At 73.6% G+C, this 111,286-nt stretch carries 115 protein-coding genes, 1 tRNA gene and 1 riboswitch (2 of these 117 running past the window's edge); of the genes, 40 read left to right on the top strand and 76 right to left on the bottom strand.

Translation table 11 applies throughout. The annotated features are described in order from the left end of the window. Window positions 1-293: the 3' portion of a pseudouridine synthase gene (locus ACWHYA_RS13815; protein ID WP_425942634.1), read on the top strand. Its footprint begins 616 nt before the window's first position; the window shows 293 of its 909 coding nt (coding positions 617-909); its start codon lies off the left edge, out of view; the stop codon is at window positions 291-293. Here ACWHYA_RS13815 and ACWHYA_RS13810 read toward each other — a convergent pair. Further along, window positions 272-1,267: a hypothetical protein gene (locus ACWHYA_RS13810; protein WP_425942633.1), complete on the bottom strand. Its 996-nt coding sequence runs from the start codon at window positions 1,265-1,267 to the stop codon at window positions 272-274. The genes ACWHYA_RS13815 and ACWHYA_RS13810 overlap by 22 nt on opposite strands. A gap of 69 nt (window positions 1,268-1,336) precedes the next feature. Between ACWHYA_RS13810 and cmk the strand changes: the two genes are divergently transcribed. From cmk to ACWHYA_RS13725, 17 genes are all read left to right on the top strand, one after another. Beyond that, the gene (gene cmk / locus ACWHYA_RS13805; protein WP_425942632.1) at window positions 1,337-2,059 is read left to right on the top strand and encodes a (d)CMP kinase; all 723 of its coding nucleotides are present in this window, start codon (window positions 1,337-1,339) and stop codon (window positions 2,057-2,059) included. 20 nt (window positions 2,060-2,079) lie between these two features. Continuing rightward, a complete protein-coding gene (locus tag ACWHYA_RS13800; protein WP_425942631.1) occupies window positions 2,080-2,949 on the top strand; it encodes a sulfurtransferase in 870 nt (289 codons plus the stop codon). Beyond that, entirely contained in the window at window positions 2,949-3,428 is a 480-nt protein-coding gene (locus tag ACWHYA_RS13795) for a SufE family protein (protein WP_425942630.1), read from the top strand. Before ACWHYA_RS13800 ends, ACWHYA_RS13795 begins: the two co-directional genes overlap by 1 nt. Next, window positions 3,425-4,975 (top strand): ribosome biogenesis GTPase Der, encoded by a 1,551-nt coding sequence (gene der, locus ACWHYA_RS13790; RefSeq protein WP_425942629.1) that lies wholly within the window; start codon window positions 3,425-3,427, stop codon window positions 4,973-4,975. The genes ACWHYA_RS13795 and der overlap by 4 nt, the downstream gene beginning before the upstream one ends. Before the next feature lie 89 nt (window positions 4,976-5,064). Continuing rightward, a tRNA-Pro gene (locus ACWHYA_RS13785) sits at window positions 5,065-5,138 on the top strand. Between the two features lie 243 nt (window positions 5,139-5,381). Next, the gene (locus tag ACWHYA_RS13780; protein ID WP_425942628.1) at window positions 5,382-6,014 is read left to right on the top strand and encodes a CDP-alcohol phosphatidyltransferase family protein; all 633 of its coding nucleotides are present in this window, start codon (window positions 5,382-5,384) and stop codon (window positions 6,012-6,014) included. After that, window positions 6,011-6,895 (top strand): DUF881 domain-containing protein, encoded by an 885-nt coding sequence (locus tag ACWHYA_RS13775; RefSeq protein ID WP_425942627.1) that lies wholly within the window; start codon window positions 6,011-6,013, stop codon window positions 6,893-6,895. The genes ACWHYA_RS13780 and ACWHYA_RS13775 overlap by 4 nt, the downstream gene beginning before the upstream one ends. Then, window positions 6,892-7,224: a small basic family protein gene (locus ACWHYA_RS13770; protein ID WP_425942626.1), complete on the top strand. Its 333-nt coding sequence runs from the start codon at window positions 6,892-6,894 to the stop codon at window positions 7,222-7,224. The genes ACWHYA_RS13775 and ACWHYA_RS13770 overlap by 4 nt, the downstream gene beginning before the upstream one ends. Then, window positions 7,224-8,030, top strand: a complete 807-nt coding sequence (locus tag ACWHYA_RS13765) for a DUF881 domain-containing protein (protein ID WP_425942625.1) — start codon at window positions 7,224-7,226, stop codon at window positions 8,028-8,030. Before ACWHYA_RS13770 ends, ACWHYA_RS13765 begins: the two co-directional genes overlap by 1 nt. A 63-nt stretch (window positions 8,031-8,093) precedes the next feature. Next, window positions 8,094-8,483, top strand: coding sequence for a glycine cleavage system protein GcvH (gene gcvH, locus ACWHYA_RS13760; RefSeq protein ID WP_425942624.1), 390 nt, complete (start codon window positions 8,094-8,096; stop codon window positions 8,481-8,483). Between the two features lie 116 nt (window positions 8,484-8,599). Further along, window positions 8,600-9,055 (top strand): FHA domain-containing protein, encoded by a 456-nt coding sequence (locus tag ACWHYA_RS13755; protein WP_425942623.1) that lies wholly within the window; start codon window positions 8,600-8,602, stop codon window positions 9,053-9,055. After that, window positions 9,052-9,834, top strand: a complete 783-nt coding sequence (gene ftsR, locus ACWHYA_RS13750; RefSeq protein ID WP_425942622.1) for a transcriptional regulator FtsR — start codon at window positions 9,052-9,054, stop codon at window positions 9,832-9,834. The genes ACWHYA_RS13755 and ftsR overlap by 4 nt, the downstream gene beginning before the upstream one ends. Before the next feature lie 39 nt (window positions 9,835-9,873). Further along, window positions 9,874-10,338 (top strand): bifunctional nuclease family protein, encoded by a 465-nt coding sequence (locus ACWHYA_RS13745; protein ID WP_425942621.1) that lies wholly within the window; start codon window positions 9,874-9,876, stop codon window positions 10,336-10,338. Window positions 10,339-10,474: 136 nt separating this feature from the next. Beyond that, the gene (locus tag ACWHYA_RS13740; RefSeq protein ID WP_425942620.1) at window positions 10,475-11,062 is read left to right on the top strand and encodes a MerR family transcriptional regulator; all 588 of its coding nucleotides are present in this window, start codon (window positions 10,475-10,477) and stop codon (window positions 11,060-11,062) included. Between the two features lie 77 nt (window positions 11,063-11,139). Then, window positions 11,140-11,236, top strand: a riboswitch (glycine riboswitch). Between the two features lie 78 nt (window positions 11,237-11,314). Further along, on the top strand, window positions 11,315-14,266 hold the full coding sequence (gcvP, locus tag ACWHYA_RS13735; protein ID WP_425942619.1) for an aminomethyl-transferring glycine dehydrogenase: 2,952 nt from the start codon (window positions 11,315-11,317) through the stop codon (window positions 14,264-14,266). 89 nt (window positions 14,267-14,355) lie between these two features. Next, entirely contained in the window at window positions 14,356-15,879 is a 1,524-nt protein-coding gene (locus tag ACWHYA_RS13730; protein ID WP_425942618.1) for a glutamate--cysteine ligase, read from the top strand. Then, complete coding sequence (locus ACWHYA_RS13725) at window positions 15,872-16,321, top strand: OsmC family protein (protein ID WP_425942617.1); 450 nt, start codon at window positions 15,872-15,874, stop codon at window positions 16,319-16,321. The genes ACWHYA_RS13730 and ACWHYA_RS13725 overlap by 8 nt, the downstream gene beginning before the upstream one ends. Here ACWHYA_RS13725 and ACWHYA_RS13720 read toward each other — a convergent pair whose 3' ends face one another. Further along, window positions 16,322-16,990: a DUF421 domain-containing protein gene (locus tag ACWHYA_RS13720; protein ID WP_425942616.1), complete on the bottom strand. Its 669-nt coding sequence runs from the start codon at window positions 16,988-16,990 to the stop codon at window positions 16,322-16,324. 91 nt (window positions 16,991-17,081) lie between these two features. Here ACWHYA_RS13720 and ACWHYA_RS13715 point away from each other — a divergent pair, with 91 nt between their 5' ends. From ACWHYA_RS13715 to ACWHYA_RS13705, 3 genes are read left to right on the top strand one after another with little or no spacing between them, the layout of a single operon-like run. Continuing rightward, the gene (locus ACWHYA_RS13715) at window positions 17,082-18,080 is read left to right on the top strand and encodes a GNAT family N-acetyltransferase (RefSeq protein ID WP_425942615.1); all 999 of its coding nucleotides are present in this window, start codon (window positions 17,082-17,084) and stop codon (window positions 18,078-18,080) included. Between the two features lie 23 nt (window positions 18,081-18,103). Then, a complete protein-coding gene (locus tag ACWHYA_RS13710; protein WP_425942614.1) occupies window positions 18,104-18,925 on the top strand; it encodes an alpha/beta fold hydrolase in 822 nt (273 codons plus the stop codon). Window positions 18,926-18,962: 37 nt separating this feature from the next. Then, entirely contained in the window at window positions 18,963-19,583 is a 621-nt protein-coding gene (locus tag ACWHYA_RS13705; RefSeq protein WP_425942613.1) for an L-threonylcarbamoyladenylate synthase, read from the top strand. Between the two features lie 26 nt (window positions 19,584-19,609). On the opposite strand, the gene ACWHYA_RS13700 is transcribed toward ACWHYA_RS13705, so the two are convergent. Then, window positions 19,610-19,867 (bottom strand): metal-sensitive transcriptional regulator, encoded by a 258-nt coding sequence (locus tag ACWHYA_RS13700; protein ID WP_425942612.1) that lies wholly within the window; start codon window positions 19,865-19,867, stop codon window positions 19,610-19,612. A 104-nt stretch (window positions 19,868-19,971) separates the two neighbouring features. Here ACWHYA_RS13700 and ACWHYA_RS13695 point away from each other — a divergent pair, with 104 nt between their 5' ends. Beyond that, entirely contained in the window at window positions 19,972-21,342 is a 1,371-nt protein-coding gene (locus ACWHYA_RS13695; RefSeq protein ID WP_425942611.1) for an MBL fold metallo-hydrolase, read from the top strand. A 73-nt stretch (window positions 21,343-21,415) separates the two neighbouring features. Here the strand turns inward: ACWHYA_RS13695 and ACWHYA_RS13690 are convergent, their stop codons facing one another. The 9 genes from ACWHYA_RS13690 to ACWHYA_RS13650 form a co-directional block, all read right to left on the bottom strand. Continuing rightward, window positions 21,416-21,757: a hypothetical protein gene (locus ACWHYA_RS13690; protein ID WP_425942610.1), complete on the bottom strand. Its 342-nt coding sequence runs from the start codon at window positions 21,755-21,757 to the stop codon at window positions 21,416-21,418. 104 nt (window positions 21,758-21,861) lie between these two features. Further along, entirely contained in the window at window positions 21,862-23,004 is a 1,143-nt protein-coding gene (locus ACWHYA_RS13685) for a methyltransferase domain-containing protein (protein ID WP_425942609.1), read from the bottom strand. Window positions 23,005-23,050: 46 nt separating this feature from the next. After that, entirely contained in the window at window positions 23,051-23,569 is a 519-nt protein-coding gene (locus ACWHYA_RS13680) for a DoxX family membrane protein (RefSeq protein ID WP_425942608.1), read from the bottom strand. 8 nt (window positions 23,570-23,577) lie between these two features. Next, complete coding sequence (locus tag ACWHYA_RS13675) at window positions 23,578-24,006, bottom strand: HIT family protein (protein ID WP_425942607.1); 429 nt, start codon at window positions 24,004-24,006, stop codon at window positions 23,578-23,580. A gap of 11 nt (window positions 24,007-24,017) precedes the next feature. Beyond that, a complete protein-coding gene (locus tag ACWHYA_RS13670) occupies window positions 24,018-24,398 on the bottom strand; it encodes a hypothetical protein (protein ID WP_425942606.1) in 381 nt (126 codons plus the stop codon). Window positions 24,399-24,495: 97 nt separating this feature from the next. Then, window positions 24,496-24,882, bottom strand: coding sequence for a four-helix bundle copper-binding protein (locus ACWHYA_RS13665; RefSeq protein ID WP_425942605.1), 387 nt, complete (start codon window positions 24,880-24,882; stop codon window positions 24,496-24,498). Between the two features lie 68 nt (window positions 24,883-24,950). After that, window positions 24,951-25,658, bottom strand: coding sequence for a thioredoxin (gene trxA / locus ACWHYA_RS13660; RefSeq protein ID WP_425942604.1), 708 nt, complete (start codon window positions 25,656-25,658; stop codon window positions 24,951-24,953). Between the two features lie 73 nt (window positions 25,659-25,731). Continuing rightward, window positions 25,732-26,208: a DUF3817 domain-containing protein gene (locus ACWHYA_RS13655; protein WP_425942603.1), complete on the bottom strand. Its 477-nt coding sequence runs from the start codon at window positions 26,206-26,208 to the stop codon at window positions 25,732-25,734. Window positions 26,209-26,341: 133 nt separating this feature from the next. Further along, entirely contained in the window at window positions 26,342-27,007 is a 666-nt protein-coding gene (locus tag ACWHYA_RS13650) for a DUF4395 domain-containing protein (protein WP_431472873.1), read from the bottom strand. On the opposite strand from ACWHYA_RS13650, the gene ACWHYA_RS13645 reads away from it, so the two are divergent. After that, on the top strand, window positions 26,997-27,389 hold the full coding sequence (locus ACWHYA_RS13645; RefSeq protein ID WP_425942601.1) for a TraR/DksA family transcriptional regulator: 393 nt from the start codon (window positions 26,997-26,999) through the stop codon (window positions 27,387-27,389). The genes ACWHYA_RS13650 and ACWHYA_RS13645 overlap by 11 nt on opposite strands. A gap of 78 nt (window positions 27,390-27,467) precedes the next feature. On the opposite strand, the gene ACWHYA_RS13640 is transcribed toward ACWHYA_RS13645, so the two are convergent. The 4 genes from ACWHYA_RS13640 to ACWHYA_RS13625 form a co-directional block, all read right to left on the bottom strand. Then, complete coding sequence (locus ACWHYA_RS13640) at window positions 27,468-27,983, bottom strand: VOC family protein (RefSeq protein ID WP_425942600.1); 516 nt, start codon at window positions 27,981-27,983, stop codon at window positions 27,468-27,470. A gap of 34 nt (window positions 27,984-28,017) precedes the next feature. Further along, a complete protein-coding gene (locus tag ACWHYA_RS13635; RefSeq protein ID WP_425942599.1) occupies window positions 28,018-28,911 on the bottom strand; it encodes a hypothetical protein in 894 nt (297 codons plus the stop codon). Between the two features lie 273 nt (window positions 28,912-29,184). After that, window positions 29,185-30,003, bottom strand: coding sequence for a class I SAM-dependent methyltransferase (locus ACWHYA_RS13630; RefSeq protein WP_425942598.1), 819 nt, complete (start codon window positions 30,001-30,003; stop codon window positions 29,185-29,187). Between the two features lie 44 nt (window positions 30,004-30,047). Then, a complete protein-coding gene (locus ACWHYA_RS13625) occupies window positions 30,048-30,815 on the bottom strand; it encodes an NUDIX hydrolase (protein ID WP_425942597.1) in 768 nt (255 codons plus the stop codon). Window positions 30,816-30,906: 91 nt separating this feature from the next. Here ACWHYA_RS13625 and ACWHYA_RS13620 point away from each other — a divergent pair, with 91 nt between their 5' ends. The 3 genes from ACWHYA_RS13620 to ACWHYA_RS13610 all read left to right on the top strand — a co-directional run bounded on the left by ACWHYA_RS13620 (window position 30,907) and on the right by ACWHYA_RS13610 (window position 33,749). Then, a complete protein-coding gene (locus ACWHYA_RS13620; protein ID WP_425942596.1) occupies window positions 30,907-31,323 on the top strand; it encodes a single-stranded DNA-binding protein in 417 nt (138 codons plus the stop codon). Beyond that, a complete protein-coding gene (locus tag ACWHYA_RS13615; RefSeq protein ID WP_425942595.1) occupies window positions 31,320-32,177 on the top strand; it encodes a D-hexose-6-phosphate mutarotase in 858 nt (285 codons plus the stop codon). The genes ACWHYA_RS13620 and ACWHYA_RS13615 overlap by 4 nt, the downstream gene beginning before the upstream one ends. Before the next feature lie 93 nt (window positions 32,178-32,270). Next, window positions 32,271-33,749, top strand: a complete 1,479-nt coding sequence (locus tag ACWHYA_RS13610; protein WP_425942594.1) for an AI-2E family transporter — start codon at window positions 32,271-32,273, stop codon at window positions 33,747-33,749. Window positions 33,750-33,854: 105 nt separating this feature from the next. On the opposite strand, the gene ACWHYA_RS13605 is transcribed toward ACWHYA_RS13610, so the two are convergent. Beyond that, window positions 33,855-34,037 (bottom strand): CsbD family protein, encoded by a 183-nt coding sequence (locus ACWHYA_RS13605; protein WP_425942593.1) that lies wholly within the window; start codon window positions 34,035-34,037, stop codon window positions 33,855-33,857. 116 nt (window positions 34,038-34,153) lie between these two features. Here ACWHYA_RS13605 and ACWHYA_RS13600 point away from each other — a divergent pair, with 116 nt between their 5' ends. Next, the gene (locus ACWHYA_RS13600) at window positions 34,154-35,545 is read left to right on the top strand and encodes an MFS transporter (protein WP_425942592.1); all 1,392 of its coding nucleotides are present in this window, start codon (window positions 34,154-34,156) and stop codon (window positions 35,543-35,545) included. 73 nt (window positions 35,546-35,618) lie between these two features. Here the strand turns inward: ACWHYA_RS13600 and ACWHYA_RS13595 are convergent, their stop codons facing one another. The 9 genes from ACWHYA_RS13595 to kdd all read right to left on the bottom strand — a co-directional run bounded on the left by ACWHYA_RS13595 (window position 35,619) and on the right by kdd (window position 45,171). After that, window positions 35,619-35,975, bottom strand: coding sequence for an RNA polymerase-binding protein RbpA (locus ACWHYA_RS13595; RefSeq protein ID WP_425942591.1), 357 nt, complete (start codon window positions 35,973-35,975; stop codon window positions 35,619-35,621). Between the two features lie 242 nt (window positions 35,976-36,217). Beyond that, the gene (locus tag ACWHYA_RS13590; protein ID WP_425942590.1) at window positions 36,218-36,790 is read right to left on the bottom strand and encodes an FxsA family protein; all 573 of its coding nucleotides are present in this window, start codon (window positions 36,788-36,790) and stop codon (window positions 36,218-36,220) included. Continuing rightward, window positions 36,787-37,620, bottom strand: a complete 834-nt coding sequence (locus ACWHYA_RS13585; protein ID WP_425942589.1) for a polyprenol monophosphomannose synthase — start codon at window positions 37,618-37,620, stop codon at window positions 36,787-36,789. Before ACWHYA_RS13585 ends, ACWHYA_RS13590 begins: the two co-directional genes overlap by 4 nt. Continuing rightward, window positions 37,617-39,185, bottom strand: coding sequence for an apolipoprotein N-acyltransferase (gene lnt, locus ACWHYA_RS13580; RefSeq protein WP_425942588.1), 1,569 nt, complete (start codon window positions 39,183-39,185; stop codon window positions 37,617-37,619). Before lnt ends, ACWHYA_RS13585 begins: the two co-directional genes overlap by 4 nt. Before the next feature lie 343 nt (window positions 39,186-39,528). Then, window positions 39,529-39,942 (bottom strand): 3-aminobutyryl-CoA ammonia lyase, encoded by a 414-nt coding sequence (kal, locus tag ACWHYA_RS13575; protein WP_425942587.1) that lies wholly within the window; start codon window positions 39,940-39,942, stop codon window positions 39,529-39,531. Next, a complete protein-coding gene (kamE, locus tag ACWHYA_RS13570; protein WP_425942586.1) occupies window positions 39,939-40,763 on the bottom strand; it encodes a lysine 5,6-aminomutase subunit beta in 825 nt (274 codons plus the stop codon). Before kamE ends, kal begins: the two co-directional genes overlap by 4 nt. Beyond that, on the bottom strand, window positions 40,760-42,409 hold the full coding sequence (gene kamD / locus ACWHYA_RS13565) for a lysine 5,6-aminomutase subunit alpha (protein ID WP_425942585.1): 1,650 nt from the start codon (window positions 42,407-42,409) through the stop codon (window positions 40,760-40,762). Before kamD ends, kamE begins: the two co-directional genes overlap by 4 nt. Continuing rightward, complete coding sequence (locus ACWHYA_RS13560) at window positions 42,410-44,080, bottom strand: amidohydrolase (RefSeq protein WP_425942584.1); 1,671 nt, start codon at window positions 44,078-44,080, stop codon at window positions 42,410-42,412. It lies immediately after the preceding gene. Then, window positions 44,077-45,171, bottom strand: a complete 1,095-nt coding sequence (gene kdd, locus ACWHYA_RS13555) for an L-erythro-3,5-diaminohexanoate dehydrogenase (RefSeq protein WP_425942583.1) — start codon at window positions 45,169-45,171, stop codon at window positions 44,077-44,079. The genes ACWHYA_RS13560 and kdd overlap by 4 nt, the downstream gene beginning before the upstream one ends. Window positions 45,172-45,255: 84 nt before the next feature. On the opposite strand from kdd, the gene ACWHYA_RS13550 reads away from it, so the two are divergent. Next, window positions 45,256-46,716: a KamA family radical SAM protein gene (locus tag ACWHYA_RS13550; RefSeq protein WP_425942582.1), complete on the top strand. Its 1,461-nt coding sequence runs from the start codon at window positions 45,256-45,258 to the stop codon at window positions 46,714-46,716. A gap of 51 nt (window positions 46,717-46,767) precedes the next feature. Here the strand turns inward: ACWHYA_RS13550 and ybaK are convergent, their stop codons facing one another. Genes ybaK through ACWHYA_RS13525 form a run of 5 tightly spaced genes read right to left on the bottom strand, consistent with a single transcriptional unit; the run spans window position 46,768 to window position 49,751 of the window. Further along, a complete protein-coding gene (ybaK, locus tag ACWHYA_RS13545; RefSeq protein WP_425942581.1) occupies window positions 46,768-47,262 on the bottom strand; it encodes a Cys-tRNA(Pro) deacylase in 495 nt (164 codons plus the stop codon). A gap of 40 nt (window positions 47,263-47,302) precedes the next feature. Further along, window positions 47,303-48,208 (bottom strand): 2-oxo acid dehydrogenase subunit E2, encoded by a 906-nt coding sequence (locus ACWHYA_RS13540; RefSeq protein WP_425942580.1) that lies wholly within the window; start codon window positions 48,206-48,208, stop codon window positions 47,303-47,305. An 8-nt stretch (window positions 48,209-48,216) separates the two neighbouring features. Further along, a complete protein-coding gene (locus ACWHYA_RS13535; protein ID WP_425942579.1) occupies window positions 48,217-48,906 on the bottom strand; it encodes a phosphatase PAP2-related protein in 690 nt (229 codons plus the stop codon). An 11-nt stretch (window positions 48,907-48,917) separates the two neighbouring features. Continuing rightward, on the bottom strand, window positions 48,918-49,376 hold the full coding sequence (locus tag ACWHYA_RS13530) for an Lrp/AsnC family transcriptional regulator (protein WP_425942578.1): 459 nt from the start codon (window positions 49,374-49,376) through the stop codon (window positions 48,918-48,920). 9 nt (window positions 49,377-49,385) lie between these two features. Continuing rightward, window positions 49,386-49,751: a hypothetical protein gene (locus tag ACWHYA_RS13525; protein ID WP_425942577.1), complete on the bottom strand. Its 366-nt coding sequence runs from the start codon at window positions 49,749-49,751 to the stop codon at window positions 49,386-49,388. A 33-nt stretch (window positions 49,752-49,784) separates the two neighbouring features. Here ACWHYA_RS13525 and ACWHYA_RS13520 point away from each other — a divergent pair, with 33 nt between their 5' ends. Then, window positions 49,785-50,750 carry a 5'-3' exonuclease gene (locus ACWHYA_RS13520; protein WP_425942576.1) on the top strand — a complete coding sequence of 322 codons (966 nt, stop codon included), beginning with the start codon at window positions 49,785-49,787 and terminating at the stop codon, window positions 50,748-50,750. Between the two features lie 7 nt (window positions 50,751-50,757). Here the strand turns inward: ACWHYA_RS13520 and ACWHYA_RS13515 are convergent, their stop codons facing one another. The 7 genes from ACWHYA_RS13515 to ACWHYA_RS13485 are packed head-to-tail and all read right to left on the bottom strand — an operon-like array spanning window position 50,758 to window position 59,093. Next, window positions 50,758-51,966 carry an acetyl-CoA C-acetyltransferase gene (locus ACWHYA_RS13515; RefSeq protein ID WP_425942575.1) on the bottom strand — a complete coding sequence of 403 codons (1,209 nt, stop codon included), beginning with the start codon at window positions 51,964-51,966 and terminating at the stop codon, window positions 50,758-50,760. A 48-nt stretch (window positions 51,967-52,014) separates the two neighbouring features. Beyond that, on the bottom strand, window positions 52,015-54,936 hold the full coding sequence (locus tag ACWHYA_RS13510; protein WP_425942574.1) for a DEAD/DEAH box helicase: 2,922 nt from the start codon (window positions 54,934-54,936) through the stop codon (window positions 52,015-52,017). A 9-nt stretch (window positions 54,937-54,945) separates the two neighbouring features. After that, window positions 54,946-55,854 carry a diacylglycerol/lipid kinase family protein gene (locus ACWHYA_RS13505; protein ID WP_425942573.1) on the bottom strand — a complete coding sequence of 303 codons (909 nt, stop codon included), beginning with the start codon at window positions 55,852-55,854 and terminating at the stop codon, window positions 54,946-54,948. Further along, the gene (gene tatC / locus ACWHYA_RS13500; RefSeq protein ID WP_425942572.1) at window positions 55,851-56,675 is read right to left on the bottom strand and encodes a twin-arginine translocase subunit TatC; all 825 of its coding nucleotides are present in this window, start codon (window positions 56,673-56,675) and stop codon (window positions 55,851-55,853) included. The genes ACWHYA_RS13505 and tatC overlap by 4 nt, the downstream gene beginning before the upstream one ends. A 30-nt stretch (window positions 56,676-56,705) precedes the next feature. Beyond that, window positions 56,706-57,047, bottom strand: a complete 342-nt coding sequence (locus ACWHYA_RS13495) for a Sec-independent protein translocase subunit TatA (RefSeq protein WP_425942571.1) — start codon at window positions 57,045-57,047, stop codon at window positions 56,706-56,708. 49 nt (window positions 57,048-57,096) lie between these two features. Then, entirely contained in the window at window positions 57,097-58,077 is a 981-nt protein-coding gene (locus ACWHYA_RS13490) for a helix-turn-helix transcriptional regulator (RefSeq protein WP_425942570.1), read from the bottom strand. Then, entirely contained in the window at window positions 58,077-59,093 is a 1,017-nt protein-coding gene (locus ACWHYA_RS13485) for a helix-turn-helix transcriptional regulator (protein ID WP_425942569.1), read from the bottom strand. Before ACWHYA_RS13485 ends, ACWHYA_RS13490 begins: the two co-directional genes overlap by 1 nt. A 125-nt stretch (window positions 59,094-59,218) precedes the next feature. On the opposite strand from ACWHYA_RS13485, the gene ACWHYA_RS13480 reads away from it, so the two are divergent. Together ACWHYA_RS13480 and glsA are read left to right on the top strand one after the other, a co-directional pair. Continuing rightward, window positions 59,219-60,334: a DUF3866 family protein gene (locus tag ACWHYA_RS13480; RefSeq protein WP_425942568.1), complete on the top strand. Its 1,116-nt coding sequence runs from the start codon at window positions 59,219-59,221 to the stop codon at window positions 60,332-60,334. A 50-nt stretch (window positions 60,335-60,384) separates the two neighbouring features. Then, the gene (gene glsA, locus ACWHYA_RS13475; RefSeq protein ID WP_425942567.1) at window positions 60,385-61,320 is read left to right on the top strand and encodes a glutaminase A; all 936 of its coding nucleotides are present in this window, start codon (window positions 60,385-60,387) and stop codon (window positions 61,318-61,320) included. Between the two features lie 279 nt (window positions 61,321-61,599). Here the strand turns inward: glsA and ACWHYA_RS13470 are convergent, their stop codons facing one another. From ACWHYA_RS13470 to ACWHYA_RS13420, 11 genes are all read right to left on the bottom strand, one after another. Next, window positions 61,600-61,998 carry an FKBP-type peptidyl-prolyl cis-trans isomerase gene (locus tag ACWHYA_RS13470; RefSeq protein WP_425942566.1) on the bottom strand — a complete coding sequence of 133 codons (399 nt, stop codon included), beginning with the start codon at window positions 61,996-61,998 and terminating at the stop codon, window positions 61,600-61,602. Window positions 61,999-62,075: 77 nt separating this feature from the next. Further along, window positions 62,076-63,107: an FKBP-type peptidyl-prolyl cis-trans isomerase gene (locus ACWHYA_RS13465; RefSeq protein WP_425942565.1), complete on the bottom strand. Its 1,032-nt coding sequence runs from the start codon at window positions 63,105-63,107 to the stop codon at window positions 62,076-62,078. A gap of 171 nt (window positions 63,108-63,278) precedes the next feature. Next, window positions 63,279-64,685 carry a Pup--protein ligase gene (gene pafA, locus ACWHYA_RS13460; protein WP_425942564.1) on the bottom strand — a complete coding sequence of 469 codons (1,407 nt, stop codon included), beginning with the start codon at window positions 64,683-64,685 and terminating at the stop codon, window positions 63,279-63,281. A 5-nt stretch (window positions 64,686-64,690) separates the two neighbouring features. Then, entirely contained in the window at window positions 64,691-64,894 is a 204-nt protein-coding gene (locus ACWHYA_RS13455) for a ubiquitin-like protein Pup (RefSeq protein WP_425942563.1), read from the bottom strand. Window positions 64,895-64,906: 12 nt separating this feature from the next. Then, on the bottom strand, window positions 64,907-66,475 hold the full coding sequence (gene dop, locus ACWHYA_RS13450; RefSeq protein ID WP_425942562.1) for a depupylase/deamidase Dop: 1,569 nt from the start codon (window positions 66,473-66,475) through the stop codon (window positions 64,907-64,909). Between the two features lie 9 nt (window positions 66,476-66,484). Then, window positions 66,485-67,060, bottom strand: coding sequence for a TetR/AcrR family transcriptional regulator (locus tag ACWHYA_RS13445; protein ID WP_425942561.1), 576 nt, complete (start codon window positions 67,058-67,060; stop codon window positions 66,485-66,487). Beyond that, window positions 67,057-69,192, bottom strand: a complete 2,136-nt coding sequence (locus ACWHYA_RS13440) for an MFS transporter (protein ID WP_425942560.1) — start codon at window positions 69,190-69,192, stop codon at window positions 67,057-67,059. Before ACWHYA_RS13440 ends, ACWHYA_RS13445 begins: the two co-directional genes overlap by 4 nt. A 10-nt stretch (window positions 69,193-69,202) precedes the next feature. Beyond that, window positions 69,203-69,565, bottom strand: coding sequence for a DUF3054 domain-containing protein (locus ACWHYA_RS13435; RefSeq protein WP_425942559.1), 363 nt, complete (start codon window positions 69,563-69,565; stop codon window positions 69,203-69,205). Window positions 69,566-69,576: 11 nt separating this feature from the next. Next, window positions 69,577-71,229, bottom strand: a complete 1,653-nt coding sequence (arc, locus tag ACWHYA_RS13430; protein WP_425942558.1) for a proteasome ATPase — start codon at window positions 71,227-71,229, stop codon at window positions 69,577-69,579. Further along, window positions 71,226-72,254 (bottom strand): tRNA (adenine-N1)-methyltransferase, encoded by a 1,029-nt coding sequence (locus tag ACWHYA_RS13425; RefSeq protein ID WP_425942557.1) that lies wholly within the window; start codon window positions 72,252-72,254, stop codon window positions 71,226-71,228. The genes arc and ACWHYA_RS13425 overlap by 4 nt, the downstream gene beginning before the upstream one ends. Window positions 72,255-72,263: 9 nt before the next feature. Next, complete coding sequence (locus ACWHYA_RS13420) at window positions 72,264-73,379, bottom strand: site-2 protease family protein (protein WP_425942556.1); 1,116 nt, start codon at window positions 73,377-73,379, stop codon at window positions 72,264-72,266. 104 nt (window positions 73,380-73,483) lie between these two features. Between ACWHYA_RS13420 and ACWHYA_RS13415 the strand changes: the two genes are divergently transcribed. Continuing rightward, window positions 73,484-74,359 carry a RecB family exonuclease gene (locus ACWHYA_RS13415; RefSeq protein WP_425942555.1) on the top strand — a complete coding sequence of 292 codons (876 nt, stop codon included), beginning with the start codon at window positions 73,484-73,486 and terminating at the stop codon, window positions 74,357-74,359. Here ACWHYA_RS13415 and ACWHYA_RS13410 read toward each other — a convergent pair. Continuing rightward, window positions 74,288-75,145 (bottom strand): PAC2 family protein, encoded by an 858-nt coding sequence (locus ACWHYA_RS13410; RefSeq protein WP_425942852.1) that lies wholly within the window; start codon window positions 75,143-75,145, stop codon window positions 74,288-74,290. The genes ACWHYA_RS13415 and ACWHYA_RS13410 overlap by 72 nt on opposite strands. A 46-nt stretch (window positions 75,146-75,191) precedes the next feature. After that, window positions 75,192-75,317: a hypothetical protein gene (locus ACWHYA_RS13405; protein WP_425942554.1), complete on the bottom strand. Its 126-nt coding sequence runs from the start codon at window positions 75,315-75,317 to the stop codon at window positions 75,192-75,194. Here ACWHYA_RS13405 and ACWHYA_RS13400 point away from each other — a divergent pair. Continuing rightward, entirely contained in the window at window positions 75,316-75,945 is a 630-nt protein-coding gene (locus ACWHYA_RS13400; protein WP_425942553.1) for an HAD family hydrolase, read from the top strand. The two genes, ACWHYA_RS13405 and ACWHYA_RS13400, sit on opposite strands and share 2 nt — an antisense overlap. Window positions 75,946-75,993: 48 nt before the next feature. Here ACWHYA_RS13400 and ACWHYA_RS13395 read toward each other — a convergent pair whose 3' ends face one another. From ACWHYA_RS13395 to ACWHYA_RS13365, 7 genes are all read right to left on the bottom strand, one after another. Then, window positions 75,994-76,416, bottom strand: coding sequence for an ectoine synthase (locus ACWHYA_RS13395; protein ID WP_425942552.1), 423 nt, complete (start codon window positions 76,414-76,416; stop codon window positions 75,994-75,996). Beyond that, complete coding sequence (mshC, locus tag ACWHYA_RS13390) at window positions 76,413-77,726, bottom strand: cysteine--1-D-myo-inosityl 2-amino-2-deoxy-alpha-D-glucopyranoside ligase (protein WP_425942551.1); 1,314 nt, start codon at window positions 77,724-77,726, stop codon at window positions 76,413-76,415. Before mshC ends, ACWHYA_RS13395 begins: the two co-directional genes overlap by 4 nt. 69 nt (window positions 77,727-77,795) lie before the next feature. Further along, complete coding sequence (locus tag ACWHYA_RS13385; protein WP_425942550.1) at window positions 77,796-78,638, bottom strand: SCO1664 family protein; 843 nt, start codon at window positions 78,636-78,638, stop codon at window positions 77,796-77,798. Between the two features lie 14 nt (window positions 78,639-78,652). Continuing rightward, window positions 78,653-79,204: a DUF3090 family protein gene (locus ACWHYA_RS13380; protein ID WP_425942549.1), complete on the bottom strand. Its 552-nt coding sequence runs from the start codon at window positions 79,202-79,204 to the stop codon at window positions 78,653-78,655. A gap of 10 nt (window positions 79,205-79,214) precedes the next feature. Next, entirely contained in the window at window positions 79,215-79,943 is a 729-nt protein-coding gene (locus ACWHYA_RS13375; protein ID WP_425942548.1) for an MSMEG_4193 family putative phosphomutase, read from the bottom strand. A 1-nt stretch (window position 79,944) separates the two neighbouring features. Beyond that, window positions 79,945-80,994, bottom strand: coding sequence for an LLM class F420-dependent oxidoreductase (locus ACWHYA_RS13370; protein ID WP_425942547.1), 1,050 nt, complete (start codon window positions 80,992-80,994; stop codon window positions 79,945-79,947). 3 nt (window positions 80,995-80,997) lie between these two features. Continuing rightward, window positions 80,998-81,384, bottom strand: a complete 387-nt coding sequence (locus ACWHYA_RS13365; protein ID WP_425942546.1) for a hypothetical protein — start codon at window positions 81,382-81,384, stop codon at window positions 80,998-81,000. Window positions 81,385-81,451: 67 nt separating this feature from the next. On the opposite strand from ACWHYA_RS13365, the gene ACWHYA_RS13360 reads away from it, so the two are divergent. Further along, a complete protein-coding gene (locus ACWHYA_RS13360) occupies window positions 81,452-81,652 on the top strand; it encodes a DUF5703 family protein (protein ID WP_425942545.1) in 201 nt (66 codons plus the stop codon). Between the two features lie 18 nt (window positions 81,653-81,670). On the opposite strand, the gene ACWHYA_RS13355 is transcribed toward ACWHYA_RS13360, so the two are convergent. From ACWHYA_RS13355 to ACWHYA_RS13305, 11 genes are all read right to left on the bottom strand, one after another. Next, complete coding sequence (locus ACWHYA_RS13355) at window positions 81,671-83,011, bottom strand: M20/M25/M40 family metallo-hydrolase (protein ID WP_425942544.1); 1,341 nt, start codon at window positions 83,009-83,011, stop codon at window positions 81,671-81,673. Window positions 83,012-83,113: 102 nt separating this feature from the next. Continuing rightward, window positions 83,114-88,333, bottom strand: coding sequence for a peroxidase family protein (locus ACWHYA_RS13350; RefSeq protein WP_425942543.1), 5,220 nt, complete (start codon window positions 88,331-88,333; stop codon window positions 83,114-83,116). Between the two features lie 266 nt (window positions 88,334-88,599). Then, entirely contained in the window at window positions 88,600-89,040 is a 441-nt protein-coding gene (locus tag ACWHYA_RS13345) for an SRPBCC family protein (RefSeq protein ID WP_425942851.1), read from the bottom strand. A 9-nt stretch (window positions 89,041-89,049) separates the two neighbouring features. Next, window positions 89,050-89,904 carry an FAD binding domain-containing protein gene (locus tag ACWHYA_RS13340; RefSeq protein WP_425942542.1) on the bottom strand — a complete coding sequence of 285 codons (855 nt, stop codon included), beginning with the start codon at window positions 89,902-89,904 and terminating at the stop codon, window positions 89,050-89,052. Continuing rightward, a complete protein-coding gene (locus ACWHYA_RS13335) occupies window positions 89,901-92,444 on the bottom strand; it encodes a xanthine dehydrogenase family protein molybdopterin-binding subunit (RefSeq protein WP_425942850.1) in 2,544 nt (847 codons plus the stop codon). The genes ACWHYA_RS13340 and ACWHYA_RS13335 overlap by 4 nt, the downstream gene beginning before the upstream one ends. Before the next feature lie 47 nt (window positions 92,445-92,491). Then, the gene (locus ACWHYA_RS13330) at window positions 92,492-92,980 is read right to left on the bottom strand and encodes a (2Fe-2S)-binding protein (RefSeq protein ID WP_425942541.1); all 489 of its coding nucleotides are present in this window, start codon (window positions 92,978-92,980) and stop codon (window positions 92,492-92,494) included. Between the two features lie 89 nt (window positions 92,981-93,069). Next, complete coding sequence (locus ACWHYA_RS13325) at window positions 93,070-94,224, bottom strand: XdhC family protein (protein WP_425942540.1); 1,155 nt, start codon at window positions 94,222-94,224, stop codon at window positions 93,070-93,072. Next, on the bottom strand, window positions 94,217-95,332 hold the full coding sequence (locus tag ACWHYA_RS13320) for a vWA domain-containing protein (RefSeq protein WP_425942539.1): 1,116 nt from the start codon (window positions 95,330-95,332) through the stop codon (window positions 94,217-94,219). Before ACWHYA_RS13320 ends, ACWHYA_RS13325 begins: the two co-directional genes overlap by 8 nt. After that, on the bottom strand, window positions 95,332-96,234 hold the full coding sequence (locus ACWHYA_RS13315; protein WP_425942538.1) for an AAA family ATPase: 903 nt from the start codon (window positions 96,232-96,234) through the stop codon (window positions 95,332-95,334). Before ACWHYA_RS13315 ends, ACWHYA_RS13320 begins: the two co-directional genes overlap by 1 nt. A gap of 90 nt (window positions 96,235-96,324) precedes the next feature. Continuing rightward, window positions 96,325-98,106: an HNH endonuclease gene (locus tag ACWHYA_RS13310; protein ID WP_425942537.1), complete on the bottom strand. Its 1,782-nt coding sequence runs from the start codon at window positions 98,104-98,106 to the stop codon at window positions 96,325-96,327. Window positions 98,107-98,229: 123 nt separating this feature from the next. Continuing rightward, window positions 98,230-98,829, bottom strand: coding sequence for a nucleotidyltransferase family protein (locus ACWHYA_RS13305; protein WP_425942536.1), 600 nt, complete (start codon window positions 98,827-98,829; stop codon window positions 98,230-98,232). 73 nt (window positions 98,830-98,902) lie between these two features. On the opposite strand from ACWHYA_RS13305, the gene ACWHYA_RS13300 reads away from it, so the two are divergent. Continuing rightward, a complete protein-coding gene (locus tag ACWHYA_RS13300) occupies window positions 98,903-99,529 on the top strand; it encodes a pentapeptide repeat-containing protein (RefSeq protein ID WP_425942535.1) in 627 nt (208 codons plus the stop codon). An 87-nt stretch (window positions 99,530-99,616) separates the two neighbouring features. On the opposite strand, the gene ACWHYA_RS13295 is transcribed toward ACWHYA_RS13300, so the two are convergent. After that, window positions 99,617-99,877 carry a hypothetical protein gene (locus ACWHYA_RS13295; RefSeq protein WP_425942534.1) on the bottom strand — a complete coding sequence of 87 codons (261 nt, stop codon included), beginning with the start codon at window positions 99,875-99,877 and terminating at the stop codon, window positions 99,617-99,619. 194 nt (window positions 99,878-100,071) lie between these two features. On the opposite strand from ACWHYA_RS13295, the gene ACWHYA_RS13290 reads away from it, so the two are divergent. The 4 genes from ACWHYA_RS13290 to ACWHYA_RS13275 all read left to right on the top strand — a co-directional run bounded on the left by ACWHYA_RS13290 (window position 100,072) and on the right by ACWHYA_RS13275 (window position 102,677). After that, window positions 100,072-100,812, top strand: a complete 741-nt coding sequence (locus ACWHYA_RS13290) for a Crp/Fnr family transcriptional regulator (protein ID WP_425942533.1) — start codon at window positions 100,072-100,074, stop codon at window positions 100,810-100,812. Window positions 100,813-100,921: 109 nt separating this feature from the next. After that, window positions 100,922-101,524 (top strand): CueP family metal-binding protein, encoded by a 603-nt coding sequence (locus ACWHYA_RS13285; protein ID WP_425942532.1) that lies wholly within the window; start codon window positions 100,922-100,924, stop codon window positions 101,522-101,524. Between the two features lie 10 nt (window positions 101,525-101,534). Then, on the top strand, window positions 101,535-101,840 hold the full coding sequence (locus tag ACWHYA_RS13280) for a DUF6767 domain-containing protein (protein WP_425942531.1): 306 nt from the start codon (window positions 101,535-101,537) through the stop codon (window positions 101,838-101,840). A 21-nt stretch (window positions 101,841-101,861) separates the two neighbouring features. Beyond that, window positions 101,862-102,677 (top strand): alpha/beta fold hydrolase, encoded by an 816-nt coding sequence (locus ACWHYA_RS13275; protein WP_425942530.1) that lies wholly within the window; start codon window positions 101,862-101,864, stop codon window positions 102,675-102,677. Between the two features lie 57 nt (window positions 102,678-102,734). Here the strand turns inward: ACWHYA_RS13275 and ACWHYA_RS13270 are convergent, their stop codons facing one another. Continuing rightward, the gene (locus tag ACWHYA_RS13270; RefSeq protein WP_425942529.1) at window positions 102,735-104,417 is read right to left on the bottom strand and encodes an ABC1 kinase family protein; all 1,683 of its coding nucleotides are present in this window, start codon (window positions 104,415-104,417) and stop codon (window positions 102,735-102,737) included. Between the two features lie 43 nt (window positions 104,418-104,460). Further along, window positions 104,461-105,015 carry a PadR family transcriptional regulator gene (locus ACWHYA_RS13265; RefSeq protein ID WP_425942528.1) on the bottom strand — a complete coding sequence of 185 codons (555 nt, stop codon included), beginning with the start codon at window positions 105,013-105,015 and terminating at the stop codon, window positions 104,461-104,463. Between the two features lie 132 nt (window positions 105,016-105,147). Here ACWHYA_RS13265 and ACWHYA_RS13260 point away from each other — a divergent pair, with 132 nt between their 5' ends. Beyond that, complete coding sequence (locus ACWHYA_RS13260; RefSeq protein WP_425942527.1) at window positions 105,148-105,858, top strand: histidine phosphatase family protein; 711 nt, start codon at window positions 105,148-105,150, stop codon at window positions 105,856-105,858. A gap of 20 nt (window positions 105,859-105,878) precedes the next feature. Here ACWHYA_RS13260 and ACWHYA_RS13255 read toward each other — a convergent pair whose 3' ends face one another. The 4 genes in view from ACWHYA_RS13255 to xdhB are tightly spaced (at most 2 nt apart) and all read right to left on the bottom strand, a layout consistent with a single transcriptional unit that may run on beyond the window. Continuing rightward, window positions 105,879-107,195 (bottom strand): nucleotide disphospho-sugar-binding domain-containing protein, encoded by a 1,317-nt coding sequence (locus ACWHYA_RS13255; RefSeq protein ID WP_425942526.1) that lies wholly within the window; start codon window positions 107,193-107,195, stop codon window positions 105,879-105,881. Further along, complete coding sequence (locus ACWHYA_RS13250) at window positions 107,192-109,102, bottom strand: glycosyltransferase (RefSeq protein WP_425942525.1); 1,911 nt, start codon at window positions 109,100-109,102, stop codon at window positions 107,192-107,194. The genes ACWHYA_RS13255 and ACWHYA_RS13250 overlap by 4 nt, the downstream gene beginning before the upstream one ends. Beyond that, window positions 109,099-109,947: a xanthine dehydrogenase accessory protein XdhC gene (gene xdhC / locus ACWHYA_RS13245; RefSeq protein ID WP_425942524.1), complete on the bottom strand. Its 849-nt coding sequence runs from the start codon at window positions 109,945-109,947 to the stop codon at window positions 109,099-109,101. Before xdhC ends, ACWHYA_RS13250 begins: the two co-directional genes overlap by 4 nt. 2 nt (window positions 109,948-109,949) lie before the next feature. Further along, on the bottom strand, window positions 109,950-111,286 hold the 3' portion of the coding sequence (gene xdhB, locus ACWHYA_RS13240; RefSeq protein ID WP_425942523.1) for a xanthine dehydrogenase molybdopterin binding subunit. The gene runs 1,108 nt beyond the window's last position; 1,337 of the gene's 2,445 nt are visible here — the last part of the coding sequence; its start codon lies off the right edge, out of view — the gene reads right to left on this strand; its stop codon occupies window positions 109,950-109,952.

The following is a 111,286-nucleotide window of genomic DNA, read 5'->3' as shown; positions in this document are numbered from 1 at the left end:
CCAAGGACGTCGGCCGCCAGCTGCGGGAGGGCGTCCAGCTCGAGGACGGCCTGGCCCGCGCGGACTCCTTCCGGCTCGTGGACAACGTGCCCGGTCACTCGATCATCGAGATCGTCCTGCACGAGGGGCGCAAGCACATCGTCCGTCGGATGATGGAGTCCGTCGGCTACCCGGTCGAGATGCTCTCCCGGGTCCAGGTGGGGCCCGTGCGCCTGGCCGAGCTGCGGCCCGGTCGCTACCGGGCGCTGTCGGCCGAGGAGGTCGCCCAGCTCTACCGCTCCGCCGGGCTCTGAGACCACCAGCCGTCGTCGGCGACGGCCCGGACGAGGCCGTCCCGCACCTCGGCGTGCGTGGGCCAGCGGTCGCGGAACGCCGAGCCGGCGGCGGTGGGGATGTCCAGCCGCCCGGCCGCCGCCACCAGGTCCCGCTCCTCCGCATCGTGGTCCCGGTCGACCGGCCGACCGGCCTTGACGTCCACCAGCTCGGACACCGCCGAGTCCACGACGGCGGCCAGCCCCTCGGGCAGACCCTGCCCGGGGCGGCTGCGCAGCAGCAGCACCGCGTCGGCCAGCAGCAGCGTGGCCAGGGCCGGCGAGCGGTGCGGGTCGGCGCTGTGGAAGTAGCGCAGCACCGGGAAGGCCCGTTGCTGGGCCGCCACCTCCGAGACGTCGCCGGCCAGCCCCGCCAGGTAGGGGCCGGCCCAGGCACCGGGGTCCTCGGCCAGACGACGGGCCACCGTCGCCGGGTCGTCCCCCAGGGCGAAGACCGCGGAGGCGGTGGTGCGACGCTTCAGGGCCGCCGAGATCACGGAGACGACGTAGGAGACCGCGAGCGTCAGCAGCGTGGTGGCCACGAACGTCAGGGCTCCCGTGACGAAGGTCCAGGGAGGCCCGTCGGGGACGTAGTCGCCGTAGCCCAGGCCGGTGAGGGCGACCGGGACGTAGTACGCCAGGTCCAGCGGGCCGGCGGGCACCCGGCCGGTGGCGAGCACGACCGACCCGGGAGCCGCGCGCAGCAGCAGCCACGTCCCCAGGGCCAGCCCCAGGAACCACACGACGATGGTCGCCAGGGTCATCGCCGGACCCGCGGCGGCCAGCACCCGGTGGATCCGACGCCGGTGGTGGACGACCAGCAGAAGCCGCCACCCGGGCTCGGACCACCCCCGGGTCAGGGGACCGGGACCGTCGATCCGCAGGATCGTCACGAAGGCGTCCCACACCACGAGGAGGACCAGGGACCAGCCGAGCACGCCGAGCAGCACCGTCACGGTGCCAGTGTGCCGCTGCACCCGCCCGGGGCCGGGGAGGAACACCCCGACAGCCGTTAGGCTGGACGGGTGCCCCAGACCCCCATGACGATCGCCGTCGACGGACCCAGCGGGTCCGGCAAGTCCTCGGTCTCCCGGGCCGTGGCTCGCGAGCTCGGCCTGGGCTACCTGGACACCGGCGCCATGTACCGGGCGCTGGCGTGGTGGTGCCTGGAGCAGCAGGTCGACCCGGCCGACGCCCCGTCGGTGGCCCGGGCGGCCACCCAGCTGCCCCTGACGATCTCCACCGACCCCGACGCCGAGCACGTGCGCGTCGGGGAGGTCGACGTCACCCGGGCCGTCCGGGAGGACCGCGTCACCGCCGAGGTCTCGGCGGTGGCCACCAACCTCGACGTGCGCGCCGAGCTGCGGCGCCGCCAGCGGGCGATCATCGACGAGCTGCGCGCGAGCACCGGCGGGGTCGTCGCGGAGGGCCGGGACATCACCACCGTCGTGGCTCCGGACGCCGACCTGCGGGTGCTGCTCACCGCCTCCGAGGAGGCCCGCCTGGCCCGTCGGGCCACCGAGCGCCACGGGGCGGCCGACGAGGTCACGCTGGCCGCGACCCGGGACCTGGTCCTGCGGCGCGACCGGCAGGACTCGACGGTGTCCGCCTTCCTCGAGGCCTCCGACGGCGTGATCACCCTCGACACCTCGACCCTGACCTTCGAGGAGGTCGTGGCCGCCCTGCTGGCCCTGGCCCGTGGCGAGGTGCGCCCGGACGCGCACGCCGGCACACCCCATACCCCCTGAATCCCGGAGGAGAGACCGACATGAGCCTTCCTGCAGACCCCAGCGACAAGCTCGCCGCCTACGCCCACCCCGAGCGGCTGGTGACCACGTCCTGGCTCGCCGAGCACCTCGGCGACGACGGGCTGGTGGTGCTCGAGTCCGACGAGGACGTCCTGCTCTACGACACGGGCCACGTCCCCGGCGCCCTCAAGCTCGACTGGCACACCGACCTCAACGACCCGCTGACCCGCGACTACGTCGACGGCGAGCACTTCGCCCAGGTCATGGGCGAGCGCGGCGTCGGCCGGGACACCACCGTGGTGATCTACGGCGACAAGTCCAACTGGTGGGCCTCCTACGCGCTGTGGGTGATGACCCTGTTCGGCCACGAGGACGTGCGCCTGCTGGACGGGGGCCGCGCGGCCTGGATCGACGAGGGTCGTGAGCTCACCACCGAGGTCCCGCAGGTCGAGCCGGCCGACTACCCGGTGGTCGAGCGCGACGACACCCGCGTGCGCGCCTTCCGGGACGACGTGCTCGCCCACCTGGGCGGTCCGCTCGTCGACGTGCGCAGCCCGGGGGAGTACTCCGGCGAGCTGCTGCACATGCCCGACTACCCGCAGGAGGGCGCGATGCGCGGGGGGCACATCCCCGGTGCCCGGTCGGTGCCGTGGGCCCGGGCGGCCAACGAGGACGGGACGTTCAAGGCCCGTGAGGAGCTGGAGGCGATCTACCTCGCCGAGCAGGGCCTGGACCCCGCCGAGGAGACCGTGGCCTACTGCCGCATCGGCGAGCGCTCCAGCCACACCTGGTTCGTGCTGACCCACCTGCTCGGGTTCGAGAAGGTCCGCAACTACGACGGCAGCTGGACCGAGTGGGGCAACTCCGTCGGTGTGCCGGTGGAGCGCTGATGGCACCGGCGGACGAGCGCGCCGACCTGCCGCGCGCGATGGCCGAGCTGGCCGAGGACTTCCACGCGGTCACCCAGCGGGAACGCCTGCAGCTGCTGCTCGAGCTGAGCCAGGAGCTCCCCGGGCTGCCGGAGCGCTACGCCGGGAAGCTGGACACGATGGAGCGCGTGGACGAGTGCCAGTCGCCGCTCTTCCTGGCCGTGGAGGTCGAGGACGACGCCGACCGCACCGTGCACCTGTTCTTCGACGCCCCGGCCGAGGCGCCGACCACCCGGGGGTTCGCCGGGATCCTGCACGAGGGGCTGGACGGACTGCCCGCCGAGGAGGTCCTCGACGTGCCCGACGACGCGCCCTACCGGTTCGGCCTCGCCGAGGCCGTCTCCCCGCTGCGCATGCGCGGGATGGTCGGGATGCTCAGCCGCATCAAGCGGCAGGTGCGCCTGCGCAGCCAGGCCCTGACCGTCGGGGGTGGCGCATGAGCAGCCCCGGCACCGACGAGGGCGCCGACCAGGTCGAGATCGAGTGGACCGGGGGAGCCGACCCCGACGCCTCCGACGAGGAGCCCGCTGACGACCCCTCCGGCCCGGACGGCACGGGGCGGATGGCGGACGCCCTCCGCGCCGGCCTGGAGGACTTCGAGCTCACCGACGAGGACCTGTCGCTGGTGGAGTCGCAGGGCCCCGGCGAGGACGAGGACGACGAGGCCCTGCGGCCCGTCGTGGCCGTGGTGGGCCGCCCCAACGTGGGCAAGTCCAGCCTGGTCAACCGGATCCTGGGCCGCCGCGAGGCCGTCGTGGAGGACGTCCCCGGGGTGACCCGGGACCGGGTCGCCTACGACGCGGACTGGTCGGGGCGCCGGTTCACCGTCGTCGACACCGGTGGCTGGGAGGTGGACGCCAGCGGCATCCACCTGCGGGTCGCCGAGCAGGCGGAGGTGGCCGTGGAGCTGGCCGACGCGGTCCTGTTCGTCGTGGACGCCACCGTGGGCGCCACCGACACCGACGAGCAGGTCGTCCGCCTGCTCCGCCGGTCGGGCAAGCCGGTCGTCCTGGTGGCCAACAAGGTCGACGACCTGCGCCAGGAGGCGGACGCCGCCACCCTGTGGTCGCTGGGTCTGGGCCAGCCCTGGCCGGTCTCGGCCCTGCACGGACGCGGCTCGGGCGACGTCCTGGACGCGCTCCTGGACGTCCTGCCGGACGAGACCTCGGTCGCCGGGGCCTACCCGCGGGGCGGCCCCCGCCGGGTGGCCCTGCTCGGCCGGCCGAACGTCGGCAAGTCCTCGCTGCTCAACCGGCTCGCCGGCACCGAGCGCGTGGTGGTCGACGCGGTCGCGGGGACCACCCGCGACCCCGTGGACGAGCTCGTCGAGCTCGGCGGCAAGGTCTGGCGCTTCGTGGACACCGCGGGCATCCGCCGGCGGGTGCACCAGACCAGGGGCGCTGACTTCTACGCCTCGCTGCGCACGCAGACGGCCCTGGAGAAGGCCGAGGTGGCCGTCGTCCTGATCGACGTCTCCGAGCCGATCGCCGAGCAGGACATCCGCGTGGTCCAGCAGGTCGTGGACTCCGGCCGCGCCCTCGTCATCGGTTACAACAAGTGGGACATCCTCGACGACGAGCGCCGGCACTACCTGGAGCGGGAGATCGAGCGCGAACTGGTCCAGATCCAGTGGGCGCCGCGGGTGAACCTGTCCGCCTCGACGGGCCGGAACGTGGCCAGGCTGGTGCCCGCGCTGGAGACGGCGCTGGACTCGTGGGACCGCCGGGTGCCCACGGCCCGCCTCAACGCCTTCTTCGGCGAGGTCGTGGCGGCACACCCCCACCCCGTCCGCAGCGGCAAGCAGCCCCGCATCCTGTTCGCCACCCAGGCCTCGACCCGGCCGCCGACCTTCGTGCTCTTCTCCTCCGGGTTCATCGAGCACGGCTACCGGCGTTTCCTGGAGCGGCGCCTGCGGGAGGAGTTCGGCTTCGAGGGCACCCCGATCCAGATCTCGGTGCGCGTCCGGGAGCGGCGCAGCCGCCGCTGAGCCCGTCGCGGAGGCTCCTGACCACCGCCGTCGCGGATTCGTGGGCGGGGCCGGGGATGGGCTAAGGTGATCCTCGCCCGCACGGGCCTCGGGCTGTGGCGCAGCTTGGTAGCGCACTTGACTGGGGGTCAAGGGGTCGCAGGTTCAAATCCTGTCAGCCCGACCGAGAAGCAGCACGTCAGGGGCGGTCCCGGAACCATCCGGGACCGCCCCTGACGCGTGTCCCGGCGGGGTGCTCGGAGCTCTGTCCTGCGAGCGGCGGTCGGTCTCGGCCCGCTCGTCGGAGAGCTGGCAGGTCCCGGGCTGCTCCTCCTCCTCGGGGCGCCCCGTCCCGTGGCGGTGCCGTCCAGGAGGGAGACCGTGGCGGTCCGCCGAACTCACCGCCGCCCCGCCCTAGACTGCTCCCATGAGTGCGCCATCGGGGGACGGGACGCGGCCCCGGGAGGACCAGCGGGTCCTGCCGGTGAGCGACCGGCTGCTCACCGTGCCCAACGTGCTCAGCATCGTGCGGCTCCTGGGGCTGCCGGTCTTCATCTGGCTGCTGGTCACGGGCCACCTCGTCTGGGCCGCCGCCGTCCTCGTGGCCTCGGGGTTCACCGACTACCTCGACGGCAAGATCGCCCGGCACTACGGGGTGGTGACCCGGCTGGGCCAGCTGCTCGACCCGATCGCCGACCGGCTCTACATCGCCACCACGCTGCTCAGCCTCGCGGCGACGGGCGTCGTGGGCTGGTGGCTGGTCGCCGTCCTCGTCGCCCGGGACGTCTTCATCGCGGCCATGTACCCGCTCGTGCGCCGCCACCACCTGCCGATCCCGGCCGTGGACTTCGTCGGCAAGGCGGCGACCTTCAACCTCCTGGGCGCGTTCCCGCTGCTGCTGCTGGGCCACGTGCCCGGGTGGTGGAGCGTGCCGGCCCTGGCCACCGGGTGGGCCCTGGCCTGGTGGGGCGTGGGGCTGTACTGGGTCACCGGCCTCGTGTACGCCGGCCAGGTCCGTGGCATGCTCGCCCAGCGGCGCACGCTGGAGGCGAGGGTATGAGGATCCCGCACCGGGGGCAGGCACGTCCCGACCCCAACCCGGCCGCCTCGATGGCGCTGCTCGACGAGGTCCTGGACCCCCCGCTCGGCCCGGGGTACCATTCCGCCGCCGAGCGGCGCGAGCAGGCCGGTCTGCCACCCTCCTCGGGCTACCGGACCTGGCTGCTCCTGGTGACCTCGCTCCTGCTGGGCCTGCTCGTCACGGTCTCCGCCGGCGCGCTGCGCGCCCCGGACCCGGCGGCCGCCCAGACGCGGACCTCGCTCATCGAGCGCATCGAGGCGACGCAGGAGATCGGCGACGAGCAGCGGGCCCTGGTCGAGCAGCTGCGGGCCGACATCCTGGAGCTGGAGCAGCAGCGGGCCAGCGCGGACGAGGGCCCGGATGCCGGTGCCGAGGTCGCGGCCGCCGGCACGGCGGTGGGGGCCACGGCCGTCCGCGGGCCGGGCGTGGTCGTCCTGCTCGAGGACGCCACCGCCGGGGTCGACGCCGCCCCGGGGGAGGACGTCGATCCCGAACGGGTCAACGCCCGGGACATCCAGCTCGTCGTCAACGGCCTGTGGGCCGCGGGGGCGGAGGCGGTCTCGGTCAACGGGCACCGCCTCACCTCGATGTCGGCGATCCGCTACGCCGGCGAGGCGGTCGTCGTGGACTTCCGCAGCCTGGCACCCCCCTACGAGATCCGGGCCATCGGCGATCCGACCGCTCTGCTGGCCGAGACGAGCACGGGGGTCACCGGCACCTACCTGGGTCAGCTGCGCGCCCAGCTCGGGATCCGCTCGGAGGTCACGGCGCCCCAGGAGGTCGTCGTCGACCCGGCGGAGCGACTGACCACCCGGGTGGGGCGGGTCCCCGCACCACCCACCACCGAGGAGGACGCATGATCCCGCTCATCGGGCTGGCCCTGGGCGTGCTCCTGGGGCTGGTCGTCAGCCCCGAGGTCCCCCTCTGGCTGCAGCCCTACCTGCCCATCGCCGTGATCGCGGCGCTCGACGCCGTCTTCGGCGCCACCCGCGCCGCGCTCGAGGGGATCTTCAACGACCGCGTCTTCGTCATCTCGATCCTGTCCAACGTGGTGGTCGCCGCCCTCATCGTCTTCCTCGGCAACCAGCTCGGTGTGGGGGCCCAGCTCTCCACCGGGGTCGTCGTGGTCCTGGGGCTGCGCATCTTCTCCAACGTCGCCGCGATCCGACGGCACCTCCTGGGGGCCTGATGGGTGCCACACCCCGGCCCCGCGGGCCGCTGGCCCGGATCCGGCGACGACCCGAGTCGGACCCCACCCCGGCGCAGGCCCGGCGCCGCCTGCGCGCGATCACCTCGCTGCGGATGGCCCCCGGCCAGGTGGTGGCCGCCGTCATCACCGCCCTGCTGGGCATCGCCCTGGTCGCCCAGGTGAGGGCCCAGGACGAGGCCGGCCTGAGCCAGCTGCGCGAGAGCGAGCTGGTGGCCCTGCTCGACGACGTCTCCGGACGGGTCGACGCGCTCCAGCGGGAGGTGGTCGAGCTGGAGGCGGACCGTCGCCAGCTCCAGGGCCAGCAGGGGGACGTGGCCGCCGCGGACGCCGCCCGGCAGCGGCTCGAGTCGTACGCCATCCTCGCCGGCACGGTGCCGGTGGAGGGACCGGGGATCACCGTCGTCGTCGACGACCCGGACGGGGTGATGACGCAGACGATGCTCCTCGACGCCGTGCAGGAGCTGCGCGACGCCGGTGCGGAGGCGATCCAGGTCGGGAACGTGCGGGTCGTCGCCTCCAGCCACGTCGGCGTGGCGGGGGGAGCGGCGGCCGGCACGGTCACCCTCGACGGGGCGGTGCTCGTCCCGCCGTTCCGCATCGTGGCCGTCGGGGAGGCGCACACGCTCGCCGGCGGCCTGGCCATCCCCGGAGGCTTCCTGGACAGCCTGCGGGGGGCCGGGGCCTCCGCCCAGGTCGTCGAGGACGAGCAGGTGCTCGTGGACGCCGTCCGACCGGCTCCGGACCCCCGGTGGGCCGAGCCGGTCCCCGCGACCCCCTCCTCGTAGGGTAGAAAAGGACACACACCACCGGCAGGCGCAGCGCCGGGCCGCCCCACACCGAGGAGAGCCATGAGCACCTTGCAGTACCCCGACGACCTTCGGTACACCACCGACCACGAGTGGGTCCGCGAACTGGGTGACGGCGTGGTCCGGATCGGCATCACCGCCTACGCCCAGGACGCGCTCGGAGACGTCGTCTACGTCTCCCTTCCCACGGTCGGCGACACCGTGGCGGTGGGCGACGCCGTGGGAGAGGTGGAGTCGACCAAGTCCGTCAGCGACATCTACGCGCCCGTCGCGGGAGAGATCACGGGCACCAACGACGCCCTCGACGGCACGCCCGAGCTGCTGAACACCGACACGTACGGCGAGGGCTGGATGTACGAGGTGAAGGTGGAGGACCCGGCCGTCCTGGAGAGCCTGCTGGACGCCTCCGCGTACCAGGCCACCCTCGACTGAGCCGCCCCGGGCGCTGTCGGCGCCCTGCACTAGAGTGGGTGACCGGTGGCCGACCATGTCGGGCACCGGTCCCTCTCGTCCCCGGACCACCGCGCACCACCAGGAAGGTCAGCACCGTGAGCGACCGCGACCGTGAGCACCACGACTTCGGCACCGACCCCGCCACGGCGCGCCTGCCCGGGGGGGCGGAGCTGCCCGCGGCGGACTACACCTTCGACGACGAGGCGCCCCGGCTCTCCCCGGAGGACCAGCGCACCGTCGACGCGCTGCGCCCCGGTACCGCCCTGCTGATCGTGCTCCGCGGGCCCAACGCCGGAGCCCGCTTCCTCCTCGACGCCGACGAGGTCAGTTCGGGCCGCCACCCCAACAGCGACATCTTCCTCGACGACGTGACGGTCTCCCGCCGCCACGCGGTCTTCGCCCGGGAGGGGGAGGGCTACCTGGTGCGCGACGTGGGATCGCTCAACGGCACCTACGTCAACCGCGAGCGCATCGACGAGGCGGTCCTGCACCAGGGGGACGAGGTCCAGATCGGCAAGTTCCGGCTGGTCTACTACCGCAGCCGCTCGTGACGTCGGCGGCACGGGCCGAGGGGACTCCCGAGGGCGTCTCGATCGGGGCGGTCCTGCGCGAGCTGCAGCCGGACTTCCCCGACCTGACGATCTCCAAGATCCGCTACCTGGAGACTGAGGGGCTCATCTCCCCGGACCGGCGCGCCTCGGGCTACCGGCTCTTCGCCCCGGCGGACGTGGCCAGGCTGCGGTTCATCCTCACCGCCCAGCGGGACCGGTTCTGGCCGCTGCGGGTCATCAAGGACGCGCTGGACCGTCTGGACCAGGGGATGGACGTCCCCGGACTGACCGACGGGGCGGCGCCCGACGGGCCGGCCCTCGGGAGCCAGGAGGCCGGGGGGAGCCAGGAGGAGGAGCGGTCCGGACCGCCCGTCGCCGACCTCAGCGCCGCCGCCCTGCGTCGCCGCCGGGCCGTGCGCCTCACCCCGCTGGAGCTGCGCGAGCGCACCGGTCTGGACCGGGGGGCCTACGGTCACCTGGTGGCCTTCGGGCTCCTGCGCACCGACGGCTCCGGGCGGCACCACGCCGACGACCTCGACGTGGCGGCCGCGGCCGCGTCGCTGGCGCGCTACGGGCTGGAGGCCAGGCACCTGCGCGCCTTCCGGGTGGGTGCCGACCGGGAGATCGGCCTGGCCGCCCAGATCCTGGAGCCGTTGCGGCGTCGCCGTGCCCGGGGCGCCGAGGGCCCGGACCCGGCCCAGGCGGAGGCCGAGCTGCTCTCCACGATGCTTGCCCTGCACGTCGCGCTCGTGCGTTCCGGCCTCGCCCGCGGGCACTGAGGGCGGCGGGCGGACCTGCACCGGAGTACCGTGGGCAGGGTGAAGGAGCTCGACGTCCTCGGAGTGCGGGTGGAGATGCCCACCAACAGCCCCATCGTGCTGCTGCGGGAGCGCGACGGCCAACGGTACGTGCCGATCTGGATCGGAGCCCCCGAGGCGACCGCCATCGCGTACGCCCAGCAGGGCGTGGAGCCCCCCCGCCCGCTCACCCACGACCTGATGGTGGACGTCGTCGAGGCCCTCGGGCGACGGCTGGAGCAGGTGCACGTCACCGCGGTGGAGAAGGGCACCTTCTACGCCGAGCTGCACTTCGACGGGGGAACGGTCGTCTCCGCCCGCCCCTCCGACGCCATCGCGCTGGCCCTGCGGACGGCGACCTCCATCCTGGCGCCCGAGGAGCTGCTCGACGAGGTGGGGATCATCATGGCGGTCGAGGAGGAGGACGAGGTCGAACGTTTCCGCGAGTTCCTCGACAACGTCTCCGCCGAGGACTTCGAGGAGTGAGGCCGGCCACGCCGTGCACCGGCACAGAGCACGTCCCCGGCGCGTCGGTCGTTGACCGGGCCGTCCGGGCCACCTACGGTCAGGGTGTGCACACGGTGCACATCAGTCACACCATTCACACGTTCGAGGAGGACCGGTGATCGCTGGCGCAGACCCCGGCAGCCAGGCTGGGACCGGTCGGGACGTCCGCCCCGCCCAGGGCGTGCTGTTCACCGAGGACATCCCCGCCCTCGACGAGACCATCGGTTTCCGGGGCCCCACGGCCTGCGGGGCGGCCGGCGTCACCTACCGCCAGCTGGACTACTGGGCCCGGACGGGCCTGCTCGAGCCGTCGGTGCGCAACCCCAGCGGATCGGGCACCCAGCGCCTCTACAGCTTTCGGGACATCCTGGTGCTGAAGATCATCAAGCGGCTGCTGGACACCGGTGTCTCGCTGCAGCAGATCCGCGTGGCCGTCACGGCGCTGCGGGAGCGCGGGGTGGAGGACCTGGCCCGGATCACGCTGATGAGCGACGGCGCCAGCGTCTACGAGTGCACCAGCGACGACGAGGTGATCGACCTGGTGCGCGGCGGCCAGGGCGTCTTCGGCATCGCCGTCGGCAGCGTCTGGCGCGAGGTCGAGGGACAGCTGTCCCAACTCCCCGGCGAGCGTGCGGACGACCCGGTGGTCAGCCACCCCGGCGACGAGCTGTCCGCCCGCCGGCGGGCCCGCCTCACCTCCTGAGCCGCACCTCCTGCGGCGCACCCCCGAACCGCACGGACGTGCGGACCGGCCGGTTGCTGCTAGATTGGCGGTGCCGTCGACGCCGCGCGGGAGAGTCCCCACGCACATGGTCGTGGGGCGCCGAAGGGGCAATCTCCCCGACAAGCTCTCAGGCGCCAGGACCGCGCGGACCAGGCAACTCTGGAACGCGCGCGCCGTCGCGGGCGGACAGAGGGGGAGGGCCCCTGCCCCCCTGCCACGAGGAGCACGACGATGACCACCGACACCACCCCCACCTCGGACGCCCCGACCTCACCGTCCGACACCGTTACGACCGACGACGCCGGCCTGCTGGGGCCGGACACGCTGTCGGACTTCGTGTCCCGGCACGTGGGACCCCGTCCCGGCGAGGTCGACCAGATGCTGGAGGTGCTCGGCTACGACAGCCTCGAGGCGCTGGTCGACGCGGCCGTCCCCCCGGCGATCCGGTCCACCGAGCCGCTGTCCGTGCAGGCCGCGCCCAGCGAGCAGGCCGTCCTCGCCGAGCTGCGGGACATCGCCTCGCGCAACAGCGTGCTCACCTCGATGATCGGCCTGGGCTACTACGGCACCCAGACGCCGCCGGTGGTCAAGCGCAACGTCCTGGAGAACCCGGCCTGGTACACCGCGTACACGCCCTACCAGCCGGAGATCTCCCAGGGGAGGCTCGAGGCCCTGCTCACCTTCCAGACCATGGTCGCCGACCTGACCGGTCTGGACATCGCCGGTGCCTCCCTGCTCGACGAGGGCACGGCGGCAGCGGAGGCGATGGCGCTGATGCGGCGCAACAGCAAGGCGGCCCAGGACGCGGTGCTCGTCGTCGACCAGCACCTGCTGCCGCAGACGCTCGGGGTGCTCACCACCCGGGCCACCCCGCTGGGCATCGACGTCGTCCCGGCCGACCTGGAGGACGTGGCCGACGCGGCCGCCCTGCGGGCGGTCTGCGGGGACCGGGAGGTCTTCGGGGTCGTCGTCCAGTACCCCGGTGCCGACGGTCAGATCCGTGACTGGGGCAGGCTCGCGGACGCCGTGCACGAGGCGGGGGCCCTGCTCACCGTGGCCGCCGACCTGCTGGCCCTGACCCTCATGGTCCCGCCCGGCGCCTGGGGGGCCGACGTCGCCGTCGGCACCACCCAGCGCTTCGGCGTGCCGATGGGGTTCGGCGGTCCGCACGCCGGCTACCTGAGCATCCGAGGGGGCCTGGAGCGCTCCCTGCCCGGTCGGCTCGTCGGCGTGAGCAGGGACGCCGACGGCAACCCGGCCTACCGGCTGGCCCTGCAGACCCGCGAGCAGCACATCCGCCGGGAGAAGGCCACCTCCAACATCACCACCGCCCAGGTCCTCCTGGCCGTCATGGCCGGGATGTATGCCGTGTGGCACGGGCCGGACGGTCTGCGCCGGATCGCGCTGGAGACGCACGCCAAGGCACGGTCCCTGGCCGAGGCCCTGACCGCCGGCGGGCTCGAGCTGGGGGTCGAGCGCTACTTCGACACGCTCACCGTCCGGGCCCCGGGACGGGCCGCCGAGGTGCTGGCCGCCGCCCTGGAGCGCGGGATCAACCTGTGGCAGGTCGACGAGGACACCGTCCTGCTCTCCACCGACGAGCTGACCACGCTGGCGGACCTGCAGGCCGTCGCCGAGGCCTTCGACGTCGAGCCGCCCGCGGAGGTCGCCGCCGTGGACGCGCCCGCGTGGGGGGAGCTGTCGCGGTCGCAGGAGCAGAGCTACCTCACCCACCCGGTGTTCACCTCCTACCGCAGCGAGACCTCGATGCTGCGCTACATCCGCAGCCTCTCCGACAAGGACTTCGCGCTGGACCGCGGCATGATCCCGCTCGGTTCCTGCACGATGAAGCTGAACGCCACCACGGAGATGGAGCCCGTCACCTGGCCCGAGTTCGGCGCGCTGCACCCGTTCGCGCCCGCCGACCAGAGCGAGGGGACCCGTGAGGTGGTCCGCCAGCTCTCGGAGTGGCTGTGCGAGATCACCGGCTACGACGAGATCTCCCTGCAGCCCAACGCCGGGTCCCAGGGCGAGTTCGCCGGTCTGCTGGCGATCCGGCGCTACCACCAGGCCAACGGGGACGACCAGCGCCGGATCTGCCTGATCCCTTCCAGCGCCCACGGCACCAACGCCGCGAGCGCGGTCATGGCGGGGCTGACGGTGGTCGTGGTCCGCAGCACGGCCGAGGGCGAGGTCGACCTGGAGGACCTGCGCAGCAAGATCGACAAGCACGGCGACGAGGTCGCCGCGGTCATGGTGACCTACCCCTCGACGCACGGCGTCTACGAGGACACGATCACCGAGCTGTGCGAGCTGGTGCACGCCGCGGGCGGGCAGGTCTACCTCGACGGGGCCAACCTCAACGCCATGATGGGCATCGCCAGGCCGGGCGAGTTCGGCAGCGACGTGTCGCACCTGAACCTGCACAAGACGTTCACCATCCCCCACGGCGGTGGTGGACCCGGGGTGGGCCCGATCGGCGTCCGCTCCCACCTGGCGCCCTACCTGCCCAACCACCCGGTCGTCGCCGACGCCGGGCCGGAGAGCGGCGTGGGGCCCATCTCGGCCGCCCCGTACGGGTCGGCCAGCATCCTGCCGATCTCCTGGGCCTACATCCGCCTGGTCGGCGGAGCGGGACTGACCCGGTCCTCCCAGGTCGCGGTGCTCAACGCCAACTACGTCGCGGCCCGCCTGCGCGAGCACTACCCGGTCCTCTACACCGGTGCGGAAGGACTGGTCGCGCACGAGTGCATCCTCGACCTGCGGGGCCTGACCAAGGAGACCGGCGTGACGGTCGACGACGTCGCCAAGCGGCTCATCGACTACGGGTTCCACGCCCCGACGATGTCCTTCCCGGTCTCCGGCACGCTCATGGTCGAGCCGACCGAGTCCGAGGACAAGGAGGAGCTGGACCGCTTCGTCGAGGCGATGGTGGCGATCCGCCGGGAGATGGACGAGGCGGCCCGGGACGGCGTCGAGGACAGCGTGCTGCGCCAGGCCCCGCACACCGCGCTCTCCCTGGCGGGGGAGTGGGAGCACCCCTACGACCGCATGGCGGCGGCCTTCCCGGCCGGGGTCGACCCCAGCCGCAAGTACTGGCCGCCGGTGCGTCGCATCGACGGGGTGTACGGGGACCGCAACCTCGTCAGCTCCTGGCCTCGGGCGGAGGAGAGCGCCGACTGAAGCCCCGGTGCCCGTGGCCGCAGGTCACGGGCACCAGGGATGTGCGCCCGCCCCTCGCCAACACCCCTGCGGTGTGCTTGGATCGGCGCATGGGCCAGGAAGTGAGTCAGGCGGAGTTCACCCGCGAGCAGCGCCTGCGGTTCCGCGAGAAGGTGCTCACCGACCTCGTCGCCTTCGAGCGGATGCTCGAGGGCAGCCGGTTCGACTTCACCCGCCCGCTCATGGGGCTGGAGATCGAGCTCAACCTCGTCGACGGCGAGACGCTGGCCCCGGCCCTGCTCAACCGGGAGGTGCTCGCCGACCTGGGCGAGGAGGACTTCCAGACCGAGGTCGGGCGCTACAACATCGAGATGAACGTCCCCCCGCGGCCGATGGCCGGCGACCAGGCCGTGCGCCTGGACCGGTTCCTGGGCCAGTCCCTGCGCCGCGCCGGTGACGCCGCAAGGGGACACGGCGCGCGGGTGGCCGAGGTGGGGATCGTGCCCACCCTGACCGCCGAGCTGTTCGAGGACCCGTGGCTCTCCGACGGGGTGCGCTACCAGGCGCTCAACGACTCGCTCCTGCGCGAGCGCGGCGAGGGCATGGAGCTGGACATCGAGGGCCCAACGGGCGAGCGCGTGTCCAGCTACCACGACACGATCGGGCCGCTGTCGGGGTGCACCTCGGTCCAGCTGCACCAGCAGGTCACCCCGCAGGACTTCCCGGTCTACTGGAACGCCGCCTCGGTCATCTCCAGCCTCCAGGTCGCCATGGGGGCCAACTCGCCCTACCTGTTCGGGCGCCGGCTGTGGGCCGAGACGCGCATCCCGCTGTTCACCCAGATGGTGGACACCCGGTCGGTGGAGCTGAAGTACCAGGGCGTCCGTCCGCGGGCCTACTTCGGCAACAACTGGATCACCTCGATCTTCGACCTCTTCGAGGAGAACGTCCGTTCCTTCCCCGCCCTGCTGCCCGAGAGCTCGGACGAGGACTGCATGGCCGTGCTCGAGGGCGGCGGGGTCCCGGAGCTGAAGGACCTCAAGCTGCACAACGGCACGGTGTGGCGGTGGAACCGGCCGATCTACGACACCAGCCAGGGGGTTCCGCACCTGCGGGTGGAGAACCGGGTGCTCCCGGCCGGGCCGTCGGTCGTGGACACGGTGGCCAACGCCTGCTTCTACTACGGCCTGCTCGAGGCGGCCACCACCAGCGGTCGGCCGATCTGGACCAAGATGGCCTTCCGCACGGCCGAGAAGAACTTCGTCGACGCCGCCAAGCACGGCATCGAGTCGGTGCACACCTGGCCCGGGCTGGGCAGGATGCCCGTCACCGAGCTCGTCGCCGACCACCTGCTCGGCGTCGCCGACGACGGTCTGGCGGCCCTGGGTCTGCGGCGGGAGGTGCGCAGCCACTACCTCTCGGTCATCGAGGGCCGGTGCCGGACCCGGACCAACGGGGCCAGCTGGCAGGTCGCGGTCACCGAGTCCTACGAGGCGGCCGGCTACGAGCGTGCGGACGCGCTGCGCGAGATGTTCCGGCACTACATGGACCACTCGGAGGAGAACGCTCCCGTGCACACGTGGCCCCTGCCCGAGCCGGCCCCGCTGCCGCAGGACGCACGGCCCCGTGGGTGAGGACGCCCTGCGCTCGGTCTCCCTCACCCGGACCGGGCCCACCACCTTCGAGGCCACCAACTCCCGCGGCGGCACCATCCCGGTCGGGGCCGGCAGCAGCGGGAGCACCGACTTCAGCCCCGTCGAGCTCCTCCTCGTCGGGGTGGCCGGATGCTCCGGGATCGACATCGACCTGCTGACCTCGCGCCTGGCCGAGCCGCAGTCCTTCACGGTCTCCGCCGCTGCCGAGAAGGTCCGCGACGAGCAGGGCAACCACCTGGGTCCGGTCACCGTGACCGTGCAGGTGAGCTTCCCGCCGGGGGAGGCGGGCGACGCCGCCCGCGCGCGCCTGCCCGACGCCGTGGCCCGGTCCCGGGACCGTCTGTGCACCGTCTCCCGCACGGTGCAGCTGCCCACCCCGGTCGGGTTCGTCGTTCCCCCGGACCCGGCGACCGGCCCCTAGTCACTCCGTCGTCGCCTCCTGGGCGGTCGAGGCGACCGGCGCGCTGCCGCCGGACGGGCCGGTGTCGTCGGGGTGAAGCGGCGCCGTGTGCAGGTGCCCCGACTCGCGCAGCTGCTCCTGGACCACGTGCGCGCCCTTGATGCCCATGAGCGCCCGCGGGTGGATCGGCTGACCGGCGCGCAGCACCGAGATCCGCCCGTTCGGCTCCAGCACCGCCAGCGCCACCTGGGACGGGTGGCTGATCCCGGCCTGCCGCATGGAGCTCCACAGCATCGGCATCGTCAGGCCGTAGTGCGCCAGGCTGTCGGTGCGCACCCGGCCGTCGACCGCCAGCACGACGGCCCGCCCGCGCTGGCCGCCGGGCAGCTGGGGCAGCGGCGGCAGCGGCAGCCGCCGCAGGCCGCGGAAGACCAGCTCCAGGCCCGCCAGCGTCCCGAGGGCGACCAGCCCGCCGGCCAGCGTCGGGACGTGCCCCATGGTGGCCCGCCCGACGATGGCACCCAGCACGGTGACCACGGCCAGGTCCAGCGAGCGCGGGCTGGACCACAGCCGCTGCCCCCACAGCCGCAGGACGGCGCCGAAGACGAAGTAGACCGTCACCGTGCTGATCAGGACGGCCAGCGCGCCGGCGGGCGTGATGCCCAGGTAGTACCACAGGTCCGTGCTCATGGCAGCCCATCGTGGCACCTCGACGACCTGGGCCGGTGCAGGCGGGCCTAAACCGGTGGCGCCCCGCCGCGGGGCGGCCCAGACTGGCCCCATGCACGAGACGACGAGCACCCGCAGCAGCAGGACCGCGGAGCCGGCCCCCACCTATCGCTGGGGACGTCTGGCCCTGGACGACGTCGGGGCCTGGTCCGGGCTGGTCAACCACCTGGCCGAGGCCGACGGCACCGAGGAGTTCTACCAGCCGGAGGACCTCGCCGAGGAGCTGAGCGGCCACGGCGTCGACCCTGCCCGCGACACCTGGGCCGTCTGGGCGGGGGAGGAGCTGGTCGCCTGGACCGCGGTCGGCTGCCCGCCCACCCCGGACCACGAGGGGTCCGGCCGGGCCCACCTGGAGGGGGGCGTGCACCCCGACCACCGGGGGCGCGGGCTGGGTCGCGCCCTGATGGACGCCGCCGAGGCCAGGGCCGCCGAGCTGGTCGCCGAACGGCACCCCGGCCGTCCGGCCCACCTCTCCGTCGGGGCCGGCCTCGTCGGGTCGTCGGCCCAGGCGATGCTGCACCGGCGCGGGTACGCCGACGTCCGCTGGTTCGACATGCTCGCCCGGCCCCTCGACGACGTACCTCCCGCACCGGCCGGGACCGCGGGTGTGCGGCTGGTCAGCCCGGCGCCCGAGCACGAGGAGGCCGTGCGCGAGGCCCACAACCTGGCGTTCAAGGACCACTGGGGGTCCGGTCCGGCGGCGCCCGAGCCGTGGCACGAGCGCTGGGTGGGTCGTTCGGCCCGACCGGCCCTGTCCACCCTGGCCCTGGACGAGGACGGCCGCGTCCTCAGCTACGTCCTGGTCGGCGAGTGGGTCGAGCGGCACGCCTACGTCAACCTCGTCGGCACCGTGCCGGAGGCGCGCGGACGGGGTCTGGCGGCCGCCTGCCTGGTCCGCACGGTCCGGGAGGCCGCGGGGGCCGGGAGCTACGACGTCATCGAGCTGGACGTGGACTCCGACAGCCCCACCGGCGCGACCCGGCTCTACGAGCGGGTGGGGTTCACCCGCAAGCTCCGGACCGTGGCGATGCGGCGGCCGCTGCCTCTCTGAGCGCGCCCAGTAGGCTCGCCCGGGTGAGCACGCCATACCCTTCCCGGTCCGACGGCCCCGCCGGGCTGCACAGCACGACGGTCGGCGAGCAGGGCCCGGTCGTGGCGTTCTGCCACGGGCTCTTCGGCCGGGGGCGCAACTTCGGCGCCATCGCCCGGGCCCTGGAGCCCGACTACCGCAGCCTGCTCGTGGACATGCCCGACCACGGCTCGTCACGGTGGACCGAGCGCTTCGACTACGCGGTCGCGGCCGACCTGGTGGCCGAGCACCTGCGGGCCACGGTCGCCGCCGAGGGTCCCGTCCACGTCGTGGGCCACAGCATGGGCGGCAAGATCGCGATGACCACGGCGCTGGCCCACCCCGAGCTGGTCGACCACCTCGTCGTTGTCGACGTCAGCCCGGTCGGCTCCGGCGCGGCGGGGGAGTTCGAGCACCTGCTGGACGCCCTGGCCCGCATCGACCTGGAGACGGTGGAGAGCCTGCGCGACGCGGACGAGCAGCTCGCCGCGGACGTGCCGCAGCGCTCGCTGCGGGGGTTCCTGCTGCAGAACCTGCGCCAGGACCCCGGCACCGGGCGGCTCGGCTGGCAGCCGAACCTGGCCATGCTGCGCCGCGACCTGCCCACGATCACCTCCGACGTGCCGCACGAGGGGCGCACCTTCGACGGGCCGGTGCTGTGGGTGGGAGGCTCGGACTCGGACTACATCCGGGAGGAGAACGTGCCCGGGATGCGCGAGCTGTTCCCGCAGACGCGACGGGTGACGATCAAGGACGCCACCCACTGGGTGCACTCGCAGAAGCCGGAGGTCTTCACCGCCACGCTGCGCCGCTTCCTCGCCCCCTGACCTGCGACGGGGCACCGGCTGTCCTACAGTGTGGCCCATGGCCCGCTTCGTGGACATCCACCCGGTGGACCCCCAGCCCAGGCTGGTGGCGCAGGTGGCCGACGTGCTCAGGGGCGGCGGGCTGGCGGCGCTGCCGACGGACGCCTGCTTCACCCTGGCGGCCCGGCTCGGTGATCCCGGTGCCCGGCGACGGATCATCGAGATCCGCCACCTCGACGAGCGCCACCACTTCACGCTCATGTGCGCCGACTTCGCCCAGCTGGGGCACTTCGTCCACCTGGACAACGCCGTCTTCCGCGCCGTCAAGGCCGTGACCCCCGGCTGCTACACCTTCATCCTGCCGGCCACCCCGGAGGTGCCCCGCCGGGTGCTGCACCCCAAGAAGCGGACCGTCGGCGTGCGCATGCCCGACCATCGCATCTGCCAGGCGCTGCTCGCCGAGATGGGCGAACCGCTGCTGACGAGCACGCTGCTGATGCCGGGGGAGGAGGACCCGATGACCCACGGCTGGGAGGTCAAGGAGCGGCTCGACCACGTCCTCGACGTCGTCGTCGACGGGGACATGGGCGGGTGCGAGCCGACGACGGTGGTCGACCTGTCCCAGGGGTATGCCGAGGTCGTGCGGGTGGGTGCCGGAGACCCGGCGCCGTTCACGTGAGCGGCGTCCTGCTCCGGGGGAGGTCCTCAGGCCAGGCTGAGGAAGAGCTTCTCCATCTTCTTGACGTCGACGTCGCCGTCCTCGCTGGCCATGCACTGGCGCAGCCCCTCGGCGATGATCGCGTAGCCGGCCCGGTCGATGGCCTTGCTCACCGCCGCGAGCTGGGTGACCACGTCCTCGCAGTCGCGGCCCTCCTCCAGCATCCGGATGACCGCCGCCAGCTGCCCGTGGGCACGACGCAGACGGGTGGTGGCGGGCTTGACGGACTCCGGGGACAGTTCCACGAACCCAAGGTTACCTACCCGCGCACTCGCTACCGTCATACCCCCTAGGGTATCGTGTCCCGCACCGGACGCCAAGTGGCCACCCACCGACCGCAGGAGGACCCATGACCGCCCCCACCGTGCTGACCATCGAGACCTCCTCGCTCGGTGACCGCAGCTACCTCGTCCACGACGGCGACGTCGCCCTCGTCGTCGATCCCCAGCGGGACCTGGACCGGGTGCTGCAGCTCGCCGAGCGCGAGGGTGTGCGGATCACCCACGTGTTCGAGACGCACATCCACAACGACTACGTGACCGGCGGTTACGCCCTGGCCCGGCGGACCGGGGCCGCCTACCACGTCAACGCCGAGGACGACGTCGCCTTCGAGCGGGACGCGATCCGCGACGGCGACGTGGTCGAGGTCTCCGACACCCTGCGGGTGCGCGCGATCTCCACGCCGGGGCACACCTTCACGCACCTGTCCTACGCCCTGGAGGGCGAGCGCCCCTACGTCTTCACCGGCGGGTCGCTGCTCTTCGGCTCCACCGGCCGGCCGGACCTGCTCGGTCAGGACCACGCCGAGGAGCTCGCCCGGCTGCAGCACGGGTCGGCCCACCGGCTGGTGAGCGAGCTGGACGAGAGCACCGAGGTCATGCCCACCCACGGCTTCGGCTCGTTCTGCTCGGCCACCCAGACCGAGGGTGACGAGTCCACGCTGGCCAAGGAGAAGCAGACCAACCCGGCCCTGCTCAAGGACGTCGAGGAGTTCGTCCGCGAGACGCTGGACGGCCTCGACCTCTACCCGGCCTACTACGCCCACATGGGCCCGGCCAACGCCGCCGGCCCCGGCGCGGCCGACCTGGAGCCGCCGCGGCCGGTCGACAAGGAGGTGCTGCGCGAGCGGCTGACGGCGGGGGAGTGGGTCGTGGACCTGCGCACCCGGCAGGCGTTCGCGGCCGGCCACGTGCCGGGCACCTACAACGTCGGCCTCGACGGTCAGTTCTCCACCTGGCTCGGGTGGATGATCCCGTGGGGGAGCCCGGTGACGCTGCTCGGCGAGAGCGAGGAGCAGGTCGCCGAGGCCCAGCGCGAGCTGGCGCGCATCGGCATCGACGAGCTGACCGGCGCCGCCACCGGCGGACCACGGGACTGGACCGACGGGGAGCTGGGCACCCTGGCGACCGCCACCTTCGCCGACCTGGCCCAGGTCCGCCACCACCGGCAGGTCGCCGTGCTCGACGTGCGCAACCCCAAGGAGCACGCCGACTCCCACGTCGTGGGCTCGGTCAACATCCCGCTGGGCCAGCTGCCCACGCGGCTGGAGGAGGCGCCGGAGGGGGAGGTCTGGGTGCACTGCGCCAGCGGCTACCGCTCCTCGATCGGCGCGTCCTACCTGGCCGCCCACGGCCGGCAGGTGGTCGCGATCGACGACTCCTACGACGAGCAGGCCGGGACGGTCGGGCTCCCGCTGGAGGGAGCCTCCACCAGGTCCTGAGGGCCGAGGACGCGCGAAGGCGCCGGCACCCGCGCGGGTGCCGGCGCCCTCGTCGTCGGCCGGAGGGGCCTGGTCAGCCCATCGGCTCCCAGGTCAGCGCCTCGCTGCGGCCGAGGCTGGCCCCGACCTCCTCGCCGGCGACCTGCTGGATGTGCTCGAGCCGCTCGACCGTGGGACCGTCGGCGGTGAACGCCAGCCCGGTCCGGCCCCGGTCGTCGCCCTCGACCACGCGGATGCGCAGCACGCCGCCCTCGCGGAAGGGGATCGTGTAGCCGTCCTGCTCGCGCAGCGACCCACGGTGCAGCCCGGCCTCGTCCATGACCTGCTCGAGACGTTCCTGCGGCGTGTCGACCGCGAGGAACGCGGTGCTGCGCTCGTGCGCGCCCTCGGGCACGGCGTCGAACGTGTTCGGCATCGGTGGCACCAACTTCCTTGTCGTCCAGGTCCAGGACCGCCATCATCGCACCAGCCCCCGCCCGACGGGCACCGACCCGCCCCGGGCGGGCGCACCGGGGAAGGTCAGCGCCGCACCAGCTCCACCAGGATCTCGGCGTGGGTGGTCTGGGGGAACATGTCGAACAGCCGCGCACGCCGGACCCGGTAGCCGGGCATGCCCGCCAGGTCCCGCGCCAGGCTGTCGGCCGAGCAGGAGGAGTACAGGACGTGCGGGACGCCCGAGGCCTGCAGGGCCGCCGCCAGCGGGCCGATGCCCCGGCGGGGCGGGTTGACGACCACCAGGTCGGGTGGTGCCGCCTCCGTGGACCCGTGACCGGGGGAGAGGTATGCCGTCGCGTCCCCCGCCTCGAAGCGCACCGGGCCCGTGCCGGCGAGGGCGGCGGCGCTGGTCCTCGCGCTGAGCACGGCCTCCTCGGACAGCTCCACCCCCAGCACCGAACGTCCCGGGGCGGCCGCGTTCAGCGCGAACCCCCCGACGCCGCAGAACAGGTCCCAGACCACCGCGGGCGAGAGCTCCTGGATCCAGGCACGGGCCTGCCGGTAGAGCGCCGCGGCCATGGGCGTGCTCGTCTGGAAGAAGCTGCGCGGGCGCAGGTGCAGCACCAGGTCGTCGACGCGCATCGGGAGCGTGGGGTCCGCGGTGAGCACCTCCTCCTCCGGCCCCTCGAGCACGGCCCGGTGCCCGGGCTGGAGGTTGACGCTGACCACCCGGGTGCCCGGCAGCCGGTGCCGGAGCACCGGCAGCAGCTCCTGCACGCGGCGGCGCTGACCCGGGGAGCGCAGGACGAAGCGCACCATGAGCTCGTCGTCGGGGGAGCGGGTCAGGAGGACGTGCTTGAGCTCGCCCTGACGGCCGGGCACGTCGTAGGGGGTCAGCCCGGACCCGGCGAGCAGCTCCGGCAGCAGCCGGACCGCCGCGGAGAGCCCGGGCTCGTACAGACCGCACCCGCGCAGGTCCACGCCGCGCCCCCGGGCGTCGAGGATGCCCACGGTCGGTGCACCGCGACGGCCCCCGACGACGAGCTTGGCCTTGTTGCGGAAGCCGGACTCCTGGTTCTCCTGCGGCGCGTCCCACGCCTGCGGCGCGACCAGCCCGGCCAGGGTCTGCGCGACCCGCGCCTGCTTGTCCGCCAGCTGCACGGCATACTCCGTGCCCATGAGCGTGCACGAGCGGCACGCGCCGGCGTCGAAGTAGTCGCACTGCACCCGCCCAGGGTACGGACGGCAGGCGCCGGGTGCGGCGGTCGGGGCGTCAGGGACGGCCGGTCGAGCGCATCGCGTCCAGCGACCAGCGTCCCGCCCCGGTGAAGACCAGCGGCAGCGTCAGCGCGAGGTAGAGCAGCGTCGGCTCCCCGGTCACCGCCCCGCCCTCGCCGAGGACCGTGTAGTCCAGCCGCGGGTAGACCGTCAGCACCCAGGTGGCGGCCATCAGGGCCGCGAGCAGGAACGCCGCCGGCCGGGTGAACAGGCCGACCACCAGCAGCAGCGGAAGGACCAGCTGGCCCAGCAGCACGAGCCAGGCGACCAGCTCGGGGGCCTGGGCGCCGAGGACGTGGTCGTCGACCGCGCCGATCCAGGTCTGCAGGTCGACGGCCTTGTCCAGGCCGCGGGTCACCAGCAGCAGGGCGCCCAGCCGCAGGAGGAGCAGACCCAGGTCCAGGCTGCGGGAGTGCACCTCCGGGGCGGGGGACCCGTCCAGGTCCTCCCAGTCGTCGTGCACGTCGTGGTGGTAGTCCTCGGGCCCGGGGTCCTCCCGGAGCTCGGACGGCATGGTGGTCCTCAGTCCTCGGCCGGGACCTCGTCGGACCATCCCTGCTCGCGCAGGGTCCGACGCAGGGTCTGCGCATCCTTCGCGAGCTGGTCGGAGGGGCGCGGGCGCTTGCGGGCCAGGTCGAAGTCGTCGGCCGTCCGGGCGGGGAAGACGTGCAGGTGGGCGTGCGGCACCTCGAACCCCTGCACGATCACCCCGACGCGGGGGGCGTCGAAGGCGGCCTGCTGGGCCCGCCCGATCCGGGCGGCGACGTCGGTCAGGTGGGCCAGGACCTCGCCGGGCAGGTCGACCCAGTGGTCGACCTCGACCCGCGGCACCACCAGCGCGTGGCCCGGCGTGAGCGGCTCGATGTCGAGGAAGGCTGCGCAGACCGGGTCCCGCCACACCAGCTGTGCGGGGACCTGCCCGTCGATGATCGCGGTGAAGAGGGTCGCCATGGGCCGCCAGCCTAGTGCGAGGGGCGGGGCGCGGGACGCAGCGACGGGCCGCGGGAGCAGGACCAGGCGGCCAGCGCGTAGCCCCCCGCGAAGAGCACGGTCAGGCCGAGCAGGTCTACGAGCGAGACGCCGGGGGAGCGGTGCAGCCCCAGGGCGAGAACCGCGGCCGTGGCCAGCACGACGGCCCCCGAGGCCGCGGCGAACGCGTACGTCATACCCCTCGGCCGCAGGCGGACGAGCGCCGCACCCACGACCGCGACCACCGGTGCCGCCACGTAGAGCAGGTCGACCGGCCCGCCGGGGCCGACGACGCCGAGGGCGCCCACGCCGAAGAGGAGCAGGAGCGTGGTCGTCGCGGCGACCACGAGGCCGGCGCGGGAGGAGGTGCTCATGCTCCGACGCTAGCCCCGGAACCGTGGGGGCCGGGGGGACGAGGTGTGCAGATCCGGTGAAGACCGGCCGGCAGCAGGGCCGTCCGCGGCCCCAGGGTCAGTCGGCCACGCCGAGGAGGGCCTGGCAGGCGTCGGCGCAGTCGCGGCAGGCCTGCGCGCACTGCTGGCAGTGGTCGTGGTCGTGGCTCGAGCACTCCTCGGCGCACTCGCGGCAGACGGCGATGCAGGCCTGGACCACCGAGCGCCAGGAGTCGCCGTTGGGGCCGGGGCGGGAGAGGATCTCCGCGGTCGTGCGGCACACGGCGGCGCACTGGGTGCACAGGTCGATGCACCGGACCATGCCCTCGACGTGGTCGCCGTGCAGACAGGCGTCGGCGCAGGTTCCGCAGGTGGAGGCGCAGCGGCTCGCGGCGTCGATGGCGGCGCGCAGCTGCGGCAGGTCGAAGGTGTCCTTGGCCGGGTGGGTGCTGAGGATGTCGTCCATGCCCCGACCGTAGGGGCGGCGGGCGGCCCGCGCATGTCGGGGCCGCCCGCCGGCGGTCGTGCCCGGGGTCAGACCTGCGCGGTGGCGCGGGGACCGGCCACCAGCTCGCGACCGGGCCCGCCTGCTGCCCAGGCCTGGGTGCCGCCGGCCACCGAGTAGGCCTCGACCCCGGCACGGCGCAGCACCTCGGTCATCGAGCGGCTGCGGTTGCCGGTGGCGCAGATGACGTAGACCGGCTCGTCGCGGGGCAGCTCGTCGGCCTTGTCGGCGACCGAGCGCATCGGCACGAGCTCGGCACCGGGGAGGTGGCCGGCGCGGTACTCCGCGGGCTCGCGCACGTCGACCAGGGTGACGTCACGCTCGGCGTGGCGACGGGCGAAGTCCTCCGCGGAGATCTCCACCGGCGAGTCCGCCATCGCCTGCTGCGCCTCGACCTGGGCGCGCACGTCGTCCATGTCGAGGTCGCGCACGGCCTGCACGACCTGCTCCAGCGCGGCGGGGGGCAGGGCCCCCGCCTGCGCGAAGACCGCGATCCCGTCGCGGAAGGCCATGAGGGTGGGGATGGAGGTGATGCCCGCGGCCGCGGCCAGCTCGCGCTCCTCCTCGGTGTCGACCTTGCCGAAGGTGATGTCGGGGTGCTGCTCGGACGCGGCCTCGTACACGGGCGCGAACTGCTTGCACGGGCCGCACCAGTCGGCCCAGAAGTCGACGAGGACGATGCCGTCCGCGGTGATGGTGGACTCGAAGGAGGACACGGTCAGGTCAGTGGTCGCCATACCCACACTATACCCCCAGGGGTATGCTGTGCACCAATCCGCGGACCCGGTCGCGGGGGAGCGCCCCGGTCCCTCAGGCGAACCACTGCGTCGGCGGACCGAGGGCGAGCAGCACCGCGAAGGTGGCTCCGACGCCGACCACGCCCAGGAGGCCGGCCAGGGCGGGACGGCCGACGGCCGCCGCGACAAGACCCTCGACCGGACCGGACGGGGAGCGGCCCGCGTCCCGCAGCTGCCACCGCTCTCCGAGCAGGCCGCGCCGCGCGGCGCTGCGCTCGAACGGCACCGTGACGAAGGGGACCACCGCCGAGGCCAGGCCCAGCACGAGGTCCCGCCCCGACCAGCGCTGGTCGACCCCGACGACGAGGGTGACGAGGGCGTAGGCGAGGAAGACGAAGCCGTGCAGGCTGCCGCCGACCCGGACCGGCAGGTGGCCGGCGTCGAGCAGGTAGGTCGCGGTCATTCCGGCCAGCAGGAACGCCCAGGTGACCATCTCGGCGGCAGCCAGGAGGCCGTAGAGGCGGCGGGGGCGGGAGAGCAGGTCGGACATGGCACCTCTCGGACGACGGTCCCGCCATGGTCCCACGCGGGGCGGCCGGCTCCTACGCTGGACGCATGCCTGGCGGCGGTCGGCGAGGTCAGGCGGACCGCGTGAGACGGGTCGTCCTCGTCCGGCGCAGCGATCATGCTCGGACGCGCTGCAGCCGACGAGTCATCAGGTAGATCCTGCAACCGGGACAGACTCCAGTGGCGGCGTTGATGGCGGCCCCGACGAGGGCGACGGCGGTCAAGCCATAGCCGACACCATCGACGCCGAAGAGGAAGCCGAGCAGCGCCGATGCGGTCAGCACGAAGCCGAGGAACTGGGCAAAACGGGCCGGGTGAGCATCCTGCAGCTCGGTCGCCGCTCCGATCCGCGGCCAGATGTACCGGGCGAAGATCTGCGCCCACACGGACCAGTGCACGCTGACGAAGGCGGTGAGTCCGAACACGGCGACCTGCGAGGCCAGCAGCCCGAGAGCGAGCGGCCGAGCGGGACCCACGGTCAGCAGCACGACGACCAGCACGCTCGCCGTTGCGGCGGCGCTGAATCGGAGGGCGCGCGGGTCCACCCGGTCGCGGAGTGGACACGAGGTGATGCCGATGCTGCCCATGCGGCGCTCCTCACGGTGCGGGCGCCAGCGGCGGACGGCAACCCGCACGGCGAGGTGACGGCGCTGCTGCATCACGAATTCTACCGCTTGTGCGGCGGTGTCCGCAGTGGTTCCCTGAGCGCCTCGCACCTCGTCCCTGCGGCGCGGAATGGTCGAGGCCCACCACGAGGTCGATACTCGAACCATGCCGTCCATCTCTCCGGACCAGGACCCTCACCCGGCCTCCGTCGACGTCGGCACCCGGCTGCTGGAGGAGCGTGCCGCGCTCGCCGCCCGGGTCGCACAGCTGACGGAAGACATGGCCTCGTTCTTCGAGGCCTCGCGGGACTCGAATGCCGACGACGAGCACGACCCGGAGGGCCAGACGATCGCCTTCGAGCGCGCTCAACTGTCCGCCGTGACCGACCAGGCCCGCAGGCACCTCGAGGAGATCGACGCGGCGTTGCAGCGGGTGGCGAAGGGGACGTTCGGCATCTGCGACGTCTGCGACCAACCCATGGACCCGAGGCGACTGGACGCCAGGCCGACAGCGCGGGCCTGCGTCCGCCACGTTGCGGCCCACAGCTCTAGGCCCTGACCGGTCCCGCCCCTGGAGTCGCCGCGCGCCCGATCCGCCGCTTCGTGGTGACATCCGGCCTGCTGGGCGAGGGAGGTCTCAGTCGCGCTCTGCGTCGGTGGCGAAGCCCTCGAGATGCGGCAGCTGCTCTTCCGCCATCGTCTCCTGGAACAGCGTGATCTGGAGTTCGCCGGGCGCGTCGAGCCGGGAGTTCAGCGACCGCCACGGCGTCAGCACCGGCTCGGCGACGACGCGTGCGCCCGCGGACTCCAGACGACGGGTCATCCCCTCGGAGTCGGTGACCTCGAAGGCCAGGCGGATGCGCCGGCTCTCCTGGCCGCCTGCCTCGATCTGGTCGATGGCCTTCTTGTGGCCGGGGGAGGCGATCTCCAGCGTCGCCCGGCCTGCCTCGAGGATCGACACCCGGTCGTCGGCGCCCTGGGCGTAGGCGATCCGCTCCGGCAGGCCGAGCACGTCGCGGTAGAACCGCACCGCAGCGTCGAAGTCCTCGGCCTCGACGACGACACGGAGCTGCAGCACGGGCTTGTTCTCGTCCATGTCAGCATCCTCCACCGGCCGCGAGCGGACGGTCGTCGCCTCCTCGGCGGAGGTCACCTGCTGTGACTTTACATAATGTCGCTTATCGGCGTTACGAGACGTCTCGGCCAGCACGCGGCACCGGTGTGCCCTCGACTCCCTGGATCCGGACCATGTCCATCGGTGTGAGCACACCGGCGGACCGGTGCGGGACCATGTCCATGACGCTCATGTAGAGGGCCTGGTCGACGTGCCCCTCGAACTCCACGGGCCGCGGGCTGACCGCCAGGATCGTGGCGGCCACGCACGCGGCCGCGGCGGTCTGGGACGCCGGGTGCCCGGGCGAGACGTCGACCATGTTCGGCACGAGAATGCCGTCGATCACCGCGGTCATCATGGTCGCGGCGACGGCACGACCATCGCCGGCACGCGCGACGAAGCTGGCCTCCCGGTCCAAGGACCCGGCGAACCACGTGCGGAACGCCTCGCGGGTCGCCTCCACGTCCTTCACGGGCAGGAAACCCTGGTGCGCCGGCACGTAGGCGACCATCCACAGGTCGAGCAGCTCCTCCAGCGTGAAGTCGGTGCCGGGGGCCAGGGCCAGGCGCTCCCGCTCGGCCTTCGCGAGACGTTCCTGCGACCAGGCGAGCACGTCGGGGTGGCTGGTGCGGATCGCTCCGGGGGGCAGACTCTGCATCACCTCCACGTGGCCGACCACGGCGACCGCCTCCGCCTTCGGGGTGCCAGGCACGACACGCAGCATCACCGGTCGTTCGTCCTCGGCGACCAGTGCCCTCAGCAGGTCGGCACCTCGCCCCGGCTGGCAGGCCAGCTCGACCAGGTCGACGTCGGCGTCCGGACCGCCGCGACGGCGCAGGCCGGAGGCGACCACCTCGCCGTGGACCTCCTCGACGAGACTGCGGCTCTCACCGAGGTCGGCGTCGGGCTCCAGCCACGGCGCACCGTCGACGGGCAGATCGGACACGAGGCAGGCTCGGACGCTCATGCTTCACCGTGCCAGCGCGGCAGCGGCCCTGGCAAGACCGATCCTGCGCCGGACCGCGACGAGCGGCGGCCGCTACGGTGGTGCCGTGCGGCCCGACACCCAGCGTCGAGACCAGCCCGTGGGCATCGACGGGGTGCTGGCCGCGGGGCTGGTCACCGCGGCCGCGGTGCTCGTGCTGTCTGGCTCAGCGGGCTGATCGCGGTGGTGCTCGCCCTGAAGCACTGGGCCCGACGGCCTCGGGCCGGGGCCACGACGTAGGCGGCCGCCGGCCGGTCAGCGTGGTCGACGGCCGACCGCCAGCAGGTGCGGACTGCGCTCCGCCAGGGCGTCGAGCGAACCCGGGCGTCCGGCCAGCCCCTCCTCCAGGCGCTCGACCAGCTCCACCGCGAGCGCCACGAGCCGCTCGTCCCCGGCCGCCAGCCCCAGCGCACCCACACCGGGTCCCTCGACGCCGTGCACGACGACGTCGGTGAACCCGGCGGTCCTGACCTCCTGACGCAGCTGGGCCACCGAGTGCAGGTGTCCCCCGGGGAACCCGCCGTGCGTGCTGAACCAGACACCTGTCCGAAGGATCTCCAGGTCGGCCCGGCCCAGGTCGGGGAATCCACGGGTGGTCACCGCCTCGGTGAACGCCGCGAGCCGACCGATCCCCTGCGCGAACAGGGTCCCGCCCGGCCGGAGGACCCGGCGGGCCTCGGCGAGGGCGGTGGCCCGGTCGACGACGGTGACGAGGTGGTACAGCGGACCCAGCAGCAGGACCGCGTCGACCGAGCCGTCCGCGGCGGGCAGCGCACGGGCGTCCCCGACCAGCGCGGTGAAGGTCCCCGCCTGCGCGGCGCGAGCCACCTGGGAGGGCACCGGGTCCACGAGGGTCACCTCGTGCCCGGCCCCGGCCAGCCAGCGGCTGTGCACCCCGGTCGCACCACCGACGTCCAGGACCCTGGACCCCGGTGCCAGCAGACCGGTGACGATGCGGCGGGTGCGCTCGAGCTCCACCTGGCCGTCGACCGACGACCCCGTCCGTGCGTCCTCGTCGAACGGCCCGCCGTAGAAGTCCTGGATGGCCTCGTCGAGACGGTGCTGGACGCCCATGGGCCAGCACACTACCGGGGGTCCACCGGGCGCCGGACGGTCGTCTAGCGCCAGGCGAAGACGGGCTGCTCGAAGTGGTGGACCGGGTCGGTGCGCCCCTGCAGCCCCAGCCACCCGAGCTGCAGCACCACCGCTGCCGTCGGCGCGTGCACCACCTCCTCCCCCAGCACGAGCTCCACGACCGGCCGCTCGCTCTGCGGGATGCGCGTGAAGCGGGGCGAGTCCTGACGCAGCAGGTGGTGCAGACCCACGCGGAAGACGGCCTGCACCTCAGCGGGGTCCGGGCGCAGGTCCCCCGCTCCCCCGGCCCACAGCACCACCGGTGTCATGACGAACCCCGACCGCGTCCCGTAGTCGTCCATGAGGCCGAGCACGTCCTCCTCCCCCAGCCGCAGCCCCACCTCCTCCTCGGTCTCCCGCAGGGCCGCGGTCACGGGGTCCTCACCGGGGTCCAGCCGGCCACCGGGCAGGGCGTACTGCCCCCCGTGACGGCGCAGCCCCGGTGGCCGCCGGCACAGCAGGAAGGCCGCTCCCCCGTCGGCACGGTCCAGTCCCTGCCCCAGCAGGGCCGGGTCGTGGACCGGTGTGCCGTCGGCACGGCGCGCCTCCGTGCGGGCACCACCGGCGACGGACTGCACGAGCACGATCGCGACGGCCGCGTGGCGGCGCCCGTCCAGGGCTGCCTCGCGCCGAGCATGACCGGCCAGGTTCACCACCACCCGGTCGCGCAGCTCCCCGTCGTAGCGCACGGGCGCCGGCCACGCACGGGTGCCACAACGGTCCGCCTCCATCCGGGCACCGTAGCCGGTCACGTCCTGCACATCCCCGCCGCCAGGGTCCGCCTCGTCCACATCCACGACGCCGGGCCTGGCACGACGGTCGAGCGGCGGGGACGCTGGCAGCATGACCAGCACGAAGGAACCAGTGGTCCCGGCGGTCGACCACGGACGGGCCAGCACGGGGAGCGGGGAGGAGGCAGCGGTCAACGAGGTCCACCTCGTGGGCCGGGTCAGCGGTGCACCGGTGACCCGGGAGATGCCCAGCGGCGACCAGCTCGTCCAGTTCCGGGTCGTGGTGCCCAGGCCGGGCCGCGGGGAGCCCGGCGGACGCCGGCAGGTGGACACCCTGGAGGTGGCGTGCTGGACCGCGCGGACACGCAGGACCGCCGGTCGGCTCCCGGACGGGCAGGTGGTGGAGGTGCATGGAAGCCTTCGGCGACGCTTCTTCGGCAGCGCCGCCGGACGGTCCTCCCGCTACGAGGTGGAGGCGACGGCGGTGCGCCGGGTCAGACCGGGGGTGACGCCTAGGCTGGCTCCATGACCCTGACCCCACGGATCCATGTCGAGGGGCCCTCGCGCCTCGTCGCCTACGACTTCGGCGCCCACCTCGCCGAGTGGACAGTCGACGGTCTGCCCGTCGTCTGGCTCAGCGAGGCGGCCGTCCTGGACGGGTCCAGGCCGATCAGGGGCGGTGTGCCGGTCTGCTACCCGTGGTTCGCCGACGGTCCCGACGGAGGTCTCAGCCCCAGCCACGGCGTGGTCCGCACGAGCACCTGGTCGCCCGTCGACCCGGAGCCTGACGAGGTGTGGGCCTGGGCGGTCGGGGGCCAGGACGTGCTCGGCTCCCCCGGTGCGGAGCACGTGCCCGGCGACTTCGACCTCCGGTATGCCGTGTCGCTCGCCGACGGCGAGCCCGGTCCGGTCATGGACCTGTCGTTGCGCGTGCACAACCCCACCACCGAGGACCAGGTCGTCGAGGTGGCCCTGCACACCTACCTGCACGTGGGAGACGTCCGGGAGATCGCCGTCCTGGGTCTGGAGGAGGCCCCCTACCTGGACAAGGTCACGGGTCGGCACGAGGTCCAGGACGGTCCCCTGCAGCTCGCCGGCGAGACGGACCGCGTCTACGACCGCAGCGGCCCCGTGGTCGTCGAGGACCGGGCCTCCCTGCGTGCCCTGCACGTCCTCCCCCGCGGCGCTGCGCAGACCGTGGTGTGGAACCCCTGGCAGGACAAGGCCGCCGGACTCGAGGACCTGGGTGACGAGGAGTGGCTGCGGTTCGTGTGCGTCGAGACGGTCGCGCGCGGGGACCGTGCACTCGTGGTCGCCGCCGGGGCGACGGCCCGGATCGGCGTTCGCGTCGTCCCGACCACCCTCGCCGACGACCCCGGGTGATCTCCCGGGCAGGTTCTGGGCACGGTCCACGACGTGGGTGATGCGAGACTAGGGCGTCGGCGACCGCCGACCGACGAGCGACCAGGAGTGGGGATGCCTGAATCCGACCTGCAGAGGGAGACGCGCGAGGTCACCTCGGCCAACGTGCCGGTGGAGGAGGCCGCGGAGGACGTGGGCCACCGCCCGCCGACCGTCCCGGGCAGCCAGCAGCCCCCCCTGGGCCGTCCCGAGGAGACGACCAACGTCGGGGTCGACCGGGGTCGGGTCATCGGGGTGGGGATGAAGGCCGTGGCGGACTGGAGCCTGCGCTTCCTCTTCGTCGCCGCCGCCCTGTGGGTCCTGTGGTGGATCCTGGGCAAGGTCTGGGTCGGTGTCCTGCCCATCATCCTGGCCCTCATCGTCTCCACCGTGCTGTGGCCCGTGGTCAACCTCCTGCGCCGCAAACTCGCCCCGGCGCTGGCCACCGTGCTGACCCTGCTGCTGGCCTTCGGCCTGGTCGGCGGCGTGCTCACCGCGCTGGCGCCCTCGGTGGCCAGCCAGTCCCAGGAGATCTTCGAGCAGGCCTCGGACGGCATCGGGCAGGTCAGCGACTGGCTCAACGGTCCCCCGCTGAACCTGGAGCAGACCCAGGTCGACCAGTACGTCGGCACCGCCGTCGACTGGTTGCAGGACCAGAGCACCCAGGCCGCCAGCTACCTGGCGACCGGGGTGGGTGCCGTGGGGTCGGCACTGGTGACGCTGGCGATGGTGCTGGTCCTGACCTTCTTCTTCCTCAAGGACGGTCCGGAGTTCCTGCCGTGGTTGCGACGGACCATGGGACGCTCCGCGGGACGCCACCTCACCGAGGCCCTGACCCGGGTGTGGAACACGCTCGGCGGGTTCATCCGCACCCAGGCGATCGTCAGCGCCGCCGACGCGGTGCTCATCGGGGCGGGTCTGCTCATCCTGCAGGTGCCGCTGGCCCTGGCCCTGGCCGTCCTGACCTTCGCCGGCGGTTTCATCCCCATCGTCGGGGCCCTCATCGCCGGGGGCCTCGCCGTCCTGGTCGCGCTGGTCACCCAGGGCTTCACCACCGCGGTCTGGGTCCTCGTCCTCGTGCTGGCGGTCCAGCAGATCGAGGGCAACGTCCTTCAGCCGGCCCTGCAGGGCCGCAGCATGCAGATGCACCCCGGCATCATCCTGCTGGCGGTGGCGGGGGGCGGGACGCTCTTCGGCATCATCGGTGCCTTCCTCGCCGTGCCGGTGGCCGCGTCGGTGGTGGTGCTCCTGCGCTACCTCAGCGAGCAGGTCGACCTGCGCACCGGCGACCTGACCGCCGACGACCTGGCGGTGACCACTCCCGAGGGGGCGGTGGCTGCGGCCCGCGCCGAGCACGAGGCACCGCTCTTCCGTGCGCGGGCCGCCGAGGAGCACGAGCAGGAGGAGCGCACGATCCAGCAGGTGGTGCGCGGGGGGCGCAGCCGACCCCGGCTCCCCCGACGGCGCCCGAGAGGGGCGACACGGGCCACCCGGCCTGGGAAGCGGGACGCTCCTGCCCCGCGCGAGGACGGCCCGGACCCCTCGGCGACCTGAGCCGGCCCCCGGACGTCCGTCGCACGCGGAGGACCCACCACCCCGCACGGGGCGGTGGGTCCTCGTCGGCCGACGGCGCGCCGACCTCAGGTCGGCGGCCGGGTGTCAGCGGGTGGCGTCGTTGAAGCCGTCCTTCACGTTCTCGCCTGCCTTCTTGGCGCTGGCGGACAGCTGCTCGCCCTTGCCCTCAGCCTGCATCTGCTCGTTGTCGGTGGCGTCGCCGACGCCCTCCTTGGCCTTGCCCTTGGCATCCTCGGCCGCGTTCGAGATCTTGTCACCCAGTCCCATGACGACTCCTTTCGTTGGACGGAACGTACGCTGCCTACCCTGCCTCATCCCGGGCACGGCGCAACTCGAGCCGTGCCTGCGCTCTTCCCGTCGCGCCCGTGTGGCACGCTCGCCCCATGACCTCAGCCACCGGATTGCTGCGCGCCGATCCCGAGCTCGAGCGGACCCGGGCCCACCAGCGCGCCTGGGGCTGGTACGACTGGGCCAACTCGGCCTACGTCACCACCACCGGCACGGTCCTGATCAGTCCCTACCTGACCGCGCTGGCCCGCGCGGACGCGTGCCCGGACCTCGTGGCGGGGCAGGTCTGCGACGAGCGGCTCTCGATCCTGGGTCTGCCCGTGGCGGTCGGGTCGCTCGCGCCGTACACGATCACGGTCGCCACCCTCGTCTCGGCCGTCGTGCTCCTCTTCGTCGGCGCCGTCGCCGACCGCCACCCCCGGCCGACCCACCTGCTGGGCGGTCTGGCCTGGTCGGGCGCCGCGGCCGCCTCGGCGATGTTCTTCCTGCAGGGCAGCAGCTGGCAGCTCGGCGTGCTGCTCGTCGTGGTGGCCAACCTGTGCCTGGGGGCCTCCACGGTCGTCTACGACGCCCTGCTCAACCGGGTGGCCCATCCGGACGACCGCGACAAGGTGTCCTCCCGGGCCTGGGCCCTGGGCTACCTCGGCGGAGGTCTGCTCCTCGCGCTCAACCTGGGCCTGATGCAGGTGCACGAGAGCCTGGGGCTGAGCTACGAGATGGCGATCCGGATCTCCCTGCTCTCCGCCGGACTGTGGTGGGCGGTCTTCACCCTCATCCCGGTGGTCGGCCTGCGCCGCATCCGCGGGACCACCGCTCCCCCGGTCGACCGCGCCGCCGGCGTGCTGGGCGGCACGTTCACCCAGCTGCGGCACACCTTCGGTGAGCTGCGCTCCTACCCGCACACCCTCACCTTCCTGCTGGCCTACCTGTTCTTCAACGACGGCATCCAGACGGTCATCACGTCGGCCAGCCTCTACGGCACCGAGGCGCTGGGGTTCGACACCAGCCAGATGATCATCACCATCCTCGTCGTGCAGTTCGTCGCCTTCGGCGGGGCCCTGGCCTTCGGGGTCGTCGCCGGCCGGGCAGGGGCGAAACGGACGGTCCTGGGCGGCATCCTCATGTGGACCCTCGTCGTGGCCTTCGCCTACTTCGTCCCGGCCGGCGCCTTCGGGGTGTGGATGGTCTGCGCCGTGCTGATCGGCACGGTGATGGGCGGCACCCAGGCCCTCTCCCGGTCGCTGTACTCCCAGCTGGTCCCGCAGGGGCGGGAGTCGGAGTTCTTCAGCTTCTACCAGGCCATGGAGCGCGGGACGAGCTGGTTCGGGACCCTGGCGTTCGGCCTGACCTACCAGCTCACCGGGTCCTACCGACCGGCGATCCTGGTGACCATCGCCTTCTTCGTCGTCGGAGGCCTGATCCTCACGAGGGTGCGGGTGCGCGAGGGCATCGCGATGGCCGGCAACGAGCAGCCGCGCATCGTCTGAGCCCTCGCCCGCACGCACGACGACCCCGGACCGTGGGGTCCGGGGCCGTCGAGGGGTATGAGGTCGGGGCGCCTCAGGCGCTGCGGCGCCGGGGCTTCTCGCCACGCTGCGTGCGCAGCAGGTCCAGACGCTCCTCCAGCAGCTCCTCCAGCTCGGGGATGGACCGGCGCTCGAGCAGCATGTCCCAGTGGGTGCGCTGGTGCTTGGTCGTCTTGGCCTCCGGCTCGGGGCCGTCGACGAGCTTGGCGTCCAGCCCGCAGCGGCACTCCCACAGCGACGGGATCTCGGCCTCCACCGAGAACGGCAGCTCGCTGATGTGCCCGTCGGGGCAGACGTACCGCGTGATCTGGCGCTCACTGAACGTGACGCCCTCGTCGCTCTCGAACGACAACCAGCTCAGGTTGGTTCCGCGCAGGGACCTCTCAGCCATGTGCACTCCCCTCGTGTCCAGGACACGTGATTAGGATCGGGTCGGTCGTGTGACTCCTGAGGGGACAACGCCCGCCACGGTCACCGTGTTCCCCGCCGCTGCCGCACGGCGGTGCACCCGGAGGCACCGGCACGCTTGCAGGGGGACGTTCCATCGTAGCGGAGGCTGGTGCGCCGGGCCAGTCGTGCTGGTCAGGCCCCGGTTGGCACAGCGCGGTGGCTGGCCCACCGCGGCGGCGAGACCTACTCCTCCAGCCGTGGCCGACCGGGGGCGGTGCTCCCCGGGGGCGGGGTCTCCTCCACGACCTCGCCCTCGATGACCTCTCCCCCGCCCCGCCGGGACCCGGGTCCCGACCCGGGGCGCCACGACGTCTGCGGCCACCCGGGTCCCCCGACCACCCCGGCGGAGGCCCTGACCGCCTGGCGGGCGACGAGCAGCTGGAACAGCCGCCGGGCCCACGGCCGGGTGAACGGCAGCACGGCCACCAGCCCGAGCAGGTCGCTGACGAAGCCCGGGAGCACGAGCAGGAAGGCACCGACCATGACGAGGATGGCGTCGGTGACCTCGTCGGTGGGAGCCCTGCCCGAGCGGACGGCGTCCTGCATGGCGCGGTAGGTGCGGCCCGACTCACGGCGGCCCAGCCAGGCTCCGACCAGGCCGACCCCGACGACGAGGGCCAGGGTCCACCAGAACCCGATCTGCTGGCCCACGAGGACGAGGACGACCAGCTCCAGGAGCGGCAGGGCGACCAGGCCCGCCAGCAGCCAGCGCAGGCCGGAGCGCCGACGGGGCGGCGGGGTGGGGTGTGCGGTCACGGGACGTCCTCCTCGAGGTGGTGCCACCGGGGAGAACGCCCCGCGGCGCCGGCGCGTTCCCGGGCCCCCGTCCCCCGCGCCAGGTGGCCGCGGACCTGACGCCAGCGGCGACGGGCACCCCATACCCCCACGCGGAGGGCGGCCTCGCGCACGATCGCGTCGTCCATCTTGGAGGTGCCGACCTCCCGCTCCACGAACGCGACGGGGACCTCCACCACGCGCAGCCCCTCGTCCAGGGCCCGCAGCGTGAGGTCGACCTGGAAGCAGTAGCCCTGGGAGGCCACGGCCGCGGTGTCCATCGCCCGCAGGGCCGACGCGCGGTAGACCCGGAAGCCGGCCGTCGCGTCGTGCACCGGGATGCCCAGCAGCAGCCGGGCGTAGGTGTTGGCGCCCACCGACAGTGCCCGCCGGTGCGCGGGCCAGTTGTGCACCGTACCGCCGGGGACGTAGCGCGACCCCACGACCACGTCGGCGTCCGCGGCCGCCGCCAGCAGGTCGGGGAGCTGCTCGGGCTGGTGGGACCCGTCGGCGTCGATCTGCACGACGGCGTCGTGGTCCCGCTCCAGGGCCCAGGCGAAACCGGCCAGGTACGCCGGGCCCAGGCCCTGCTTGCCGGGTCGGTGCAGCACGTGCACACGCCCGTCCTCGGCGGCGAGCCGGTCGGCGATCTCCCCGGTCCCGTCGGGGCTGGCGTCGTCGAGCACCAGCACGTCCGCCTGCGGCACCGCCGCCCGGATCCGCCGCACGATCATCTCGACGTTGCCGGCCTCGTCGTAGGTGGGCACGCACACGCAGACGCGCCGGATCACCGGCCGAGGGCTCGTCGTCACCGGGGCAGCCTAACCGCGGGCGTACGGTCACCCCGAGCCGACGCGGACGCGCGGGCGGCCTGCAGCAAGGTCCGGAGCAGGGCGCCGGCGAGCACGACGGCGGCGACGGGGGCCACCCAGGGGCCGACGTGGAGGGCGGGCGTGGTGGCCGAGCGCAGGGGCAGGTCCCCCACGAGGGTCGCGCGGGTGTACAGGTCCGTCGGCTCGTGCACCCGACCGTCGGGGGTGATCAGCCCGGAGACCCCGACGTTGCTGATGTGCACGACCGAGCGGCCGTGCTCGACCGCCCGGACGCGGGAGGCGGCGATGTGCTGCACCGACTGGTGCCCCTCCCCGAACCAGGCGTTGCTGGTCGGGACGACGAGCAGGTCGGCCCCCTCACGCACCACGTCCCGGACGGCCGGGTCCACGACCACCTCAAAGCAGATCCCCAGGCCCAGGTCGACCGTGCGGCCGTCGGGCAGCGGCACCGGCATGGTGCCCGGCTCGGTCCCGGCCGACAGGTCGGAGATCCGGTCGACCCACGGGCTCAGGTGGCGCAGGAGGGGACGCAGCGGCACGAACTCGCCGAAAGGTGCGAGGTAGACCTTGCTGTACACCTGGTCCAGGCCCTCGCCCGGCAGGTAGCTGAACATCGTGTTGTAGGGGTCCTCGCCACCCTGCCGGGAGATGCCCCCGAGCACGACCGGGGCGTCCACGGCGTCCACCGCCTCCATGATCCGCCCGGTCGTCTCCGCGCCCCGCACGGGGTGCAGCGGGTCGAGGTCGCTCGCCCCCTCGGGCCACAGGACCAGGTCCGGCGCCTCCTGTCGCCCCGCGGCCACGTCCTCGGCCAGCCCGGTGGTCTGCTCGGTGTAGCGCTGCAGCATCGTGCCGCGCTCGGCGGTCAGGGTGCGGGTGAAGCCCTCCGGGATGTCTCCCTGGACGGCGGCGACCGTGACGGGGTCCCCGGCCGTGGGCCGGGGCACCAGCAGCGGCACCAGGACGAGGCCGGCGGCGGCCAGGACCGGCACCCAGGCCGTGCTCCGGCGCGGGGCAGGTCGCGCGCGGGCCAGGCGCTGCACCCCCAGCGCCAGCAGCCCGCCGACGAGGGCGACGAGCAGACCCAGGCCCGGGACCCCGACGAGGGCCACCGCACCCAGCAGGGGCGAGTCGGCCTGGCTGAAGCCCAGGCGCGCCCACGGGAAGCCGCCGAACGGCGTGACGGCGCGGGCCTGCTCCATGACGACCCACGCGGCGGCCCCGACGAACGGGCGGACGCGGCCGTCGCGCTGGAGGAGGGCCAGGACAGCTCCCAGCGCGGCGGGGTACAGCGCCGACGCCACGCTCATGGCCGCCCACGGCGCGGTCCCGGCGTAGGTGCTCGCCCAGGTGAACATCGGGGCGAACCAGGTCAGCCCCAGGCCGAGGCCGGCCAGCGCACCGACCCACCACCGCGTGCCGGCGGTGGCCAGCGCGAGGGCACCGGTCCCGAGGAAGGCCAGCGGCCAGACGTCGAACCCGGGGAAGGCCAGCCAGACGGCCACCCCGCCCAGGACGGCGAGCAGGAGGCGGACGGGCAGCACCCCCCCAGGGTAGGTGCCCCTCGCCGCCGTCGGAAAAGCCCCTCAGGACGCGGCCCGGCCCCGGCACCTTTGGGGCCGACCACGGGACGGCTGGTGACCGTCCCGCAACCGTTGTCTACTCGGTGCACGGGGCCGTGGCTCCCCGACGACTTGCGTCGCGTTCGTGGGGACCAGATGAACGTAGGTCGCCTGCCGCACGGCTGTCAACAGGGCGCTGACCTGCGACGATGGCGCATACTCGCAGGTCACGAGCACCCCGGCCGACGGAGTGATCCTGGCCTCCGACCACCTGTCCCCGGCGTGTCGCGCTGGACACGCCGCACGGTGCTCTCCGCGGGCTGCTTCAGGCCTGAGGAGGGACCACGACGGTGCCGCGGGCCCGGGTGGCCACCAGGGCCGGCTCCAGCACCGCGGCGGCCGAGACCCCCCGGGAGGCCTCGCCCCGGGCGACGACGCGGACCTCGAGGTCCATCTCCCGGCTGCGGCTGCCCACCCGCACCAGGGTGGCGCTGACCTCCAGGCAGTCGCCGGCCCGCACCGGGGCCAGGAACTGCACGTCGCTGTAGGAGGCGAAGAGCCCCTCGTCGCCGTCGGTGCGGATGCACAGCTCGGTGGCCACGTCCCCGAACAGGGCGAGGCTGTAGGCACCGTCCACGAGGTTCCCCGCGTAGTGGGCGTGGGAGTAGGGGACGTAGCGGGCATGGGTCACGCCCATCCCGACGGTGGCGGGGCTGGCGGCGGGCTCGTGCGTGGTCATGGGCGTGACCTTCCGTTCTCGACGAGGGCATGGACAAGGTATGACGCGACCTCGCCGGGGGTGGTCCCCCGGCCGAAGATCCGGTCCACGCCCAGCTGGCCGGCTGAGCCCTCCTCGAACCGGGGGCCGCCGACGACGAGCAGCGGCACCTCCCCGGCCGGGTAGGCCTCCCTGAAGGCGGCCGCCATCTGGGTGGTGTTGGAGATGTGCGCGTCGCGCTGGGTGACGACCTGGGAGACCAGGACCGCGTCGGCCCCCGCCTCCCGGGCGCTCTCCACCAGCTCCGGGACGAGCACCTGCGCGCCGAGGTTGACGACGGTGATCTCGGAGTAGTACTCCAGCCCCTTCTCCCCCGCGAACCCCTTGATGTTGAGGATCGCGTCGATGCCCACCGTGTGCGCGTCGGTCCCGATGCAGGCGCCGACGACGACGAGGGGCCGGCGCAGGCGCTCCCGGATGGCGGCGTTGACCTCCTTGGGGGTCAGCAGCGGGTGGTCGCGCTCGACGACCTGCACCTGGGAGAGGTCCACGAGGTGGCTCACGCTGCCGTAGACGATGAAGAAGGTGTGGCGTGGTCCCACGGCCTTGGCGTGCACGAGGAGAGCCGGGGCCAGGCCCATCTTCCCGGCGAGCTGCAAGGCTGCGCCCTCGGCCCGCTTGTCGTGCGGCACGGGCAGGGTGAAGGAGACCTGCACCATGCCGTCGCCGGTGGTGTCGCCGTAGGGGCGGACCACGGTCGGCTGCGTGCTCGCGTCCACCTGCGTCGTCGCGTCCACCTGCGTCTCCGTGGTCGTCCCGGTCGTCCCGGTCGTCGCGGTCACTGCGACCCCTCCTCGAGCATCGTGATGGCCGGGTTGTCGTAGTCGTCGGCCCGCACGACCACTCCGTCCAGGCCCTTGCCGCGGTCCGCCGGCCGCTTCATCAGGCCGAAGGTGCCGTCGCCGATGGCCTCCAGCAGGGGGATCGATGCGGTGCCGCTCGCGCCCTCGTCCCGGGTGATCCGCTCCAGCAGGTCCACGGCCTCGGTGAGGACCTGGCGCGCCCGGGTCTGGATGAACCCCTCCGGCGGCGGTCGGAAGTCCTCGGTCAGTCCGCCGGCCGCCCCCAGCACGTAGCGCACGTTCTGCAGGGCCAGGTCCCGGTCGGACAGCCACGGCGTCACCACGGCCTCGGTCATCATCCCCACGAGCAGGATGGACTGGCCGGTCAGCACCCCCGCGAGGTTGAAGAACCCGTCGAGCAGGTGACCCTTGAAGACGTCGCCGGTCATGTGCTTGGTCGGCGGCATCCACTTCAGCGGCGCGTCCGGGAAGAGCTGGCGGGCCAGCAGGGCGTGCGCCAGCTCCATCCGGAACGACTCCGGCAGGTCGGGGTCGATCTCGAAGGCGTGGCCCAGGCCCAGCTGCCAGTCCTGCAGGCCCGCCTCGGTGCCGAAGTACTCGTTCAGCAGCTGCGACACGGTGACGGTGTGGGCGGCCTCGACGGCGTCGGCGGTGGTGAGGTAGTTGTCCTCGCCGGTGTTGATGATGATGCCGGCCCGGGCGTGGATCTGCCGGGAGAAGCGCTGGTCGACGAAGGTGCGGACCGGGTTGATGTCGCGGAAGAGGATGCCGTACATCGAGTCGTTGAGCATCATGTCCAGCCGCTCCAGGCCGGCCAGGGTGGCGATCTCGGGCATGCACAGCCCGGAGGCGTAGTTGGTCAGGCGCACGTAGCGGCCCAGCTCGGCGCCCACCTCGTCCAGCGCCTCCCGCATGAGCCGGAAGTTCTCCTGGGTGGCGTAGGTGCCGGCGAAGCCCTCGCGGGTGGCACCCTCGGGGACGTAGTCCAGCAGCGACTGGCCGGTGGAGCGGATGACCGCGATGACGTCGGCCCCCGCCCGGGCCGCCGACTGCGCCTGCGGGATGTCCTCGTAGATGTCGCCGGTGGCCACGATGAGGTAGACCCACGGTCGCTGCGGCGGGTCGCCCAGCCGGGAGACCAGGCGTTCCCTGGTGGCCCGCTGCCGGTCGATGCGGCGCAGGCCCGGGCGGACGGCCGCGCGGGCGGCCCGGCGGGCCGCCGTGAGCTCGCGACGCCGGTCGGGCAGCCGGAAGGCCACCGCCCCTGCGGACGCCTTCTGGGCGAGGGTGAGCAGGTCGGGCGCCTCCTCCCGGCGCAGGGCGTCCCAGACCGGGGTGGTCACGCCGTGCTCGAGGCCCACCTGGTCCCGGACCGCGTCGACGAGGTGGTTGACCCACGGCACGCGCTCGTGGTCGGCCCCGGCCAGGCCGGCGAGCCGGAGCGTCGCCCGCTCCACGGACACGGTCGTGCGGGTGCGGGTCATCTCCACGACGGGCTCGCCGAGCCGGCGCGCCAGGGTGCGGGCCCGGCGCACCACCTTCGGGTCCAGGTCGAGGGGGGGCGGCGGCGCGACGGCGCGGACCGGCGTGCGGGGCGGGGTCTTCGTCCCGGTGCGGGGGCTCACTCAGGCTCCTTCACGGTCGTGGGCGACCTGGCCGGACACGACGGTGATCCGCGCGACGGGCAGGGACTGGTCGGGGTCGTCGAGGACGGGCAGGCCCGTGCCCGGGTCGGTGGGGACGGGCGTCCCGGCACCGTCGTCCCAGACGACGTAGGTGGCGGGGGCGCCGGCGCGCAGGTGGCCTCCGGCCCGCCCGGCCAGCTCGTGGCCGGCGACCGTGTGGGCGGTGAAGGCCTCGGCGGGCGTGAGCCGCTGCCCGGGGTTGTGGTGCAGGACGGCCGCACGCACCGCCGCCCACGGTCCCAGCGGGGTGACCGGGCTGTCGGACCCCAGCGCCACGCGGATCCCGGCGTCGACCATGTCCCGCAGCGGCAGCGCCGAGAGGGCGCGCTCCGGACCCAGCCGGGCGGCATACATGCCCTCGGACCCGCCCCAGAGGGCGTCGAAGACGGGTTGCACGCTGGCCCAGACGCCCAGCTCGGCCATGGTGGCCAGCACCTGGGGCGAGGGCAGCTCCACGTGCTCCCAGCGGTGCCGGGCGGCACGCACCGCCTCGACCCCCAGCTCCTCCGCGGCGGCCCGGAAGCCGGTGGCCATCGTGCGCAGGGCGGCGTCGCCGATGACGTGCCCGCCGGCCTGCAGCCCGGCGCGGGTGCACGCCAGGACGTGGTCGCGGACCTCGTCCACGCCGAGGTAGCCGAAACCGACGTGGTGGCCCTCCTCCCCCGCCCCCGACGGGGCACCGAGGTAGGGCTGCTCCACGTGGGCGGTGAAGGACCCGAACGACCCGTCCGCGCACAGGTCGCCCGCCAGGCCGAGCACGCCGAGGAACCCGGCCAGCTCGGCGGCCGCGTCGGCGTCGTCCACGAGCTCGCCCCAGTACGTGACCACGTCCGGCACGCCCGGCGCCTCGCCGTGGGCCAGCACCGCGCGGATGTCGTCGTGACCGGTCAGGTGCGCCGCGCCCATCTCGTGCAGGAGGGTGATCCCCGCCGCGGCCGCCGCCCGCAGCGCCAGGGAGACGTGGTGCTCCCGGTCGGCGGGCGTGAGGGTGGTGGTGAAGGCGTTGGTCGCGGCCGCGAAGGCGTCCCGTCGCACCACGCCGGTGCCGTCCCAGCCGTCGATCTCCCGGACCCGGGCGATCGTGGCCATCGCGGTGGACAGGCTGGCCGAGTGGGCGTCCACGCGGGGCATGTACACCACCCCGCCGTAGGACGCGCGGTCCAGCTCGGCCGAGGTCACTGGCCGTCCCTCCGCCCAGCGGGTCTCGTCCCACGAGTGCGCGTAGACGGGACGGCCCCGGCGGCGGCGGACCGCCTGCTCGACCAGGTCGAGCGCCTCGCGGACAGAGCGGGTCCGCGACAGGTCGACCCCGTCGAGCCCCTGGCCGGTCATGGTCAGGTGGACGTGGGCGTCCGCGAACCCGGGCGTGACCAGGGCGCCGTCCAGGTCCACGACGCGGTCGACACGGTCGTGCCACGCGGAGGCCCCGGCCTCGTCCCCGACCCAGGCGACGGTGGACCCGTCGAGCACGAGCGCGGTGGGGGCGGCGCCGGACACGTCGTCGTCGGACGTCGCGCCCGCGAGGACGCCGCCGTGCAGCAGGACGCGCCCGCCAGGGGCGGAGGAGGACCGGGCCCGTTCGGGCTGGGGCTGGGGCTGAAGGGTGCTCACGTCTGCCCAGTGTGGTGGGTGTGCAGCCTGGACTCGAACAGGCGGCGCACCGTGTCGTCCCCGCGGACCAGGGACAGGGCCAGGTCCGCGTGGCCCGGGCTGTAGCCGTTGCCCACCAGCATGGTCACGTCGGCCGCCAGCCCCTCGGCCCCGAGGGCGGCCGCGGCGAAGCTGGTCGCCATCGAGAAGTACACGACCGTGCCGCCCTGGGCGGTGGCCATGATCGCCGGCTGCTCGCAGCCCGGGACGTCCACGCAGACGACGGTGACGTCGGCCGGTCCGCCCGCCTCGCGCACGGACCACTCCAGGGCGATCGGCGACCGGGCGTCGGCGACGACGACCTCGTCGACGAGGTCGGTGCCGCGCAGCATCGCGGCCTCGGCCTCCACGGGGACCACGGCGATCCGGCGGCCCGCGCCGGCCTCCCGGGCGGCGGCCAGGGACAGGCTGCCCGACTTGCCCGCGCCGCCGAGCACGGCGACGGTGGGGGCCGGCCCGCGGGCGGCATACCCCTGCACCACCTTGGTGACCAGGGCGGGGGCGCCGCAGACGTCCATGACCATCAGGGCGAGGTCGGGGTGGAGGTCCTCGGGCAGCCGCGCCGCGACCGACCGGCCGAAGAGGATGGCGTGGCCGGCCGTCGGCACGCGCTCGGACATCCCGTCCCAGCGCGCCAGCCGGTCGCTGATGTGCAACGGGGTCAGGGACAGGGACACGAGGGTGGCGACCCGGTCGCCGACCACCAGGCCCAGCGGGCTGTGCGGCCCGACCTCGGCCACGGTGCCGATGAGCATGCCTCCGGACCCGGTGACCGGGTTCTGCATCTTGCCGCGGTCCTCGACGATCTCCAGGACGTCGCTGCGGATGCCGTGCCCGTGCACGTGGCCGGTGGGGCCGGTGTGCTTCTCGCGCAGCTGGCGGTAGGAGGCGGCGTCCAGGTTGAGCACCTCGACGTCGATCCGCACCTCGTCCGGCGCGAGCTCCGGGGAGGTGTCCAGCCGGCGGGCGGCCTGCGGCAGGGTCACCGCCTCGCCCGAGGGATCGACGACCCTGTGCAGCCCGAACGGTGAATGCCCGGTCGAGACCGTCATCTGTCCTCCCAAATCGCAATCTGACAAGAAATCTTCCGGTGTGTTCTTCCGCACACAGGACGTTGTCCCGTAGCATGCCACGTCATGAGCACTCAGATCGAGCAGCCCTACTCCTACCGGCGCCGTGAGCTGGTCGAGCCGGACTGGACCCGCCTGCCGGGCTGGAAGCACGTCACCGCCGAGCAGTGGGCCGACGTGCAGTGGCAGCGGGTGAGCTGCGTCAAGAACGTGCGTCAGCTGCGGACGGTCATGGGCGACCTGCTCACCGACGACTTCTACGCCGACCTCGAGCGCGACCAGACCGAGCGCGCCACGATGTCCATGCTCCTCACGCCGCAGATGCTCAACACCATCGTCAGCGAGCAGACCTGGGCGGACGGGCGGATGCCGGCGGCCGGCGAGGAGTACACTGCGGCGTTCTACGCCGACTCCGTGCGCCGCTACATGCTGCCGGTCTTCTCCGACCGCCGCACCGACTGGCCCTCCCACCCGCACGCCGCGCGCGACTCGCTGCACGAGCACGACATGTGGGTGGCCGAGGGGCTGACCCACCGCTACCCCACCAAGGTGCTGGCCGAGATGCTGCCCACCTGCCCGCAGTACTGCGGGCACTGCACCCGGATGGACCTGGTCGGCAACTCCACCCCGACGATCACCAAGATCAAGCTCGCCGGCAAGCCGGTGGACCGGCACGCGGAGATGCTGGACTACCTGCGGGCCAACCCCGGGGTGCGCGACGTGGTCGTCTCCGGCGGCGACGTGGCCAACATGCCGTGGAAGAACCTCGAGGCGTGGCTGGACCAGCTGCTGGAGATCGAGAGCATCCGGGACGTGCGGCTGGCGACCAAGGCGCTGATGGGCATGCCGCAGCACTGGCTTGCCCCCGACACCGTCGAGGGGGTGGCCCGGGTGGCGGGCAAGGCCCGCGAGCGCGGCGTCGGCCTGGCGATCCACACCCACGTCAACGCCGCCCAGTCGGTCACCCCGGCGGTGGCGCAGGCCTCCCGGGCGATGCTGGACGCGGGGGTGCGCGACGTGCGCAACCAGGGCGTGCTCATGCGCGGGGTCAACGACACCAGCCAGCAGCTGCTCGACCTGTGCTTCGCCCTCTCCGACGACGCCATGATCACGCCCTACTACTTCTACATGTGCGACATGATCCCGCACGCCGAGCACTGGCGGGTCTCCCTCGCCCACGCCCAGCACCTGCAGCACGCGATCCTGGGCTACCTGCCCGGCTTCGCCACGCCTCGGATCGTCTGCGACGTGCCGTTCGTCGGCAAGCGCTGGGTGCACCAGGTCGACACCTACGACACCGAGCGCGGCATCTCCTACTGGCGCAAGAACTACCGGACCTCGATCGAGGCCGAGGACGTCGACGTCACCAGCACCGAGTACGTCTATTACGACCCGATCGACACCCTGCCGCCCAGCGGCCAGGAGTGGTGGCGCCAGCACGCCGCCCCGACGGCCGAGGTCGACGCCGAGGCGGCCGCGCAGCAGGCGGCCGCGTCCCGTCGGGCGTCGGTGGACCAGCTGGTCTGAGGCCGCTGCTCCCCGGCACCGGCCCCGGGCACCGTCCCCGGGCGCGTCCGCTCAGGCGCGGCGGGCGACCTGGGCGGTGCTGCCGGCGACGACGGCCAGCAGGTCGTGGGGCGCCAGCTCCAGGTCCAGACCGCGCCGGCCGCCGCTGACGAGGATGGTGGGGTGGTCCAGGGCGGAGGCGTCCAGGACCGTCGGCAGCCGGCGGCGCTGACCCACGGGGCTGATGCCGCCGACCACGTAGCCCGTGACCCGCTCGGCGTCGGCCGGTTGCGCCATGACCGCCTTCTTGGCCCCCAGCGCGGCGGCCACCGCCTTCAGGTCGAGCAGCGTGTCGACCGGCACGATCCCGACGGCGAGCGCGCCGTCGGCCTCGACGAGGAGCGTCTTGAACACCCGCGCCGGTTCCACCCCCAGGGCGACGGCGGCCTCCAGGCCGTAGCTGTCGGCCGCCGGGTCGTGCTCGTAGCGGCGCACCTCGTAGTCCACGCCCGCCCGGTCCAGCATCACCGTCGCGGGGGTGCCCGCTCCCGTCCTCCTGCGTCCCACACGCCCAGGGTATGCCGTGGGTCAGGGGGTTCCGCGGCGCTCAGGGGGTGCCGGTGACCGGGCCGGGCGCGCCCGGTGGTCCGTCGACCGGCGGGAGCATCAGGGAGGCCGGGTCGTCGATGAGCTGCTGCAGGACCTGGGAGCTGCGGACCAGGTAGAACCCGTCGGTGGCCCGCTCGTCGATGGTGTAGACCACGTCGACCCGGCGGCGCGCGACGACGGCTCCCGCGTCGTCGACGACCGGTTCGGGCCGGATGGTGCCGATCGAGACGAACGTGCTGGCGGTGCCCCGCTGGTACAGGTGGTGGAAGGGCGCCTCCGCGTGCAGCGACCCGAGGTTGACCAGGTAGGAGCTGGCATAGACCGGGATCGCGTCCTCGAGGGCGCGCGGCAGCAGGTCGACCGCGTCCAGGGCCCAGATTGCCCTGGCCACCCCGGCGACCACCGGCCGGGGCAGGCGGACAAGGGTCTCGACGAGGCGGTCGTTGCCGGTGTGCCCGCCGCGCCGGGCACGGTCGAGGACCTGGTCCACCCGCGCCCGCACCTGCTCGACCGTCTCGGTGCCGGTGAACGGGACCAGTGCCTGCGCCTCCTCGGCCTCGTCGGTCATCGCCTGCTTGACCGTGAAGGCGAAGGTGATGTCCCGGTGCTCCCAGGTCCGCCTGGCGGAGACGAAGCGGTTGAGCTCTGGACGGAGCCGGAACAGCCGGGCCCAGGCGGTCAGGAAGACGTGGAAGAAGCGGATCCGGTCCTCCTCCGCCCGTCCCTGGTTGACCTCCTCCAACCAGGCCGTCAGGCGCTCCACCTCGAGGTGCTGGCGGTAGTAGACGGTGGACTCCAGCCGGGTCGGCATCAGGTGGGGCACGACCCGCCGCAGGGCCGGGAGGTCGGCGACCGGTCGGGCGTCCCGACGGCCGCGGACCGGCCGGTGCCCGCGCAGGAACATGGTGCCTCCTAGGGGCCGTCGCACCCGCACGGTGCCTGGCCCGGTCCGAGCCTACGGCGCGTGGGCGGCCCGGGGCCGGTGACCCGCGCGAGGGGCGCGAACATCCCCTCCGGCCCCCAGGACCGGACGACGAAGAAGGCCAGCAGCAGTCCACCGACGACGTCGATGGAGTAGTGGCCGTGGGCCAGGACGAGCGCGGCCGCCATGACGACCACCAGCGTGCGCTGCAGCATCCGCAGGCGTGGCCGGTCGGCCGCGGTGAGCATGGCCAGCAGCGTCACCGCGGCCACGTGCCCGGAGGGGAACATGCCGTACTGCTGGAGGGAGAACAGGAACGGGCCGTCCCCCTGCGCCGGCGCCAGCGGGGTCAGCACCATGATCCCGGCCCGCAGGAGGTACATCACCGCGAACACCGCCCCGACCGCGGGCAGCAGGGCGGTCCGGCCGGAGCGCACCAGGTCGCCCAGGAAGACCCCGAACCCCACGACCAGGGCGGCCAGGGTCAGCCACCGGGCCGGGCGGACGTGGGGCAACAGCTCGAAGAGCAGGTCGTCGGGGCGCACCGCGTCGGCGAACCTCGTGGTGATCAGCAGGTTCCCCAGGAAGGTCGCGCCCAGGGCGAGCAGGCCCAGCGCCAGGGCCACGGTCCAGGCGGTGGACAGGGATCGGGGGCGGGCGGCGGGCGGGGCGTGGTCCATCCGGGGCGGGTTCAGACGACCGGGTTCGTCGGCAGCCGTCCCAGGCGGTCCTCCCACGGCGTGGAGAGGACGATCGTGGTGTTGGTGGAGCAGGATCCCTGCTGGCGGATGCGTGCCAGCAGCTCCTCGAGCTCTTGGGGACGCTGGACCCGGATCAGCAGGATGTAGTTCTCGTCGCCCGCCACCGACCAGCAGGCGACGATCTCGTCGATGTCCGCGAGCCGCTCGGGGATGTCGTCGTCGGCGGCCGGGTCGAAGGGGGTCACCGACATGAGCGCGGTCAGCGGCAGCCCCACGGCGGTGTAGTCGACCACGGCGCGGTAGCCCTTGATGATCCCCCGCTCCTCGAGCCGCTTGACCCGCTGGTGCACCGCGGAGGTGGACAGTCCCACCTGGCGCCCCAGGTCGGCGAAGGAGATCCGGCCGTCCAGGGCCAGGACCTGGACGATGTTCCGGTCGAGGGCTTCCATCCCGCCACCCTAGTGCGCGGGTCCTCCCGCCCGGACGGCCACGACATACCCAGCGGCGGTGAGCACCAGCGCGGGCGCGAACCAGAGGGGCAGCGGGGTCGGGGCCGTCAGGACCAGGGCCAGCAGCGCCACGAGCACGACCCCGGCGAGGACCCGTCGCCGCGGCAGCAGCAGCGCCACCGCGACGGTGAGGGCGACGACCAGGGTGGGCACGGCCAGCCGCAGCACGTCGGCGACCGCCGGATCGGGTCGGGTGAGCGGGTTCTCGCCCTCGGCGGTGTCCCACAGCGGGCCCAGCAGCAGCACCCCGGCGGTCCCCACCGTGACCAGCACGGCGGTCCAGGGCAGGAGGAGCTGGGTGGTGGGGCGCGGCACGTCGGCACGCTAGCAGTCCTAGGGTGGGGCCTCATGGACGGGAACGACGCACAGGGCGCACGGCACCAGCACCAGCGGCTGCTCCTGCTGGACACCGCCTCCCTCTACTTCAGGGCCTTCTTCGGGGTCAAGGACCTGCGCCCCGCTCCGGACGGCACGCCGACCAACGCCACCCGGGGGCTGCTCGACATGGTGTCCACCCTCGTGACCCGGTTCCGGCCCACCCACCTCGTCGCCTGCTGGGACGACGACTGGCGTCCGGCGTTCCGGGTCGAGGCCATCCCCACGTACAAGGCTCACCGCCTGGTCGAGGGTTCGCAGGAGAAGGAGGAGGCTCCACCCGAGCTCGAGGTCCAGGTGCCGGTGCTGCGCCGGGCGCTGGAGGCGTTCGGCATCCCCGTGCTCGGGTCCCCCGGCTACGAGGCCGACGACGTCATCGGCACCCTCACCGCCCGCCACCGGGGCCGGATGCCGATCTCGGTGGTGACCGGTGACCGCGACCTGTTCCAGCTCGTCGACGACGAGGCCGACGTCAGCGTCGTCTACACCGCCCGGGGCGGGGTGCGTGACGCCGAGGTGGTGCGCCAGGCGGACCTGCAGGAACGCTACGGCGTCCCCACCGGCACGGCCTACGCCGAGATGGCGACGCTGCGCGGGGACGCCAGCGACGGGCTTCCGGGCGTCAGGGGGATCGGCGACAAGACGGCGGCCCAGCTTCTCCGGACCTACGGCTCCCTGGCCGCCCTGCGGCAGGCCGTCGACGACGGCGACCCCGCGATCAAGGGGGCCCGGCGCACCCACCTGGAGGCGGCCTCGGACTACCTCGACGCCGCGCCCCTGGTCGTCACGGTCGCGCCCGACGCCCCGCTCCCGGACGTCCCGCTCACCGTCCCCCGGGAGCTCGCCGACCCCGAGACGCTCCAGCAGCTGGTCGAGGCCTACGACCTGGGCAGCCCCGTGGGACGGCTGCTCAAGGCGCTGGAGCTGCGCCCGGGCTGAGGACCGCTCAGACGACCCGCTCGAACACCGCGGCCAGGCCCTGCCCACCGCCGATGCACATGGTCTCCAGGGCGTAGCGACCCTCGCGGCGGTGCAGCTCCTGGGCCAGCGTGGCCAGGATGCGCGCGCCGGTCGCACCGACCGGATGGCCCAGGGAGATGCCCGACCCGTTGGGGTTGAGCCGGTCCCAGGTCGAGGGGTCGCGCATCCCCCACTCGGTGAGCACGGCCAGCACCTGCGCGGCGAAGGCCTCGTTCAGCTCGATGAGGTCCAGGTCGTCCAGGGTCAGCCCGGCCCGCTCCAGCGCGGCCGCCGAGGCGGGGACGGGGCCGATGCCCATCGTCTCGGGGGCGACGCCCGCCACGGCCCAGGAGCGCAGCGCCAGCAGCGGCGTCAGTCCCCTGGCCTCGGCATGCTCCCGCGTGGTCACCACGCACAGCGCCGCCGCGTCGTTCTGCCCGCTGGCGTTGCCGGCCGTGACGGTCGCCCGGTCGTCCTGGCGGCCCATGATCGGCCGGAGCCCGGAGAGCACCTCGAGGGTGGTGTCGGGGCGGATGTGCTCGTCGGTGTCCACGACCGTGGTGCCCTTGCGGGTGGTCACCTCGACCGGGACCATCTCCTCGGCGAAGCGGCCCTGCGCCTGGGCGGCGGCGGCGAGCCGCTGGGAGCGCACCGCGAACTCGTCCTGGGCCTCCCGGGAGATGGAGTACCCGCGGCGCAGGTTCTCGGCCGTCTCGATCATGCCGCCGGGAATCGGGTGCCTCTCGCCGCCGGCGGTGGAGCGCGCCCGGGCGAGCCGGTCGGTCAGCTCGACCCCGGTGCCCCTCACCCCCTGGCGCAGCAGCGCGTAGTGCTCGACCTGGCTCATCGACTCCGCTCCCCCGGCGACGATCAGCCTGGCCCCGCCCGCGGCGATCTGCGAGGCGGCGGTGAGCACCGCCTGCAGGCCCGAGCCGCAGCGGCGGTCCAGCTGCATGCCCGGCGCGGAGTCCAGCCCCACGTTGAGCGCCAGGATGCGGCCCAGGGCGGGGATCTCGCCCGAGGGGTTGGCGTTGCCGACGATCACGTCGTCGACGTCCCCGTCCTGCAGGCCGGTGCGCTCCAGCAGCGCGGTGAGCAGCTGGGTGCCCAGGTCCGCGGCCGACAGGCCGGCCAGCGCGCCCAGGAAGCCGCCGACGGGGGTGCGCAGGGGGGAGCAGACGACGATCTCGGTCACGGGTTCTCCTCGGGTCGGGGTCGGGGTCGGGGTCGGGGTGGTCGGGGGTCAGTCGAGCCGGTCGGCGGCGACGACGCCGCGCAGGACCGCGCTGGAGGCGCGGCGGGCCGTGCGGGCGACGTGCGGGTCGGCGGCCTGGGCGATCTGGCCGAGCAGGTCCACGACCTGCTTGCAGCGGCGCACGAAGTCGCCGGCCGAGAGCGAGCCGTCGCGCAGCACCTCCTCCAGGCCCCGGCCGGAGGCCCACCGGTGCACCATCCAGGCGATCCCCGGGTCGGGCTCACGGTCGGGCTCGAGCCGGTGCTCGACCTTCAGGGTGGAGACCTCGCGCCAGATCGCGCCCATCTCCCCCAGGGACTCCTCGACCTCCACGCCCGGCATCCGCGTCTCGCTCACGTCGTCGCCCCGGGCCTCGTGCACGAGCGCGGAGACGACCGCGGCCAGGTCGGCCGCGGACAGCCGCTGCCAGCTGCCGCGGCGCAGCGCCTCTGCGACGACGAGGTCCAGCTCGGTGTAGATCCGCCGCAGCCGCTGCCCCTCCTCGGTGACCTCCTGCCCGTCGGCCGTGAGGTAGCCCAGGGTCGAGAGCAGGTCGCAGATCCGCTCGAAGGTCTTGGCCACGGTGTTGGTCCGCTCCGACACCCGGCGCTGCAGGTCGTCGGTCTCGCGGCGCAGCTGCCACCACCGGGCGGCCCAGCGGGCGTGCTCCTCCCGGTCGGGGCAGGAGTGGGAGGGGTGGGCCCTCAGCTGCGCGCGCAGCTCGTCCAGGCGCGTCTCGAGCGAGGAGGGGTATGCGGTGCCGCAGGCCCCCGTGTCGCCGTCGCCGTCCTCGGACGACCGCCCGCGCCCGCGGGAGCCGTTGCGCCCCGGGACCGGCTCGTGGACCTTCTCGCGCAGTGCCGAGGCCAGGTCCTTACGAGCCCTCGGGCTGCGCGCGTTGAAGTGGGAGGGCACCTTGAGGGTCCCGATGATGTCGGGCACGTCGCGGAAGCCGGCGACGGTGAGGGTGTGCAGGCTGCCGTTGGAGGTCAGGGCGGTCGGCTCGCCGGAGCCCTTCGCCCGGGAGGTGGGCAGGACGACCGCCATCGTGCCCTTGCGGGAGCCCTCCAGCCGGACCACGTCCCCCACCGCCAGCTCGTCGAGCGCGACCGCGATGTCGGCCCGGCGCGACGCCTGCCGACGCCGGGCCTGCTTCTTCTCCAGCTCGCCCAGCTCGTGCCGCAGCCGGCCGTACTCGCGGAAGTCGCCGCGGTCGCAGGCCATCGCCTCCTCGTAGCCGTCCAGGGCCTCCTGGTTCTCCTTCGTCCGGCGGGTCAGCCCGACGACCGAGCGGTCGGCCTGGAACTGCGCGAAGCTGCTCTGCAGCAGCTCGTGGGCGGCCGAGCGGCCGTACTGGGCGACGAGGTTGACGGCCATGTTGGAGCTGGGCCGGAAGGAGCTGCGCAGCGGATAGGTCCGGGTCGAGGCCAGGCCGGCCACGTCGAGCGGGTCGACCCCCCGCCGCCAGAGCACGACGCCGTGCCCCTCCACGTCGATGCCCCGTCGCCCCGCACGGCCGGTGAGCTGGGTGTACTCCGCCGGGGTGACCGGCGCGTGCGTCTCCCCGTTGAACTTGACCAGCTTCTCCAGCACCACGCTGCGGGCCGGCATGTTGATCCCCAGCGCGAGGGTCTCGGTCGCGAAGACAGCCCGCACCCGCCCGGCGGTGAACAGCTCCTCGACGATCTCCCGGAACAGCGGCAGCATGCCCGCGTGGTGCGCGGCGAAACCCCGGGAGAGCCCCTCGACGAAGTCGTGGTAGCCCAGCACGCCCAGGTCGGCCGGGTCGACCTCGGCGATCCGCTCGGCGACGAGCTCGCGGACGCGGCGGCCCTCCTCCTCCGGGACGAGCCGCATCCCCCGGCCCAGCAGCTGACCGACGGCCGCGTCGCAGCCGGCGCGGCTGAAGATGAAGGTGATCGCCGGCAGCAGGCCCTCGCGGTCCAGCCGCTCGACGACCTGGGCCCGGCTGGCCACGCCCCCGGGCAGGCCTCCGCGCTCCGTGACCGGCACAACGTCGTCGGTGCGGCGGCCACGGTCGGCGCGCTCCTCTCGCTCGGCGCGACCGCGACCACCTCGTCCCCCGCGCCGGTCGTCGCGGCCCCGGTGGTCGGCATACCGACCCCGCACCGCTCCCCGACGGCCGCGGGGTCCCCCGGCGTCCTCCCGGCTCCACCCGGTGGAGCGCTCGGCCTGCTCGATCCGCTGCAGGAGGGCGGGGTTGACCCTGGTGCTGCCCTCGGCTCCGCCGTCGGTGACGAACAGGTCGTACAGCTGGGTGCCGACCAGCATGTGCTGCCACAGCGGCACGGGGCGGTGCTCGGCCACGATGACCTCGGTGTTGCCGCGGACGGTGCGCAACCAGTCGCCGAACTCCTCCGCGTTGCTCACGGTGGCCGACAGGGAGACGACCTGCACCGACTCGGGCAGGTGGATGATGACCTCCTCCCAGACGGCGCCCCGGAAGCGGTCGGCCAGGTAGTGCACCTCGTCCATCACGACGTAGCCGAGGCCGGTGAGGGTGGGCGAGGAGCTGTACATCATGTTGCGCAGCACCTCGGTCGTCATGACGACGACGGGGGCCTCCCCGTTGATCGAGGAGTCGCCGGTGAGCAGACCGACGTTCTCCACGCCGTGCCGGGCGACGAGGTCGTGGTACTTCTGGTTGGACAGCGCCTTGATCGGCGTGGTGTAGAACGCCTTGCGCCCGGTCTCCAGGGCCAGGAACACCGCGAACTCCCCCACGACCGTCTTGCCGGCCCCCGTCGGGGCCGCGACGAGCACGCCGGATCCCTCCTGCACGGCCTCCAGGGCCTGCACCTGGAAGGGATCGAGGTCGAACCCGAGACCGTCGGCGAAGCGGCCGGCCGCCGAGGCCTGCCGGGCGGCCCGTGCGCGGGCCTGGGCGTATCGCTCTGCGGGGCTGGCCATGGCCCCAGGCTATGTCAGGGCGGGGGCGACGACCTGCAGGGCCGACGGCACCACCCCCACGGTCAGCGGCAGCGGGGCGAGGGCCTCGCCGTCACCGTGGGCGAGCACGTCGGCCGGTCCCTCGATGCGCACCCGCGGGGTCCGGCGCCCCTGCACCTCGGGCATCCGGGTGTGCCGTCCCGCGCGGACCGCGCGCAGCAGGGTCAGGGCGCGGCGCGGTGAGAGGGGTCGGATGACGACCAGGTCGAGCAGGCCGTCGGCCGGGTCGGCGTCGGGGGCCACCAGCAGACCACCGCCGACGAAGGGCATGTTGGCCGGCACCACGACGAGGGCGTCCAGCTCCTCGGTCGCCGGCGCGCCCGCGTCGGACGTGACCGTGAGCCGGTAGCGCAGCGGCGGCGTCCGGGGCAGGCGGGCGATCTCCACCAGCGCGGCGACCGTGTAGCTCAGGGCACCGAGGCGCCTCGGCAGCAGGGTGGCCCGGTGCGCGATGCGCGCGTCCAGCCCCGCGTTGACCGACCCCAGCACGTGCCGGTCGAGCTCGTCGACGCGCAGCACGTCCACGGTGCGGCGGTGGCCGCCGACGAGGGTCTGCAGGGCGCCCGCGGCGTCGAAGGGGATGGAGAGCGAGCGCGCGTTGTCGTTGCCGGTGCCCGCCGGCAGGATCCCCACGGCCGTGGAGGTGCCGACGCACAGGTCGGCGGCCAGGCTGACGATCCCGTCGCCGCCCGCGACGACGAGCACGTCGACGCCGTCGGCCACCTGCGCCCGGCAGCGGTCGAAGGCCTCCTCACGGGACCCGGCGGAGATCTCGACGACGTCGTGCCCCTGGGAGCGCAGCCGGACGACCGCCTCGGCCCCCAGGGCCGCCGCGCCGCCGCGCCCCGAGCGCCGCCCGTGCGCGACGGCATACCTCATGTCAGGGGGGTGGCCTCCCCGGGCGACAGCTTGGCGTAGCGGTCGGCCGGGTCGTCGCCGCGCCGGCGCCGCCGCCGCTCGAGGAGGAAGGCGACACCCACGGCGCACCAGAAGAGGAAGAAGACCGGGGCGGCCATGGCCAGCATCGTCCAGGCGGAGGGGTCGGGGGTCATGAACGCGGAGAAGACGAGGATGGCGAAGAGGGTGACCCGCCAGCTCTTCAGCATCGCCCGGGCCGAGAGGATTCGCATCTGGTTGAGCGCGACCAGGACCACCGGCAGCAGGAAGGCCAGCCCGAAGGCGAGCATGAAGTAGAGGACCAGGGAGAGGAACTCCGACATCCCCTGGATGTTGGCCACGCCCTCGGGCGTGAAGCTGAGCAGGATGGCGACCAGCCGGGGGAAGGTGAAGGCGGCCAGGCCGGCGCCGGCGAGGAAGAGCGGGATGCTGATGAAGAAGTAGACCAGCGCGATCCGCTTCTCCGGGCGGGTCAGACCCGGTAGCAGAAAAGCCCAGACCTGCCACAGCCATACCGGGCTGGCCAGCAGGATGCCGCTGAAGATGGCGACCTTGAGCTGGGTGGCGAACGGCTCGGTGATGTTCTGGAAGCGCAGGGTGACCAGCTCGTCCCCCCGTTCCTCGGCGACCCGCTGCACGGGGGCCGCGACGACGTCGATGATGTCCTGGTACCAGTACCAGCCGACGACGCTGAGCGCGACGACGGCGATCGTGGAGATCAGCAGCCGGTTGCGCAGCTCACGGAAGTGCTCCCCGAGGGACATCCGTCCCTCGGGGTTGGTGGACCGGCGACCGCGGGCCACGGGCGGGTGCTGCGCCTCGATCGCGACGCGTCAGACGCGCGGGCCGCGGTCGTCGCGACCGTCGGGTTCGCCGTCGCCGTCGCGCAGCTCGCGGTACTCCTCGCGGGCCGTGTCGCGGTACCGGTCGCCGTCCCGGGTGCCGCGGTCGTCGCGGGGGGCACGCCCGGCGACGTCGTCGTCCCCGCCCGGCAGCGCGCTGTCCTGGGACCGTCCCTTGCGGGCCTCGTTCTCGTCCTTCATCTGGTCGACCTCGGACTTGAAGACCCGCATCGACTCCCCCAGGCTGCGGGAGACGTTCGGCAGGTTCTTCCAGCCGAAGAGCAGGACGAAGGCGACGATGAGGACGACGATGTGCCAGATCTGGATGCGCATGGTGGGTTCCCCTTCCGGGAGCGGTCACGGCGCCGGGCGCGGTCGTCCGTCAGTCTATCCGCGTCGCCTCCCGGTGCCCGACCATCGCCTCGCGGGCTTCCCGGGCCACGTCCTCGACGACGTGCGCGGGAGCGGTGACCCGCACGGCCCCGGCCTCGCGCCGGACCAGCCGGTGCAACCAGGCGGGGTCGGCGACCGGCAGGACCACCTCCAGCACCCCGTCGTCGCGCCGCGCCACCTCCTCGACCGGGAAGGTCTCGGTGATCCACGCGGCCCGCGGATCGACCTCCAGCTGCACGCGCAGGTCGTCCGGCGCCGCCCGGTAGACGCCGGACCCCAGGTCACGCGGCGCCAGGTCCGCCGGCGGGGTGCCGTCGACGTCGAGCACCTGCAGGTCCTCGACCCGGTCGAGGCGGAACAGCCGGACGCCGCGCGCCCGGTGGCACCAGCCCTCCAGGTACCAGCGGCCGTCGACGGCGGCGACCCGGATCGGGTCCACGTCGCGCTCGGTGGTCTCGTCCCGGCTGGCCACGGTGTAGCGCAGGTGCACCCGGCGGTTCCCGGTGATCGCCCGGCGCAGCCGGTCGGCCAGCTCCGGCGGCAGGGGCTGGTCGAGGGTGACCTGCAGCTGGTCGGCCGAGGCGGCCGCGTCGCCGGCGGCGGTCTCCAGCTTGGTCAGCGCCCGGTCGATGGCGTCCCGGTCGGTCAGGCCCGGGGTGTCGGCGAGCGCCCGCAGGGCGACGATGAGGGCCAGGGCCTCGTCCCGGCCCAGCCGCAGCGGCCGGGCGATGGTGTCGGCGTTGGCCACGTGCACCCGGCCGTCCTCCCAGGAGGCCTCGATGAGGTCGTCGGGGTAGTGGCCGGGGAGACCGCAGACGAAGAGCAGCTGCAGGTCGTCGACGACCTGGTCCACGCTCGTGCCCAGCTGGTCGGCCGCCTCGGCCAGGTCGATGCCCTGCCGGTTGAGCAGCCACGGCACCATCGTCAGCAGCCGGCCCAGCCGGCTCGTGGCGCTCTCGTAGGTCACCATCAGGCCCCCGTCCCCCCGTGCGCTACGACGACAGCAGCCAGCGCGGCGACCACCTGCCCACGCACCTCTTCGGGCGCCACGACCCGCACGTCCGGACCTGCGGCGACGACCTCTTGGACGAGGGAGGCCGTGCCGGAGACCTCCACCCGCAGCTCGTCCCACCCGTCCTTGCCCGGCACGACCTCGCCCCGCCGGCGCAGCGAGGAGGCGCTCCCCTCACGCACCCGCAGCACCACCTCGGTGCGCTCCCCCGCGTCGTCGGCGTACGCGGTGCGGATCATCGTCCGGGGGTCGTGCTCGGCCGGCACCGCGAACGCGCCGGCCCGGCCGGTGCGCCGGGGGGCGCCGACGACCCGGTCCAGCCGGAAGACCCGGGGGGCGTCGCGGTCGACGTCGTGCCCGGTGAGGTACCAGCGACCGTGCCAGCTGGTCAGCCCCCACGGCTGGACCCGGCGCACGACCGCCCGGCCCTCCCCCGCGCGGCGGTAGTCGAAGGTCAGCGCCGTACGGGTCAGGACCGCGTCGCGGACCGGGTCGAACGCGGGCTCGGTGGTGTGCAGCAGCGGCTCCAGCCCCGCCACCGAGGCCTCGTCGCGCATGAGGCCGGCCGCGTCCAGCTTGCGCAGGGCCTGCGCCGCCGGACCGGCCAGGGAGGCCTGTGACCACATCCGGCTGGCCAGCCCCAGGACGGCGACCTCGTCCGGCTCCAGCTCGATCTGGGGCAGGGCGTACTCGCGCTGGTCGATCCGGTAACCGGGCTCGTCGTCGAAGAACGGGTCGATCGGCTCGGTCCGCAGCGGGATCCCCAGGGCGCGCAGCTCGTCCTTGTCGCGCTCGAACATCCGCTCGAACGCCTCGTCGCTGCCGGCCGCGTAGTCCGGGACGGCCAGCCGGATCCGCGCCCGCGACAGCGGCTGCCGGGTCGACAGCAGGGCGAGAACGAGGTTGAGGAGCCGTTCGGTCTTGGCCGCGGCGGGGCTGGGCCCCTTCTTCGCCGGGGTGCTGCGGGACGCCATGGCCGACACGCTACTCGACACCTGTACGAACACCCACCGGGACCGGAGCGCCCGGGACGACGTCGTCGGTCCCACCAGGCGGTCGTTCCGCAGGGGGTGGCCGTCGTGACCACTAGGCTGCCTGCGTGATCCGGTGGCGGGAGGGCGTGGTGCGGGCGACCGGCCCGGGGTGGTCGGGCGTGCTCCTCCTGGACGTCCAGACACCCGACGGTGACAGCCTCCGGGCGCTGGCCTACCCCGACGTCGTGGGGACCCCCCGGACCGGGGACCGGGTGCTGCTCAACACGACCGCTCTGGACCGCTCCCTGGGCACGGGCGGGCTGGCCCTCGTGGTCGCCGTGCCCGACCGTCCGCAGGCCTGGCCCGCCCGGGAGGTCGAGGAGCCCGGGCACCTCGTCAAGGCGCGCTACACCCCCCTGCAGACGATGGTGCTGGGGGTCGACGACCCGGAGGGCAGGCACCACGGGCGTCTCGCCGACGCCGACGACCTCGGGGGTATGCCGGTGGTGGCCGCCGACCTGCACTCCGCGCTCCCGGCGGTGCTCGCGGGGGTCGTGCTCGAGGACGCGGACCTGCGGGTGGTCTACGTCATGACGGACGGCGGAGCTCTGCCGGCGGCCTACTCGCGGACGGTGGCGCTCCTGCGCGAGCACGGTCGGCTCGAGGCGGTGGTCACCGCCGGACAGGCGTACGGCGGCGACCTCGAGGCGGTCACCGTGCACAGCGCCCTGCTGGCAGCCCACCACGTCGTCGGCGCCGACCTGGTGGTCGTGGCCCAGGGCCCGGGCAACCTGGGGACCGGGACCCGGTGGGGCTTCTCCGGGGTCTCGGCCGGCGAGGCCCTGAACGCCGCCGCCGTGCTGGGGGGCCGTCCGGTCGCCTCGCTGCGCGTCTCCGAGGCCGACCCCCGGACCCGCCACCGCGGCCTGTCCCACCACAGCGCGACGGCATACGGCCGGGTCCTGGCCCACCCCGCCGAGGTGCCCCTCCCCTCCGGTGCGACCGGAAGGAGGAGCACCGACGACTGCCTGGCCGACGTGCGGACCGCCGTGGACGGTCTCGTCCGGACCGCGCCCCACCTGAGGCCGGTGGACGTCCCGGTCGACGGAGTCCTGGACGCGCTCACCGGGTCGGCGGTCCCGCTCTCCACCATGGGCCGGGGCCTTCAGGAGGACACCGCCTCGTTCGTGGCCGCCGCGGTGGCCGGACGCAGGGCGGCCACCCTGGCGGCCTCGGGGTGACCGGCGTGCTGGGCGTGCCGCCCGCCCTGAGCGAGCCCTAGTCTGGCGCGGTGGACACCACCGAGCTGCAGGCCCTGCTGGACCGGATCGTCGAGCGTGTGCGCGAGGTGGACGACGGCGAGCCGAACGAGCTGCCGGTGCACCGCGAGGCCGACCTGTCGCTCACCGCCCTGGCGCTCGTGGACAGCGAGGACGACCGGGTGGGGGCGGGCGACGCGGACGTGCCGTTCCCGGTCCAGTCGATGTCCAAGGCGTTCGCCTACGGGCTGGCGATCGACACCGTGGGTCTGGAGACGGTGTTCGAGCACGTCGACGTCGAGCCCTCCGGCGACGCCTTCAACCGGATCTCGCTGGAGGCCGGCGACCGGCCGGACAACCCGATGATCAACGCCGGGGCCCTCACGGTCCACGCCCTCCTGCCCGGGGAGACCGGCGAGGAGCGCTTCCGCGCCCTGCACGACCTGCTGTCCCGGATGGCCGGCCGGGACCTGGCGGTCAACGAGGACCTCGTCGAGCAGGAGCTGGACGCGGCCCACCGCAACCTGGGGATCGCCCACCTGCTCAAGGCCCTCGGCGTGCTGCCCGGCGACCCGCACGACGTCGTGGAGGGCTACACCCGGCAGTGCGCGGTCGAGGCGACGACCGTCGAGTTCGCCCGGATGGCGGCGACCCTGGCGCACGACGGGCTCGTCCCGGGCACCGAGGAGCGGGTCCTCAGCCCCCTCGCCGCCCGGCAGGTGCTGTCGGTGATGATGACCTGCGGGATGTACGACGACGCCGGTGAGTGGGTCACCGACGTCGGGCTCCCGGGCAAGAGCGGCATCGCCGGCGGCATCATCGCCGCGGTGCCCGGACGCTGCGGGATCGCCGCCTACTCCCCCCGGCTGGACACCCACGGCAGCTCGGTCCGCGGCATCCTGGCCCTGGAGCAGCTCTCCGGCGAGCTCGACCTGCACCTGCTGCGACCGGGGCTGGCCAAGGTCTGAGCGGCCGGTCCGAGGGATGGTCCGGCGGGCCGCGGGCCGCTGCCGGGCTGCTCGGTGCAGGATCCGCGCCCTGGCACAGGACACGCCACAACGGGAACGGCACGGTGCGCGACACGCCGGACCACGAGACCGGTCGGCACACGACACGCCACAACGGGCACGGCACAGTGCGCGACACGCCGGGCCACCAGGTCGGGCGGGACGCGACACGCCGGGTGGGACGCAGCGGCGCCCCGCCGGTCGGACCGACGGGGCGCCGCTGCGCGGAGGATGGTGCGGTCAGCGCACGTCGACGAGGTCGACGACGAAGATGAGCGTCTCGCCGCCCTTGATCGCGCCACCGGCTCCGCGGTCGCCGTAGCCCAGGTGGGGCGGGATGACGATCTTGCGGCGGCCGCCGACCTTCATGCCGAGCAGGCCCTGGTCCCACCCCTGGATGACCTGGCCCACGCCGACGGTGAAGTCGAGCGGCTGGCCGCGGTTCCAGGAGGCGTCGAACTCCTCGCCGGTGGACCAGGCCACGCCGACGTAGTGGGCCGAGATCTGCGAGCCGGCGGTCGCCTCGGTGCCCTTGCCGACCTCGAGGTCCTCGACGACGAGGTCGGTGGGCGGCGTGTCTCCGGGGAAGTCGATCTCGGGCTTGGCCTTCTTGACCTGGCCGAAGGGGGAGTCGGACATGCGGTGCTCCTTCGTGGGTGTCTCTGGGGTGGTGTGCCGGGATGGCGCGCTCGGGCCGCTCGGGCCGCCCGGGCGGGTCAGTAGGCGCCGAGGATGTCCACGACGAAGACCAGCGTCTCGCCGGCCAGCTCGTGCGCGGGCGCCGTGGTCTGGCTCTCGTCGTCCTGGTCCGGAGCCTCGCCGTAGGCCTGCTCGGCCGGGATGACGAGCAGCACGCGGGAGCCGACCGTCTGACCGACCAGGCCCTCGTCCCAGCCCTGGATGACCTGGCCGACGCCGATCGGGAACTCGGCCGGCTCGCCGCGGTCGTAGGAGTTGTCGAAGCCCTCGCCGTCGGAGAACTTCACGCCGGTGTAGTGCACCCTGATGGACTGGCCGGCCTTGACCTCCGCGCCCTCCCCCTCGATGAGCGGCTGGACGACGAGCTCGTCGGGCGCCTCGGCGTCGTCGGGGATCGTGATGGTGGCGGCGTTCTGGCCGTCGGCCTCGACCTCGACCAGCCCCTCCTCGGGCTCGACCTCCTCCCCGGTGGCCTCGGTGAGCGGTGCGGCGCTGTCGACGATCTCCATGTAGAACACCAGGGTGTCCTCGGCACCGATCCCCAGCTGGCTGTTGCCCTGGTTGCCGAACGCGGCGTCCGGGGGCAGGGCCATGAGCAGGCCGTCGCCGGCCCGACGTCCGGGGAGCTCCTCGAGGAAGGCCGGGAAGAGCAGCTCGTTGGACAGGTCGAGGGTGACCGGGTCCTCCTGGGCGAAGGTGGACAGCACCTCCTCGCCGTTGGTGCCGTTGACGCTCAGGTAGCGCACCCGCACCTCGTCGCCCTCGGCGACCTCGTCGCCGTCGCCCGCCTCGACCTCCTCGACCTGGGTCTGCGCGACGGCGAAGGGCAGCTCACCCTCGGCCAACGGCTCGCCGTCGCGGGTGATCTGCGGCGCGTCGCCGGAGGTGTCCACCGCGAGCTCGGACACGTCGCCCGTCGGGGCGGCCGAGGTGGCGGCGGCATCGTCGCTCTGGCCGGCGCCGTCCGTCCCCCCGTCCGTGGAGCAGGCGGACAGGAGCAGCAGCGGGGCGGCGGCGAGGGCCACCATCCGCAGTCGGGGAGAGCGCACGCGCGTTCCTTCACAATCTCGGGTAGGGCGGGAGGCCCGCGGCGGTGGCCGCGCGACCGGTGCAACCGGGCAAGCGTAACCATCTGAACCTGGGTGCCCGGTGGGAGCGCCCTGGGCGGCCGCGTCCGGCCGCACCACCGAGCGGCGCCCCTCCCCGGCCCGGGCCGGTCGCTACACCCCGCGCACGGTGGGGGTGTCGGCCGTCCGCCCGGCCCGCCGGATCGACTCGATGAGCTCGTCCACCTGGGCGTCGACCGCGGAGAAGGGGTCCTTGCAGACGACCGTGCGCTGGGCGGTGTCGTTGAGCTTCAGGTGCACCCAGTCGACGGTGAAGTCGCGCCGGTGCTCCTGGGCGACGCGCACGAACTGCCCGCGCAGCCAGGCCCGGGTGCGGGGCGGCTCGTGCATGGCCGTGGCCACCCGCTCCGCGGACACGACGGTGCGCGCCCTCCCCTGCCGCTCGAGCACCGACATCACCCCCCGGCGCGGGTGCACGTCGTGCCAGGCCAGGTCCAGCTGCAGCAGCCGGTCGTCGTGCAGCTCCAGCCCGTGGCGCGCGGCATACCCCTCCAGGAGGGTCTTCTTCATCACCCACTCGATCTCGGTGTCGACGAGGGACAGGTCGTCGCTCTCGACCGCCCGCAGGGTGCGTTCCCACAGCTCGAGCACCTCGCGGTGAGGGCTGGCGTCCGCCAGGCCGGCGCCCTCGGCATACCTGCGGACCAGACCCAGGAAGGCGGTCTGCATGTCCAGGGCGCTGATCGTCCCGCCCCGGGCCAGCTCCAGCGGCCGGCGACCGCTCCGGTCACGGCTGACCTCGCGGATCGCCTGCACCGGGTTGGCCAGGAACATGTCGGGCACGATGGTCCCGGCCTCCACCATCCGCAGCACCAGGTCGGTCATCCCCACGCGCACCATCGTCGTGGTCTGGCTCATCGTGGAGTCGCCCACGATGACGTGCAGCCTCCGGTAGCGCTCGGCGTCGGCGTGCGGCTCGTCGCGGGTGTTGATGATCGGTCGGGAGCGCGTCGTCGCCGAGGACAGCCCCTCCCACACGTGGTCGGCCCGTTGGGAGACCAGGAAGGTGGCCCGCTCCCCCACCACGTGCAGGCGCCCGGTGCCGCTGACCAGCTGGCGGGTGACGAGGAAGGGCACGAGCGGGTCGGTGATGCGCTCCAGCCGGGGCGTGCGCCGGACGAGGTAGTTCTCGTGCGAGCCGTAGGAGTTGCCTCGGGAGTCGACGTTGTTCTTCAGCACGTAGACGGTGGCGTCCATCCCCTCCTCGGCCAGGCGCTGCTCGGCGTCGTCCGCGAGGTCCTGGACGATGAGCTCGCCGGCCTTGTCGTGGGCGACCAGGTCCAGCAGGTCGGTGCACTCGGCGGTGGCGTACTCGGGGTGGGAGCCGACGTCGAGGTAGAGCCGGGACCCGTTGACGAGGAAGACGTTGCTGGAGCGCCCCCAGGCCACGACCTTGCGGAAGAGGTAGCGGGCGACCTCGTCGGGCGCCAGGCGTGGACCGGCCCGGAAGGTCGCGTTGACCCCGAACTCGGTCTCGATCCCCATCACCCGGTCGTCCACGGGCGCTACTGGCCACCCTTCTGGATGAAGCCGTGGACGAAGTCCTGGGCGTTGGTCTCCAGGACCCCGTCGATCTCGTCGAGGAGGGAGTCCAGCTCCTCGTCGCGGCGGGCGTCCAGGCTCCCGGTCTGCGGCGCGGCCGGGGCCGGGGTCTCCGGCTCGGGCGGGTCCTCGTCGCGACGGCGCGAGATGCGGTGCTGCTCGGACATGGGGCGATCCTCTCAGACGGTCTCGGAGGCCAGCTCGGTGAGCAGGCCGGCGGTGCGGGTATGCCGCTCCAGCAGCGGCCCGGTCCGCTCCCGGGTGGCGGTGGCAGGCTCGGGCGTGCGGACCCGGTGCCGGCGCCCGCCCTCGTCGAGCATCACCACCGAGTCCCAGGAGGCGGCCGGGACGTCGCCGTACGGGCCGTAGCGCCGCACGCACTCGCCCCGGAACCAGGCCCGCGTGTCGGACGGCGGCTCGGTCACGGCCGCCTCGACGAGGTCCTGCGGCACCAGCCGCTCCAGCCGCCCGGCGGCGCGCAGCCGCTGGGCCAGGCCCCTCTCCGGGTCCAGGTCGTGCCACTGGATGTCCATCGCCGCCAGGCGGTGGTCCTCCCAGGTCGCTCCGGCGCGCTCGCGGTAGCGCTCCAGGAGGGACAGCTTGGCGACCCACTCGACCCGGTCGGCGCACCGGGCGGGGTCTGCCCGCAGGTCGTCGAGGACCTCCTGCCACCGGGTGAGCACCTCCACCGTGGCGGCGTCGGGTCCGGCGCCCCCGTCCTGGCCCGCCCACGCGTCGTGCCCGGAGCCCGCGGCGAGCCATACCGCCTCCAGGTAGGCCTCCAGCAGGTCGGGGCCGGTGAACCGGCGGCCGTCGACGGTCTCCACGGTGGTGGACAGGGTGGGGTCGTGCGAGATGTCCTTGACCGCCCGGACCGGGTCGACCAGGTCCAGCTCGGGGAGCAGTCCGGGAGAGGTCTCCAGGAGGCGCAGCACGGCCGAGAGGGACCCCACCGCAAGGTAGGTCGTCACGTCGGCCATGGTGGCGTCCCCGACGATGACGTGCAGCCGGCGGTGCCGGTCGGGGGTGGCGTGGGGCTCGTCGCGGGTGTTGACGATCGGGCGGCGCAGCGTGGTCTCCAGCCCGACCTGGGCCTCGAGGTAGTCGGCCCGCTGGCTCAGCTGGAACCCCGCGCGCTCGCTGGCCTGGCCCAGCCCCACACGGCCCGCTCCCGCGATCACCGGCCTGGCCACGAGGAAGGGGATGAGGTGGCGGGCGATCCGGTCGAAGGGCACGCTGCGGGGCACCAGGTAGTTCTCGTGGGTGCCGTAGCTGGCGCCCTTGCCGTCGACGTTGTTCTTGTACAGCCGCACCTGGGCGCCCTGCTCGGCGAGCGTGCCGACGGCCGCCCGGGCGACCAGCTCACCCGCGCGGTCGTAGCGCACCGCCTCCAGCGGGGAGGTCACCTCGGGCGAGGAGTACTCCGGGTGGGCGTGGTCGACGTAGAACCGGGCGCCGTTGGAGAGCACCGTCGTGGCGATCGTCGGGTCCTCCACGTCGGTCAGCTGGGAGACGTCGGCCAGCGCCCGCGCCATCTCGTAGCCTCGCGCGTCGCGCAGCGGCGTCTCGTCGGCGTAGTCCCAGCCCGCCGAGGGCGGCAGCGCCGCGCCCGGGCCCGCGCCCGCCGCGTAGGCCCGCACCACCTGGCCGGAGAGGACCATCGGACTCAGCGGGCGTCCCTGCCCGTCGACCTGGGTGCTGGTGATGCCCAGCTCGGTCTCGATCCCCACGACCCGCAGCACGCTCACCCGGCCACCCTAGGCCTCCCCGCCGCCGGCGGTGCGTCCCAGGTCGATCCGGTCGAGCACCTGCTGCAGCAGGGCGCCGTACTCCCGGACGACCGCCTGCGCGTCGGTGCTCCCGGGGTCCAGGAGCCGGAAGGCGCGCACGCCGGCCGCCAGCCCCAGCATGAGGCAGGCCGCCTCGTCGGCGTGCCGCCGGCCCTCCCCGTCCGTGGGGAAGCGCCGCAGGAAGCGGTCGCGGAACTCCGCCCGGGCCGCCTCCGGGTCCGGTGCCTCCACGAGCAGGTAGAGGGCCCGCAGCCAGGGCTCGGCGGCCTCGTCGTCGCGCCGCTGCAGGAGCCGGGAGACGAGCAGCTCGCCGAGCCCCTCCAGGGGTACGTCCGGGGGCAACGGGGTCGGTTCGGCGGGGGTGGCGAGGGCGTACAGCTGCTCCTTGCTGCCGGCGACCTTCATGACCATCGACGGGGAGACGCCGGCCTGGGCGGCCACCTCCCGGATGGTCACGGTGGCGTAACCGCGCTCGCCGAAGAGCCGTCGGGCCACCTGCAGGACGACCTCCCGCGTCTGCGCGGCGTCCCCGGCGGGGCTCACCGTGCACCTCCGGCGGTCACCGGCGTCGACGTCTGCGCCGGCCGGCCCGCCGGGTCCGGGGAGGGGCCGGTGTCGACGCTGCCGCGCAGCACCGTCCCCACCCCGCGCGTCCCCGCCGGCACCTGCTCCTGGGGCCTGGGGACGCCGGTCTGCAGGTCCACGTCCAGGGTCGTCGACGTCGAGAGGACCGACAGCGCGCGCGAGCGTGCCCGGCCGCTGGCGTGGTCCACGACCGTCAGCACGTAGCGGCCCGGTGGTGGCAGCCCGATCTCGTAGCCGCCGTCGGCCTCGGCGTAGGAGGTGCCGACGTACTCCCCGGAGTGCTTGATGAGGGAGATCATCGCCCCGCCCACGGGCACCCCGCCGTCGGTGACGCGGCCGGACAGGAGCAGGCGCCGGGTCATCGTCACCGGCTCGGTCTCCCCCGCCTCCAGCGCCACGAGGCCGGACTGCGGGGCCCAGCCGTCGGCGGACACCACGAGCAGGTAGCGGCCCTCCTCGGGCAGGGCCAGCGCGAACCGCCCGTCGTTGTCGGTGCGGCCCCAGTCCACGTGGCGGCCGTCGGTGTGCAGGACGGTGGCCACGGCCTGGCGCAGCGGGCGCCCCTGCGGCGAGAGGACCCGCCCGCGCACGACCACCTCGGGCAGCTCGCCCTCGACCTTGACGTGGGTACGCTCCCCCGCCGGCGCCGGCACGCCCGTGCGGCTCGGTGCGCGCTCGCCCACCGGCACCGGCCGGCGGATGAACGCCGCGATGAGCGCACCCCCGAGGGCCGCGGCGGTGCCGGACCAGAAGACGACCTGGTATGCCGTGAACGTGGGCGCGGCCTCCCCAGACGGTGTCACCACCATGCCGGCGGCGAAGACGGCGGCCACCATGGCCGAGGCCGAGGACGTCCCGATCGAGCGCAGCAGCGTGTTGAGGCCGTTGGCCGAGGCGGTCTCGGTGATCGGGACGGCCCGCATGATGAGGGTGGGCATCGCGGCGAAGGCGAGCGCGGTACCGAGGGAGGCCAGGCCGGAGGTGACCATGACCTCAGCGACCGAGGAGTGCAGCAGGGAGCGGCCGATGAAGCCCACGGCCATGAGCACCGAGCCGCCGATCAGCACGATCCGCGGCCCGTGGCGGCGGATGAGGCGGGCCGACACCGGTGACATGGCCACCATGAGGATCCCGCTCGGCAGCATCCACAGGCCGGTCTCCACGACGGAGAGGCCGAAGCCGTAGCCGGTGCTGGCCGGCATCTGCACCTGCTGGACGGAGGTGAGGAAGTTGGCGAACATGGCGAAACCCACGAGCACCGAGGCGGAGTTCGTCAGCAGCACCGTGCGCCGCATGGAGGTGCGGATGTCGACGAGCGGCTGCCCGGCACGCAGCTCCCAGGGGACCCAGGCGGCCAGCACGAGGCCGGCGGCGGCGAGCATGCTCAGGGTCAGCGGCGAGGCCCACCCCCACGTCCCCGCCTTGCTGACGGCGAGCAGGAAGCAGGTCAGCGCCACCGACAGCAGCACCGCTCCGACGTAGTCGAACCGGCCGCGCGTGCGCACCGTCGACTCGGGCACCACGAGGAGCACCGCGACCAGCATGACGACGGCGAAGCCGCCCGAGACGTAGAAGAGGGCGTGCCAGTCGAAGTTGTCGTAGATGATCCCGGCGAGCGGCATCCCCACCGCTCCCCCGATGCCCAGCGTCGCCGACATGAGCGCCACCCCGGACCCGACGCTCTCGGCGGGCAGGTGGTCGCGCATGATGCTGATCCCGACCGGGACCAGGCAGGCCCCCAGGCCGGCCAGTCCGCGTCCGAGCACCACGACGGCCAGGCTCGTGCTCAGCGCGGCGACGACCGAGCCGAGGATCACCGCACCCATGCAGACGACCAGCATGAGCTTCTTGCCGAACATGTCGGCCAGGCGGGAGACGATCGGCGTGCCCACCGCGGCGGTGAGCAGCGTGATGGTGACCAGCCAGGAGGCGTTGTCGCTGGTAGTGTCCAGGATCGCCGGGAAGTCCGGCAGCAGCGGCAGCACGAGCGTCTGCTGCAGCGACACGAGCGTGCCGCACAGGGCCAGGACCGTGATGACGAGGCCGGTCGAGGGTGGCAGGCGGGTCTGCTCGACCCCCGGTGAACGCATGTTCACCATGCTAGCCGCTGCGACGGGCCCCCACCGCCGCGTCGACCGCCCGCCAGCCCAGGATCCCGGCCGTCACGAGCCCGGTGGCGACGAGGACGAACGGCAGCGCGGTCCCCTGGCCACCCGCCAGCCGCAGCAGCATGCCCACGACGAGGACGGAGAGCGCGACGACCGTCCCGTCGAGCCACCACACCCGCCGGTCGGCCGGCTGGCGGCGCACCGCGATCCAGCCCACGGCCAGGCCGACGAGGAAGGGCCACGCGGTCTGCAGCACGCCGAGCACCGAACCGTCGAGCTCGTGGCTGCGTCGGCCCGCGGCCGCGAAGATCAGGACGACCCCCAGGTCGAGCCAGAAGGCGTGGCGCCTCAGCACGCTCCCGGCCCTCAGTGGTAGTGCGCCGGAGGCTCGGGGTCGACGGCGCGGCCCGGGGAGGTGCCCGTGCTGTCGCCGACGAGCGTGCGGATGTAGCTGATCCGCTCGCCCTTCTTGCCCGAGATCCGCGCCCAGTCGTCGGGGTTGGTGGTGTTCGGCAGGTCCTCGTTCTCCTTGAACTCGTCCAGGTAGGCCCGGTCCAGGTGGGTGGCGCGCAGGCCCTCCTGGCCGTGCGTCAGCAGGTCCTTGATCGCCAGCTTCTTCGCCCGGTCGACGATGTTGTGCACCATCGCCCCGGAGGCGAAGTCCTTGAAGTAGAGGACCTCCTTGTCGCCACCGGCGTAGGTCACCTCCAGGAAGGCGTTCTCCGGGCGCACGGCATACATCCGTCCGACGACCTCGTCGATGAGGGCGGACACCGTGGCCTGCCGGTCTCCCCGGTGGGCGGCCAGCTCGTCGGGGTGCAGCGGCACCTCCGTCGTCAGGTACTTGGTGAAGATGTCCCGTGCACCCACCGCGTCCGGGCGCTCGATCTTGATCTTCACGTCCAGACGCCCGGGTCGCAGGATGGCCGGGTCGATCATGTCCTCACGGTTGGAGGCGCCGATGACGATGACGTTGTCCAGGCGCTCCACCCCGTCGATCTCCGCGAGGAGCTGGGGCACGATCGTAGTCTCCACGTCCGAGGACACCCCGGACCCGCGGGTGCGGAAGAGCGATTCCATCTCGTCGAAGAAGACGACCACCGGGTCGCCGTCGGCCGACTTCTCCCTGGCCCGCTGGAAGATCGAGCGGATGTGCCGCTCGGTCTCGCCGACGTACTTGTTGAGCAGCTCCGGTCCCTTGATGTTGAGGAAGTAGGCGCGCGAGGACTCCTCGGTCGTCCCCCGTCGCTCGGCCGACTGGCGGGCGAGGGAGGCGGCGACGGCCTTGGCGATGAGCGTCTTGCCGCAGCCGGGCGGCCCGTAGAGCAGCACGCCCTTGGGCGGGCGCAGCTGGTGGGCCTCGTAGAGGTCGGCGTGCAGGAACGGGAGCTCGACCGCGTCACGGATCTGCTCGATCTGTCCGGCGAGCCCGCCGATGTCGTCGTAGGAGATGTCCGGCACCTCCTCCAGGACCAGCTCGGCCACCTCGGGCCGCGGGATCCGCTCGGTGACGAAGCCGCTGCGGGGGTCCAGGAGCAGCCCGTCGCCGATGCGCACCGGTTCCTCCCGCAGGGACCCGGCCCGCCGGCACACGCGCTCGTCCTCGCCGCGCACGATCACCACGACGCGGTCCTCGCCGAGAAGCTCCTTGCAGACGACCACCTCGCCCGCCCGCTCGTAGCCGCCGACGCCGACCACGGCCTGCGCCTCGTTGAGCAGCACCTCCCGACCGGGTCGGAGCTCCTCGGTGGAGATCTCGGCGGTCACGTGGGTACGGACCCGGCGCCCGGCGACGGCGACGTCGACGGTGCCGTCCCCCACGAGGCGCAGCACCTGGCCCAGGCTCAGGGGCGGCCGACCCAGCGCGTCCAGGTCCTCGCGCAACCCGCTGATCTGCTCCTTGGCGGTGCGCAGGGTCGAGGCCAGCTGGTCGTTGTGCGCCTTGAGGTCGCTCAGACGCGAGGAGAGGGACTGCACCTGCTGCTGCAGGTGACGCTCCCGGAAGGGCTGCTCGCTCACTCGTGCTCCTGTCCGGTGGGGACGACGGGGTCGCGCCGGTCCGCGGTCGCCTGCGCCTCGCGACGGGTGCGTCGTAGGCGCTTGTCGGACACGGGCCGTTCCCCGAGCTCCTCGGGGGTCCACTCGCCCTCGTCCGCGGGGACGTAGTCCTCGCCGTAGGCACCCTTGGCCGGCCGGCGCCTGCGCAGCGGGGGGGAGGTGTCCGGAGCGAGGCGACGCACCGTGAGAAGGAACCCGGTGTGCCCGTGCATCCGGTGCTGCGGCCGGACCGCGAGCCCCTCGAGGTGCCAGTCGCGCACGAGGGACTCCCAGGCCTGCGGCTCCGTCCAGCCGCCGTGGGTGCGCGCGGCCTCGGCGACACGGGAGAGCTGGGTGGCCGTGGCGACGTAGCAGATGAGCACCCCGCCGGGGGCGAGGGCGTCGCCGACGACGTCGAGGCACTCCCAGGGGGCGAGCATGTCCAGCACCACCCGGTCCACGGTGCCCGGCTCGACGGCGTCGGGCAGGGTCTGCACGAGGTCGCCGACGGTGACCGTCCAGGCGGGGTGGTCCTGGCCGAAGAAGGCCCGCGCGTTGGCCCGCGCGATGTCGGCGAAGTCCTCCCGGCGTTCGATGGACAGCAGCCGGCCGGAGTCCCCGACCGCACGCAGGAGGGACAGCGACAGGGCGCCCGAGCCGACGCCGGCCTCCACCACGGTGGCTCCGGGGAAGATGTCGGCGTAGGTGACGATCATCCCCGCGTCCTTGGGATAGACCACCTGGGCGCCGCGGGGCATGGAGAGCACGTAGTCCGACAGCAGCGGCCGCAGGGCGAGGTAGTCGGCCCCCGAGCTGTGACGCACGACGCTGCCGTCGGGGGCGCCGATCAGGTCGTCGTGCTTCAGGTGGCCGCGGTGGGTGTGGAAGTCCTTGCCCGGCTCCAGCGTGATGGTGTGCAACCGCCCCTTGGGATCGGTCAGCTGCACGCGGTCGCCGGGGCGGAAGGGGCCTCGGCGCAGGTCGGCGCCGGTCGCAGGGGTGCTCACCCGGCCAGTCTACGAGCGCGGACGCGGGGCTCCGGTCCGGTCCAGGTCGCCCGCCAGCACGGCCCCCCAGGGCCGGCCGTCCTCCTGCAGCAGGCCGATGACGGCGGACCCGGTGCGCCCCATCACGGCGAGCACGTCCTCGAAAGGGGCCCCGGGGTCCATCGGTACGGCCCACCCCTCCGGCAGACGCACGGCCACCGCGGACACCGGCGTCGACGCCCACGCCTCCTGCGGCACGCGGCGGACGGAGGACGGGTGGACGATGCCGTCCACACCCCCGTCGCGGTCCTGGGTCAGCCACAGCCCACCCTCGTCCCAGGCCAGCTGGGAGAGCAGGACGTCGGGCCGGACCACGCCCACGCGTCGGGCCACCTGGCCCACCCGGACCCGGGCGGCGGCCATGCCCCGGCGGCCGGCTCCGACCGCCGCGCTCGCGCCCTGCCAGATGAAGCCGGCCAGGAGCAGCACCCAGAGCACCCGGAAGAGACCCGGTCGCTCCCCCTCCAGCAGCAGCGGCGAGAACGCCCACAGGACGCCGATCACCACGACGCCCCGCCCGGCCCAGCCCGCCACCAGCGTGCCCAGGTGTCGGTCCCCGGTGAGGCGCCAGACCAGAGCCTCGAGCAGGAAGCCTCCGTCCAGGGGCAGCGCGGGGACCAGGTTGAAGACCGCCACGACGGCGTTGGCCCAGGTGAAGGCGAGTGCCAGCAGGAGGGCGACCCCTCCGTCGAGCACCTGGAGCAGGCCCCAGCCGAGCACCGCGAGCACGGCGTTGGCCAGGGGCCCCACGACGGCCACCGCCGCGCTGCCGCCGGGGGTCCCCCCGGCGCCGTCGTGCGCGGTGTGCCCGCCCCAGAAGTCGGCGACGATCCGGTGCACCCGGTAGCCGACCCGTTGGGCCACGAGGGCGTGGGCGGCTTCGTGGGCGAGCACGGAGACCAGCAGGAGCAGGGCGTAGGACCCGGCCACGAGGTAGGCGAGCGCGCCCAGCTCCGGAAGGCTGCGCTGCACCGACGGGCCGAAGAGCGCCACCATGACGAGGGCGATGAGCACCCAGCTGCGGCCGAGGTAGACCGGCACGCCGGACACCGAGCCGATGCGCCATCCGCCGACCGTCGCTGCCATGGCGCAAGGGTAGGGGGCCGGACTGACAGCGACCTGCGCCCGCGGCGACCGGGCGACCTGGGTCGGTGGGAACCGTTGTCGGTGACGGCACCTACAGTCGGGGCATGGAGCCCACGCTGTCCCCGTCCCGGGCGGCCGACTTCCTCGTGTGCCCCCTGCTCTACCGGTTCCGCACGGTCGACCGCTTGCCTGAGCCGCCGTCGGCCGCCGCCGCCCGGGGGACGCTCGTGCACGCCGTCCTCGAGCGGGTCTTCGACCTGCCCGCCGACCGCCGCACCCCCGAGGAGGCCGCACGGCTCGTGCCCGTGGAGTGGGAGCGCATGCTGGCCGAGGAGCCCGGCCTGCGGCAGGTGGTGGCGGATGACCCGGCCGGCGTGGGGTCGGCCGGGACCGACCCGGGACCGACCCGGTGGCACGCCGCAGCCGTCCGGCTGGTCGAGCGCTGGTTCACCCTCGAGGACCCGCGGCGCCTCGAGCCCGCCGGGCGGGAGCTCTACGTGGAGGCCGACCTGGTCGACCTGACCCTGCGCGGTTACGTGGACCGGGTGGACCGGGCACCGGACGGCCGGCTGCGGGTGGTCGACTACAAGACCGGGCGGGCCCCGTCGCCGACGTCCGAGGGGGCGGCCCTCTTCCAGCTGCGCTTCTACGCCCTGGCCCTGTGGCGGTCCACCGGTGTGCTCCCGGCCCGGCTGCAGCTGGTCTACCTGGGTGACGGCGTCCTGCTGTGGACCGACCCGACCGAGCACGAGATCCTCGCCACCGAGCGCAAGGTGCGGGCGTTGTGGCAGGCCATCGACCTCGCCGACCGCACCGGCGACTGGCGACCCCGTCCGTCCCGGGCCTGTTCCTGGTGCGCCCACCGGGCCCTGTGCCCGGCGTGGGGCGGCACCCCGCCCCCGGTGCCCTCAGCCCAGGGGTCCGCCGTCGTCCCGTCGACGCAGGTAACGCTCGAACTCCCGGGCGATCGCGTCCCCTGAGGCCTCCGGCAGGTCGGCGGCGTCCTGGGACTCCTCGAGCTGGCGCACGTAGTCGCGCACCTCGTCGTCGGTGGCAGCCAGCTCGTCGACGCCCCGCTCCCAGGCACGGGCGGCCTCGGCCAGGCCGGAGTCGTCGATGACGCAGTCCAGCAGCTCCTCGAGCTGGCCCAGCATGGCCAGCGAGGCCTTCGGGGACGGCGGCCCGCCGGCGTAGTGCGGGACGGCGGCCCAGCAGGACACGGTCGGCAGGTCCGCCTGCCGCGCCTCGTCCGCCAGGACTCCGACGATGCCGGTGGGGCCTTCGTACGTGCTCGGCTCGATGTCCTCGTGCGCGGCCCGCAGGTCGGGGTCCTCCGAGGACAGGCCGACCGGGATCGGCCGGGTGTGCGGCACGTCGGCCAGCATGGCGCCCAGCAGGATCAGCAGCTGGGCCCCCTCGTGCAGCGCGAACCCGAGGATGTCGGCCGTGAAGTGCCGCCAGCGGATCGACGGCTCGATCCCGTGGATGAGGATCACGTCCCGTCCCGAGGGCGTGCCCTTGGCCAGAAAGACCCTGGTCGTGGGCCAGCGCACCACCCGACCCTCGTCGGTGCCGAGGACCTGCGGACGGTTCACCTGGAAGTCGTAGTAGTCCTCGGGGTCGACGGCCGCGACGAGCTCGGCCCCCCACACGTCGACCAGGTGCTCGACGACGCCGGAGGCGCTCTCCCCCGCGTCGTTCCACCCCTCGAAGGCCGCGATGACGACGGGGTCCACGAGGTCACCCGTCTCGCGCAGCTCGATCATCGACATGCTCCTCCTCGGCTCCCTGCCCACCTTACGTCGGGGGCCGCTACCGTGGGGGCGTGCCGAGCTGCCCCTCGACGTCCACGACGTCCACGACGTCCCCCTCCTCCGCGACGTCCCCCTCCTCCTCGCCCACAGCCCCCGAGCTGCCCTCCGCGGTGCTCTGGGACATGGACGGCACGCTCGTGGACACCGAGCCCTACTGGATGGCCGAGGAGACCGCCCTCGTCGAGGCGGCCGGCGGCACGTGGACCCGGGAGGACGCCGTGCAGCTCGTGGGCAACGACCTGATGGTCTCCGCGCGCGTGATCCTGGAGACGACCCCGGTGACCGGGACGCCCGAGCAGGTCGTGGACGCGCTCGTCGCGGGGGTGGCGGCCCGGATGCGCTCGGCCCTGCCCTGGCGCCCCGGTGCCGCCGAGCTGCTGGCCGACCTGCGGCGGCACGACATCCCCTGCGCCCTGGTGACGATGTCCTGGTCGGCGCTCGCGGACGTGCTGCTCGAGCATCTGCCGGGCGGAACCTTCGCCGCCGTCGTCACCGGCGACCAGGTCGAGCGGGGCAAGCCGCACCCCGACCCCTACCTCGAGGCCGCCCACCGGCTCTCGGTCCCGCCGCACGCCTGCGTGGCCGTCGAGGACTCCCCCACCGGCGCCGCCTCGGCGACGGCCGCCGGGGTGCCCACCCTCGTCGTGCCGCACATCGTCGACGTGCCGCAGATGCCCGGGGCCGTCCGGCTCGGCAGCCTCGTCGACGTCTCCGCCCGGGACCTTCTCCCGCTGGTCTCCGTCGGACCCTGAGGACCCGGGGGCCGGCGTCGAGAGCCTGGGGGCGACGCCGAGGACCTCTCAGCGTTCGCGGACGACCGACCCGTCGTCCTGGAGCACCAGGAGCGGGTAGACCCCGTCCTCGTCGTGCACCTCGCGGCCGGTGACGGGCGGCGCGAAGACGCACAGCATCCGCATCTGCTCCTCGCACACCAGCTCGTGGCGCTCGTGCCCGTCCAGAAGGTACATGCTGCCCGGCCCGAGCGGGTGCTCCACCCCGTGGTCGAGGTCGCGCAGGACCCCCCGGCCCTCGACGAGCCAGACCGCCTCCACGTGGTGGGCGTAGTGGAACACGTTGCGGGTCCCGGCCGGGATGGTGGTCTCGTGGAAGGAGAAGCCGGCCCGGTCGTCGGCCAGGACGATCCGCTTGGAGCGCCAGGTGCCGGCCTCGTTGGTCACGTCCCTGTCGGTGCCCGTGATCTGCGCCGTCGTCCGCACGATCATGCCGCGGACTCCGTCAGTGCGACGCCGAGGAGGGCGTCCACGGCGACCGGCACGAGGCCAGCGCCCGCCCGGCCCTCGAGCACGGACGTGGCCCAGCGGTCCACCGCGCGCAACGCCGCCGGGGCGTCCAGGTCGTCGGCCAGGTGCCGGCGGACCTCCTCGACGACCCGCACCCCGATCTCCTGGGCCCGCTCACGGCCGGCGCCGCCGTCGCCGTCGCCGTCCACCGCGGCCGCCCGACGCCAGCGGACCAGCCGCTCCTGCGCGCGGCGCAACCCGTCCTCGGTCCACTCCCAGGCCCGGCGGTAGTGGTGGTCGAGCAGCACCAGACGCAGGGCCATCGGATCGACCCCCTGCGCGCGCAGCCTCGAGACGAGCACGAGGTTCCCCTTGGACTTGCTCATCTTCTCGCCGTCCAGACCGACCATCGCCTGGTGGACGTAGGCCTGCGCGAAGGGCGCACCGCCCTGGAGGGCGGTGCCCTCGACGGCGCTCATCTCGTGGTGGGGAAAGACCAGGTCGTCGCCTCCACCCTGCACGTCGAACCCCGGGCCCAGGTAGCGCTGGGCGATCGTGGAGCACTCGATGTGCCAGCCCGGCCGGCCGCGACCCAGCGACCCGCCCTCCCAGTGCGGCTCCCCCACCCGGCCGGCCCGCCACAGCAGCGGGTCGAACGGATCGCGCTTGCCCTCCCGGTCGGGGTCGCCCCCCCGGTCGGCGAAGACCTCCATCATCTGATCACGGGTCCACCCCGAGACCGAGCCGAACGTCGGCTGCGTGGACAGGTCCAGGTAGACGTCGGACCGCTCCGCCCCGGGCACCGTCTCCTCGCCCCCGGGAACGGGCACGCAATAGGCGACCCCGTCGGCCAGCAGCGCGCCCACCGCGGTCACGTCGTCGGGGATCCCCTCCACGGCGCCGACGTAGTGGTCGGGCGGAAGCACCCGCAGCGCCTCCATGTCCTGGCGGAACAGGTCGATCTCCCGGGCGGCCAGGTCCTCCCAGTGCACCTCGTCCCGCGCGGCCCGCTCCAGGAGCGGCTCGTCGACGTCGGTGACGTTCTGCACGTAGAGGACGTCCAGCCCGGCGTCCCGCCACACGCGGTTGACCAGGTCGAAGGTGACGTAGGTGGCGGCGTGCCCCATGTGGGTGGCGTCGTAGGGGGTGATCCCGCAGACGTACATGCGGGCCCTTCCGTCCACCGGCGTCGGGGTCACCGGCCCGTCGCTCGCGGTGTCATGGACGACGAGGGGTCCACCGCGTCCGGCGGTCGGGACGGTCGGCACGGGGTCGGCGGTCCAGGTCTTCACGACGCGCCAGCCTAGTCGCCCCCCGCCCGCCGCCTCACCACCCCGACGCACGACCGGTGCCGCGAGGGCTCACCAGAGCGGCCACGGGAGCGGGTAGCGGGTCACGGGCGGCAGCGGCAGGTGCCCGGAGGTCAGCACGGCGTCGACCCTCGCCCGCAGCGCGAGCACCTCTTCCTCGGCGAGCAGGTCCTCGACCCCGCACCCCACGTCGAGGGCCGCGCGGAGACGCCGCAGGTCGGCCCGCTCGGTCCCGGTGAGCGGCCGGCCGGCCCATCCCCACAGCACCGTGCGCAGCTTGTCGTCGGCGTGCAGCGTCAGGCCGTGGTCGAAGCCCCGCAGACGGCCGTGGACGTCCACGGTCAGGTGGGCGGCCTTGCGGTCGGCGTTGTTGAGGACCACGTCGAGCACCGCCACCGCGCGCAGGTCCTCCCGGTCGGCGTGCGCGACGACGACCGCCCGGCCGGTCTGGTCCTCACCCTGCACGACCGGCAACCAGGCGGGGTCCTCGACGTCGGCGGCGAGGACCTCCACCAGTCCCGCGCTGGGATCGGCCCGCCGCCCCTCGTCCTGCTCGACCCAGGCCTGCACCGACCCGGGGCCCAGTGGCCCGTCCCGCAGGAGGGTGGGCGGGACCAGGTCCCACCCCGCCGCGCGGGACACCAGGTATGCCGCCACCTCCCGCCGCGAGAGCGTCGCCGGGTCGAAGTCGGCCAGCGGCCGCGCCCCCCGGTCGGGCTTGTAGACCGCCTGGCGGCCGGTGGGCCGGCCGTCGTCCTCGAGGAGGTCCACGAGCAGGGTCACGTTGGAGGCCTCCACGAGCCGTCCGACGACCTCGATCCGGCTGCGCGACAGCAGATCCAGGTCCTGTCGATCCTGGAGGTCCCGCTGCCCGGGCCCGACGTCGGCGACCATCCTGGCGGTCCGGGTCAGCGCTTGTAGCCGTTGGCCCGCGGGCAGATGTGCCCACCGGGATCCAACGGCTGCCCGCAGAACGGGCACGAGGGCCGCCCTCCGGCGAGGGAGGCGGTGCATCCCAGCGCGAACGCGCGGGCCCGGGCGGGCGGCAGGACCACCCGCAGGGACTGCGGCACCCGGCCGGTCCACGGATAGTCCTCGGTGGGGTCCAGCTCGAGCAGGTCCTCGGCCTCCGGCCGGTCGAACGCCTCCAGCACCACCCGCTCCTGGCCGGCGTCCCAGGCGACCGACAGACGCTGCACCCGGAAGTCGTCGTCGAAGGGACCGTCCAGCGGGGCGTGGTCGAGGAACGGCTCCGCCGCCTCCTCCGACCCCTCCCCCGGGGCCACCTCGTCGAGCAGCTCGCCCAGGGAGACGCCGAGCAGCCGGACCTGCTCCTTCTCCAGGGACACCGTGGTCCGCCGGTCGCCGTCGCCCGCCTGCAGGAAGAACGTCCGCTGCCCCGGAGGGCCGACGCTTCCGGCGACGAACCGCTCGGGCGGGTCGTAGACGTGTTCGGGCATGGTCACAACCCTACGTCGCCCCTGCCCCGCCACCCACCGCGGCGTCACCGGAGGAGCCCCGCTCCGCCAGCGCGGCACGGAGCGCGGACAGGTCGACGGGGTCCGAACCGGTGTCGTTGGTGCGCAGCACGAACGGGCGCGTCGGGGTCCGGTGCACGATGCTCACCGACGCCGGGTCGACGACGATGCGCTGGAACGCGTCCAGAGGGGTCGCCAGGGCGTCGGCGAGCACGGCCTTGATGACGTCGCCGTGGCTCACCGCCACCCACACGGCACCGGGGCCGTGCTCGGACTCCACCCGTGCGTCCCACTCCAGGACGGCGGCCACGGCCCGCTCCTGCATCCCGGCCATGGACTCGTGCTCGTGCTCCGGGTGCGGCGGAAAGGTCACCGTGGACGGTCGGTCCTGCACCTGCCGCCACAGCGGGTCCTCGGCCAGGTCCTTCAAGGACCGACCCGTCCAGGCGCCGTAGCGGGCCTCGCCCAGCCGCTCGTCCGTGTGCACCACGGGTCGGGCGCCGGGAGGGACGCCGTCCGCGAGCACCTGGGCGGTCTCCTGGCACCGCTGCAGCGGGCTGGCCACGACGGCGACGACCCCGGTGGCTGACAGCCGGGCCGCCACGGTCCCCGCCTGGTCGCGGCCGGTGCTGTCCAGTCCGAGCCCCCTGGTCCACCCGGCGAGGACACCGGTGGCGTTGGACCCCGTCCGACCGTGCCGGACCAGCAGACAGAGGGCCACGTCAGCGCCCCCGTCCGAGACGGGCGTGCGCCGCGACGGCCACCTCCAGGGCGTCCCGACGGGCGGCCGGGTCCTTGCCCCAGGGGGCCACGGTGAGGGTGGTGATGCCCGCGTCGGCGTAGCGCCGCATCCGCTCGGTGATGCGGTCGACGTCGCCGAGCAGGGAGGTGTCGTCGACGAACTGGGGTGGCAGCGCCGCGGCCGCCTCGGCCCACCGCCGCTCCAGGTAGAGCTCCTGCACCCGGTCGGCCTCCTTCGCATACCCCATCCGGCCCGCCAGCTGGTGGTAGAAGTTCTGCTTCCGGCTGCCCATGCCCCCGACGTACAGCGCCGGGTAGGGGCTGACCGTGCGGGCGCACTCCTCCAGGTCGTCCCCGGTGGCCAGGGCGACGGTCGCGCTGGTGTCGAAGGCTGCGGGCGGCCCCTGCGGTCGTCGGGCCATGCCGGTGTCCAGGTGGGCCCGCTGCTCCACGAAGTGCTCCGGCGAGACGAAGACCCCCAACCAGCCGTCGGCGATCTCGCCGGCCAGCTCCGTGTTCCTGGGACCCACGGCCGCCAGGTAGAGCGGGATCGCGCGCCGGTGGGTGTGCGTCAGGCGCAGCGGCTTGCCGGGACCGTCCGGCAGCGGGAGGGTGAGGTGACTCCCCTCGTAGACGAGGGGGCGGCGCGACAGCGCGAGCCGCACGACGTCGGCATACTCCCTGGTCCGCGCCAGGGGTGCGTCGAAGCGCACCCCGTGCCAGCCCTCCGAGACCTGGGGTCCGCTCACACCGAGGCCGAGCCGGAACCGGCCGCCGGACAGGCTGTCCAGGCTGGCCGCCGCCATCGCCGTCGCCGCCGGGGTGCGGGCGGGGATCTGCATGACGCCGGCCCCCAGGCCGATGTTCTCGGTGGTCGCCCCGACCCAGGCGAGCACGCTGACGACGTCCGGGCCGTAGGCCTCGGCCGCCCAGAAGACGTCCACGCCGAGCTCGTCGGCCCGTCGGACGAGGGCCAGGTTCTCCTCGTCCCGGCCCTGCCCCCAGAACCCGCAGCTCAGCCCGAGCCGCACCGCTCAGCCCCGGGGCGACGGGTCGACGTCGTACTCCTCGTCGTCCAGCCCGAGGTAGGGCTCGCCGGCCTGCTCCTCGTCGTCAAGGTCGCCGTCGGAGTCGTCGTCGTCCTCGTCCTCGTCATCACCGTCGTCGTCATCGTCGTCATCGTCGTCGTCGTCGTCGTCGTCGTCGTCGTCGACGAGCTCCTCGTCGTAGACCTCCAGCGGGGTGACCTCGCCGTAGGCGTCCATGAGGGCGTCGTCGTAGGCGGCGAACGCCTCGGCGACCCGTTCGTAGGCCTCCACGACGGCGGGGTCGTCGTCACCCCGGCTCACCGCGGCGGTCTCCAGGTGCGTCTCGAGGGCGGCGACGAAGGACGAGAGGGCTGCGCGCGGGTCGGCGGTCATGGGACGACGGTAGCGCGAAACCCGCGGTCACGGCAGGTGCGGGCGCGGGACGACCGGGGCGGTGCCTATGCTGTCGCTCACCATGGTCGAGTACGAGTTCCGTGAGCTGACGTTTTCCCGGGACAGCTCCCGCCCGGCGGTGCGGCAGACGCTCGCCGAGCACGCGGAGTACGGGCACTGGGAGCTGGTGCGGGTGCGGCTGTTCCGCGGCGGGGTGCGCAAGGTCGTCCTGCGCCGCAAGATCATCCGGGTGCGGCGCACCGCCTGAGGGCGGCGCCGCGCCGGCTCAGCAGTCGGCCACCAGCTGGCCCAGCACCCGGGTGCCGAATCGGATCGCGTCCGTGGGCACCCGCTCGTCGACCCCGTGGAACATGCCGACGAAGTCGAGCTCCTCGGGCAGACGCAGCGGCGCGAACCCGTAACCGGTGATCCCCAGCCGTGACAGGTGCTTGTTGTCGGTGCCGCCGGAGAGGCAGTAGGGCAGCACGTGCGCGCCGGGATCCTCTTTCAGCAGCGCCCGCTTCATCGACTCGACCAGCTCGCCGGACGACGGTGCCTCCAGGGCCACGTCCCGGTGCACGATCTCGATCTCGACGTGCTCGCCGGCCAGCTCGGCGATCGTCGCCATCAGCTCATCCTCGTGACCGGGGAGGAAGCGGCAGTCGAGCGAGGCGGAGGCGGTCTGGGGGATGACGTTGTGCTTGTAGCCGGACGAGAGCATCGAGAAGTTGGCGGTGTCCCGCAGCGTTCCCTCCACGAACCGGCGGGCACCGCCGAGTCGCTGGAGGACGTCCTCGACGCCCTCCTCCGACCACGTCCCGCCGACGATGCCGGCCACCCCGTCGAAGAGCTCCCGCACCGAGGCGATGAAGGTGCGCGGCCAGGGGTGGGCGTCGATCCGGGCGATGGCCTCGGCCAGGCGCACGATGGCGTTCTCGTCGCTGGGCACCGAGCCGTGCCCGGCCTTGCCGTGGGCGTGCAGGCGGAGCCAGGCGATGCCCTTCTCCGCGGTCTGGAGCAGGTAGGCCCGGGTCGGGGCGCCGGTCGCGGCGTCGGGCAGGGTCACCGAGAACCCACCGACCTCGCTGATGGCCTCGGTGCAGCCCTCGAACCACTCGGGGTGCTGCTCCACGACATACCCGGCGCCCTTGTCGCCGCCGTGCTCCTCGTCGGCGAAGAAGGCCCAGACGATGTCGCGTGGCGGCTTCTCCCCGGTGCGGGCCAGCTGCCGCAGGGTGGCCAGCAGCATCGCGTCCATGTCCTTCATGTCCACGGCCCCGCGGCCCCAGATCATCCCGTCCTGCTCGACGGCCTCGAACGGGTCGACCGACCAGTCCTTGGCCTCGGCCGGGACGACGTCGAGGTGTCCGTGCAGGACCAGGCCGCCGCGGCTGCTGTCGCGCCCCTCGGTCCGCACCACGACGCTGGCCCGGCCGGGGTCGGACTCGACCAGCTGCGGCTCGAGCCCGACCTCCTGGAGCAGGCCCACGACGTACTCCGCCGCTGCGCGCTCCCCCGGGCCGCTGCCGTCGCCGAAGTTGCTCGTGTCGATCCGGATCAGCTCGCGGCAGATCCGCACCGCCTCGTCCTCGACGGTGGTGGTCGTGATGGTGCCCTCGTCGCTCATGCACTCCACCCTAGGGGGCGGAGGACTTCCACCGGGGCCCGCCCGCGCGGGGACACGGCGAAGGGCCCGTCCTCCGTGAAGGACGGGCCCTTCACCGCATCGTCACCCGGCCGGCAACACCTCCGAGGTGGTGCTGCGGAGCTGACCGTCGCTGTCGGTGAAGGTCGCGACCACCCTCAGCTCGGAGGTCGCCTCGTCCGGCACCGGCAGCGAGTCCTGGACCGCGTCGCTGCCCGTCTCGGCCTGGTCGGACACCGGGACCCAGCTGCCCTCGGCGTTGAGCTCCTGCAGCGTGAACCGCACGTCGCTCGGGGCGGCCTCACCGTCGGCCAGGTCGAGGTCCGCCTGGACCTCGCCGCCGGCGGTGGCGACCTCCACCGTGGCTGCGACCACGTCGCAGGCCGCGCCGGTCGCCAGGACCACGCACGCGTCGGAGAACTGGACCTCCTCGACGTCGTGCAGGACGTCCTCACCCTCCTCCAGCGTGGTCACGCTGTAGTAGCCGTCGCCGAGGTCGGCGATGGTGGCGGCGGCCTGCGTGGACAGGTACTCCGCCGTGTCCACGGCCTGGTCGGCACCGGGGTCCACGACGATCTCGCGCACGATGTCGAAGTCGCCGGGGTGGAAGGTGCCGTCGAAGATCCGCGCCCGGAACTGGGCCGCCGAGTCGAACCTCTCGCCCGACGGCACGTGCACGAGCTGCACCCGGACGTAGGCGTCACCGTCGATGAAGTCATCACCGGCCCGGCCCTCGAACAGGTCGCTGCCGCTGCCTCCCAGCAGGAGGCTGGCGTCGTACTGCTCGCCGTCGGGACGCAGGCCCATGAAGCGGGCCGCGTGGTCCGGTCCGGTCGGCCCGCCGGGCTGCAGCAGGTCGCGCAGACCGGCGACCAGGTCCAGACCCTCCTCGGTCAACCAGTTGACCTCCTCAAAGGTCTGCTCGTCCGGGGTGAAGCCCAGGCCGCGGATGACGTCGTTCCCGCTGCCGCCGGACAGTGACTCCGTCTGCAGGTAGCGGTCCCGGATGGCGGTGACGTCCGGGGGCTGCAGGTTGAAGTTCATGTCCGCGTCGACGCCGGTGCTGGTGCCGTAGAAGGTGACGTGGTCGAAGCCGAACATCCCGTGGAACCGGTCGGTGCCACCCAGGCCTCCGACCAGGACGTCGTCACCACCCTCGGCGTCCATGTCGTCCGAACCGGTGCCGCCGATGAGGACGTCGTCCCCGCCGATGCGGTCGTCCTGGAACTGCTGGGAGTTGTCGCCGATGAGCAGGTCGGAGTGCGGCCCACCCTCCAGCCAGTCGTCCCCCTCGTTGGCGATCGGGGTGTCCCGACCGGTGCCGCCGAGGAAGATGTCGTTCCCGGTGCCCAGGAAGCCCGTGGCCCCGTCGGAGTTGTCCGACGGCTTGCTGACGAAGTCGTCACCGGCTCCGGCGAGCAGCAGGTCGATGCCGGGCCCGCCGTCGATCGCGTCGTCGCCGTCACCGCCCTTGATGTTGTCGTCGCCGAAGGTGTCGGTGAGGATGTCGTCCCCGGGACCACCCAGGATGGAGTCGTTGCCGGAGCCACCCTCGATCCGGTCGTCGCCACCGTAGCCCCAGAGCGCGTCGTCGCCCTGACCGCCACGGATGTTGTCGGCCGAGGTGCGGTTGCCGTGGATCTCGACGTGCTCGTCACCGTCCCAGCGCCACTGTCCGCCGACGTTGAGCAGACCGGCCGGAAGCGGGTCGGGCAGGTTCTCGAGGTCGAAGTACGGCTCGTGGACGTTGAAGATGCTGGCCGGCAGCAAGGACGCCTCCGTGTTGCGCTGGATCAGCGAGGAGAACGAGTTGGCCTCCAGGGCGGCGAACAGCTGGTTGCCCTGGTTGCGGAACAGGTAGTAGAACCGGTCGCCGAACTGCAGGTCCTCCAGCTGCTTCTCGAAGACGTAGTTGAACGTCGCGCCGAGCATGCCGCCGAACGGGTCGAGGGCCTCGGCGAGTCCGCCGACCCAGAAGTCGACCTCCTCCAGGCCGGTGACGGTCTGCCCGCCCACGTTGGCGTAGGCGCCGGTGCTCTGCAGGAACTCCAGCCGGTCGGCCGGCGGGTCGGCACCCGGGAAGAGCGCCTCCACCGCGGTGACGAAGCCGGCGCTGACCACAGCCTCCCCGCCGAGGACGACGATGCGGCTCGGCTGCAGGCGCAGGAGCTCGGCCTGCACCGCCGCCGGGACGGTGCTGCCCAGCCCGGGAACCAGCAGGAGCGGAGCCTGCTGCAGTCCGGCCACGGGGGCAGCGGTCAGGGCGTCCGGGAAGTTGAGCCCGGTCGCCAGGTAGACGGTCCCGCCCGCAGGTGCCGACGCGAACTCGGAGCTGCTGATGGCCGCTGACGTCTCGTAGCGGTTGGCACCGCCGATCCGCTCGACGGTTGTCGCGCCGTAGCTGCCGAGCGCCGCGAACGTGTCCGCGCTGACCGCGAGCTCACCACCGAGCACGACGATCCGCTGGGGAGCCATGGTCGTGAGCGCGGCCGCGGTGTGCGAGGGCACCCCGGTGGGTGAGACCAGGAGCAGAGGGGCACCCTTGGCCGCCGCCGCCGTACCGCCGGACAGAGCGTCCGGGAACGCGTTCCCGTTGGCCACGTAGACGGTGTCGGCGCCGGCGGGGAAGGCCCGCTGGGCCACTGCCGCGGCGGTCGCGTAGCGGTTCGGACCCGACAGCCGGGTCACGCCACCGGAACCGGCATAGGTCTCCAGGGCGGTCGCCACCTGCGGGCTGATGGCGAGGTCACCACCCAGGATGACGATCTCCGACGGAGCCAGCCGGGCCAGCTCGTTGGCGGTCGCCGACGGGATGCTGTTCTGCTGGGCCAGCAGCATGGGTCCGCCCTCGACCGCCCCGGCCGGTCCACCGGCCAGCGCGTCGGGGAAGGTGGTGCCGTTGGCGATGAACACCACCGGCACCTGCGGGGCGAAGTTGGCCGCGCTCAGTGCGGCAGCCGTCTCGTACCGGTTGGCCCCGGCCACCCGCTCCACGTCGCTGGTCACGCCGGCGCCGCTGACCAACGCCGTGGCGGCGGCTCGCTTTCCGGCCACGGTGGTCTGCTCGGTGATGGTCGGGTGGGTGCCGTAGGCTGCCACGAAGTTGATCAGCGAGGACTGGCTGTCACCGCGCCCGAAGTTGTTGCCGTTGCGCAGCGAGAGGCCGAAGTCCTCCCAGCTCGTGTACGGCCGCAGGTTGGGGTTGCCGGACTCCTCGAAGAAGGTCCGACGCGCTTCCTGCAGCGGCGGCACCCCGGCGTCCCGTCCACGCATCAGGTTGATCGTGGCGAGGTCGAGGGGCAGACCCAGCAGGCTGTTGCGCAGCGTGCTGGTCACCAGCTCGTCGGTCTGGCTGGCCGGCTGGTTGGTGGTGCCGTTGACCAGCGCCCCGGCCGCCTGGTCCGAGGTGAGCCGGTCGGCCGGCGCGCAGGTGTTGCCCGGCATCGTCGGCTGGACGCGGCAGTGGAAGGCCACCGGGTTGAGGAAGCCGTCCAGCAAGGAGGTCGGCTCGGTGCCGAAACCCTCACGACCCAGGTCTTCGGTGAGCATCGAGTGCCCGAACCGGTAGACCACGTGCGCGAACTCGGCGCGGATGGAAGGGTCGATCGTCTCGTCGTAGCTGTTCTCGTTGAAGGTGATGACGTCGATGGCCGGCTGGATGGTCCGGGCGAACTCCTCGAACACGAGGTGCTGGTACTGCATCTCGTTCGCGAAACGGGCCGCCTGGAAGAGCCGCTCGTTGTAGCTCCAGTCGTCGGCCTCGCTCTGGTCCTGGTAGGCCGCGAGGAGGCTCTGGTTGCCCGGTTCGGCCAGGACGGCCTTGATGTGCTCCACGAGCCTGTTGTGCTCGGAGTGGAACACGTGGTGGACCGCGGTCAGGCCGATGTTCTCGTTGCCGCGGCCGTCACCGGTGATGAAGTGCTGGCCGAGCGCCACGTTGTCGTAGCCGCTGAGGTCCGCGGTCGGGACGGCGCCGTGGGCGATGTCGTCCAGGAACGACTGGTCGAGCCGCTGGGCGGCACTCGTCGAGATCGGCGCTGCCGGGTTGCCCTCGACGACACCGGCCGACGTGAACAGCTGGGGCGCGCCGCGCAGCGGTCCGGGCACGAAGTTGCCGTAGAGGTCCACGACGACGTTCGGCACGGCGAGCACGTCGGCGTCCGTGAGCGCGATGCCCAGGACCGAGGCGGCCTGGGCCTTGACGTCGTTCCACGTCGCCAGCCCGCCGGTGGGCGCGTCCAGCAGGTGGCCGGTGGCCTGCGGACCGTTGGCGCCCAGGGTGTACTCACGCAGGAACACCTGGTGGGCCGGGTGCGAGGTGTAGGTCTGGTTCTGGTCGACGAACGGCGTGGTGCGGTTCTGGTGCTCGCGCACGTCGTCGGGGGTGCCGAGCACCCCGTCGTCACCGGGCTGGTTGGTGGCGCGGTCGATCGCCATGAAGCGCCGGCTGGGCGGCGTGACGTCGTACAACGGGTCGTCGGGGTTCAGCGGGACCACGATGGTTCCGCTGCCGCCCTTGTTGACGAGGTCGAGGCCGTGGTCGAAGAACTGGCCGAAGAGGACGAACCAGAGGTTCACGGGTGCCGACAGGCCCTCGTCGGGCATGAGGTTGGGCACGAACACCTCACCCGTCAGCGGGTCTGTCGTCGAACCGGGGTTGTCGGCGGCCGCGTCCACCGCCGCCGGGTTGGCGGTCGAGGAGTCGACGATGAGGTTGCTGATCACGCGCGGGTCCGAGTCGTAGACGGTGCCGTCGTACTGCGCGTAGCAGGAGCTGCCGACCTCGCACATGGACCGGTCGCCGTCGGGCAGCGGCGAGCCGGGCGAGGTGGGGTCCCCGTCGCGCCACTGGATGGGCAGCAGTCGCGGCATCAACCGGTTGGAGGACCCGAACTCGGTCTGTCCTTGGATCAGGTTGTTGAAGGACCCGTCCACGGTGCGCAGACCGTGCGGGAGCATCGGGTCACGGACGCACTTGCCGCTCGTGTCGTCGGTGGTCGGGCAGACGAGCGAGTAGGTCTCGTCCTGGGTGTTGAGGGCATGGGCATGGGCCTCGGAGATCTGGATCTGGTCGAGGATGAAGTCCAGGTCGCTGCCGATGAGGCGGAAGGTCGGTTCGGTCTCGGTGACCGCGGCAGAGGGAGCGACGAGCGAGGTCAGGGCCAGCGGGGCGACCACGAGCGTCGAGGCGCTGAGGAAGCCGACGGCCGCTCGCCAGCGCGATCTCAGCAGATGGGCCAGGAGCGCCAGACCTCCTGCCGTCAGGAGCAGGGCGACACTACCTAGCAAGATGTGAGATCCCACGACACGATTCCCCTCGAGTCAAGTCCAGCTGTGGCGCAGTTAGGTCTGCGAGGCTGATCCTCGTCCTCTGTGAGATTTGCCACAAGGCCCTGGGGAATGCTATATGTCCTCTAAACCCCATCGTTACCAAATCTTTACCAAATCTTGGGACTACTCGTCCACTCCCCCGGAAGCGGCCGGGGGACGCACGTCGGACCGGCCCCGAAGGACCGGCCCGACGTCCGTGCACCGCGGCCCACCGGATCCCGGTCGACCGCACCTGTCTGTCACCCCAGCTTGGACTCCACGCAGGCCACGAACTGGCCGAGCAGCTTGTCCGACACCGACTGCATCACCCCGCGGCCGAACTGCGCCGGCTTGCCGGTGATGTGCAGCACGGTGCCCACGTCCACGCGGGTACCCCCGCCGTCGGGTGCCAGCTGCATGGTCACGGTGGCCCCGGCGTTGCCCAGGCCCCGCATCCCCTTCCCGGTGCCCTCGATGACCGCCCGGTGGGCCTCGTCGTCCCGCTCGACGAACCGTCCGGTGCCCTGGTAGGTCACCGCGATCGGCCCCAGCTTGACCTTGACCGTGCCGGCGAAGGTCTCCTCGTCGGACTCGGTGACGGTCGCACCGGGGAAGCAACCGCCCACCGTGTCCAGGTCGGTCATCAGCTCCCAGGTGCGCTCCGGGGCCGCCGGGACCGTGAACGAGTGCTCCAGCTCCATCGCCACGGGTCAGCCCCCTGCCGCAGACAGGACCGCGCGTCGGGTCAGCACCCCGGCCAGGTGGCGCCGGTAGTCGGCCTGACCGTTGAGGTCCGAGGGTGGGTCGGTGCCCTCCCCGGCCCGGGCGCAGATCTGCGCCACGGCCTCCTCCGTCGCCGGCAGCCCCACGAGGGCCTGCTCGACGTCGGTGGCCCGCAGCGGCGTGGCGCCCATGTTGGTCAGCCCGACCCGTGCCTCGGCGATGGTTCCGCCCTCGGCCCGCACGGTCGCGGCCACGCCGATGATCGCCCACTGGTGGGAGACGCGGACGAACTTCTCGTAGTGGCTGCCCCACCCGGTGTGCTTGGGCAGGACGACCGCGGTCAGCAGCTCCCCCTCCCCGACGGCGGTCTCGAAGAGGTCGAGGAAGAACTCCGAGGCCGGGACCTCACGCTCCCCCTCGGGTCCCTGGATGACCATCCGACCCTCCAGCGCGAGGACGGGTGCGCCCACGTCGCCGGCCGGGTCGGCGTGCACGAGCGCGCCGCAGACCGTGCCGCGGTGCCGGATCTGGGGGTCGGCGATCTCCTTGACTGCTGCCCGCAGCAGCCCGAGGTGCTCGGTGACCAGGTCGGAGTCGAGCACGTCCTGGTAGGTCGAACCGGCCCCGATGCGGATGCCGTCCCCCTGGTCGGTGATGCCCTTGAGCTCCTCGATCCGCGAGATGTCCACGACCATCCCGGGGGCGTTCAGCCGCATGCGCAGGACGGGGAGCAGCGACTGCCCGCCCGCCATGACCTTGGCCTCGTCACCGTGCTCGGCGAGCAGGGCCAGGGCCTCCTCGACGGTGGAGGGGACGGCGTAGTCGAACGGTGCGGGGATCATGCCCGACCACCTTCCTGGGAGTATGCGGTCGCGTCCGTCGGTCCGGTCGTCGCACCCGGACTCCCCTGGGCCGGCGGGTCACCCGGTCCGGGATCGTCCTGGTTGGGGGCGTCCTGCGCGAAGTGGGGCTGGGCGCTGTCCTGCGTCGCGGTGCCGCCCCCCTCCCTGCTGTCCTGTATGGCCCGCCAGACCCGCTCGGGCGTGCAGGGCATCGTGATGTCGTCGATGCCCATCGGGCGGACCGCGTCCACGACGGCGTTGACCACGGCCGGGGTCGAGGCGATGCAGCCGGCCTCACCCACGCCCTTGGCGCCCAGGTCGTTGGTGGTCGACGGCGAGACGGTCCGGTCCGTGACGAAGCTGATCGTGTCCGCAGAGGTGGGCAGGGTGTAGTCCACGAACGACCCGGAGACCAGGGTGCCCTGGTCGTCGTAGACCGCCTCCTCCCAGAGTGCCTGCGCGATGCCCTGGACGAGGCCACCGTGGATCTGGCCGTCGACGATGAGCGGGTTCACCACGTTGCCGACGTCGTCCACGGAGACGTAGGAGCGCATCCGGCTCTGCCCGGTCTCGGTGTCCACCTCCATCGCGCACAGGTGGGTCCCGTGCGGGAAGGAGAAGTTCTCCGGGTCGAAGGTCGCGTCGGCGTCCAGGCTGGGCTCCATGCCGTCGGGAAGGTCGTGGGCGGCGAAGACCCTCAGCGCGAGGTCGGTGAGGGCCACGCCCTCCTGGTCGTCGCCCGCGCCCCGCACCCGGAACCGGCCGGTGCTGAACTCCAGGTCGTCGACGTTCGCCTCCAGCACGTGCGCGGCCAGCGGCCTGGCCTTCTCGACCACCTTCTGGGCCGCTTGGATGACGGCCTGGCCGCCGACCACCAGGGACCTGGACCCGTAGGTGTCCAGGCCCCGGGGGCTGATCTGCGTGTCGCCGTGCAGCACCTCGACGTCTTCGAACGGCACTCCGAGCTGGTCGGCGACGATCTGGCTCCACGCGGTCTCGTGCCCCTGACCGTGCGCGGAGGAGCCGGTGATGACCTCCACCTTGCCGCTCGGGAGCATCCTCACGGAGGCGTGCTCCCAGCCGCCGGCGCCGTAGTTTAGCGAGCCCAGGACCCTGCTGGGCGCCAGGCCGCACATCTCGGTGAAGGTGGAGATGCCGATCCCCAGCTGCACCCGGTCCCCGCTCTCGCGGCGACGGGCCTGCTCGGCCCGCAGCTCGTCATACCCGAACAGCTCCTTGGCCCGCGCGGTGGCGGCCTCGTAGTTGCCGGAGTCGTACTCCAGTCCGCAGACCGAGGTGAACGGGAACTCCTCGTGGGTGATCCAGTTCTGCTCGCGCACCTCCAGGGGGTCGCGTCCCAGCTCGGCGGCGAGCTCGTCCATGAGGCGTTCGATGGCGAACGTCGCCTCGGGCCGCCCGGCGCCCCGGTAGGCGTCCGTCCAGGTCTTGTTGGTGAAGACGTTGGTGCAGGTGAAGTGGTAGGCGGGGAACTTGTAGATGGCGTTGAACATGAACGCACCCAGGATCGGCACGCCCGGTGTCACCAGCCCCAGGTAGGCGCCCATGTCGGCGAGCAGCTCCACCTTGAGCCCGGTGACGGTGCCGTCCTTGCGGGCCGCGAGGGTGAGCTTCTGCCACTGGTCGCGGCCGTGGTGCCCCGACAGCAACGACTCGCTGCGGGTCTCGGTCCACTTGCAGGGCTTGCCCGTGTGCCGGGCCGCCAGGAAGGTGATGATCTCCTCCGGCGTGACCTGCAGCTTGCCGCCGAACCCGCCGCCGACGTCCGGGGCGATGACCCGGATCTTCGACTCGGACACGCCCAGGGTGAGCGCGAGCATGAGGCGCAGGATGTGCGGCACCTGCGTGGAGGACCACATGACGAACTGCTCGCCGGTGGGGTCGACGACCACGGAGCGGGGCTCCATGAAGGAGGGGATGAGGCGCTGCTGGCGGTACTCCCGCTCGATGAGCACCTCGGCGTCGCGGATGGCGGCCTCGACGTCCTCGCCGGTCCCGGCCTCCGCCGAGTCGAAGGTCCAGGTCGCGGACCGGTTGGTGCCCAGGTCGGGATGGGCCAGGACCTCGTCGGCGGCGGAGCGCCGCAGGTCGAGGGTGGCCGGGAGCTCCTCGTAGTCCACGTCGACGAGCTCGGCCGCGTCGCGTGCGGCGGCCGCCGAACGGGCGACGACGACGGCGACGATCTCCCCCGAGAAGGCGACCCGGTCCACGGCGATGGCCGGGTGCGGCGGGGCCTTCTGGTCCTCGGTGATCGGCCAGGCGGTCGGCAGGGATCCCTGCAGGTCCTTGACGTCCTCGCCGGTGAGGACGGCCGTGACGTTCGGCGAGGCCAGGGCCGCGCTGGTGTCGACCGCGGTGATGCGGGCATGGGCGTAGGGGCTGCGCACCATGGACAGGTGCAGCATGCCCTGGAGCTGCATGTTGTCGGTCCACCTCGTCCGGCCGGTGATGAGGCGCTGGTCCTCCTTGCGGCGTCGGTCCCGGCCGACCTCCAGGCCGTTGACCTCGTCGGAGCTGTCCACGTCGGTCCGCTCGTCCACGACCTCGGCGACGCCCTCGGGGCTGACGCTCACGACTGCTCACCCCCGCCGACGGTCGAGGAGGCCCCGGCCGCCTGGAGGACGGCCTTGACGATGTTGTGGTAGCCGGTGCACCGGCACAGGTTGCCCTCCATGTGCTGGCGGACGTGCTCCTCGTCGGGGTCCGGGTTCTCGGCCAGCAGGTCGGTGGCCTGCATGATCATCCCCGGGGTGCAGAAGCCGCACTGCAGGGCGTGGCAGTCGCGGAACGCCTCCTGCAGGGGGCTGAGCTGCTGGCCGTCGGCGAGACCCTCGATGGTGGTCACGCTGCGGCCGTCCGCCTGGACGGCGAGGACGTTGCACGACTTCACGCTGCGGCCGTCCAGGTGCACGGTGCAGGCCCCGCAGCTGCTGGTGTCGCAGCCGACCACCGTGCCGGTCTTGCCGAGCTGTTCTCGTAGGTAGTGGACCAGGAGCGTTCGTGGCTCCACCTCGTCGGTGTAGGTCACGCCGTCGACCGTCACGGAGATCTGGGTCATGCGTCCTCCAAGCTGGGGAACCGGACTTCGTTGTCCCCCGTGATCCTGCCCTGGCCGGGACCGCACCGCAAGGGGTGCACCGGTGGCGCTCAGTCCGCCGGAGGGTTTCCCGGCTCGTGACGGTGGATGGCCCCCTCGGTGCGGCTGAGCGGCTCGCCCTGACCGCCCCACCGTTCGGCGATGATCTCCGCGGCGATCGAGACGGCCGTCTCCTCGGGCGTGCGGGCGCCCAGGTCGAGGCCGACCGGGCTGCGCAGGCGCGCCAGCTGCTCCTCGGTCAGCCCCACGCCGCGCAACCGGTTCAACCGGTCCTCATGGGTGCGGCGCGACCCCATCGCCCCGACGTACGCGAGCGGCGGGGCACCGTCCCCGAGGAGCCGCTCCAGCAGGGGCACGTCGAACTTGGGGTCGTGGGTCAGGACGCAGGCGACCGTCCGCTCGTCGAGGGCGTCCAGGCGCATCTGCTCCTCGACGTAGCGGTGCGGCCAGGAGACGACCACCTCGTCGGCGTCGGGGAAGCGGCTGGCCGTGGCGAAGACCGGTCGGGCGTCGCACACGGTCACGCGGTAGCCGAGGAAGGTCCCCATCCGGGCCACCGCGGCTGCGAAGTCGATCGCTCCGAACACGAGCATCCGGGGCCGGGGGGCGTAGGAGCTGACGAAGACGCGCATCCCCTCGCCCCGGCGCTGCCCCTCGGGGCCGTAGCTCAGGGTGGCGGTCCGCCCCTGGGCCAGCATCCCCCGGGCGTCGTCGAGCACGGCCGCGTCGGCGCGGGGCGAGCCGAGGGTGCCGGAGGACGGCGCACCCTCCGGGCGGACCACGAGGTGGCGGCCGAGCAGGTCAGGGTCGGGGTGCTCGACGACCGTCGCCACCGCCACGGGCACGCCGGCCTCGATGTCGGCGGCCACCGCGGCCAGCTCGGGAAAGTCCTCGCGACCGACCCGCTCGACGAAGATGTCGAGGATCCCGCCGCAGGTCAGTCCGACGCCCATGGCCTCGTCGTCGGACACGCCGTACCTCTGCAGCACGGGGGAGCCGGAGGCGATCACCTCCTGGCCCAGCTCGTAGACGGCTCCCTCGACGCAGCCGCCGGACACGGAGCCGACGGCCTCACCCTCCACCCCCACCAGCATCGCCGCGCCGGGCTGGCGGGGGGCCGACTTCCACGTGCCGACGACCGTCGCGAGGGCGACCTGCTCGCCGTCGTCCCACCACCGGAGCAGCCTGTCCAGGACCTCACGCACGCGCGACCACCTCCAGCAGCTCTTCGAACGTCGCCAGCGAGTGGCCGGCGACGAGGTCGTCCACGTGCGGCAGGACCGCACGGATCCCGGACTGCACGGGAGCGTAACCCTCCTTACCCCGGTGGGGGTTGACCCACACGACCCGGTGGGCCAGGGCGTGCAGCTGCCGCACCGCCTCCCCCAGCCGGGCCGGGTCCTGCCGCTCCCACCCGTCGCTGACGATGACCACGACCGCGCCGCGGGCCGTGCCGCGGCGGCCCCAGCGTCGCACGAAGGCGTCCAGCGTCTCCCCCAACCGCGTCCCGCCGGACCAGTCGGGCACCGTCTCCCCGGCCGCCAGCAGGGCACGGTCCGGATCACGTTCGCGCAGCGCCCGGGTCACGTGGGTCAGCCGGGTGCCGAGCGTGAAGACCTCGGTCGTGCGCGGAGCGGCCTGGACCATGACGTGGGCCAGCCGCAGCAGGCTGTCGGCGTAGGGACCCATCGAGCCGGACACGTCCACCAGCACCACCACCGGGCGCGGACGGGGCCGCCGCCGCCGGTGGCGGACGCGCACCGGCTCCCCCAGGTTGCGCAGCTGGGCGCGCACCGTCGCCCGGCCGTCGACGGCACCGTGGTGCGCAGGGGTATGCCGTCGTCCCCGGCGTCGCGGAGACCGCGGACGCAGGGAGGCGAACCGTCGTCGCAGGGCGGCCCTGTCGGTCGGGGACAGACCGGCGACGTCGCGGTGACGCAGAACCTCCTCGGGGGAGGCCGCCACGCGCAGCACGGGGTTCTCCCGGCCGTCCGCCCCGCCGGCCCCGGGTCCGTCCAGAGGTGCCTGCACGGTGGTGACCCTCGGCACCTCGTTCCGACCGACCGCCCGCAGGGGACGACCGGCGAACCAGGCGTCGAACACCCGGTCGTAGGGCTCGACGTCCGCGCCGGAGGCGGTGAGCGTCCCCCGCCCGGCCCAGTAGACGGCGTCCCGACGCCCCAGCCCGACCGCTGAGCAGGCCTGCAGGAAGGTGCGCTCACGGTCCGCCGTGACGGGCAGCCCGGCGGCCCGGCAGGCACGCGCGAAACCGAGCAGCACCTGACCCGCGTCCCAGCCGTCGGCGTGCGGCATCAGGCCAGCATCCGGTCCAGGGACGCTCTGACCCGCTCGGCGTCCTCGCGGTACTTGATCGCCGCTCCCATGGTCGCAGCGGCGACCTGCGGGTCCAGGGTGCTGGCCCCCAGGGCGTGCAGCGCCCGGGCCCAGTCGAGGGTCTCGGCCACCCCGGGCGGCTTCACCAGGTCCGCCTCGGCCCGTAGCCGCTGCACCACGCCCACCACCTCCGCCGCCAGCCGCTCGTCGACCTCGGGCAGCCGGGTGCGGACGATCGCCAGCTCCCGGTCCAGGCCGGGGTGCTCGATCCAGTGGTAGAGGCAGCGTCGCTTGAGCGCGTCGTGCAGCTCGCGGGTCCGGTTGGAGGTCAGGACCACGAGCGGGGGCTCGGTCGCGCGGATCGTCCCCAGCTCGGGGATGGAGACGGACCACGAGGACAGCACCTCGAGCAGGAACGCCTCGAACTCGTCGTCCGCCCGGTCGATCTCGTCGACCAGCAGCACGCAGGGTGCCTCCTGCAGGGCGCGCAGGACCGGCCGCGCCAGCAGGAACCGCTCGTCGAAGAGCTCGTGCTCCAGCGCGGCGACGTCTGCGACCTCGCGGTCGGGACCGGCCGTCGCCGCCGCCTCGACCACCCTCAGGTGCAGGATCTGACGCGGGAAGTCCCAGTCGTACAACGCCTGGCTGGCCTCGATCCCCTCGTAGCACTGCAGCCGCACCAGCGGGATCCCCCGCAGCTCGGCCAGCGCTTCGGCCAGCGCGGTCTTGCCGGTCCCCGGCTCCCCCTCGAGCAGGAGCGGACGCTGGAGGGCGTGCGACAGCCAGGTCACGGTGGCCAGGCCCTCGTCGGTGAGGTACCCGGTGGTGGCCAGCGCCTCGGCCAGCGCCTGCGGATCGGCCATGACGTCGTCGCGCTGCATGAGCCGAGCATGACCGACGGGCCGAGGCAGCGTCCAACCGGGTGTGCCGCTCTACGTGCCCCGGCCGCCCGCCGGCGCTGCCGAGCCGGTTCAGGCGCTGCGCCGGAGGGGGTCGTTCTCGTGGTCGTGGGCGTCGTCGGTGCGTGGTGGTGGTGGTGGTGCTGTGGTGGGTGCTCGGCCGTGGAAGGTGTCCAGGACCGGTGGTGGGTCCTGGTAGGTGCTGGGTGGTGGGTCGGCGTGGCGGGGGTGCTCGCGGGCCAGGTTGCAGCGGGCGCACAGGCCTCGGGCGTTGTCGACGGTGGTGGTGCCGCCGTCGCGGTAGCGGGTGATGTGGTCCAGGTGGCGGATGGGCGCGCCGCACCAGGCGTGGGCGCAGTAGCGGCCGCGGGCGATCAGCGTGGCGCGCAGGGCCCCGGTGAAGACGCGGCGTCGGGGGTCGCGCACGGTCAGCACCCCGGTGAGCGGGTCGGTCCACAGCCGGCGCAGCCACACCGTGCCGGCCCTGATCGTGCCAGGGTCCGGCCCGGGCAGCCCGGTTGACCCGGGCAACCCGGCAGACCCGGCAGACCCGGGGGTCCCTGCGGTGGGGCCGCCGGGTGTCTGGGGTTGCTGCTGAGAGGTGCGGGTGGGCAGGGTCGGTGGGGGCGGCCCTGGGGGTGTACCGCCGTGGACGGCGGTGCATCGGGCGTCGGTGCACCGGCCACCGGCCGGGCACGGCCCAGGTGCCTGCTGCCGCCCGCGGGCCGGCTGGTTCCCCTCGCCGGGGCCTCGCTCCCCGTCGTGGTCGTCGTCGACCTGCGGGTGGCCGGTGTCGTCGTGGTCGTCGTCGACCTGCGGGTGGCCGGTGTCGTCGTGGTCGTCCAGGGCTTCCGGGGTGTCGGTGGAGGGGGTCAGCAGGTCGCGGGCCAGGTCGGCGGGCAGGGGCCCGTACCCGCTCAGGTCGGCCGCGGCGCTGTCCCCGGCCAGCAGGGTCGCGTCGGTCAGGACCAGGCCGATCTCGACGTCGATGCCGTCCACGACGGTGCGGCCGGTGACCCGCGCGACCAGCTCGTCGGCCATCAGCTGGTTCAGGGTGCGCGGGTCGCCGGCGGCGCGGGCGCCTTCGGCGTGGGTGCGCAGCACCTGGTGGGTCGCGATCGCCTGGGCAGCCGGCAACCGGGCGCACAGCAGGCCCATCACGTCCGGGGCCGGGCGCACCGAGACCCCCCGGTCGGCCGCCGCTCGGCGGGCCCGGGCCACGAACCCGGCCGGGTCGACCTCGTAGGCCAGCGCGCGGGCCGCCGCCACGATCTGCCGGGTCGAGGCCCCTGCCAGGGACCCGGCCAGCCGCCGGTCGACCTGCGCCCGGTCTGCGGGGTCCAGGCAGGAGGTGGCCTCGGTGACCAGACGGGCCTGGGCCGGGCTGATCGTGCCTCCGGCCAGTGCGGCGAACGTGGCCGGCATCTCGCCCACCAGCGCCCGCGCCGCGGTCAGCTCCCGCCCGGCCCAGTACGGCGAGGTACGCCGTGCGGCCGCCAGGTCGTCGGCCACCGCCCTCCCGCGTCTGGAGGCGGGGACCCCCTCCCGGGCCTGGGCGGCCACCTGGGAGGCACCGAAGGCGACCTGCGCCCGGGCGCTGACCGCGCCGACCGTGCGGGACAGCACCTCCAGCCCCTCCACCAGGGCCAGCAGCCCCGCATCGTCGATCTGCGACACCTCCGCGCCGGCCAGCGCCCGGGTCCAGCCCTGCACCACCTCGACCAGACCCGGCTCCCCGGGCCCGGCCGAGGCGCAGCGGCACCCGCACGAGCAGGCGGGTGACGCCATACCCCGCTCCTGCCCGGCCGACTCCGCGGCCGGCCCGGTGCCGATCCCCTCCGGTCCTGCGTCCACGTCCCCCACCCCCTCCGGTGGTCCAACGGCGAAACCTCCCCCGGCTCCACCTTTGAAGAACACCCTAGGACCCACCACCGACAGACCCTCGAACACACGTCCACCGGACCGGACCAGCGACGATCACCCCGGAACGTCGACGTCCTGCCCCGTCGCGAGGTCGCCGCACTCCACGAGCACCGGCTGCACCCGCCGCAGGTAGCCACGGGCCCCCGCGTCTCCACCGGCGCCGCCCAGGACCCCGTCCCAGTGGCGCTGACCGAGGACCACCGGATGACCGGGCCGTCCGCCGTACGCGGCCCGTGCCACCTGGGACGTCTGCCCACCCGTGGTGTCCGCCTCCCGCAGGAGGCGCTCCACGACGGCCGGACCCACGTCGGGGAGGTCGACGAGGTGCACCACGGCCCGCCGGGGCACCGTGCGACCACGCGACGCCAGGGCCGTCAGACCGGACCGCAGCGACGACCCCATCCCCCGTTCCCAGCTCCCGCAGCGCACGGCCGTGACCCGGCCTCCCGTCCACTCGGGCAGCTGCGCGAGGAGACCTTCGACCTCCTCCGCCCGGGCACCGGTGACGACGACCACGTCCTCGCACCCCCCGTCCACGAGGGCGCGGACCGCGCGGTGCACCCAGAAGCCGTCCTCGTCGGCGACGAGGGCCTTCGGCATCCCGTAGCGACGCCCCTCCCCCGCCGCCAGCAGCAGTCCCGTCGTCCGGCTCATGCCCCTAGTCTCACCGACCGGCCCACCGTCCACCGTCGAGCCCGCCGCAGTCGTTCCGGTGCAGGATGGACCGGTGACCTCCAGCGACCCGTCCCGACCGCCCACGCCCGAGGTCGGCACGCGGGTGGTGGAGGAGGACTGGTACGCCACCGAGCTCGTGGACCGGTCCTGGGAGCGGTGCACCTTCGCCGAGGTCGACCTCACCGAGGCGTCGGTCCGCGGCTGCCGCTTCCAGGAGTGCACCTTCGAACGCGTGCGGTTCAACGCGGCCGGCCTGGAGCAGAGCTCGTTCGTCGCGTGCACGTTCGTGGCGTGCTCCTTCTTCGACGCCACGCTCGACGGCTGCCGGTGGGATGGCACCATCTTCACGGCCTGCTCTTGGAAGCCGGTCACCGTCAGAGGCGGCTCGTGGTGGGGCGTCTCGCTCGTCAACGCGGACCTGCGGGAGCAGTCCTGGCGAGGGTTGCGGCTCACCGAGGCCGACCTGTCCGGGGCCGACCTGCGCGCCTGCGACCTGCGCGGTAGCGACCTCACCGGCGCAGACCTGCGGCGGACCCGCCTGGAGGGGGCGGACCTGCGCGGGTGCGCCCTCTCGGCCGCCGACCTGGAGGACGCCCGCGTCCGGGGCGTTCGGCTGGACGTCACCGGCGCCCTCGCGCTGGCGGGGTCCCTGGGTGCCGTGGTCGACACCGACGCCTAGGAGACCACCGCGGTATGCGGCCGCGCCCTGCTCGGGCGGGGGTCGGGCAGGTGCGCCCCTGCTCGGGCGGGCCGGTCGGTCGCGCGCCTACCCGGGCGCGTCCAGCTCGGGCGCCAGGTCCGGCACCCGTCTCTCCTCGTCCGGGAGCAGACGCTCCTCCTCGGACTCGGCGTCACCCACCGCGCGCTCCTCGTCCGGCAGGACCCGTTCCGGGTCGTCCTCCTCGAGGGCGTCGGGATCCTCCTCGGGCTCGAACGTGGTGGGTTCCTCGTCCATGCCCATGCCCGCGCCCTGGGACGAGAGGGCCTCCCGGGCCTCCGTGCGCTGGTCCTCGAGATCTTCGCTCATGGTGTCCTCCTCCGGGTCGGTTCCTCCCCCAGTGTGGACCTCTCCCCCACCCTCGGCACGTCCGACGTCCGACGGCCGACGTCCGACGTCCGACGGCCGACGCGACCGGCACGACCGACCGCGCCCCGGCGGAGCGGGAGGCCGGCGGCTCCACGGGTGGTGCCGACGGCACATACTGGGCCCAGGAGGTGCCCATGCCCACCCGACCCGACACCGGCGCAGGACGTCCGGGCGACCGGAGGTCGCTCCCCGTCCACCAGGACGACCTGTGCGTGGCCCGCGTGCCCCTCTTCTCGGGACTGACCCGCGCCGAGCAGGAGCAGGTCGCCACGGTCGCCCGGCCGACGAGGCTCGGCACGGATGAGGTGGTCTACACCGCGGGACAGGACGTCTCCCAGCTCCTGGTGGTCCACACCGGGAGGGTGAAGATCTCCCGGGTCACCGCGGACGGGCACGAGCAGATCGTGCGGGTCCTCGGCCCCGGAGACTTCGTGGGCGAGTCCGCCTTCCTCGACGGCGGCCGACCCGACCACGCCGCGAGCGCCGTCGAGACCACGAGCCTGTGCGTCTTCCGCCACCAGGAGCTGCACGAGCTCGTCGCCCGCCACCCCAGCATCGGCCTGCGGATGCTGCAGACCCTGAGCCGACGGTTGTCGCAGACCGAGGAACGGCTCGGCGCGGCGATCTCCACCGACGTCTCCGCGCGGCTGGCCGACCACCTGCTGTCCCTGCCGGGACGACGGACGGACGACGGTCTGCAGGTCGAGCTCCCGCTCGCCAAGAAGGACGTCGCCTCCCTGCTGGACACCACCCCGGAGTCGCTGAGCCGTCAGCTGCGCCGCCTCAGCGACTCGGGCCTGGTCGCCCTCGGACCCGGTCGGCGGATCACTTTGCTCGACGTGGACGCGCTGCTGACGATGGGCGGTCAGGGCTGACCGTGACGGAGGCCACACCCCTGCCCCTTCGCCTCTCCGACATTTCGTCGTAATCTGGTCCCACGCCCGACCCCCCGGTCCGGGCGACGACCCTCTCGGGAGACCTCAGATGCCCACGTTCCGTCCCCTGCTCCCCCTCGGACTGGCCGCCGTCCTGGCCCTCGCGGGCTGCTCCACCAGCGACCCGGAGCCGGCGCCGACAGCCAGCACCACCCGGACCGGCGACCAGGCGTCCGTGGACGCCCTGCTGGCGAAGATGGACCTGGCGGGCACGGACGCCCGCACGATCGTGGAGGAGCTCGACACCAGCGCCGACGCGCGTCCCCTGCCCCTCGCCGCCTCCGTCCGTGAGGACGCCCTGCTGCTGGGGGACGGGCAGACCGAGGTCGCGCTTCCGCTCCCGGAGGACGAGTTCTACGTCTCCCTCGCGCCCTTCCTCGACCAGACCCACGAGTGCTACTTCCACTCGCTGGCCACCTGCCAGGGCGAGCTGGCCCAGGAGGAGGTGACCGTCCGCATCGTCACCGACGACGGCACGGTCCTGGTGGACGAGACCACCACGACCTACAGCAACGGCTTCGTCGGCTTCTGGGTGCCGCGCGACGTGGCGGGCACCATCGAGGTCGAGCACGAGGGAGCCACCGGGAGCGTTCCTTTCGCCACCACCGAGGGCAGCCCCACCTGCATCACCACCCTCCAGCTGGAGGCGTGACGGCGCACGCGTGGGGACGCGGGGCGCTCGCCGGTGTACGCACGCAGAGCGGACGGAGGCAGCTGGGAAGGGCCCGGTCGACCCGGGCGTTGACCCTCACGTGAGCGCCCCTGCCCGTCGTCGTCCCGTGCCCCGCTGCCCTGTCCGCGTTGGCGAGCCGTGCACGTTGTGCTTCCCCGGGGCGACCGGGCCGCAGGACTGCGGCCTGGTCTACCTCGTGCAGGACGATCCTGAGATGGCCGCCGAGCCGGCGGGCCGGCGCAGCGCCCACCGGGCGGCGGCCACCGCAGCCCAGGGACGGGCCGCACCAGGCTGACGCCGGGTCTACGGTGGTCGGGTGACCGTGGCCCGGGTGCCCGTCGACGGTGGCGTGCTGGAGGTCCGTCTCCACGGGGACGGCCCGACCCTGCTGCTCGTCCAGACCGCCCTGTCCACCGACGAGGTGGCCGTCCTCGGGTGCGAGCCGTCGCTGCGCTCACGGCACCGGGTGGTGGACCTGCGCCGGCGGGGCTACCTGACCGTCCCGGACGGTGCCCCGGCCCGGGCGCCGGGGTCGGTCGTCCAGGACGCCGCGGACTGCGCCACGGTCCTGGTCTCCCTGGACGCCTCCCCGGCCCACGTCGTCGGGGCGAGCTACAGCGGGGCCGTCGCGCTGGAGCTCGCCGCGGCCCGTCCCGAGCTGGTCCGCACCCTGACCCTGCTGGAGCCGCCGCCGGTGGAGGTGGAGGCGGGAACCGCGTTCCGCCACGCCAGCCAGGAGCTGATGGAGGTCTTCGCCCAGGAGGGTGTCACGGCGGCGCTCGAGGCCTTCACCCGCGTGCTCGGGACGGACAGCTGGGAGGCGCAGCGGGCGGCCACCGGAGCGGACGAGGTCGCCCGCGTCGAGCGGGACGCCACCGTCTTCTTCAGCTCCGACGTACCGGCCCTGCTCACCTGGCGCTTCGGTCCGACCCGGGCCGCCGAGGTCCTCGCCCCCGTCCTCTACGTCGGCGGAGGCGACAGCGGTCCGTGGTTCGCCCAGGTGCACGACTGGGTGGCGGAGCTCTTCCCCCAGGCCGAGCACCACGTGCTGCCTGGAGCCGACCACCTCCTCCTGAGGACGCACACGGCCCGGGTGGCAAGCCTGGTGGCCGACTTCCTCCACCGTCACTGAGCCAGGGCTCCCGGCCCGCCACCGCACGACGACGGTGGGCGGCGCGAGCCCTTCCCTTCAAGGCCCCCGACGCAACCCGGTCGTCAGCACCCAGACCAGCGGCAGCGTCGACAGCACCATGAGCAGACGCCCGGTGCCCTGGTCGGACGCGGTGAGGACCGCTCCCGCGACCAGCAGCGCCGCGAACACGAGGACCCCGCCGGTGCGGTTCACCGACCGCTCCAGACGGCGCACCTGCGCGGTGAGGGCCGGTGTCCTGACCGCGAGCTCACCCCGCTCCGCCAGCGTCAGGACGCGGTCTGCCCGGCGGGGCAGCACGAGCAGCAGCCGCCCCAGCGCGAGCGCCTCGCCCACGACGGTCTGCGGCAGGCCCTGCCGCTCGTCCTCCAGCAGCTGGGAGGCGTAGGGGGTGATCGTGCCCCACACGTCGAACTCGGGGTCCAGCCCGGTGCAGATGCCGGACAGGATGCCCATCGACCGGCCCAGCAGCAGCAGGTTCTCGGGCACCTGGAAGGGCAGCTCGAGCAGCAGCTCGCGGAACTGCAGCCCGAAGCGGAGCATCTCCTCCGGCGGGATCTGCTGCAGCTCGTCCATGCGCAGGCCGCCGAAGCGCTCGAAGACCTGGTCGACGGCGGACTCGATGCCCGCCAGGTCTGCGGTGGGCAGCAGCAGGTCGAGCCGGCGCAGGCCGGCGACCATCCTGGCGCCGTCCCGCAGACCCGCTGCGACGAGCAGGTCGCGCAGTCCCGCGCGCAGGTCCTCCGGCACGTGCCCGACCATGCCGAAGTCGATGAAGGTCAGCGTCCACCCCGGCTCGCCCGGCCCCGCGTCCGGTCGGGGGGTGACGAAGAGGTTCCCGGGATGGGGGTCGGCGTGGAAGAGGCCGTCGGTGAAGATCTGCTGCAGGTAGGTCTCCGCCAGCACCTGCGCGACCTCGGCCCGGTCGATGCCGGCGGCCGTGATCGCGGCGTGGTCGGCCAGCTTGATCGCAGAGACGTCCTGGAGGGTGAGCACGCGCCGACCGCTCAGCTCCCACACCACGGCGGGTATGGCGACGCGCGGGTCGTCCGCGAAGTTGGCGGCGAAGGTCTCGGCGCTGGCACCCTCGGCGAGGTAGTCCACCTCCTGCAGCGTGGTGGCCGCGAACTCCTCGACGAGGGCCCGGACGTCGGCGCGCTCGCGGACGGGACGATAGCGCTCCAACCAGCCGCCCACGCGGCGCAGCGCCGACAGGTCGACCTCGACGACCTCCTGGATGTGCGGACGCTGCACCTTGACGACCACGTCCGTGAACCCCTGCTCGGCCGCGTCCGCCGGCCGCAGCCGCGCACGGTGCACCTGCCCCAGGGAGGCGGCCGCCAGAGGCGTCTCGTCGAACCACGTGAAGTGCTCGGCCAGGGGGAGCGCCAGCTCCGCCTCGGCAACCCTCCGGACGGCCGCGACGTCGACGGCCGGCACCTCGTCCTGCAGACCCGAGAGCTCGGCCGTGATCTCCGGAGGCAGCACGTCCAGCCGGGCGGAGAGGAACTGGCCGACCTTGATCATCAGCCCACCCATCGAGACGGCGAGCGCTCGGAAGCGCACGGCCGCCCGCCGACCGCGCTCCGCGCGGGTGCGCGCCGCGAGCCGGCCCAGGCCCAGCCGCCGCAGCACGATCTCCCACCAGATGAAGCCGGCCGTCACCCGGGCGAAGAACAGGACGATGCGCCAGTAGCGCACGCGCAGGTCCGAGCTCCTCATCCGTCCTCCGGACGCTGTCGCTGACGGGGCGGGAGGCAGGACGTCAGTCCTCGGCGAGGATGGCGTACAGCCGCCGGCGGGCGTCCTGGAGGACCTCTGCCCCCGCGGTCAGCTGGTGCGCGGATCCGGTCCGGCCGACCTGGAACACCGCCTGCATCAGCCGCCCGACGGCCTGGTGGTAGCCGGACCCGTCGCCCTGGTGGTCGGCGGCATCCTCCCACGGGGCCGACCGGCCGGCGAGCTGGGCGGCGGCGTCGGTCCCGGCCTCCGTGAGCCGGTAGACCTTCCGGCCGCCGACCGGCTCGGCGACCACCAGGCCCTCGTCGGCGAGCAGCTGCAGGGTCGGGTAGACCGACCCGGCCGACGGGCTCCAGGCTCCCCCGCTCCGGTTCGTGAGCTCGGCGATCACCTGGTAGCCGTGCATCGGTTCCTCCGCCAGAAGCCGCAGGATCGCGGCCCGCACGTCGCCGCGGCGGGCACGTTGGGCCGAGGCTCCGCTGAGCCCGCGCAGCTGCTGGGCGACGTCGAGGAGCGGACCGAACCCGCCCCGGCTCCACGGCGCTCCGCTGCCGGCGGTGTAATGGTGGTGCGGTGCCATGGGTGGACCTCCGGTGCGAGCGGCATGCTGCGAGCGACATATCGTGATCTATCGTCCACAGTACCTCAGCCGGGGCACGGACCCTTCCTCGGTGCATGGTGCCCACCTCCCTGGCCGCGTACTGTGCCAGGCGTGAACGACACCCCCGAGGCTTCCGGCACCACCGAGGTCCCCGAGCCCACCCCGACCCCCGACCGCACGGACCGCCCCGACCGCACGGACGCCCCGCCGGCCGGGCTGGCAGGACCGGCCATCCCCTCCGGTCGGCTGGTCCTGGTGCGCCACGGCGAGACCGAGTGGTCCAGGACCGGACAGCACACCGGGCTGACCGACCTGCCTCTGCTGCCCGAGGGCGAGGAAGCCGCCCGCGGGCTGCGCCAGGTCCTGGAGGGCAGGCGGTTCGTCCACGTCCGCTCCTCGCCGCTGCAGCGGGCGACGGCCACCGCCGACCTCGCCGGCCTGGAGGTCGACGAGCTGGACGCGGACCTGGTCGAGTGGGACTACGGCGCCTACGAGGGACGTTCGACGGCCGACGTCCGGGCCGAGCTCGGCTACCACTGGACCGTCTTCGAGCACGGGGTCCTTCCGGGCACGACGCCGGGAGAGACGGTCGAGGAGGTGGCTGCCCGCGCGAGCCGGGTCCTGGACCGCATCTGGCCCCTCCTCTTCGAGGGGGACGTCTGCCTCGTGGGGCACGGCCACGCCCTGCGGGTGCTGGCCGCGGTCTACCTGCGGCAGGCCCCCCGCTTCGGCGCGCACCTGACCTTCGAGGTCGGCGCGGTCGCCGTCCTGGGTCACCACCACGAGGACCCGGTCGTGGAGGCGTGGAACCGGCACCGCTGAGCCGGACGGCGGGAGGCTGCTCAGGCCGCCTCCCGGGGTGACCCCGTGAGCGCGGCGCGGGCACGCCCGGCACCGGGCCGGTCGGTGAGCTCCTGGGCCAGCCGCCTGAGCCTGGTGGCGGGCTCGGCAGAGAGCTCGAGCAGCCCCTCCGCCACGGCCCGGACGTCCTCGGGCGCGGCACCGTTGGGGTCCAGCGCCTCCCCCAGCCCCGCCTCCTCGACCGCGGCCGCGCCGGCGAACTGGTCGGTGGACAGCGGCAGCAGCAGGAGGGGGACGCCCGCGGTCAGCGCCTCGGTGACGCTGTTGTTCCCACCGTGGGAGACCGCGAGCACCGCGTGGTCCAGCAGGGTGACCTGGGGCAGCTCGGCACGGACCAGCCAGGTCCCGGGAACCGGCCCCAAGGCCTCCCGGGTCGTGGAGCCGCTCGCGAGGGCGACCCGCACGTCCAGGTCGCGGAGGGCGGCGACCACCGTCGCCAGCACGTCGGAGCGCACCGACAGGAAGCTCCCCAGGCTGACGTAGACCACGGGGGGTCCTCCCTGCGCCAGCCACGCGTCCACCTCGGCGTCCGGGGCCTCCGTGCGGACGGCAGACCCGAGGAAGGCGTGCCGGCCCAGCAGGGCCGTCCGCGCGGGGGGATGCAGCTGCCCGGGATAGTTCAGCAGAAGGACGTCCCCGGTCACGCCGAACGCGTCCTCGCAGGCAGGCGCACCGGGGTCGAGGGTCACCAGCGCCTCGTTCCACCGGTCGGTGAACGTGTCCCGCACCCGCTCGCAGGCCCGGCGCAGGGCGAGGAGGGCCGAGGGGTCGGGCTGCAGGCGGCGCGGCCAGACGGGCGGCAGGCCGTAGACCTCCTCCCCCACGGTCAGGGCCGAGGGGTGGCCGAGGACCACGTCGCCGTGCCGCACGCCGGCGGCGGTCAGGGCGAGGCGTGCGCTGAAGGCGAGGTGGTCGACGAGCACGCTGTCGGGCCGGACGCGGTCGACCACGCGCTGCACCTCCCGGGCGACGACGAGCGGCTCCCAGAGCAGGTCGTCCCCGCGCGCGGCCGCCTGGAAGGCGAGGGTCTGCACGGCTCCGCGCCGGGTGGCCTCGAAGAACCCCCGCAGGGCCTCGTCCTCCCCCCGGGGCTGGTCCTCGGCCCGGATGACGCCGGGGTTGGACCCCCGCCCCAGCTGCAGGTGCTCGCGCTCGAAACCGAACCGACGCACGATCCCCTCCGTCGCCGGCCCGGTCGCGACCACGACCCGCTCGCCCGCGTCCGCCCAGGCCGTGCCCAGCGTCGCGAGCGGCAGCAGGTGGGACGCGTAGTCGGGGCTGATCACGAGCAGGGTCATGACCCACCTTCGCCCAGGACTCCCGCGTACACGTCCGCGAGGGAGGAGGCCATCCTGGCGATGCCGAACCGTCGGGCGACGACGGCCCGGGCGTGGTCGCCCCGGTCCGCGGCGTCGGGGGCGGCCGCGAGGTCCAGGGCGCGCACCACCGCCCCGGCGAGGACGGCCGGGGACGTGGTGTCCACGAGCAGGCCCGTCACCCCCTCCTCGACGTACGTCGCCGGCCCGCCCTCACGGGGGGCCACCACGACCAGCCCCGACGCCATCGCCTCGAGGATGGCGATGCCGAACTCCTCCTTGAGGCTGGCCGAGACGTAGACCCCGCCGGGAGCGCAGAGGCCCGGGCGTCCGCGGCGGACGGCCGCCAACCAGGTGACGACGGTTCCCTGCGGCCGGTGGCCGGCCAGGAGCAGACCGCGGGCGGGGGCCAGCACGGGGGGCACGGTCGTCCCGATCCGGGTCAGCTGCTCGGCCTCGTCGTCGGTGGGCTCCTCGAGGTCGCCGCCGACCACGAGCAGGTTGCAGCGGAGGGTGCACGCGGGGTCCGCGGCCCAGGCCTCGACCAGGGTCGCCATCCCCTTCACCCGGTGGAGCCGCCCGACCGAGACGACCAGCGGCAGCCCCCGCCGCTCCGCCGGCAGGGTGGCCAGGAGCGCGTCCAGCTCGCAGAGCGCGTCCCGGGAGGCCGGGGGTGTGCCGCTGCCTCCGGCGACACCCACCTCACGGGCGGCCCGGTCCAGGGGGGCCAGGTCGATGCCCTCCGGCACGACGGTGAGCCGGTGCGCCTCGGTGCCGGGGTCCAGGTGCAGCAGGTCGCGGAGGTCCCGTTCGAGATCGGGCCGCGGAAAGACCACGAGGGCGGCGGCCTGCGCGGCGAGGTGGCGCAGGAGCCGGACCCGCAGCACGAGGTGCTCGACGTGGTCGACGGCGCCGAAGGTCGTGCGGGTGAGGGAGCCCGCGTCCTCCCGCGCAGCGATCAGGGCGTGCGGATCGGGCGCCAGCGTGAGCACCGTGGGGATCCCCAGCTCCTCAGCCACCTCCGCTGCCGCCCACGCGCCGACGTCGGCCATGCGCAGGTGGAGCACGTCCACAGGGGCGGCGGCGGTGAGGATCCGGCGCAACCCGTCGCGGACGGCCTCGCGCAGGTGCCAGGTGTCCGCCGCGTGCCGGACGGGTCCGGGCAGCGGGACGCCCAGGTAGTGGTGACCCGGCGCCAGGGGGTCGTCCGGTCGCCGGTCCTGACCGTGGTGGCTGCGCGAGAGCGTCAGCACCCGGGCCACCCGCGGGTCGGCCAGGAGCGCGTCGCCCAGCTGCACCAGCAGGGTCGCGATACCCCCGGTGTCCCCCTTGCCCGCATGCAGGAGGCTGCCGTCCAGGTCGGCGTGCAGGAACAGCTGGGCGACGGTGAGACCGCGGTCGTCGTGCGGCCCGCGCGCACCGGCCCCGACGTCGGCACCGCGGGAGTCGGCACCGCGGGAGGAGGCACCGCGGGAGGAGGCACCGGCCGGTGACGCCCAGGTCTCCAGGGTCGCGCGGGCGAGCGTGCCGAGGAGCCCGCCGTCCCCGGCCATCGCCGTCAGCGGGCCGACGGCCTCCGCGAGCGGAGGGCCAGACCCCAGCGACCACGCGGCGTGCTCCCGCAGGAACGGCACGGCGGACCCCAGCAGGGGCACCACCACCGCCGCCGCCGTCGGCCCGGCGACGCCGGCGGCGTGGACCGCGACGACCGCCGTCAGCGTGTCGGTGGGGTCGTGGACGGCGGCCCGCAGCAGCGGTGCGGCGGCGGCGCCGTCGGCCCGGACCGCGTCCGTCAGGTCGTCCATCCCGTCGAGGCCGGTGAGCATCGAAGGGGCCTGCCGGACCGCGTCCAGGGCCCGCTGCGTCGAGGACGCCGGAGAGCCGTTCACCGGCGGGAGGCGGTGGCTCCCGCCCCTTCCTCCGGCGCCACCGTCGAGGAGGACGTCCAGCTCAGCAGCAGGTCGGCAGCCACGCTCACCGCGATCGTGGCCGGGTCACCACCGACGAGGCCGGGCAGCCCGACCGGGGTGCGGACGCGGGCGACCTGCTCCTCGGTGAGGCCGCCCTCCACCAGCCGGTGCCGCAGCCGGGCCCACTTCGTGCGCGAGCCGATCAGGCCGACGGGCCCCAGTCCCTCCGTCCGCAGGGCGGCGTCCAGGATCGCCGCGTCCTCGGCGTGGTCGTGCGTCATGACCAGCACGTGCGTGCCGGGCGGCAGCTCATCGAGCACCAGCTCGGGCAGCACGGGGACGGCGTGGGGGTGCACCCGGGCGTCGGCGTCGGCGAGCGGGGCCAGCTGCTGCGGGCCGAGCCGGTCCGGACGCGTGTCCACCAGGTGCAGGTCGAGGTCGTGGCGCGCCAGGATGCGGGCGAGCTCGTGGCCCACGTGCCCCAGCCCGAAGATGGCGACCGCCGGCACGACCGGCAGAGGCTCCAGCAGCACGCCCACCTCGCCCCCGCAGCACTGCAGACCGTGCCGGGACGGGGCCCGCTCGGACAGGGACGTGCTGAACGCCTCCGGCACCGTGCGGCCCTCGCGCACCATGACGCGCGCGCGTTCCACCGCGACCGCCTCCAGGTTGCCTCCCCCGACCGTGTCCCACGTCCGGGTCCGGCCCACGACCATCTTGGCCCCGGCCCCGCGGGGCGCGTGGCCGCGGACCGAGGTCAGCGTCACCAGCACCCCGGGCTCGCGCTGCGTCCGCAGGTGCTCCACCGCCTGCGACCAACGCACGGTCACCGCCCCCCGAGCTGGTGCAGGGCGGTCTCCGACTCCGGGCGCCGGTCCGGTGCGGTCGGGTCGGCCGCAGGCGGCGCGGTGCCACCGCCCTCCTCGACGTCACCGGCGGCGTCAGCGCGGGCGCGCGCCTCCTGGACGGCCCAGAACACGGCCTCCGGAGTGGCCGGGATGGCCAGGTCCACGCTCGTGCCCTCCGGACCGAAGGCCGCGCACGCCTGGCGCAGCGCCTCACGGGTGGCGAGGGCCAGCATGAGCGGCGGCTCCCCCACCGCCTTCGACCCGTAGACCGCGCCGTCCTCGTGCGCCCGCTCGAGCAGGCTGACGCGGAAGTCCTGCGGCATCTCCGCGAAGCTCGGCAGCTTGTAGGTGCTGGCGCTCCGCGTGAGCAGCCGCCCGCGGTCATGCCCGTCGCCCTCGTCCCAGCGCAGGTCCTCCAGCGTCAGCCACCCGGCCCCCTGGACGTAGCCGCCCTCGATCTGCCCGATGTCGACCAGCGGCGACAGGCTGTCGCCGACGTCGTGGACGATGTCCACCCGCAGCGTCCGGTAGGCGCCGGTGAAGCCGTCGACCTCGACCTCGGCCGCCGCGACCCCGTGGGCGAAGTACTTGAACGGGCTGCCCTGCATGACGCCGGAGTCCCAGTGCAGGCCCTCCGTCCGGTAGTAGCCGGCGGCGAAGAGCTGGACGCGCGCGAAGTAGGCGGAGCGGACGACCTCCTCCCACGGGAGCGTCTGCGCGACCCCCAGCCCGGACACGACACCGTCGACGAACCGCACGTCGGGCGCGGGCACGCCGAGCCGCTGCGCAGCGACCTGGGCCAGCCGGGCGGTGATCTGCTCGCAGGCGTCCTTCACGGCGCCGCCGTTGAGGTCGGCCCCGGACGAGGCGGCCGTCGCGGAGGTGTTGGGCACCTTGTCGGTGCGCGTGGGCGCCAGGCGCACCGTCTCCAGCGGGACCCCGAGGCTGGTCGCGGCCACCTGCAGCATCTTCGTGTGCAGCCCCTGGCCCATCTCCGTGCCGCCGTGGTTGACCAGCACCGACCCGTCCTTGTAGACGTGCACCAGCGCCCCCGCCTGGTTGAACGCGGTGAGGTTGAAGGAGATCCCGAACTTCACCGGGGTGATCGCCACGGCCCGCTTGGCGTGCTCGTGCCCGGCGTTGAACCGGGCGATCTCCGCGCGCCGCCGCTCGAGCTCGCCGCTCTCGGTGACCTGGTCCCAGGCCCGGTGCACCCGTCCGGCCTGGGTGATGACCTGTCCGTAGGGCGTGCGCTGGCCGTCCGCGTAGAAGTTGCGTCGGCGCAGCTCGTGCGGCTCGATGCCGAGCAGCGGTG

This window comes from Ornithinimicrobium carbonis (assembly GCF_977012275.1).
The sequence above is the reverse complement of the archived record's forward strand: the minus strand, read 5'-3'. Positions and strand labels throughout refer to the sequence as shown.

Coding starts and splice junctions, on each gene's coding strand:
- ACWHYA_RS13400 (WP_425942553.1), top strand. CDS start 75,316: ATGGACGGCACGCTCGTGGACACCGAGCCCTACTGGATGGCCGAGGAG.
- ACWHYA_RS13330 (WP_425942541.1), bottom strand. CDS start 92,980: ATGACCCAGATCTCCGTGACGGTCGACGGCGTGACCTACACCGACGAG.
- ACWHYA_RS13265 (WP_425942528.1), bottom strand. CDS start 105,015: ATGGCACCGCACCACCATTACACCGCCGGCAGCGGAGCGCCGTGGAGC.
- ACWHYA_RS13320 (WP_425942539.1), bottom strand. CDS start 95,332: ATGCCGCACGCCGACGGCTGGGACGCGGGTCAGGTGCTGCTCGGTTTC.
- ACWHYA_RS13655 (WP_425942603.1), bottom strand. CDS start 26,208: ATGTCCGACCTGCTCTCCCGCCCCCGCCGCCTCTACGGCCTCCTGGCT.
- der (WP_425942629.1), top strand. CDS start 3,425: ATGAGCAGCCCCGGCACCGACGAGGGCGCCGACCAGGTCGAGATCGAG.
- ACWHYA_RS13295 (WP_425942534.1), bottom strand. CDS start 99,877: ATGAGCGAAGATCTCGAGGACCAGCGCACGGAGGCCCGGGAGGCCCTC.
- trxA (WP_425942604.1), bottom strand. CDS start 25,658: ATGGCGACCACTGACCTGACCGTGTCCTCCTTCGAGTCCACCATCACC.
- ACWHYA_RS13800 (WP_425942631.1), top strand. CDS start 2,080: ATGAGCCTTCCTGCAGACCCCAGCGACAAGCTCGCCGCCTACGCCCAC.
- ACWHYA_RS13360 (WP_425942545.1), top strand. CDS start 81,452: ATGCTGTCGCTCACCATGGTCGAGTACGAGTTCCGTGAGCTGACGTTT.
- ACWHYA_RS13530 (WP_425942578.1), bottom strand. CDS start 49,376: ATGGAAGCCCTCGACCGGAACATCGTCCAGGTCCTGGCCCTGGACGGC.
- kal (WP_425942587.1), bottom strand. CDS start 39,942: ATGACCACGCACGAGCCCGCCGCCAGCCCCGCCACCGTCGGGATGGGC.
- ACWHYA_RS13485 (WP_425942569.1), bottom strand. CDS start 59,093: ATGGCGTCCCGCAGCACCCCGGCGAAGAAGGGGCCCAGCCCCGCCGCG.
- ACWHYA_RS13615 (WP_425942595.1), top strand. CDS start 31,320: ATGACCCTGACCCCACGGATCCATGTCGAGGGGCCCTCGCGCCTCGTC.
- ACWHYA_RS13665 (WP_425942605.1), bottom strand. CDS start 24,882: ATGGACGACATCCTCAGCACCCACCCGGCCAAGGACACCTTCGACCTG.
- ACWHYA_RS13455 (WP_425942563.1), bottom strand. CDS start 64,894: ATGTCCGAGCAGCACCGCATCTCGCGCCGTCGCGACGAGGACCCGCCC.
- gcvH (WP_425942624.1), top strand. CDS start 8,094: ATGAGCACCTTGCAGTACCCCGACGACCTTCGGTACACCACCGACCAC.
- ACWHYA_RS13610 (WP_425942594.1), top strand. CDS start 32,271: ATGCCTGAATCCGACCTGCAGAGGGAGACGCGCGAGGTCACCTCGGCC.
- ACWHYA_RS13720 (WP_425942616.1), bottom strand. CDS start 16,990: ATGAGCACGGACCTGTGGTACTACCTGGGCATCACGCCCGCCGGCGCG.
- ACWHYA_RS13670 (WP_425942606.1), bottom strand. CDS start 24,398: ATGAGCACCTCCTCCCGCGCCGGCCTCGTGGTCGCCGCGACGACCACG.
- ACWHYA_RS13540 (WP_425942580.1), bottom strand. CDS start 48,208: ATGTTCCTGCGCGGGCACCGGCCGGTCCGCGGCCGTCGGGACGCCCGA.
- ACWHYA_RS13255 (WP_425942526.1), bottom strand. CDS start 107,195: ATGACCCTGCTCGTGATCAGCCCCGACTACGCGTCCCACCTGCTGCCG.
- ACWHYA_RS13490 (WP_425942570.1), bottom strand. CDS start 58,077: ATGGTGACCTACGAGAGCGCCACGAGCCGGCTGGGCCGGCTGCTGACG.
- ACWHYA_RS13440 (WP_425942560.1), bottom strand. CDS start 69,192: ATGCGTTCACCGGGGGTCGAGCAGACCCGCCTGCCACCCTCGACCGGC.
- ACWHYA_RS13520 (WP_425942576.1), top strand. CDS start 49,785: ATGGACGGGAACGACGCACAGGGCGCACGGCACCAGCACCAGCGGCTG.
- ACWHYA_RS13630 (WP_425942598.1), bottom strand. CDS start 30,003: ATGGGCGTCCAGCACCGTCTCGACGAGGCCATCCAGGACTTCTACGGC.
- kdd (WP_425942583.1), bottom strand. CDS start 45,171: ATGACGGTCTCGACCGGGCATTCACCGTTCGGGCTGCACAGGGTCGTC.
- ACWHYA_RS13695 (WP_425942611.1), top strand. CDS start 19,972: ATGACCGCCCCCACCGTGCTGACCATCGAGACCTCCTCGCTCGGTGAC.
- ACWHYA_RS13355 (WP_425942544.1), bottom strand. CDS start 83,011: ATGAGCGACGAGGGCACCATCACGACCACCACCGTCGAGGACGAGGCG.
- ACWHYA_RS13765 (WP_425942625.1), top strand. CDS start 7,224: ATGGGTGCCACACCCCGGCCCCGCGGGCCGCTGGCCCGGATCCGGCGA.
- ACWHYA_RS13730 (WP_425942618.1), top strand. CDS start 14,356: ATGGGCCAGGAAGTGAGTCAGGCGGAGTTCACCCGCGAGCAGCGCCTG.
- ACWHYA_RS13770 (WP_425942626.1), top strand. CDS start 6,892: ATGATCCCGCTCATCGGGCTGGCCCTGGGCGTGCTCCTGGGGCTGGTC.
- ACWHYA_RS13285 (WP_425942532.1), top strand. CDS start 100,922: ATGCCCACGTTCCGTCCCCTGCTCCCCCTCGGACTGGCCGCCGTCCTG.
- ACWHYA_RS13645 (WP_425942601.1), top strand. CDS start 26,997: ATGCCGTCCATCTCTCCGGACCAGGACCCTCACCCGGCCTCCGTCGAC.
- ACWHYA_RS13595 (WP_425942591.1), bottom strand. CDS start 35,975: ATGGCTGAGAGGTCCCTGCGCGGAACCAACCTGAGCTGGTTGTCGTTC.
- ACWHYA_RS13635 (WP_425942599.1), bottom strand. CDS start 28,911: ATGAGCGTCCGAGCCTGCCTCGTGTCCGATCTGCCCGTCGACGGTGCG.
- ACWHYA_RS13715 (WP_425942615.1), top strand. CDS start 17,082: ATGCACGAGACGACGAGCACCCGCAGCAGCAGGACCGCGGAGCCGGCC.
- ACWHYA_RS13550 (WP_425942582.1), top strand. CDS start 45,256: ATGAGCACTCAGATCGAGCAGCCCTACTCCTACCGGCGCCGTGAGCTG.
- ACWHYA_RS13380 (WP_425942549.1), bottom strand. CDS start 79,204: ATGCCCGAACACGTCTACGACCCGCCCGAGCGGTTCGTCGCCGGAAGC.
- ACWHYA_RS13495 (WP_425942571.1), bottom strand. CDS start 57,047: ATGCGCATCCAGATCTGGCACATCGTCGTCCTCATCGTCGCCTTCGTC.
- ACWHYA_RS13270 (WP_425942529.1), bottom strand. CDS start 104,417: ATGAGGAGCTCGGACCTGCGCGTGCGCTACTGGCGCATCGTCCTGTTC.
- ACWHYA_RS13305 (WP_425942536.1), bottom strand. CDS start 98,829: ATGAGCCGGACGACGGGACTGCTGCTGGCGGCGGGGGAGGGGCGTCGC.
- ACWHYA_RS13410 (WP_425942852.1), bottom strand. CDS start 75,145: ATGATCGAGCTGCGCGAGACGGGTGACCTCGTGGACCCCGTCGTCATC.
- ACWHYA_RS13365 (WP_425942546.1), bottom strand. CDS start 81,384: ATGACCGCCGACCCGCGCGCAGCCCTCTCGTCCTTCGTCGCCGCCCTC.
- ACWHYA_RS13600 (WP_425942592.1), top strand. CDS start 34,154: ATGACCTCAGCCACCGGATTGCTGCGCGCCGATCCCGAGCTCGAGCGG.
- ACWHYA_RS13420 (WP_425942556.1), bottom strand. CDS start 73,379: ATGGCAGCGACGGTCGGCGGATGGCGCATCGGCTCGGTGTCCGGCGTG.
- ACWHYA_RS13680 (WP_425942608.1), bottom strand. CDS start 23,569: ATGCCGTCCGAGCTCCGGGAGGACCCCGGGCCCGAGGACTACCACCAC.
- ACWHYA_RS13705 (WP_425942613.1), top strand. CDS start 18,963: ATGGCCCGCTTCGTGGACATCCACCCGGTGGACCCCCAGCCCAGGCTG.
- ACWHYA_RS13290 (WP_425942533.1), top strand. CDS start 100,072: ATGCCCACCCGACCCGACACCGGCGCAGGACGTCCGGGCGACCGGAGG.
- ACWHYA_RS13505 (WP_425942573.1), bottom strand. CDS start 55,854: ATGAGGTATGCCGTCGCGCACGGGCGGCGCTCGGGGCGCGGCGGCGCG.
- gcvP (WP_425942619.1), top strand. CDS start 11,315: ATGACCACCGACACCACCCCCACCTCGGACGCCCCGACCTCACCGTCC.
- ACWHYA_RS13605 (WP_425942593.1), bottom strand. CDS start 34,037: ATGGGACTGGGTGACAAGATCTCGAACGCGGCCGAGGATGCCAAGGGC.
- ACWHYA_RS13470 (WP_425942566.1), bottom strand. CDS start 61,998: ATGTCCGACTCCCCCTTCGGCCAGGTCAAGAAGGCCAAGCCCGAGATC.
- ACWHYA_RS13675 (WP_425942607.1), bottom strand. CDS start 24,006: ATGGCGACCCTCTTCACCGCGATCATCGACGGGCAGGTCCCCGCACAG.
- ACWHYA_RS13340 (WP_425942542.1), bottom strand. CDS start 89,904: ATGATCCCCGCACCGTTCGACTACGCCGTCCCCTCCACCGTCGAGGAG.
- ACWHYA_RS13650 (WP_431472873.1), bottom strand. CDS start 27,007: ATGGACGGCATGGTTCGAGTATCGACCTCGTGGTGGGCCTCGACCATT.
- ACWHYA_RS13780 (WP_425942628.1), top strand. CDS start 5,382: ATGAGTGCGCCATCGGGGGACGGGACGCGGCCCCGGGAGGACCAGCGG.
- ACWHYA_RS13775 (WP_425942627.1), top strand. CDS start 6,011: ATGAGGATCCCGCACCGGGGGCAGGCACGTCCCGACCCCAACCCGGCC.
- ACWHYA_RS13315 (WP_425942538.1), bottom strand. CDS start 96,234: ATGCAGCGCGACGACGTCATGGCCGATCCGCAGGCGCTGGCCGAGGCG.
- ACWHYA_RS13395 (WP_425942552.1), bottom strand. CDS start 76,416: ATGATCGTGCGGACGACGGCGCAGATCACGGGCACCGACAGGGACGTG.
- ACWHYA_RS13510 (WP_425942574.1), bottom strand. CDS start 54,936: ATGGCCAGCCCCGCAGAGCGATACGCCCAGGCCCGCGCACGGGCCGCC.
- ACWHYA_RS13385 (WP_425942550.1), bottom strand. CDS start 78,638: ATGGTCGCCGACGTCGGGCCCGGGCAGCGGGACCTCCAGGATCGACAG.
- ACWHYA_RS13415 (WP_425942555.1), top strand. CDS start 73,484: ATGGAGCCCACGCTGTCCCCGTCCCGGGCGGCCGACTTCCTCGTGTGC.
- ACWHYA_RS13535 (WP_425942579.1), bottom strand. CDS start 48,906: ATGGACCACGCCCCGCCCGCCGCCCGCCCCCGATCCCTGTCCACCGCC.
- ACWHYA_RS13405 (WP_425942554.1), bottom strand. CDS start 75,317: ATGTCCCAGAGCACCGCGGAGGGCAGCTCGGGGGCTGTGGGCGAGGAG.
- ACWHYA_RS13345 (WP_425942851.1), bottom strand. CDS start 89,040: ATGGAGCTGGAGCACTCGTTCACGGTCCCGGCGGCCCCGGAGCGCACC.
- ACWHYA_RS13690 (WP_425942610.1), bottom strand. CDS start 21,757: ATGCCGAACACGTTCGACGCCGTGCCCGAGGGCGCGCACGAGCGCAGC.
- ACWHYA_RS13795 (WP_425942630.1), top strand. CDS start 2,949: ATGGCACCGGCGGACGAGCGCGCCGACCTGCCGCGCGCGATGGCCGAG.
- ACWHYA_RS13620 (WP_425942596.1), top strand. CDS start 30,907: ATGACCAGCACGAAGGAACCAGTGGTCCCGGCGGTCGACCACGGACGG.